Raw genomic sequence first — 111,480 nt, forward strand, 5'->3', positions numbered from 1 at the left:
ACGCGAAATGGTACAAGCGCGATCAAGGCGAGGGCGAACTTCACCATCCAGTCCGCCGCCGCGAGGCTGACCCAGAGCGGAACGGCCGGTCCGACCCCCAGAAGCGGCAGCGTCTCGTTCGCCCACGACACGTCGTTGCCCGGCTCGACGAAGCTGAGCGCTGCGCTGAACGCGATGGAAAAGAACAGCGCCGTATCGAGCGCCGATCCAAGCAATGACGAGACGAACGGCGCCCGCCACCATTCCCCGCCCCTGAGGCGGTCGAAGACAGAGATATCAAGAAGTTGTGCCATCAGGAACGCGGTTCCCGAACCGATCGCGACCCGCCAGGTGACGAGCGGGCCGAACGCGCCGTCGATCTGCGTGCCGACGAGGGAGCAGGCGATGCCGACGACAAAACCCGCGAAGACGACGCGCCGCGCGGCCTGCGGCCCGTAGAGGCGGTTCATGACGTCGGTCACGAGGAAGGCGAATGGATAGGTGAGCGCCCCCCAGGTGAGCCATTGCCCGATGAGGACCTGAACGAGGATGTTGGAGGCCACGACGATGATCGCCATGGCGAGGATGCCGGGAAGAAGACGGGTCATGCGAGGGTCCGTTTTGACAAGGTGGCCGGAGACTTGGCCCATGCGGGCAGCGTCCGCGCTCCTACGCCCGCAGGCGGCGCGGGACAAGCCCCCGACGGCTCAATCGGGCACGCTGTACTCGACGAATTCGGTCCTCTGGAAGAAACGGAAGTTGTCGTCGGAGATCATGGTGACGCGCAGCCCCCCGTCGCCGTCACGCCAGACCGAGACCCCTTCGAGGTTATCGTGCTGCCCCGTCCGCGATTCGAGGAGCGTCTCCTCCGTTTCGATCCCCTCCGAACCGAGTGTGAACCGCCGCACCCGGCTCGCGAAGCCCAGGCCGGAAAAGTACCGCTCAAGGATGTAGAGCCGCCCGCGATCGTCGAAATCCGCGCCGACGGGACGAAAGGAATCGCGCTTCGGCACCATGTAGGGCCGCGTCCAGCGCCCGTTTCGGAACCGCCAGATCGGGAACTCGGCCTCGCGGTCGCGCCAGACCTCCGGCATCGTGTAGAGCGCGCCGTCCGCGTCGATCGCGAGCGCCTCCAGGGAGGAGTTGGACCCCAGCCCGTTGAAGTCTCGCGGCCTCGGCAGGGGCGAGGGCTTCCCGCCCGGCGTCTCGTACGACCAGACCCGCGCACGATGTTCGAAGGAGACGTAGATGCGCCCATCCGGCGTGACCGCGAGCCCTTCCGAATCCCCGAACGCCGTCGTCATCGGCGTCCCGTCGGTATTCAGGAGTGGCAGGATCGGACCGATCTTGGCTCCCACGATGTGGCCGTCTTCGCGAAGCAGGCGTCCCGAAACGATGCTCGAGCGATCCGAGATGGCCGTGAAGTCGATCCCGTTCGCGGCGATGTCGAGGCCAGAGAAACCACCGAAATTCGGATCTTCCAGGCGCCACGTATAGTCCCCAACGAATTCGGCGCCCCTTGCGGGAGCACCGAGAATGAGGAGGCAGGCGAGGATCAGCGCGCGAGGACGGCTTGGCATGCGAGCGGCAGGTCGGCCATGCGAAGATCGCGTTTCGGCGGTGCGGGGGCGGCGTTGGGATCTGGCGGCGGCGGGTTGAGGATATTGTTCACCCAGGCCTGCGCATCCGCGCATCCGTCACCGGGCGGCGGCGGTTCCTGGTTCTCGCAGCCCTGCGCCCCGCGCGGGCAGGTCAGGCGTACATGCATATGGTAGTGATGCCCCCACCAGGGCCGGACCTTCCGGAGATAGCTTCGATCGCCGGTCTCGTCGGCGCACATCCGGACCTTGGCGCCCGGGAAGAGGAAGATACGGGAAACGCGGGGGTCCTCCGCCGCCGCCTTGACGAGTGCGTGCTGGAACGGACCCCATTGGGAATTGACGTAGGCGCCGGAGCTGCGCTGCATCGACACGGCTGAGAGGTTCTCCCGCTCCGGCCGGCTGAGGCCGAGCGTGGCGGGCATCAGCCAGATATCCGCGTCGAGCCCGCTCTGGTGGCTCGCATGGCCGGTCAGCATCGGTCCGCCCCGGGGCTGGCTCATGTCGCCCACGTAGATGCCGTTCGCTTCCGGTCGGGCGGCCATCAGGCGGGAGAGATCCTGCACCATGTCGACCGTCTCGGGATGCGCCCAGTTGCGATTGCGGCTGAGCCGCATCGCCTGCCAGGTGGGCCCGGTCTCGGGGAGTTGTATCCCGCCTGCGAGGCACCCTCTGGAATAGCCACCATAGGGGGACGAGGGGAGCGCCGCGGCGTAGGACTTCGAGCCGAAGAGTTCCTTCGCGACGCCGCTCTGCGTGACCTCGACGAGGGGCATGGGGATCGGGTCGGATGCGTCGTCGCCGCAGGCGGCGAGCGTGAGGAGCAGGCCCAGGGCTGCAATGGATCGCGCGAGAATCATGCCGGCTGATCTCCATCGGTTTCAACCCAGGGTAGCAGAAGCAGACCCAGGCCGAACAGTCCGATCAACGGAGAAATCCCCCATTGTTGCGATCCGGTCAAGCTCGTCGCGATCCCAATGGAGAGAGGTGCCAGGAAGGACGTGGCTTTGCCCGCAAGGGCGTAAAGACCGAAGGCCTCGGTCATCCGCTCTGGATCGGCCTGGTGGACCATCATCGTGCGACTCGCGGCCTGCAATGCACCGCCTGCCGCGCCGATCGCCGCGCCGATCACCATGAAGGTGGTGTCGGGCAGGGTCGCCCCCACCGATTGCGCGATCCCGAAGACCGCGTCGCGCGAGACGAACATCGCCGCGAGGACGCTTGCGAGAAGGACGAGGATCGCCGCGACGATGACGGGCTTCGGTCCGAAGCGCCGGTCCGCCCGGCCGCCGAGCCAGGCGAAGATCGCGCCGGTGACGACGGCGATGATCCCGAACGTCCCGGTCTGGACTACCGACCAGTCGAGTACGCCCGCCGCGAAGATCGCGCCGAGCGCATAGGTTCCGTTGAGCCCGTCGCGGTAGAGCATCGACGCCGCGAGGAAGGCGGTGCGGCTCGGTGTCTCGGGCAGGCGGCGCAGCGTTCGCCCGAGGCCGCGAAGCGCGCCGGGGATGTCCGTGGGCACGGCGCGGCCGGTGGTCGCGGGATCGCGCACCCAGAGAAAGAACGGCAGGATGAAGACAGCATACCAGAGCGCGGTCAGCGGGCCGACGAACCGTGTCCCCTCGCGCGTATCCGGGTCGAGACCGAACAGGGGGTCTGTTCCGAGGAGCGTCTTGCCCGTCGCCGCATCCTCGGCAAAGAAGAGGAGCACGATCACCAGGGCCACCAGCCCGCCCACGTAACCGAACGCCCAGCCGCTTCCAGAAACATGCCCGAGGTCCTCGCGTGCGGCGAGGCCGGGCAGCATCGCGTTGGTGAAGATCGTGGCGAACTCCATTCCAACCAGCCCGATTGCGAAGCCCGCCATGACGAGCCACAGGTTCAGCGAGCCGGGCGCCGCCCACCAGAGCGAGGCCGCGCCCGCGACGTAGAGCAGCGAGAAGAGGCCGATCCAGCACATCCTTTGCCCGGACTGGTCCGCGATCGCCCCGAGGATTGGCGCGAGGAGCGCGATGACGATCCCCGCCGCGGCGATGCCATAGCCCCAGATCGCCTGCGCCCGGGTCCCGTCCCCGATCAGCGACTGGATATAGGGCCCGAAGATGAAGGTGATGAGCAGCGTGTTGTAGGGCTGGCTCGCCCAATCGAAGAAGAACCAGCCCCAGATCCGCCGCTTCCCGGACGTCATGCAGGTGCCGGCATCGGCGGCCAGGGCCGCTCCGCCTCTGCCGCGATCCAGGCCGCGATCCAGGCAGGCAGGGGTGGGCTCTTGGCGTCGAACGCCGCCTCGACCTCCGCCATGGTCACGAGTCCCGCCCTCGAGGTGATCGCGCTGCGCAGGAGGACCTGCGAGGTGCAGGTCTCGCCCTTCCACATGCTCTGATCGACATAGAGGAATCGCGCGTCCCATCCGGCGATCCGGCTGCGCATCTCGATCCGGTCGAACATCCGCACCCTGCGGCGATACCGGATGGACGAACCGGCGACGGTGCCGCCCCAACCGCGGGCCCGCATGACCTCGCGCGCCCCGATTCGCTGGAAGAGCACGATCCGCCCGAGATCGTAGAGCGTGAGCGTCCGCCCGTTGTTAAGCTCTACCCAGAGGTCGATGTCCTGCGGCCAGCAGACATGGTGGCTCACATGCGTGTCGAAGAGGCCTAGGCGGGGCGCGTTTCGGTGAATGGCGATTTCCTTCGCCATGCGGATCACGGGATACATCGGCCAAACTCCTTCGCGCCACGGGGTGCCGCGCCCCGACCCGGCGGTCAAGTCTTGCCCGCACGTCCGGCCCCCATTAGATAGCGGGCATCCCATGACGAGAAAGGCTCGCCGATGACGTCGCTCTTCCAGATCCTGCTTCTGATCCTCGACGTCGTCTGGTTCATCATGATCGCGCATATCGTGATGTCGTGGCTCATCAACTTCCAGGTCCTGAACCTGCGGCAGCCGCTCGTGTCGCAGATCTGGTTCGGCCTGACGCGACTGCTCGAACCGATCTACGGACCGATCCGCAGCGTGCTACCCTCGACGGGCGGGCTCGACCTCGCGCCCCTGGTCGCGTTGATCGGCGTCTATGCGCTCCGGATCATCCTGATGAACAACGCCCCCGCCTTCTACTGAGCGCGCGAACCTTGCCGTCTGCGCCCCGTCCCATCTCGACCCGGTAGGCCGTATGGACCAGGCGCACGCGCTCCTTTCGCGCATCTTCGGCTATGCCGCCTTTCGCCCCGGCCAGGAGGAGATCGTCGCGGCGGTGTCGTCCGGTCGCGACACGCTCGCCATCATGCCGACGGGCGGGGGAAAGTCGCTCTGCTACCAGCTCCCGGCCCTCATGCGACCCGGTGTCACGGTCGTCATCTCGCCCCTCATCGCGCTCATGCGCGACCAGGTGCGCGGGCTGCAGGAGGCGGGCGTGGCCGCCGGTGCGCTGACCTCGGGCAATACCGAGGGCGAGACGGAGGCCGTCTGGACCGCGCTTCATGCGGGCGAGCTGAAGCTTCTCTACATGGCACCGGAACGTCTCGCCTCGGGCGGCATGGAACGGATGCTCGCGGACGCGCATGTGGGGCTTCTCGCGGTCGACGAGGCGCATTGCGTGAGCCAGTGGGGGCACGATTTCCGGCCCGACTATCTCAGGATCGGGGCGTTGAGGCAGGCGCTCGACGTGCCCCTCGCGGCCTTCACCGCCACCGCCGACGCGGAGACGCGGGCCGAGATCGTCGCGCGGCTCTTCGGCGGGTCGGAGCCCGAGATGTTCCTCCAGGGCTTCGACCGGCCGAACATCCACCTCGCCTTCCAGCCGAAGAACCAGCCGCGCGGGCAGATCCTGCGCTTCGCCGCTGCGCGGAAAGGCCAGTCGGGCATCGTCTATTGCGGCACGCGCGCCAAGACTGAAAGCCTATCTCAAGGCTTGGGCGAGGCCGGACACAGCGCCTGTTTTTATCACGGTGGGATGGAGGCGGAGGCGCGGCGCGACGTGGAGTCGCGGTTCGCGCGGGAGGACGGGCTCGTCGTCTGCGCGACGGTCGCCTTCGGCATGGGCGTGGACAAGCCGGACATTCGCTGGGTCGCGCACGCCGATCTCCCGAAAAGCATCGAGAGCTATTATCAGGAGATCGGCCGCGCCGGCCGCGACGGGGCGCCGGCGGAGACGCTGACCCTTTACGGCATGGACGACATCCGCCTGCGCCGCAGCCAGATCGACGAGGGGCTCGCGCCGCCCGAGCGCAAGGATGCCGATCACGGGAGGCTGAACGCGCTCCTGGGCCTTGCCGAGGCGATGGGGTGCCGCCGCCGGCAGCTCCTCGCCTATTTCGGCGAGGCATCGGAGCCCTGCGGCAATTGCGACCTCTGCGCCCGGCCGCCCGAGACGTTCGACGGGACCGAAGCGGTACGAATGGCACTTTCCGCGATGCTCAGGACCGGGGAATATTTCGGCACCGGACACCTCGTCGACGTGCTGACGGGCCGGGTCACCGACAAGGTCCGGGAACGCGGCCACGACAAGCTGCCGACCTTCGGCGTCGGGCGGGAGCACGACAAGCGGCACTGGCAGGCGATCTTTCGACAGATGATGGGGCGCGACCTCGTGCGGCCCGATCCCACCCGCCACGGCGCCCTCCGCATGACCCATGCCGCGCGTCCGATCCTGCGCGGCGAAGAGAGGATCGAGCTTCGCCTGGATCTGGCCAGGACGCCGGAGGGCCCGGCCGTGAAGGCGCTCGTGAGCGACGAGGACGCACCGCTCCTGTCGGCGCTCAAGGCCAAGCGCCGCGCGCTCGCGGAGGCGCAGAAGGTGCCGGCTTACGTCATCTTCGCCGACCGCACGCTGATCGAGATGGCGGAGACGAAGCCCGCCACGCTCGACGAGATGGCACGGATCGGCGGCGTGGGGGCGACCAAGCTCGAGCGCTACGGCGCGACCTTCCTCGAAGTTCTCACCGGCGGAGCCGAGCGGATGCATCCCGCACGTCGCAAGCTCGCCGGACGGCCGGAAGGCGCGCTCCTCGACCGGTTGCAGGCGGCGCAGGCCGAGCTTCTGCGCGGCCCGCAAGGTACCGACAAGCCGATGAGTTGCGCCACGCCGACGCTTCGATGGATCGCGGAGCGGCGGCCTGCATCGATCGAGGATCTCGCTCGTGGGCCGGGTCTCTCGGACGCGAAGGTGGAGCGGTTCGGCCCGACCTTCCTGCGGCTCGTGGCCGAGGATTAGCGCCTCTCAGGGTTGGTAGAGCGGTACGGTGGACATCGACATCTTCGCCGAACCTTCGGTGAGCTCCGCGGCATGGGCGAGATAGATGAGCGTCCGGTTCGTCTCGTCGTAAATGCGCTTGATCCGGAGCGTCTTGAGGATGATCGAGCGGCGGGTGTTGAACACGTCCTCCCCGCCCTTGCTGCGGTCGATATCCTCGAGATCGGCCTCGTCGATCGGCCCGGTCTGACGGCAGGCGATGGAGGCGTTCGACGGGTCCTCGAACCAGTTGCCCTGGCTCAGACGGTCGATCACGGAGCGGTCGAAATAGGCGATGTGGCAGGTGACGCCGGGAATGTCGGGATCGGCGATGGCCTCGATGACGATGTCGTTGCCGATCCAGTCGACGCCGACATCGCCGACCTCCTCCGCACCGGCGGGCAGGGCAAGGAGAACGGCCAGGGCCGCGGCAAGCGGACGTCGGATCATGGGTCTTTCTCCTTACTCGAGGGCCGCACGGAACGCCGGAGGTCCGAGATCGTTCCTTACGGGACAACCTAGCATGTCATTCCGAAGTCCCAAACGGAGTCCATCATGTCGGACGCCTTTCTCGCCCATCTGACCGCGACGCTCGAGGAGATCGAGGCCGATGGCCTCCTCAAACACGAACGCGAGATCGAGGGTGCGCAAGGCGGGCATATCGACGTCGGCGGGCGTGACATGCTCAACCTCTGCGCCAACAACTACCTCGGTCTCGCCGACGATCCCCGCCTCGTGGACGCGGCCACGCGGGCGATGCAGGAAAACGGGTTCGGCATGGCAAGTGTGCGCTTCATATGCGGCACGCAGGATTTGCACCGCCAGCTCGAGCGGCGTCTGGCCGGGTGGTTCGGCCACGACGATGCGATCCTCTTCGCCGCCTGCTTCGACGCGAATGGCGGGCTCTTCGAGCCGCTTCTGGGTCCCGACGACGCGATCGTGTCCGACGCGCTCAACCACGCCTCCATCATCGACGGGATCAGGCTCTGCAAGGCACGCCGGTTCCGCTACGCCAATTCCGACATGGAGGATCTGGAGGCCAAGCTCGTCGAGGCGCGCGAGGGCGGGGCGCGGCACGTGATGATCGCGACGGACGGCGTGTTCTCCATGGACGGTTATCTGGCGAAACTCGGGGAGATCCGGGCGCTCGCGGATCGCTACGACGCGATGCTGATGGTCGACGATTGCCACGCGACGGGCTTCATGGGGCCCTCGGGTCGCGGCACGCCCGCGCATTGCGGGGTGTCAGCCGACATCCTGACGGGCACGCTCGGCAAGGCGCTCGGGGGGGCCGTCGGCGGATATGTCTCCGGACCGCAGCCGGTGATCGACGTGCTCAGGCAACGCGCACGTCCCTATCTCTTTTCGAACGCCCTTCCGCCCGCGATCACGGCGGCGGGCCTCGCGGCGATCGACATCGTGGAGGCGGGCGATGACCTGCGCGAACGGCTGTTCGAGAATACACGGCACTGGCGCGAGGGGCTCACGGGGCACGGTTTCGACCTCCTGCCGGGGGAGCATCCGATCGTGCCGGTAATGACAGGCGACGCGAAACTCGCGCAGAAGATGGCCGAAGGGCTCGACGCGGCGGGCGTCTATGTCTCGGCTTTCTTCTATCCGGTCGTCCCGAAGGGAAAGGCGCGGATCCGCACGCAGATGAACGCGGCCCTTACCCGAGACGACCTCGATGCGGGCCTCGATGCGTTCGCGCGGGTCGGGCACGATGTCGGGCTCATCGGAGGCTGATCATGGGCGAGAACGAGATGATGGTGCTCGCGAAGTCACGGCCCGAGGAGGGGCTCTGGCGCGAGACGCGGCCGGTGCCGGAGATTGGCCCCGACGACGTGCTTATCCGCGTCAACAAGACCGGCATCTGCGGCACCGACATCCACATCTGGAACTGGGACGAATGGGCGCGGCGGACGGTCCCGGTGCCGCTCGTCACCGGGCATGAATTCGCAGGCGAGATCGTCGAGTTGGGGCGCGACGTCGAGGGCCTGTCGCTCGGCCAGCGCGTCTCCGGCGAGGGGCACCTGATCGGCCGCACCTCGCGGCAGAGCCGGGCGGGAAAATTCCACCTCGATCCGGAGACCCGCGGGATCGGCGTGAACGAACCCGGCGCGTTCGCGGAGTACCTGCGCCTGCCCGCCTTCAACGCGGTGCCGCTGCCCGACGGCATCGACGACGAAATCGGCGCGATCCTCGACCCACTCGGCAACGCGGTCCATACCGCCCTCTCCTTCGACCTGATCGGCGAGGACGTGCTCGTCACCGGAGCGGGGCCGATCGGGATCATGGCGGCCGCCGTCGCGCGCCATGTGGGCGCTCGCCATGTCGTCGTCACCGACATCAACCCCGACCGTCTGGCGCTTGCCGAGAGCGTCGCGGACGTGGTCGCGGTGAATGTCGCGGAGACCGACCTGCGCGGCGTCACGGAACGGCTCGGCATGAAGCAGGGCTTCGACGTGGGCCTCGAGATGTCGGGAAGCCAGGCCGCGCTCGATCAGATGGTCGAGGCGATGACGATGGGCGGGCGCATCGCGCTTCTCGGAATTCCGCCGGGCAAGTCGCCCGTCGACTGGAGCCGGATCGTCTTCAAGGCCATCACGCTCAAGGGTGTCTATGGTCGCGAGATCTTCGAGACGTGGTACAAGATGATCGCCATGCTCGAGAACGGGCTCGATGTGCGCCGGGTCATCACCCACCGTTTTTCCGCCCGAGATTTCGAGCAAGGATTCGCGGCGATGCGATCGGGGCGGACTGGCAAGGTGGTGCTCGACTGGCGCTGAGCCAAAGCGGTCCCGACCCAACGGCCATTTTACTTCAAACGCGGCATTCGCTCTTCTAGGTTGCACATGACACGGGTGCTGCCATCGAAGAGACGGGACACGCATGAGAAGGTTCGCAGCGATCGGAGTGGCCGTCTGGGCCACGGTTCAGGCCACTACGAGCCCCGCGCAGGAGGGCATTCGACCGGTCGCGCGGGCCTCCGTCGGTGCGACGATCGCCCCGCTCCGGGAGCCGATCGACAACATTCGGCCCCGGCCCCGCCCCGCGGCCCAAGAGGCGCCCCGCGCCGCTCAGCCCGGTCATCCCCGTGCTTCCGCCTTTCAGGACTGGATCAACCGGTTCCGCGGTCGCGCCCTGACGCAGGGCGTCGCGCCCGAGGTATTCGATCGGGCCTTTTCCGGGGTGAGCTACGATCCCGCGGTGATCGAGCGGGATCGCAACCAGTCGGAATTCACCAAGACGCTTTGGGAGTATCTCGACAGCGCCGCGTCGGATAGCCGGGTCGCGAACGGCCGGGCGGCGCTGGAGGAGAACCGGGCGATCCTCGAGGCCGTCGAGGCGCGCTACGGCGTCGAGAAAGAGGTCGTCGCGGCGATCTGGGGGCTCGAATCAGCCTATGGCGCGCATCGCGGCTCGACCCGCATCGTCGAGGCGCTGGCGACGCTCGCTTTCGACGGGCGGCGTGGGCGGTTCTTCGAGGCACAGCTCGTCGCGGCCCTCATGATCCTGCAAAGCGGCGATGTGACGGCCGAGGACATGACCGGGAGTTGGGCCGGCGCGATGGGCCATACCCAGTTCATCCCGACATCTTATCTCACCTATGCGGTCGATTTCGACGGGGACGGGCATCGCAACATCTGGTCGGAGGATCCAACCGACGCCCTCGCCTCCACCGCGGCCTATCTGAACCGGTTCGGTTGGAAGACGGGGGTCCCTTGGGGGGTGGAGATCACCCTTCCCGACACGTTCGACTTCTCCCTCGCCCGACGCAACGACCGGCGGATGCCGTCCGAATGGGTGGCCCTTGGCGTTCGCGGAACCGATGGGGCGGCGGTGCCGGATTACGGCGAAGCCTCGATCTTGCTACCGGCGGGCGCGGATGGGGCGGCCTTCATGATCTTTTCGAATTTCGAGGTTCTCGAGCGGTACAACACCGCCGATGCCTACGTGATCGGCGTGGGGCACCTGAGCGATCGGATCGCCGGTGGTCCGCCGATCCGGGCCGATTGGCCCCGCGGCGACCGTGCGCTCACCTTCGACGAGCGGCTCGAAATGCAACGCAGGCTGACAAGCCAGGGCTTCGACACCAAGGGGGTCGATGGACGGATCGGGCCTCTCACAATATCGGCCGTCCGCTCCTTCCAGCGCGCGCAGGGTCTGATCCCCGATGGCTACCCGTCCCTCCGGCTGCTCCAGACATTGCGCTGACCGTCTGGCCAAGCGACCGGCAGGTGAATCGTGGCGACGAGCCCCTCATGTCTCCAGTCGAGCGCGATGCGTCCACCCGCCCCCGCGATGACGGAATTGATGATCCGTGCCCCGATCCCGGTGCCGCGCACCGCAGGTTTTCCGGAAAGTGTCGGGCCGCCTGACTCCGTCCAGGTAACGATTATTTCATGGCCGGACCGCTGCCATGTCAGGTGCACTTGTCCCTGATCCCGCGACAGCGCCCCATATTTGAGTGCGTTCGTTGCAAGTTCGTGGATCGCCATGCCGAGCGGCGTGATGATTCGAGGGGGCAGAACCATCGGCGCCGCCTCGATGACGATGGCGTCGTAGTCGCCGCGGACGTAGGGCGCGAGCGTGATCTGTGCGAGGCGCAGGAGATTGTCGCTACCGTCGGTTTGCCCCCCCGTCATCGTCGTGGAATGCGCGTTGCGAAGGGCTTCGATACGGTCGAGGATTTTCCCGATCGAGGATTGCTCGATGTTCTCGTCGCGGGCGGTGAGACGAATGATGGCGTTGATCACCGAGAAGAGATTGGCGGTGCGGTGCTGCAGTTCTTCAGCGACGGAGGCCTGCACCGCGATCCGCTCGCGCTCTTCCACGATGTCGGTCACGTCCCATTGCGAACCGTAGAAATGGGACAGCCGGCCCTCGTCGTCGTAGATTGGTCCGATATGGAGCGAGTTCCAGAAGGGCGTGCCGTCCTTCTTGTAGTTCAGCAGCTCGAAGACCCGGACCTCCTCCTTGCGGATCGCCTCACGGATCCGGTCGATCTGGGCGGGGTCGGTTCCGTCGCCTTGCAGGAACCGGCAATTGCGACCGATGATCTCCTCGCGTGAGTAGCCGGTCAGATCCGCGAAAGCTTGGTTGATCGAGATGATGGGGCAATCCTCCTGAGAGGGATCGCTGATACAGATCGCCATCCGCGCCTGTTCCATCGCATGGATCATGAGATGTTCGGTATCGACTGCCGAATCCTGTGATCGATCCATGTGCGGGCCGCGTTCGGTATGCGGATGGTCCGCTGCCCCGGCCTCGGCGGTCCGCGAAGCCCGGGACGTCTCAGAAAATTCCTTCATGGCCTTGGAAATACTTCACTCTTTCCAACTAGGGAAGTTTGAACTTTCACCCGATCCGACCGCGCGGTCCTTCCCCGACCTGCGCACGGTGGAGAAGCAGATGGTCGAGCATCACGGCAGCGGCCATGGCCTCCGCGACCGGGACGGCACGGATGCCGACGCACGGGTCGTGCCGGCCCTTGGTCACGACTTCCGTCGGCTCGCCGGATCGGGTGATCGACCGCCGCGGGGTTAGGATGGAGGAGGTCGGCTTCACGGCGAAGCGGACCACGATATCCTGGCCGGTGGAGATGCCGCCAAGGATGCCGCCGGCATGGTTCGATGCATAGACGGGTCCGTCAGGCCCCATGTCGATTTCGTCCGCGTTTTCCGTGCCCGTGAGACCGGCGGCCGACATCCCCTCGCCGATCTCCACGCCCTTGACGGCGTTGATGCTCATCATCGCGGCGGCGAGTTCGGTGTCGAGTTTGGCGTAGACCGGCGCGCCGAGGCCCGGCGGGGCGCCCGCGATCCGCACCTCGATCATCGCGCCCACGGACTGGCCGTCCTTGCGCAGCGAATCGAGATACGTGCCCCATTCCTCCGCGGCCGCGGCATCCGGGACCCAGAACGGGTTGCGTTCGATCTCGGCCATGTCGATCCGCGCCGGATCGATCCGCCGCGAGCCCATCTGCACCATGTAACCCGTGACCGAAAGCTCCGGGGCTAGGGCCGCGAGGGCGGCCCGCGCCACACCGCCGGCCGCCACGCGCGCCGCCGTCTCACGCGCCGAGGACCGCCCGCCGCCACGAGGATCGCGGATGCCGTATTTCTGCCAGTAGGTGATGTCGGCATGGCCGGGGCGGAACGTCTCCGCGATCTCCGAGTAATCCTTGGAGCGTTGATCGGTATTGCGGATCATGAGCTGGATCGGCGTACCCGTCGTCTTTCCCTCGTAGGTACCCGACAGGATCTCCACTGCGTCCGGTTCGCGTCGTTGGGTGGTATAGCGGCTTTGCCCCGGCCTGCGGCGATCGAGCCAGACCTGGATATCGGCCTCCGAAAGCGCGATCCCCGGCGGGCAGCCATCGACGGTCGCCCCGAGCGCTGGGCCGTGGCTCTCGCCCCAGGTCGTGACCCGGAAAATGTGGCCGTAGGTATTGAAGCTCATCGACATTCTCCCTGACCCGGGGGTGTTAGTGCGCGGTCGCGAACGTCTCAAGAGGTTTCGCCTTGCCGCGCCTTGCGCCGCAAACTAGGCTTCTCGCACCTCGGGGCGCCCAAGGGCTGAGACGCGGATCGCGGACCCGTAGAACCTGAACCGGTTAGCACCGGCGGAGGGAAGGTCGATCATCCGAGGCCGCCCGTCCGTCATGGAGATGTGATGCTGCACTCGATCCTCCCCCTTCTCGGTCTTCTTGCGGTCCCGGCGGCCGCACAGGACGCTCCGGTTCTCGAGGTCTACACGTACGACAGTTTCGTCAGCGACTGGGGGCCCGGCCCGGCCCTCGAAACGGCATTCGAGGAAAGCTGCGCCTGCGATCTGCGCTTCACCGCCGCGGGCGACGGCGCTGAACTCCTGGCGCGGCTTAGGCTTGAAGGGGCCCGGACGGAGGCGGATGTGGTCGTCGGCCTCGATACCAGCCTTATCGCGATGGCGGCCGAGACCGGTCTTTTCGCGCAGCACGGGTTCGAAGGCAGGGCCTGGGACTTGCCGATCGCCTGGCAGGACGACCTCTTCGTTCCGTTCGACTGGGGGTACTTCGCTTTCATCCATGACCGTTCGCTCGAAACGCCCCCTGCGAGCTTCGAGGAGCTCGCGGAGAGCGACGTCTCGATCCTCATTCAGGATCCGCGCTCTTCGACGCCGGGGCTTGGGCTCCTCCTGTGGGTTAAGGCGGCCTATGGCGACGGGGCCGAGGCGATCTGGGAAGGGTTGTCGGACAATATCGTCACGATCACCAAGGGTTGGTCGGAAGCCTACGGCCTCTTTCTGGACGGCGAGGCGGACATGGTTCTGAGCTATACCACGTCGCCCGCTTATCACATCATCGCGGAGAACGACGACAGCAAGATGGCCGCGCCTTTCGAGGAGGGGCATTATCTCCAGATCGAGGTAGCCGGGGCGATCGCGTCGTCGGATGAACTCGACCTCGCGATGGAGTTTCTCGACTTCCTGACGAGCGACCGGGCGCAATCGGTCCTTCCCACGACGAACTGGATGTATCCCGCCAGGCTGCCGGAAGCCGGTCTTCCCGAAGGGTTCGAGACGCTGATCGCGCCCGAAACGGCGCTCATCTTTCCCGCGGGCGAGCTGCCGGAGATCCGGTCCATGGCGCTCGACGAATGGCTTACGGCGCTCAGCCGCTGATCCGGCTTGGACAGATAGCGGCGGGTCTCGTTGTCCTGCTCATCGCGGGCACGATCCTCGCGGTAGCCTGGAGGGCGGAGGCAAGTGCGCGTCTCGGGGCCGCCGACTGGGCGGCGATCCGCTTCACTCTCTGGCAGGCCGCGTGGTCGGCGATCCTGAGCGTCGCGCTGGCCATCCCGCTCGCCCGTGCATTGGCGAGGCGCCGCTTTCCAGGGCGCAGCGCGGTCGTGACCATCCTGGGAGCGCCTTTCATCCTGCCGGTGATCGTTGCGGTGCTGGGTCTTCTCGCGATCTTCGGACGGAACGGATTGCTGAACGCGGGCCTCGGTGCGCTCGGATTGCCGGAGGTGACGATCTACGGCGCCTGGGGCGTGGTTCTTGCGCATGTCTTCTTCAACCTGCCCCTTGCCACGCGATTTCTGCTGCAGGCTTGGCTCTCCGTTCCGTCGGAGCGGTTCCGTCTCGCGGCAAGCCTGGGTTTCGGGCCCGCCGCGACGTTCCGAATCATCGAATGGCCCCTCCTGCGGGCGACGGTGCCGGGGGCGGCGCTCGTCATCTTTCTCATCTGCACGACGAGCTTCGCGGTCGCGCTCACCCTCGGGGGCGGACCGTCCGCCACGACGATCGAACTCGCGATCTATCAGGCATTCCGTTTCGACTTCGATCTCGGCCGGGCCGCGCTTCTGGCGCTCGTCCAGCTTGGCGTGACGACGGTGGCGGGTCTTCTCGTGCTTGGCGTGGCCGTGCCGGACGCGATGGGCGGCGGGCTCGACCGCGAGGTCGCGTACCGGCCGGCTCGGGGCCGTTTCCTAGATGGTCTGATGATCTTGCTCGCCACGGTTTTCCTCGTCACGCCGATCGGGGCGCTCGCCGTCTCGGGCGTCGCTGCCCTTCCCGGATTGCCGGCGGAGGTCTGGTGGGCCGCGATGCGATCGATCGCCACGGCGCTCGGATCCGCGCTGCTCTGTTTGGTCCTGTCGCTGTCGATCGCACTTGCCGTCGTACGGGCGCGGCGCGGCGTAGCGCGTCTTCTCGATCTGGCCGGTCTTCTCGGGATCGCCGCCTCGCCACTCGTGATCGGGACGGGGCTATTCATCCTGACCTTTCCCTGGATCGCACCGTCGCGCCTCGCCCTGCCGCTCACGGGCCTCGTCAACGCGATCATGGCGATGCCTTTCGCACTGCGCGCGCTCATCCCGGCCGTCGCGCGCGTCGAGGCCGATTACGGGAAACTCGCCGACAATCTGGGTCTCAGGGGCGGCGCACGGTTGCGGATCCTGATCCTGCCCCGGCTTCGGCGGCCGATCGGGTTCTCCGCGGGGCTCGCTGCCGCGCTCTCGATGGGCGATCTGGGCGTCGTGGCGCTCTTCGCCGATGCCGGTTCCGCGACGCTTCCGCTGCAACTCTACCGCCTCATGGGTGCCTACCGGATGGAGGCGGCATCGGGCGCGGCCCTTCTATTGCTCGGTTTGAGCCTGTGCATCTTCTGGGTCTTCGATCGCGGGGGGCGTGTCGATGCTGACGCTTGACGCGGTCGAGATTGCGCGGGGCGCGTTCTGCCTTCGGGCGGATTTCGTCATCCCCGGCGGAGCGCTCGTTGCCCTGATCGGTGCGTCCGGGGCGGGAAAATCGACCTTACTCGAGGCGATCGGAGGTTTCGTGCCGATATCCGGCGGATCGATCTACTGGTCCGGCGCCGACATCACCCGCGAACCACCCGATCGCAGGCCGGTGGCAACCCTCTTTCAGGACAACAACCTTTTCCCGCATCTGACGGTGTCGGCCAACATGGCGCTCGGCCTGACATTGCGACGCCGGCCATCGGCGGCCGATCGGAAGCAGGTTACCGAGATGCTGGAGCGGGTGGGTCTCGACGGGCTCGGTGATCGCAAGCCCGGGGCGCTATCGGGCGGACAGCGGAGCCGGGTGGCGCTCGCCCGCGCCGTGCTGCAGAATCGGCCGCTCCTCTTGCTCGACGAACCCTTCGCCGCCCTCGGTCCTGCGCTGAAGGCTGAAATGATCGGGCTCGTCGTTGGACTTGCACGCGAACGGGGCAAGACCCTTATGATGATCACCCATGATCCGCAGGATGCCCACCTGTTGGGTGACCAGACGATCTTGATCGCCGATGGTCGCGCCGAAGAGCCTGCGGACACGAAGCGGCTTTTTTCCGCCCCGCCGCCGTCCCTCGCAAGCTACCTCGGAACGTAAAAGGCCCGGCCGATCGGGCCAGGCCTTCGATCACTCGGAGCGCCGCTCGTCATTCCGCCGGCATTTTCTCCGCCTTGCGCTTGTAAGGCGCCCAGATCCGCTTGTTCGTAAGATAGAGGAGCGCCGCGAGCACGGCGAGCATCAGGAACCCGACGAATCCCGCGGATTTGCGGGCGGCGAGATGCGGTTCCGCCGTCCACATCAGGAAGGCCGCGACGTCCTGCGCGATATCGACCTGTCCGGTCGGGGAGCCGTCCTCGAAGCTGACGTCGTCACCGTAGAGCGGCGGCGCCATGGCGATCCAGCCGCTCGGGAACGCCGTGTTCTCGTAAAGGACCGCGCCCGCCTCTTCACGCTGCTCTCCGGTATAGCCGTTGAGCAAGCTCACGATGTATTCCGGGCCACCCATGCCGCGGACGAACTGATTGATCCCAAGGCCATAGGGGCCGTGGAACCCGGCCCGCGCCTTGGCCATGAGGCTCAGGTCGGGCGCGTTCGACAGCGACGATTCGGGGAAGTGGTCGGTCGGCGTTGCCGGACGGTAGTCGCCTTCCCCGTCGAGCAGCGACTCGTCGAACACCTCGTAGAAGGCGGCGTAGGCCCGCACCTGGTCGTCGGGAAGGTCAGGCCCACCCGACTGCCCGAGGGAGCGGTAGGCCACGTAGCGCAGGCCGTGGCAGGCCGAGCAGATCTCGGTGAAGACCTGCAGGCCACGCTGGAGCTGCATCTGGTCGTAGCTGCCAAACGGCCCCTCGAAGGAGAACGAGTAATCGGTGATATGCGATTCTTCATGTCCACCACCGCCTTCTCCCTCCTGCGCGGCGAGGGCAGCCCCCGGCGCGAACAGGAGACAGACGAGGCCCGCGCGCAGAATCTTCTGAAACGTCATGCCTGGTCCTCTTACTCGGCGGGATTGACGACGGTCGTGGTGCCGCCGGTATTGGGCGCGTAATGCGTCGCGTAATCGTCTTCAATCGTCTTGGGCTGCGCGAGCGGCTTCTCGATCACGCCAAGGAGCGGCAGGATGATCAGGAAATACGCGAACCAGTAGGCCGAGGCGATCAGCGAGATCGAGGCATAGGGCTCTTCGGCGGGCATGGCTCCAACCCACATCAGCACGAAGAAATCGACGACGAGCAGGGCGAACCACCACTTGAACATCGGCCGGTAACGGCCGGAGCGCACCGACGACGTATCGAGCCAGGGTGCCAGCGCCATGACGATGATCGCGCCGAACATCGCGAGCACGCCGAAGAACTTTGCATCGACGATACCGCCCGTGATCCAGCTCGCCGCGATCACCACCCAGACGTCGCCGGTGAAGGCGCGCAGAATTGCGTAGAACGGCAGGAAGTACCATTCCGGAACGATATGGGCAGGCGTCGCGAGCGGGTTCGCCTCGATGTAGTTGTCGGGGTGGCCGAGGTAATTGGGCATGAAGCCCACGACGGCGAAGAACACCGCGAGGATCACCGCAAGGGCGAAGAGATCCTTGATCACGAAGTAGGGCCAGAAGGGCAGGGTATCGCGTTCGGCCACTTCCTTGGACGTCCGGCGCACCTCCACCCCGGTGGGGTTGTTGTTGCCCGTCGTGTGGAAAGCCCAGATATGGACGATGGTCAGGCCCGCGAGGATCATCGGCATCAGGTAGTGAAGCGAGAAGAACCGCGTCAGGGTGTACTCGCCCACGGCCGGCCCGCCGAGGAGCCAGGTCTGGAGGCTCTCGCCCACGAAGGGAATCGCGCCGAAGAGGCCGGTGATCACGGTCGCGCCCCAGAACGACATCTGCCCCCAAGGCAGGACGTAGCCCATGAAGGCGGTACCCATCATCAGCAGGTACATCAGGATGCCGATGATCCAGGTGATCTCGCGCGGTTCCTTGTAGGAGCCGTAGTAGAGATTGCGGAAGATATGGGCATAGACCGCGACGAAGAAGAGCGACGCCCCGTTGGCGTGGAGATAGCGCAGCATGTAGCCGCCGTTCACATCGCGCATGATGTGCTCGACGCTTGCGAAGGCCGTCTCCGTCGAAGGGATGTAGTGCATGACGAGCACGATCCCGGTGACGATCTGCAGGACCAGCGTGAAGGTCAGAACGATGCCCCAGATCCACATCCAGTTAAGGTTCTTCGGGGTCGGGATCATGATCGTGTCGTAGAGCAGCCCGATGACGGGCAGCCGCTTGTGGACCCAGCGCTCACCGCTCGTCTGCGGCTTGTAGTGATCGTGCGGAATTCCGGCCATGTCGGCTCTCCCTATCCGAGAACGATGGTGGATTCGTCGGCGAATTCGGCGATCGGAACCGGAAGATTCTCGGGCGCCGGGCCACGGCGGATGCGTCCGGCCGTATCGTAGTGCGATCCGTGGCAAGGGCAGAACCAACCGCCGAAATCACCGGCGCTGCCGAGCGGCACGCAGCCCAGATGGGTGCAGACGCCCATCATCACCAGCCATTCCTCCGTGTTCGCGTCGCCCGGCTGGACGAGTGCGCGATTGGGATCGGTCGCGGGCGCCGTGTCATCGATATTGGCATTGCGCGCGAGCGGATCGGGCAGGGAGTTCACGTCGACCTCGTTCGCCTCCGTGATCTCTTCCTCGGTGCGGCGGCGGATGAAGACCGGCTTGCCGAGCCACATGACGGTCAACTGCGTCCCGGGCTGCACGCCACCCACATCGACGCGGATGGAGGACAGCGCCTGCACGTCGGCGGTCGGGTTCATCTGGTTGACCAGCGGCCAGATTGCGGCTCCGGCGACGACGGTTCCGGCGCCCGCGGTGGCGTAGTAGAGGAAGTCGCGGCGGGTGCCGACGTGGTCGTCTGCCTGGGACACGAAATTTCTCCGTTCTGCTGTGCCGGACTCGCACGGACCCGAAACCGGTATTCCACCGGAGCGGGGCGCGGTCCTACGGCTCCTGTCGCGTGTCTAGCGCCACTTTCCCGTTCGGTCCAGCGGACAAACCAACGCAGACCACCGTGAGATGAGCCTGTGTTACAGTTCTGCGCGGGTCGCCGTCATCGAGGCGCGTTCCGCGAACCGCTTCTCCCATGCGGCGAGCCCGTCGCGTCCGGCGCGCCAGTTCCGCTCGCCGTGGCGCAGGTCGAGATAGCCGAGCGCGCAGGCGGTCGCGATCTGTCCCATGTCGAGCCTGCCGGAAAGATGGCTCATCCAGCGGCCCTCGAGCGCGTCGAGCGCGCGGGTGATCTTCGCCCATTGGCCGTCGAGCCAGCCGTCGAACACCTTCTCCGACGGCCGCACGCGATGCTCGTAGACCATGAGGACGGCGGCATCCATGATCCCGTCAGCCGTCGCCTCGAGCGTCAGCGTCTCCCACAGCCGCGCTTCGGGATAGAGCTTGCCGCCCCCGCGGTGGTCGAGATAGCGGCAGATCACCCGGCTGTCGTAGAGCGCGGGTCCGTCGGGTCGGGTCAAAGTCGGGATCTTGCCCAGCGGATTGTGCGCAGTGTTCCCCGCATCGGGGCTGACCGGCGTCTGCGATGCCGGCACGATCTTCACGGCGTCGAGCTGACCCGTCTCGTGCAGGGTCACCATGACCTTCCGCACGAAGGGCGAGGCGGCTGCGTGAAAAAGCTCCATCATGATCCGGTATCCTCCCTCATCGCGCGGCACGCTACGCGGACGGCCGGGGAGTGTCCATCACGCGGCGGCCTCGTCGTTAAGGGCCTCCGCGCGGAGCGTACCGGTATCGGCTGCGAGGATGCGGGCGCCCACGATGCGTCCCGTGGGCTGGTCGGCTGCGAAACGGACCTCCGCGAATTGCTCAGTGCGGCCCATGCGGGGGTTTTCCATCAGGACGTGACGCGTTCGGCCCACCTGGGCGGAGAGATGGGCCTCCGTCCTGCAGGCGCCCGCCGTGCGGAGCCGGGCCGCGCGCTCGCGGATTTCGCCACCGTCCACCTGCGGCATTCGCGCGGCGGGTGTTCCGGGCCGGGGGGAGTAGGGAAAGACGTGCAGCCAGGTCAAATCGCATTCCTCCACAAGGGAGAGCGAGTCCGCGAAATGCGCCTCCGTTTCGGTCGGGAAGCCTGCGATGATGTCGGCGCCGAAGGTCATCTCCGGGCGCAGGCGCCGCGCCGCCTCGCAGAAGGCGATAGCGTCGTCACGGAGATGACGGCGCTTCATCCTCTTCAGGATCAGGTCGGATCCGTGCTGCAGGCTCAGGTGGAGATGCGGCATCAGCCGCTCCTCCTCCGCGATCGCCTGCATCAGCGCCGGATCGACCTCGATCGAATCGATTGAGCTGATCCGAAGCCGCGGCAGGTTTGGCACGAGCCGCAGGATCCGCGCGACGAGATCGCCCAGCCGTGGCCGCCCCGGCAGGTCGGACCCCCAGGACGTCAGATCGACGCCGGTAAGAACGACTTCGTTGTAGCCCTGCGCCGCGAGCCGCCGGATCTGCTCGACCACGATCCCTGCCGGAACGCTGCGGGAATTGCCGCGGCCGTACGGGATGATGCAGAAGGTGCAGCGGTGGTCGCACCCGTTCTGCACCTGAACGTAGGCACGGGAGCGGGTGCCGAACCCGTCGATCAGATGGCCGGCCGTCTCCTTGACGGACATGATGTCGTCGACCTGCACCCGCTCCGTCTTCCCGGTGAAATCCGGCGCGAGCGCGGCCCAGGTCCCGGGCTCCATCTTTTCCGCATTACCGATCACGCGATCGACCTCGGGCATCGCGGCGAAGCTCTCGGGATCGGTCTGCGCGGCGCAGCCGGTCACGACGATCCGCGCGTCCGGGTTTTCGCGGCGCAGGCGACGGATGTCCTTCCGGGCCTTTCGGACCGCTTCCGCCGTTACCGCGCAGGTATTCACGACGACCGCGTCCTCGAGCCCCGCCTCGCGTGCCAGCGCCTTCATCGCCTCCGTCTCGTAGGCGTTGAGCCGGCAGCCGTGGTTGGAGAAGACGGGCGGCTTCACGTCAGTGCCGCGAGGAAGGACGCGGTGAGGTGACCGTCGAAGATATGCATCGTCGGCCCGGTCATCCACACCCCGTCGTCGCGCCAGTCGACATGGAGCGTTCCACCGTCGAGATCGATGCGAACCCTGCGCCCCGCGAGCCCGCGCCGATGCGCCGCGACCGCGGCCGCGCAGGAGGACGAGCCGGAGGCGAGCGTCAGCCCTGCACCGCGTTCCCAGACCCGCATCCTCAGATGATCGGGCCCCGCGACATGGACGACCTGCACGTTGGTGCGCTCGGGAAAGAGGGGGTGGTTCTCGTGCGCCGTGCCGAAATCCGCGAGGTCGATAGCCTCCGCATCGTCGACGAAAAACGTGCAATGCGGATTGCCCATCCCGGTCGCGACCGGTTCTCCGGGGATCGGCAGGCGATCGGTCGGGACGTCGCGGGCGAGCGGGATCTCGCGCCAATCCGTCATCGGCGCGCCCATGTTGACGGAGATGAGGCCATCGCCCGCATCGACAGCCTCGAGAGTTCCACGTTCCGTGGCGAGGACGACACGCCCCGGACCGTCGCCGATCAGATGACGCGCGATGCAGCGCGTGGCGTTGCCGCAGGCTGCCGAAAGGGAGCCGTCGCTGTTCCAGAACGTGAGCCGCGCATCTGCCCTTGCATCACTGTCGATCGTCGCGAGCTGATCGAAGCCCACGCCGCGATGCCGGTCCCCGAGCGCGCGGGCAAGCGCGGCCGTCACCGGCACGTCGCGCGTCCGGCGATCGATCACGACGAAATCGTTGCCCAATCCATGCATCTTCAGGAATGGCACATCTGCGGAACTCTGATCCATGCGCGCGCATATACGCCCGGCATCCGGTACTGCAAACCCTGTGGGACGAATCGAGCCGTTTCCGCTTGACGCATTTTTGAGGCGCGGCTAGTCACCGCCCGAGTGAGCCGGTAGCTCAGTTGGTAGAGCAACTGACTTTTAATCAGTAGGTCCAGGGTTCGAGCCCCTGCCGGCTCACCATTCTTCCCGCATAGATCGATCGACCGGCGGCACGGAAACGGGGTGCGGGCCGATCTGCTTGACCCGCCTTTGCGGTTCCTTACGCTCTGAACAGCCGTAAGGGACTGCCGACCGCACCGGTCGGTGTCGGGGCGGCGATAGGAGGGGACACCTTGAGCGACGAAAGAACCATCGCCGTCATCGGGCTCGGCTCGATGGGGTACGGGATTGCGGCATCTCTCCTGAAAGCGGGACATTCCGTCTACGGGATCGACCTCGACGAGGCGGCAGCGACCCGGTTCCGGGACGCAGGCGGCGCGGCCGGTTCGGCGATCGAGAAGGCGGCGGAGATCGACATCCTGGTTCTCGTCGTCCTGAACGCCGCGCAGACCGAAGCGGTGCTGTTCGGCGATGACGGGTGGGCCGGAAGGCTCTCGTCCGGCACGACGATCGTTTCCTGCGCGACCGTCCCGCCCGCCTTCGCCCGCGACATGGCGACCCGCGCGGAGGCCAGGGGCCTGGCCTATCTCGACGCGCCGATCTCGGGCGGTGCGGCCAAGGCGGCGGCGGGCAAGCTTTCCATCATGGCGTCCGGCTCGCAGGCGGCATTCGAGGGCGCGCGCCCGATGCTCGATGCCTGCGCGGAGACGGTCTTCGAGCTTGGCGCGGACCCGGGGCAGGGCAGCGCGATGAAGGCGATCAACCAGATGCTCGCCGGCATCCACATCGCCGCGATGGCCGAGGCGCTGACCTTCGGGATGACGCAGGATGTGGATCCCGCCAAGGTGATGGAAGTGATCCCCAAATGCGCGGGCACGTCCTGGATGTTCGAGAATCGCGGTCCGCATGTGGTCGACGGCGACTATTCCCCGAAATCGTCGATCGACATCTGGCCCAAGGATCTCGGCATCGTGCTCGACATCGCGAAGGGCGCGAAGTTCGGGGCGCCGGTGACCGCTGCCGCCTTGCAGCAATTCCTGGCAGCTTCCGGGTCGGGTCTCGGTGCGGAAGACGACGCGGCCGTGGCGAAGGTCTATGCGCGCAACGCCGGATTGACCCTGCCGGGAGGCGCCTCATGAAGCTCGGCTGCATCGGCGACGATTTCACCGGCTCGTCGGATCTCGCGAACATGCTCGCCAAGGGGGGCATGCGGGTCGTGCAGTACACCGGCATCCCCTCCGGGCCCGCCGAGGACGGGGTGGAGGCGGGGGTCGTGTCACTGAAGTCCCGCACCATCGCGCCCGACAAGGCCGTCGAACTCTCCCTGAAGGCCCTCGACTGGCTCGAGGCGCAGGGCTGCACGCAATTCTTCTTTAAGTACTGCTCCACCTTCGATTCGACGAAGGAGGGCAATATCGGGCCCGTCATCGACGCGCTGCTGGAGCGGCTCGGAACGGATCGCTGCATCGTCTGCCCGGCCTTTCCGGCGACGGGGCGGAGCCTCTACCAGGGCCATCTCTTCGTGAACGACACGCTCCTGTCGCAATCGGGAATGGAGGATCACCCGCTGACGCCGATGACCGATCCGGACATCCGTCGCTGGGTCGGGTACCAGACGCAGCACGAGGTAGGGCATGTCGCGGCGCCCACGGTTTTCGACGGGTCGGACGCGATCGAGGCCGCGATCCGCACGGAAGCGGAAGCGGGACGCTCCGTCATCGTCGTCGATGCGATCCGTGACGCCGATCTCCACGAGATCGGCCGCGCGGCGCTCGACCTGAAGCTTGTCACCGGCGGCTCCGGCGTGGCCCTCGGCCTGCCCGCGAACTTCCTCGGCGAGGGAGAGCGGAAGGCACCTGCGGATACCTGGCGAGGCGATGACGGGCCCGCGGCGATCATCGCCGGGTCTGCCTCGCGCATGACGCGCGCGCAGGTGGCCCGGTATGCGCAGGATCATCCCGCGATGGAGATCACCGCGGACGCCGTGATGGCCGGCGAGGTGACGCCGGAGGAAGCGGCGCGTTTCGCGCTGGAGGCCGACGGCATCGCGCTCCTGTATTCCTCTGCCGATCCCGACACGGTGCGCGCCGCGCAGGAACGCTACGGGCGGGAAGAGGTCGCCGGACGTCTCGAGGGCTTCTTTGCCGAGACGGCACGGAAACTGACCGAGGGCGGCGTCACGCGTCTCGTCACCGCGGGCGGCGAGACTTCGGGCGCCGTGGTCGAAGGGCTGGGCCTCACCGCGCTCGAGATCGGACCGGAGATCGCCCCGGGTGTCCCGGCGCTGCGTGCAGAAGGGCGCGACCCTGTGCTCGCCCTCAAATCCGGAAATTTCGGTGACGAGGATTTCTTCGCCAAAGCGCTCGACATCCTCGGAGGACGCACATGAGCGAAATGTCCGACCTTCGCGAGTGCATCTGCATGTTCGCCCGCACGATGCACGGGCGGGGCCTGACCCACGGATCGACCGGCAACATCTCGGCCCGGACGCCGGATGGGGGTCTTCTCGTCACGCCGACGGGATCGTCCTTCCTCACCCTCGATCCCGCGCGCCTCAGTCATTTCGACGCCGAGCTGAACCTGATCGACGGGGACAAGCCGACCAAGGAGATGCCGCTCCATAGGGCGTTCTACGACACGCGGGGAACGACGGGGGCGATCGTCCATCTGCACTCCGCGCATTCCGTCGCGCTGTCGATGATGCCCGACGTGGACGAGGACGATTTCCTGCCGCACCTCACGCCCTATCCGATCATGAAGCTCGGACGGGTGAAGCTCCTGCCGTACATGCTTCCCGGCGATGCGGCGATCGGGGAGGCGATCCGCGGGCTCGCGGGCAAACGCTCCGCGGTGATGCTCGCCAATCACGGGCCTGTCGTCGCGGGCAAGGATCTCGAGGCCGCGGTCTATGCGATCGAGGAGCTCGAAGCCTCCGCGCAGCTCGCGATGATGACCCGGGGGCAGAACCCGCGGCTTCTGTCCGACGACGAGGTCGCCCGCCTCGTCGAGACCTTCGATGTGGAGTGGGACGCATGATACCGCTTTCGGCCAATCTGGGATTTCTCTGGACCGACCTCTCCCTTCCCGACGCGATCCGTGCCGCGAAGGCGGCGGGCTTCGACGCCGTCGAATGCCATTGGCCATATGAGGAGGACGCCGACGCCGTGCGTGCCGCGCTCGACGAGACGGATTTCCGTATGATCGGGCTCAACACGGTAAAGGGGCCGCGGGACGGTGACAGCGGCCTCGCGGCGCAGCCGGGGCGCGAGGACGAGGCGCGGAGCGCCATCGACCAGGCCTTCGACTATGGTGCGAAGATCGGCGCGGGTGGCGTCCATGTCATGGCTGGAACGCTTGGCGGTCAGGATCCGGAGGCCTGCGCGGCGACCTTCGCCGAGAACCTCGTCCATGCCTGCGACCGGGCGGCGGAGAACGGCATGATGGTCCTGATCGAGCCGCTCAACCCGTACGACAATCCGGACTACTTCCTGATCGGCCTCGACATGGCGAAGGGCGTGATCTCGCGGGTGAACCGCGAGGAGCTCAGGATCATGTTTGACTGCTACCATCTGCAGATCACCGGCGGCGATCTTCTCCGGCGGTTCCGCGACACGCGGGACCTGATCGGCCATGTCCAGTTCGCGGGCGTGCCCGATCGTGGCGAGCCCGACCGTGGCGAGGTGGCGTTCGACCGTCTCCTTCCCGCCATCGCGGAGGCGGGGTTCGCGGGGCCGTTCGGGGCGGAGTACCGTCCCGCCGGGGCGACCGGCGAGACGCTTCACTGGATGCGGTCCTTCCGCTGATCCGTCAGAGAATCAGCGACAGGATCCAGATCGTGGCGATGCCGACGATGCCGGTGACCGCTGTCGCGACGGTGTAGAGCTTGTAGCCCTGCGCCACGCTCATTCCGGAAAACTGCGTCACCACCCAGAAGTAGCTGTCGTTGGCATGGGACACCATGACCGATCCGGCCCCGATGGCGAGCGTGGTCAGCGCCAGATCCGTCCCGCTCTCAAGCCCCAGCGAGCCGGTCAGTGGCGCGATGATCGCTGCCGTGGTCACGATGGCCACGGTCGAGGAGCCCTGTGCCGTCTTCAACGCCGCCGCGAGGAGGAACGGGAGGAACATGCCGAGCGAGGTGAGCGCGAGGTTGTCGCCGAGAAACGAGGTGATCGGCGTCTCCCTTAGCACACCGCCGAGCGCACCGCCGGCACCGGTGATGAGGATGATCGGGCCGGCCACGCGAAGTGCTCGGGTTACCGCGTCATGGGTGATGGATTCTCCCGCGTGATCCGCGGTGACGAAGAACGCGATGAAGACCCCGATGATGAGCGCGGTGTTGGGATTGCCGAGGAAGGTCAGGACGGAGGCGATAATCCCGTCGCCGAAGGGCCGGGCGTCGAGTTCCGCGACCGAATTAAGCGCGATGAGCAGGATCGGCAGGCCGATCGGCAGGAACGCCGCGAAGGTGGAGGGGCGGCGGCCTTTCTGCTTCTCCACGGGCGTCTCGTCCTGACCCTGGTCGATCGAGACCGTCTCGGGGTCGATGTAGACCCGGTTGCCCTGGAAGAGGGCGTAGAAGTACGTCGCGATCAAAACCGGGATCGACACGACGATCCCGAGGATGATGACGAGCCCGACATCCGCGCCGAGTTCCTGCGCGCCCGCGATCGGCCCCGGCGTAGGTGGCACGAAGACGTGCGTGGTGACGAGGCCGGTCGCGAGCGCCAGCGCGTAGGTCGCCATGGAGGCGTTCGAGCGTGCCGCTAGCGAACGGGCGAGCGGCGACAGGATCACGTAGCCCGAATCGCAGAAGACCGGGATCGAGACGACCGCACCGGTTGCGCTCATCGCCATTGCGGAGCGCCCCTTTCCGATGAGGCCGATGATCGCCTCGGCCATCACTTGCGCGCCGCCGGAGCGTTCGAGCACGACGCCGATCACCGTTCCCGCCGCGATGATGATCCCGATGCCACCGAGCGTTCCGCCGAACCCGTCGACGATGGCCATCACCGTCTCCTCCGCGCCAAGCCCGGCTAGCAGACCGAGACCATAGGCCGTTACAAGCAGGATGAGGAACGGATGGACCTTCCAGCGCGCGGTTCCCAGGACGATGAACGCGATGGCAAGAACCAGCAAGACGATGAGTAGCCAGCCGGACATGATACTTTCCCCCCTAGTGTCGTTCGGGCCTCAGCGACCCTGCAGACCGATCCTGTCCGAACGGCTCGAAGGTTGTAACCCCCTAACTGGCCTCGCGGATCTCTGCGGCGGAATGGCATCGCCCGACGGTCCGGAGTACCGGGATTCGGACGGTTTGCCCGCGGATCAGGTGCCCTGGCCGTCTCTCTCCGGCGGGGCGAGGAAGCTGCGTTGTGCCGCCTCGATCGTCGTATCCTCCGTAGAGCGATCCTTGAGCGCGACCCCCGATGCGCCGATCGCGTGCGCCTCCCGCATCAGGTAGACGGCGCGTTTGGCCGCGCGGTCCGGCGAGAGGCCCCCGGGGCGGACGTTCGAGATGCAGTTGCGCCGGGCGTCGCTGAGACCCGTCTCGGGCGCCCAGGTGAAATAGAGCCCGAGGCTGTCGGGAGAGCTCAGACCCGGCCGCTCCCCGATCAGCACGAGAACGGCCTTCGCACCGAGCAGAGCCCCCACATCGTCGCCGATCGCGACGCGGCCCTGCGCCACCAGAACCGGCGCGGCGGGACGGTCGAGCCCTTCGCTTTCCATCGCGGCGAGAAGTGCGTCGAGGAACGGCACGGCGTTCTGCTGCACCGCGAGAGAGGAGAGGCCGTCGGCCACCACGAGGGCCAGGTCCGGCGCCTCGGCATGTCCGTCGAGCTCTTTCGCGCTTTCCGGATGAAGCTTTTCGCCCATTCCGGGATTACGGAGATAGGTGTCGCGGTCGCTTGCCTTCGTCCGCGCGCGGCCCGGTTTCCCGAGCGCGGCGATCGCGTCCGAGGCGGCGAGATCCGCCTCCAGCCGGTCGAAGTCGAGGGGCAGGTGGACGGCGTCGCGGGCCTGTGCGTGGGCGAGTTGGAAGGCCAGCAATTCGCGCGTGGGCAAGCTCACCCCCACGCGGCCGAGACCGATCCGGGCGTCGGTGAAGCGCGTGAGGATGCGCCATGGGTTTTCGACGAGGATCTCCGGATCAGGCATCGGCGGGCAACCTCCCCAGGCTCGCGGCAAAACCTTCGGGTACTCCGCCCGAAAGGCGGTATCCGTCGGGATCGAGGATCGCCATCCGTTCGAGCCATGCGCGGAACTCGGGCGCGGGGCTCAGATCGAGCGCGCGGCGCAGGTAGAGAGCGTCGTGGAAGGACGTCGTCTGATAGTTCAGCATGATGTCGTCGGCACCGGGAATGCCCATGATGAAGTTGACCCCCGCCACGCCCAGGAGCGTCATCAGCGTATCCATGTCGTCCTGGTCCGCCTCCGCGTGGTTGGTATAGCAGACATCGCAGCCCATCGGCACGCCGAGGAGCTTGCCGCAGAAATGGTCCTCGAGCCCCGCGCGCAGGATTTCCTTCCCGTCGTAGAGGTATTCCGGCCCGATGAAGCCCACGACGGTATTCGTGAGCAGCGGATCGAAGGCGCGGGCCACGCCGTAGGCGCGCGCTTCGCAGGTCTGCTGGTCGAGCCCGTGATGCGCCTCCGCCGAGAGCGACGAGCCCTGACCCGTCTCGAAATACATGACGTTCTGGCCCACCGTTCCGCGCTTGAGCGACAGCGCCGCGTCCCGCGCCTCCGCGAGATCCTTGAGCGCGAAGCCGAAGGAGGCGTTCGTGGCCTCGGTCCCACCGATCGACTGGAAGACGAGATCGACGGGCGCGCCTGCCTCGATGCATTCGAGCGTGTTCGTCACATGGGTGAGGATGCAGGATTGCGTGGGGATCGCGTAGCCCTCGATGATGTCGGACACGAGCTGGCTCAGCCGGATCGCCTGCGCCACGTTGTCCGTCGCGGGGTTGATGCCGATCACCGCGTCGCCCGAGCCGTACATCAGACCGTCGAGGATCGAGGCCGCGATACCGTTCACGTCGTCGGTCGGGTGATTGGGCTGCAACCGCGTTGCGAGGTGGCCGGGCAGGCCGATCGTGGAGCGGAAGGCGGTGACGACACGGGTCTTCTTCGCCACCAGGATCAGATCCTGATTGCGCATGATCTTGGAGACCGCGGCAACCATCTCCGGCATCAGTCCCGGCCGGAGCGCCTCCAGCGCCTCGGGTGTCGCGTGGTCGCTGAGAAGCCAGTCGCGGAAATCGCCGACGCTGAGATGGGAGACGGGGGCGAACGCCTCCGTATCGTGGCTGTCGAGGATCAGCCTAGTGACCTCGTCCGTCTCGTAGGGCACGAGCGCGTCCGTCAGAAAGCGCTTCAAGGGAAGCTCAGCGAGGCACATCTGCGCCACCGCCCGTTCCTCCGCCGTCTCGGCCGCGACGCCGGCGAGGCGGTCGCCGGAGCGTTCCGGCGTGGCCTTGGCCATCAACTCTGCCAGGTCGCCGAAGCGGTAGGTCCGCTGTCCGACCGTATGCGTGAATCCATCCGCCATCGCGATTGCCCCCGACCCTGTGCGGGCGACTGCCCGCCATCCGATGCCTGATCCTCGATAACGGCAATCCGCGCTTTGGGGAGAGTTTTCTGTGCCCCAAATGAACGCCTGCCTCGAAATTGGTCGCCTGAAACCGGCGAAGGGCAATAGGGAGCCGCATGTGAACCTTTCCGGGTCCGGTGGCATACCGGCGCCCGCCGCCGTGAACGGAGGCGATTAACCGCCGATTAACCATGCGGGCGGCAGGATGAATGAGTTCATGGAAAGATGGATTCGATGCAGTTCTTCGGACGCAGACACGTGGACGGTCCTTCGGACGACCAGGGGACACCCGCCGAGAAGTATCGCCTCGCGCAGCGATACGTGATGCCCGAGGGGCAGGCCACGCCGCCGGGCTTTTCGGAGGACGCCCTGCAGGGTCTTGCCGATCTCGATGCCCGGACGCCGCCGCCCGATGCCGAGGTGCGGCCGGCCTTCGAGCCCGTCTACCGCCGGACCGAGCGATTGTCCCACACCGCGTCCGCCGGCGGCGGGATGGTGGAGCAGGCGGACGGAACGCGGCGCCCGCATTACTGGGGCCACCGAGAGCGGCTGCGCCAGCGATTTCTTAAGGGCGGCCACAAGGCGATGCCGGAATACGAGCTGCTGGAGCTTCTGCTCTTCGACGCGATCCCGCGCATCGACGTGAAACCGCTCGCTAAGCGTCTTCTCGCGGCCTTCGGCGACCTCAACGGCGTCGTCGCGGCCTCCGAACATCGGCTTCTGAAGGTCGAGGGTGCGACGCCGAAGGTGTACTACCACCTCCGCCTGGCCGAGGCTTTCGCGCAGCGGATGGGGCAGGCGAAACTCCTCCGCCGCGACGTGCTCACGTCCTGGGCCGATCTCATCGACTATTGCCGCACGACGATGGCGCATCGCGAGAACGAACAGTTCCGCATCCTCTTCCTCGACCGCAAGAACTCGATCATTGCCGACGAGGAGCAGGCCGCGGGCACGATCGACCATGTGCCGGTCTATCCCCGCGAGGTGGCGAAGCGGGCGCTCGAGCTGAACGCGAGCGCGCTCATCCTCGTGCACAACCACCCTTCGGGCGATCCGACCCCATCGCCGCAGGATATCGATATGACCCGCCGGGTCATGGCCTCGTGCCAGGCGATCGAGGTGACGATCCACGACCACGTCATCATCGGCAAGGACACGGAAACCTCGTTTCGCGCCAGGGGTCTGCTCGACGGCCCCCTCTGAGGGTGTCCATCGCTCGACGCCGACGCCCCGGCATGCGACCTTGCCCCCATAGGGACGGACCGCGCGCGCGGTTCCTCCGGTGAAACGAGGGAAGGGACGTGGAATGAACGGAGCCGAAAGCGTGGTGCGCAGCCTGCACGCGGCGGGGGTAGAGGTCTGTTTCGCCAATCCCGGCACGTCGGAGATGCAGTTCGTCGATGCGCTCGACCGGACCCGGCTCCTGCGCTGCGTGCTCGGGCTTTTCGAAGGCGTGGTGACGGGGGCAGCGGACGGCTATGCACGCATGGCAGGCAAGCCCGGCGTGTCGCTCCTCCATCTTGCGCCCGGTCTCGCCAATGCCGGGGCGAACCTGCACAATGCACGCAAGGCGCGGACGCCGATGATCACCCTCGTGGGCGATCACGCCGTGCGCCATCGCGGCTACGACGCGCCGCTCACCGCGGACGTGGCGGGCGCCGCGGCTCCCTTCGCCGACTGGGTGGATACCGCGCGTTCCTCCGAGAGCTTCGCGGCGCAGGCGATGGAAGCCTATGCGGCGGCCACGGGTCATCCGGGACAGGGCGCGGTCCTCATCGCGCCCGCCGATCTCGGCTGGGACGAGGGCGGGGTGGAGGCAGGCGCCCCGGCCGCGACGGGTCCGGCGGCGGTCGACACCGATGCGGTGGAGCGAGCGCGAGCGGCCCTCGCCGGCGGGGAGCGGACGGTGATCCTCGCCGGTGGCTCTGCGCTCGAGGATCACCAGACGCTTGCGCGCCTGCAGGGGATCGCGGCTGCGACGGGCGCGGTGATCATGGCGCCCACCTCCAACCGGCGGATCGAGCGCGGCGGCGGGCGGGCCGATATCCGGCGGCTGCCTTATCCGATCGACCTGGCGCTCGAGACGCTCGCGCCCTTCACCCGTGCGATCCTCGTGGAGACGCAACCGCCCGTGGCCTTCTTCGCCTATCCGGGCAAGCCGAGCCTGCTCCTGCCCGAAGCGTGCGAGATCGTGACGCTCGCGGGGATCGACGGCGACGGACCGGGAGCGATCGCGGCGCTTGCAGATATAGTCGGCGCCGCGCCGCGGACCGAGACGCGCGTTTCGCGGCCGGAGATGCCCGGAGCGGGGCCGATCACGCCGGAGGCGCTGGCGGCCGCGCTCGCCCATGCGCTGCCCGAAGGCGCGATCGTCGTCGACGAGAGCATCACCGCGGGGCGTGCACTCTACGACGCGACGTCGGACGCGGCGGAGACGAGCTGGCTCGCCATCACCGGCGGCGCGATCGGGATCGGACCGCCGCTCGCGACCGGCGCGGCCGTGGCCTGCCCCGACCGGCCCGTGATCGCGATGCAAGCCGACGGCTCGGCCATGTACACGATCCAGGCGCTCTGGACCCAGGCGCGCGAAGGGCTGAACGTCACCACCGTGATCCTGTCGAACCGCGCCTACGAGATACTGAAGGGCGAGTTGCGCGCGGTCGGCAGCAATCCCGGCCCCGATGCGCTCGCCATGCTGAACCTCGATCGGCCGGAGCTCGACTTCGTCTCGCTCGCACGCGGCATGGGCGTGCCGGGGCGCCGTGTGGAGGATGCGCGGGAGTTGATGGAGGCGATCCGCACGGCGGCGTCGGAGCCCGGACCGTTCCTCATCGAGGCGGCAATCGCGGGCTGAGGAACGGAGCGCCCCGCCGCCGGGGCGCATCCACCCGGATCAGGCGCAACCGTCGTCCTTCAACGGATCATGGCCCCAGTTCATCAGGGAATAGCGCCAGGTGCTGTCCTCGATGTCCTTGTCGGGCTTCTGCGCGCAGTGGCGATTGATGTAGCCCACGGTCTTGTTCATCCAGTCCCACTGGTCGTCGGACAGGTCGTCCTTCTTGGTGCGTTTGATCTCGACGATCTTGCGGCCGCTCTTGTGGCCGGTGCTCTCGCCGTCGTCGCTGTCGCCGACCGACTTGCTCTCCTCCGTCTCCAGAAACTCCTCGAGCTCCTTCGGGGCCATGTTCACCTTGTCGCCCCATTCGTCCCAGATCTCGTCGCGTGACTTGGCCATCGCCGTCTCCTTTTCGTGCTCGCTTCAAACACGCGAGCCACGGGGCGGATCCCGCGCGCAATCGACGCAGGCGGGAGGCCCCGGATCGGGTCCGGGGCGTCGAGGTCAGGACGTTCCGCTCTCCGCCCAGTCCCACCGGCTGGGGAAGGAATCGAGAAGTCTGCGAAGTGCTTCCTCGTCCACGGATCCGGTGCGGCGGATGCGGGCGACGAGACCGTGGGTCTTGTCCTCTTTCACCTCCTCCACCTCCGCGGCGAGCCCCGCCTCGGCAAAGGCCGCATCGTAGACGCGACGGATCGCCAGGCGCCTCAGGTCGGGCTTGAAGACCTTGCCCACCGCGGTCTTCGGCAGCTCGTCGAGGATCTCCAGATGCTTGGGCCAGGCGGCGCGTTCCGGGATCCGCTCCTTGGCATGGGCCATCAACTCGTCGACGTTCACGTCACGGCCTGAAACCAGCTCGACATAGGCGCAGGGCAACTCCCCGGAATGCGCGTCGGGCTGACCGACCGCGCCCGCCATCGCGACGGCTTCGTGGCCCGCCAGCGCCTCCTCGATCATCGCGGGGTCGATGTTGTGCCCGCCCCGGATGATAAGGTCCTTCGACCGACCGGTGATCCAGAGATAGCCGTCCGCGTCGATCCGGCCGAGATCGCCGGTCCGCACGAAGCGGTCGGCGAAGTAGAGATCCTCGTTTTTCTGCGGATCGGAATAGGTATGGCCGACATTGACCCCGGGGCTCGAGACGCAGATCTCGCCGACCTCGTCGGGCGCGCATTCCCTCGGACCGTCCTCCGTCGCCGTGAAGATGCGTACCTCGGTATGGGGGAAGGGCAGGCCAACGGAACCCACCTTTTTCTTTCCGTCAGGCGGGACGATTGAGACGAGGCAGGTCGCCTCCGTCAGCCCGTATCCTTCGCAGATCGTCACGCCCGCGGCCTTCTCGAACCGGTTGTAGAGTTCGAGCGGCAGGGGGGCCGATCCGCAGAAGGCGAGCTGCAACGAGGAAATATCGGCATCGACCTTGCGCTGCATCAGCATCGACATGGCCGTGGGTACCGCGATCATGAACGACACGCGGTAACGTTCGCAAAGCTTCCAGAAATTGTCGAACACCCCTTCCCCGCGATAGCCTTGCGGCGTGGGAAAGACGACATGCGCGCCCGAGGCGATACTCGAGCCCATCACCACGACGGCGGCGAAGACGTGGAACATCGGCAGCGGGCAGATCATCGTGTCGCGCTCGTTGAAGAGCAGGCGCTGCCCGATCCAACCGTTGTAGACGATACCGCTGTAGAGATGCTGCGCCACCTTCGGCATTCCCGTCGTGCCGCCGGTATGGAAGTTCGTGCAGACCCGATCGCTTGCCGCATCCTCGAAATCGAGCGTGCGCGACTGTCCCTCGATCGCCTTGGAGAAGGTATGGACCCTAGCGTCGTGCGTGATCTCGAGTTTCGGGCGCAGGAAGGGCACCGCGAGCTTCTTCACGCCGGTGAGGTAGCGGCGGAGATCGACTTCCACGACATGGCGGATATCGGGGGCCATCGCGACCGCGGCATGAGCCTTCTGCGCCACGTCGCTCTTCGGAAACGAGCGCAGCGTCACGAGTACCTTGGCCTTCGTCTGCCGCAGGATGGCGGCGATCTGCTCGGCCTCGAGCATCGGATTGACCGGGCAGACCACGCCCGCAACCATGCCGCCGAGATAGGTGATGACCGCTTCGTTGCAATTGGGCAGGAGATACGCGACGCCGTCGCCCTCCTCCACGCCGAGCTCGCGCAGGAAGTTCGCGCATTGCGCCACGCGTCCACGCAATTCATCCCAGCTCAGCGTCTCCGCGTGGTCCTTCGGGCCGGAGAGGATTTGGTAGGTTACGGCTGGGCGGTCTCCGTACGCATCGGCGGTCCGGTTCAGAAGCTGCCAGACGGTTCGTGGTTCGTCACGTTCGGTCCAGGTGCATTCTGCCCCGATCTCGGAGAAGCTCTTTTGAGCCAGGCTGGTCATCGGCGATCCTCCCTCCCGCCATGCGGGACCCGCGTGTTGGGCTGTGATTTCGTACGATGCCCCGCCCGCAAGTCTGACGCGGTGCCCGGAACGTGCCAAGCGGTTTCTCTGGCAGCTTTCGACCCTATTCGGCCGCCATCCCGGCGGTGAATTGCAGGCTCGCGAGCCGGGCGTAGAGCCCGCCCTCGGCGACGAGTGCGTCGTGGGTTCCGGTGGCGACGATCCGTCCCGCCTCGAAGACCATGATCCGGTCGGCCTTCTTCACCGTGGCGAGCCGATGCGCGACGATGAGCGTCGTGCGCCCCTGCGCCAGCCGGTCGACGGCCTGCTGCACGAGTTGTTCGCTCTCCGCGTCGAGCGCGCTCGTGGCCTCGTCGAGTAGGAGGACCGGCGCGTCGCGCAGGATCGCGCGGGCAATCGCGATACGCTGCTTCTGCCCGCCAGAAAGCATCACGCCGCGCTCGCCCAGATAGGTGTCGTAGCCCTCGGGGAGCTCGCCCAGGAACGTGTGGGCGGCCGCGGCGCGGGCGGCGGCCTCGACCTCAGCGTCCGAGGCGTCGGGCCGGCCGAAGCGGATGTTCTCCCGCGCGGAGGCCGCGAAGATCACCGGGTCCTGCGGCACGAGCGCAATATGGCGCCGGAACTCCGCGCGCGACATCGCGGCGAGGTCGGTCCCGTCAAGGCGGATCGTGCCGCTCTGGGGATCGTAGAAGCGCAGGAGGAGCTGGATGATGGTCGATTTGCCCGCGCCGGAGGGTCCGACGAGCGCAACGGTCTCGCCGGGCGTGACGCGGAACGTGACGCCGTCGAGAGCGGGGGTGAGCGGCCGCGCGGGATAGGCGAAGCGCACGTCCTCGAAGGCGATGGCCCCCCGCACGGGCTGGAGCGCTTCTGTCGCGTCGTCCGGATCGGTCACGCTGTCGGTCACGGTGAGAAGCTCCACGAGCCGTTCCGTGGCGCCTGCGGCGCGTTGAAGCTCGCCCCAGATCTCCGAGAGCGCGGCGACGCTGCCCGCGACCATCACCGCGTAGATCACGAACTGCACGAGTTCGCCCACGCTCATCAGGTCGGCTCGGACGTCGCGCGCGCCGATCCAGAGGACGCCGACGATGCCGGTGAAGACGAGGAGGATCACGATCACCGTCATCGCGGCGCGGACCCCGATGCGGGTGCGGGCGGCGCGGAAGGAGCGTTCCGTCACCTCGGCGAAGGCGGCGCGGGAGCGGGCCTCGTGGGTGTAGGATTGCACGGTCTGCACCGCGGAGAGGGCCTCGGACGCGTTGCCGGAGGAGGCGGCGATCCAGTCCTGGTTCTCCCGGCTCAGGCGCCGGAGCCGTCGGCCGAGCACGATGATCGGCACGATCACGACCGGCACGATCAGCAGCACGAGCGCGCTGAGCTTTGCCGAGGTGAAGAAGAGGAGGACCAGTCCGCCTGTCAAAATCAACAGGTTACGAAGCGCGATCGAGACCGAGGAGCCGATCACCGACAGGATCAGCGTGGTGTCCGTCGTGATCCGGCTCAGCACCTCGCCCGTCATGATGCGTTCGTAGAAGGCGGGGGAGAGGGCGATGACGCGGTCGAAGACGGATTTGCGGATGTCGGCAACGACGCGTTCGCCGAGGCGGGTGACGAGGTAGTAGCGCAGGCCCGTGCCGACGGCCATCAGGGCGGCGATGAGGAGGGCCGCGAGGAAATATTCGTCGAGGAGCGCCTCGGCCGAGGTCTCGAATCCGTCTACGACGCGGCGCACCGCGATGGGCAGGACGAGCGAGACGCAGGCCGTGAGCACGAGGGCCAGGATGGCCGCGACGAGGAGCGGGCGATAGGGGCGGACGAACGGCCAGAGCGCGACCAAAGCCCCGATCTTGCGGGACTTTTCACGTTCCTCCGTCGAAGTCTTAGCGGCCAAGTGGCTCTCCCACGCCTGTTGCTGAGCCGTCTAGGCCGGGCTGGACGCGCGGACAACCGGCCAAAGGTCGCGGGGGTCCGGGATGTGGAGCGGGTAGCGGGAATCGAACCCGCACCTTAAGCTTGGAAGGCTCTTATGATACCATTTCACCATACCCGCAGTGATCGCCTACGTAACGCGGGCCGGGCCGGGGTTCAATCCCGGAACGGCCCTGTGTGCGTACACGCGACGTACACGGGGCGTACACCGCGCGTGCATCCCCCCCCGTACACCGGGCGTGCGGCAGGCGTGCGGCAGCCGTAGGGCGGGCGTACACAGAACGTGCGGACATCGTGCATCGAACGTACCGACGATCCCGCGCAACGCTCGCCGGGCGTGGCGCGTCCGCAACGGGGGCGGAAGATTTTCCCGCACCGCGCGCCTGACGTTAAGATGCGTTTCACGCAGATGGGCGATTGGGACGCATCGCAACCCGCTCGCCCGGACCCGACCGCCATGATCCGCTACGCCCCGCTCAACGCCGTCCTGACCCTCCTCCTGCTCGCCGCGATCGGCGCGGCGGCGCTCAGCGGTCTGTGGCAGGTCGCGGCGGTGGCCTTCGGGATCGACGTGGCGCTGCGCACCGGCCTCGCGCTCCTCGACCGGGGACTGCGGGCCTTCGCGGGGCTGCCGCTCGTCGATTACGGCACCGGCCTGCGGCGCCCGGCCGGACCGGCGGGGGTTTGACCGCTTCCGAACAAAAAAAGAGCCAAGCATGACGCGCGGGGATGCGCGGGAGAAATCCGGCTTTCTGAACGGGAGAGGCTCGGCGTTCCGTGCAGGCGGGGAGTCCGTCGAGACCATTTGGCGCAGCTTGTCGCAGATGCGGCGATCGGACGGCGAGAACTCCATCTAGACGACCGGTCATTGCTCCAACCGCACCTTCTCTGAGGAGAAGATGTCCCAGACCCACCTCTGAAACATCAACCCGCCCGCCTCGAACAAGCGCAACCTGTGGCCGGTGGTCCAGCAGGACGTTTGGTGCAGCCACTTCGAGAAGGTAGCCGCCTGAGGAAAAGGCCGGGCCGGGTGGCCCGGCCCTTTTTCGTTTGGGGGTGGTTACCTTGTTTAGCTCGTTTACAGTCGTTCACACCCGCTGACGGTTCATAGGCCAATGATATGAAGGGGATGCGTCAAAGGACGTGATGGCTCCAGAAAATTGTAGGATTCAATCAACGAATGGTCCAAGCTTCATGACAGTCATTGGTATTTCATGAGAAAACATTGGAACAAACAGTCTTGTCCCTCATCAGGCTGAACGATGCCGAGCGTAGTGAAATCTGCAAGTTCTTCAACGATGATCGACCGTTCGGCCCAAGCCAGGCAAACGGATTCCGAAAAGCTAAGCGAATTCAGGAGCTAGTATTTAGCACCGAAAATGAGATTTGGAAAGAATACAAGAGGAATCCACGCGTAATAGTTGGACGGAAAGGTTCAGGAAAGACTTCGGTTTTGTCTCAGACTGAACACCTTGGTAAGTTTGGAGTGGTGTTCAAACCCTCGCTTTCAAAAATTATCAGACAAGTTGGCGAGCAGCTTTTCGAACACGCGCATGATTTACGCCGGATTGATGCAGAGATTTCGGCTGATGTGTGGAAGAGAATTGTAAATGTATCATTGATGGGTGAGGTTTTAAAAAAGTTCCCTGATCGAGAGTTCCCCAAGATAGAGAAGTATTTCTTTTATATTGGAAAAAAAGCGGAAGGCAGGGAGCATCGCGGAAACATCTTAGAGAAGTCTGAAGCGTATGTAAGAGGATTAATAACGTCTTTGCGGTCGATCAATCGTGGTTCGACGGAGTCCCACATAGGATATTTAGTCTCATTGGCGCTGGATTTTGCGGCGTCGAGTGAAATCGACTTTGAGGAAGCATTAGATGAGCTAGATCAGTTCCTCGAAGAGAGTGATATTCACGCAATCGTGATACTCGACTCTAAGGAAGAATATGACGTAAACGACTTTCAATCGGAAGCAATCCTAAAAGGAATGCTTCGGTTTGTTGGGGCCTATGGGGAGGATTATCGACACGTAAGAATGGCTATTCCGGCTGAGGGCTTCTTCGATTTGCGTGGAATATCTTCGAATCCATCAAAGGACTTTGAGGACGCAATGGTACTCCATTGGTCTCCAATAGAGTTACTTCGTATGGTGGCATGGCGATATTTGATCTTTTTGGCAGGAAACGATCCTGTGAAATTGAAGAAGTTTAGAGACCTTAGCTTGTCTAGCCGTGATGACGTTCATCAAATCCTTTCAGATTTTTTAAGCAATGAGATACTTAATCGAGGAGGGAGTAAGGAGTATACCATTGCTTATTTGCTCCGCCACTCGCAGTTGCTTCCGAGGCAGATCATAAAAATTTTGAATCTTGCTTTTTCAGGTATCAGGCCGTCCGTACCACGGGAAGAAGCGGAAATTCGTGATTCTATCGTTCAGGCGATAAGGGAAAGCGAGGGCAACATTTGTACGGAGGTATTCATTTCGTACAGAATGAAGTATCCATTCATAGAAAGGCTCTGTGAGGAGGTTTTGCCAAACTTGCCGAGATTCTTTTCCGAAGCAGAACTTAAGAACGCCTATCGAGATCGAGGTAAAGCCGTTCTTCAGGACTCTGGGCATTTGATAATTAATTCCTTCACCGATTTTAAACGATGCTTGCTCGAAATTGGCTGTATCGGAAGGGTTTCGGTTAAAGAGAAGACGTCGCAGTATGCGGACGCTGAATTTGAGTATGCAATTCCAGGAAAATTGTCCATCTCCGAAGATGATGAATTATGCATCCATCCAATTTTTTCTGGTGCATTCGAGACAGCAAAGAATCGTAAGTCTGAGCATTATGTTTATCCACACATGAGTCTCTATAACTTTCCTGCAAAAAGAGTGATCAAACTCAAAAGAGTTTAGACATCCAGCTCCTCCACGAACTGCGCGTTCTGCTGGATGTACTCGAACCTGAGCTCCGGCTTCTTGCCCATGAGACGTTCCACCAGATCGCCGGTCTCGCCCGGCATCTCGTCCACGATGGTCACGCGGATGAGCTTGCGGGTGAGGGGGTCCATCGTGGTGTCCTTCAGGTCCTTCGCGTCCATCTCTCCCAGGCCCTTGAAGCGGGAGACGTCGATCTTGCCCTTGCCGCCGAGGCCCATCTGGAGAATCCGGTCCTTCTCCGCCTCGTCGAGGCAGTAGACGCGGCGCGCGCCCTGCGTCAGGCGGAAGAGCGGCGGGCAGGCGAGGTAGAGGTGGCCGTGGTCGATCAGCGGCCGCATCTGCGTGTAGAAGAAGGTCATCAGGAGCGAGGCGATATGGGCGCCGTCCACGTCCGCGTCGGTCATGATGATGACCTTGTCGTAGCGCAGATCCTCGATGTTGAACTTGGTGCCCATGCCGACGCCAAGGGCCTGGCAGAGATCGGAGATCTCCGCGTTCGAGCCGAGCTTGGAGCTCGCGGCGCCGAGGACGTTGAGGATCTTGCCCCTGAGCGGCAGGAGGGCCTGGGTCTTTCTCTCCCGCGCCATCTTGGCGGAGCCGCCGGCCGAATCGCCCTCCACGATGAAGAGCTCCGTGCCGTCGCGGGTCGTGGTGGAGCAATCGACGAGCTTGCCGGGCAGGCGCAGCTTCTTGGTGGCGGATTTCCTCTGCGTCTCCTTCTCCTGGCGGCGGCGCAGGCGCTCCTCCGCCCTGAGGACGAGGAAGTCGAGGATGGCGCCCGCGGCCTTGGTGTCGGAGGCGAGCCAGTTGTCGAAATGGTCGCGCACGGCGTTCTCGACGAGGCGCGCTGCTGCCGCGGTGGCGAGCCGGTCCTTGGTCTGGCCCACGAATTCCGGCTCCGCGATGAAGCAGGAGACGAGCGCCGCGCCGCCGGCCGTCAGGTCCTCCCGCGTGATCTGGGAGGCCTTCCTGACGTTCGACCGCTCCCCGTGGGCCTTGATGCCCTTGAGGATCGCGGCCCAGAACCCGGCCTCGTGCGTGCCGCCCTCGGGCGTGGGGACGGTGTTGCAGTAGCTTTGCAGGAAGCCGTCGCGCGAGGGCGTCCAGTTGATCGCCCACTCCACCTTGCCGGGCGCGTCGCGGAACTCCACCGAGCCCGCGAAGGGCCGCTCGGCGTAGGTGGCGGCGGTCCCGAGCGTCTCCGCGAGGTAGTCCTTGAGGCCGCCGGGGAAGTGGAACGTGGCCTCCTTCGGCGTCTCCCCGTCGTCGATGGCGGTCTTCCAGCGGATCTCCACGCCCGAGAAGAGATAGGCCTTGGAACGGACCATCCTCAGGAGCCGCGCGGGCTTCAGGCTCAGCGCGCCGAAGATCTCCGCGTCGGGGTGGAAGGTGACGGAGGTGCCCTTGCGGTTCGGCGCGGCGCCCACGGGGGCGACCGGGCCTTGCGGGATGCCGCGGGAGAATTCCTGTGCCACGAGCTTGCGGTCGCGGGCGACCTCCACCCGGACGTGGTCCGACAGCGCGTTGACGACTGAGATGCCGACGCCGTGCAGGCCGCCGGAAGTCTGGTAGGCCTTGCCGGAGAACTTGCCGCCCGCGTGGAGCGTGCAGAGGATCACCTCGAGCGCGGACTTGCCGGGGAATTTCGGGTGCGGATCGGTGGGGATGCCGCGGCCGTTGTCGCGCACGGTGCAGGAGCCGTCGGCATGGAGCTCCACCTCGATCCGCGTGGCGTGGCCCGCGACGGCCTCGTCCATCGAGTTGTCGAGCACCTCTGCCACGAGATGGTGCAGCGCCCGCTCGTCGGTGCCGCCGATATACATGCCGGGCCGCTTGCGGACGGGCTCGAGCCCCTCCAGCACCTCGATGGAGGAGGCGTCGTAGCCCTGCGGCTCGTCCGCGCCCGAGAGGAGGTCTTCGGCCATGTGAGCGGGGTCCCTTTCGTTGGTGGTGGCGGAGTCTCGCAGGAAAGCGGGGGGCGGGCAAGTTTGCACGCCAAGGTTGATCTGCGTCAGCGCAGGCTTCCCGCGAGCGCCGTGATGAGGAGGGCGAGGACGCCCACGAGCGCGAAGCCCGCTTGCAGCGAGGTTGCGGACGCGACCCAGCCGATGAGCGGCGGGCCGAGGAGCATGCCGCCGTATCCCAGGGTCGCCACGGCGGCGATGGCGCGGCCCGCGGGCAGGTCCGGGTCGCGCGCGGCGCGGGAGAAAGCGAGCGGGAAGATCACCGCGTAGCCGAGGCCGAGGAGCGCGAAGCCCGCGAGCGCCGGGCCGAGGCTCGGGGCGGCCACGACGAGCGCTACGCCCAGGGCCGCGACGAGGCCCGCCATGCGCGCCGCGAGAACCGGCCCCGTCCGCGCCACCACCCGGTCGCCCGCGAGCCGCATCGCCACCATCGCCGCGGAGAAGACCGCGTAGCCGAGTGCGGCCTGCGCCTCCGTCGTGCCGGTGGCCGCGACGAGGAAGAGCGCCGACCAGTCGGCCATCGCGCCCTCCCCCATCGAGGAGGCGAAGGCGACGATGCCCACCAGCGCCAGCGCGCCGCGGGGCAGCGCGAAGGCCGGCCCGTCATCGGACGTCCGCGAGGTCCAGGGCGCGCGCGCGAGCCACATCGTCAGGGCCGAGGCGGGCAGGACGACCAGCGCGAAATGGATCGCGGGCGGCAGGTCCACCGCCACCGCCGCCCAGCCCGTCGCGGCGCCGAGCCCCGCGCCCAGCGAATACATCGCGTGGAAGAAGGACATGATCGGGCGTCCGGCCGCCTGCTCCACCTCCGCGCCCCAGGCGTTCATGGCGACGTCGAGCGCACCGTATCCCGCGCCGAGCAATGCCAGCGCGACGGCGAGGAGCGCGACGTTCGGGGCGAGGGCCACGAGGATCACGGCTATGGCGTAGAGGGGCAGGAGCAGCCGCGTCAGACGGGCCGCGCCGATCCGGTCGGCGAGGCGCCCGGTGAGCGGGAAGGACACGATCGCGCCCCCGGCGATGCAGAGAAGCAGGAGGCCGAGCGCGTCGGGCCCGAGCGCGAAACGCTCGACGAAGGCGGGGATCCGCGCGGCCCAGATGGCGAAGAGCGCGCCGTTCAGGGCGAAGACCGCGATGACCGCGCGACGGGCGGCGGAGACTTCGCTCATGTGGAGGGACCGGCGGAGAGGGCGTCCGATCGCGCGGTGAAAGGTCTTGTCTGCAGGCCCAAAGGTTCCGAGTCCCTGTGATTAAGTCGTGGGGTCCGAAGATCTCCCGGCATCGCGACCGCGGCAGGTGCCGCCCGATCAGACGGGTCGTGGCAGGTCGGGCCCCGAGGAGCAAGATCCGCCACTCGCGAGGCGCGCTGCGACGGTCCCTCCATGCCCGGTGCGCCCGAGGCCGCACCGGGGTCAGGTCGCGCCCGGAAGACCCGTGCACCCCTTACTCGCTGGCGCCGAGCGGAATCGCGGGATGCCCCGAAAAGCGCCGCTTTGAGCGCAAAGGCGGCATTCCGGCGAAGAAGACTGCCGGATTTTGCGCCAATCCGGTGCCCGATGCGATTTTGTTTCGCGTAACGCGAGATTCACGATAACGTGGGGAGTCATCACATGGGCGGAAAATGGGGTGTATCAGATGGACGAGAGCTCAACGGCAGATAGAAGTTCGAATACATCTCTGACGACGAAGATCATGATCGGCATGGGCGCCGGTCTCGCGGTCGGGATCGTGCTCAACCTGATCCAGTCGTCGTTCCTCGAGACGTATCTCGTGGACGGTCTCTTCACGATGATCGGAACGGCCTTCGTGAACGCGCTCAAGATGCTCGTCGTGCCGCTCGTCGTGTTCTCGCTGATCTGCGGCGTGCTGGGGATCGGCGATATCCGCATCCTCGGCCGGGTCGGCGGCAAGTCCTTCGGGCTCTACATGCTGACCACGACCGTCGCCATCGCCGTGGCGATCGCGGTCGCGACGATCATCGCGCCCGGCGCCGGCTTCAACATGGAGGGCGTGGACACCAGCGGCGTCACCGCGGCCGAGGCGCCGAGCGTCTGGGAGGTCTTCGCCAACATCGTGCCGACGAACCCGGTCGCGGCGCTCGCCAACGGCGAGATGCTGCAGATCATCTTCTACGTCATCATCGTGGGCGTCGCCGCGCTGATGCTGGGCGAGGCCTCGGCGCCGTTCGCACGTGCCTGCGAATACATGAACGACCTCATGATGAAGATCGTCGGCATCGTGATGGCGGCCGCGCCCTACGGCGTGTTCTGCCTGATCGCCAAGGTCTTCGCGCAGCAGGGGGTCGAGCTCTTCGTGCCGGTGCTGGCCTATGTGGGCACGCTCACGGGCGTCCTGTTCCTGCATCTCTTCGTGACGCTGATGCTGATGCTGAAGCTCTTCTCGGGACTCGACCCGTTCACCTTCATGGCCAAGATCCGGCCCGCGCAGATCTTCGCCTTCTCCACGGCGAGCTCGAACGCGACGATCCCGGTGACGCTGCGCAGCGTGACCGAACGGATGGGCGTCGACAATTCGGTGGCCTCCTTCACCGTTCCCTTCGGCGCGACGATCAACATGGACGGCACCGCGATCATGCAGGGCGTGGCGACGGTGTTCCTCGCCAACGTCTACGGCATCGACCTTGGGATTTCGGGCTACCTGACCGTGATCGCGATGGCGGTGCTCGCCTCCATCGGCACGGCGGGCGTGCCGGGCGTGGGCCTCGTGATGCTCACGATGGTGCTCACCCAGGTCGGGCTGCCGATCGAGGGTATCGCGCTGATCCTCGGCGTCGACCGGCTCATGGACATGATCCGCACGGCCGTGAACATCACCGGGGACGCCGTGGTCACGACCATCGTCGCGCGGAGCGAGGGCAAGGTGGACCTCGCCGTCTACGGCGATCCCAATGCGGGTGTCGTCGGCGACGACCTGTCCATCGATCCCGAGGACGAGGACCGTCTCGCGGGCGTCACCCGTGGAGCGCAGCCGGCCGAGTAGGCCTGTCCCCTACCGGGCGGCACCCTCCCGCGCCCGGGACATCCCCGACCTCGCCGGGCCCGTGCGTTTGCCACGCGGGCCCGTTCGCCTATGTCGCGGACCCTGACCAAGGAGGGACGACGACATGCGGATCCTATTTACCGGCGGCAGCGGCAAGGCAGGCAAGTACGCCGTGGACCATCTCGCGCGGCAGGGCCATTGGGTGACGAACCTCGATCTGGAGCCGTCGGGCGTCGAGGGGGTGCACGACCTGAAATGCGACCTCACCGACGGGGCGCAGGTCTGGGCGGCGCTGACCCAGCCCGCGGACTGGGGCGATCTCGCGGAGGCCGGGCGCGGCGTGCCGGCCTACGACGCGGTGGTCCATTTCGCGGCGATCCCGCGGCCTATGCTTCTCACCGACAACGAGACGTTCCACACCAACATCATGGCGCAGTACAACGTCATGGAGGCGGCGACGGGCCTCGGCATCCGCAAGGTGATCTTCGCCTCGTCGGAGACGACCTACGGCATCTGCTTCGCGCCGGGGGAGCGGAAACCGGAATACATCCCCGTGGACGAGGCGCATCCAACGGTGCCGGGCGACAGCTACGCCATGTCGAAGGTCGCGGGGGAGGCGATGGCGTCGTGCTTCCAGATGCGCTCGGGCGCCGACATCTACGGGCTCCGGATCAACAACGTGATCGAGCCGCACGAATACGCGGAGATGTTCCCCGATTTCGTGAAGGACCCCTCGCTCAGGCGGCGCAACATCTTCGCCTATATCGACACGCGCGACCTGGCGCGGATGGTCGTGAACTGCCTCGAGACGGACGGGCTCGGCTTCGAGGTCTTCAACGTCGCCAACGCCAACCCGTCTGTGGACCTGACCTCCGACGAGATCGCCGAGCGGTTCTATCCGGGCGTGGAGCGCAAGGGGGAGATGGGGCCGGACGAGACGTTCTACTCCATCGAGAAGGCCCGGCGGCTCGTGGGCTACGCGCCCGTCCATGACTGGCGCGAGGAACTCGGGCGGGGCTGAGCCCGCCGCACGCGCAGCGACTTGGGGATACGGGCTCGCGGCGCCGCACGCGCCACGAGGGGCGTGCGGAGGCCCGCAAGGGTCCCGCTCCGCCGGATCATGAGGGCCGCTTGCCCCGGCGCAGCGCCGGGCGTAGGGGCGACGGCATGGACAGTGCCACCCACCTCAAGCGCATCCTCACCCTCGGCGTGCCGCTCGTCGGCAGCCATCTCGCGCAGTTCTCGATCCAGCTCACCGACACGGTGATGCTGGGCTGGTACGACGTGGAGGTGCTGGCGGGGCAGGTCCTCGGGCAGACGCTCTTCTTCCTGATCTTCATCGTGGGCTCGGGCTTCGCCTGGGCGGTCATGCCGCTCATCGCCGAGGCCGAGGCCGCGGGCGATCACACGCAGCTCAGGCGCGCCATGCGGATGGCGCTCTGGCTCACCGGGGGGTTCGCGGTGCTCTGCCTGCCGGCCTTCCTCGGGGCGCGGCAGATCTTCGACGCGATCGGGCAGGAGGCGGCGCTGTCCGAGCTCGCCGGGCGATATCTCTGGATCCAGGGCTGGTCGATCTTTCCCGCGCTGGGCGTGATGGTGCTGAAGAGCACGCTCGCCGCGCTGGAGCGGACGCAGGTCGTCTTCTGGGTGACGCTCGCCACGGTGGTCGTGAACGCGGTGTGCAACTATTCGCTCATCTTCGGGCATTGGGGCGCGCCGGAGATGGGGGTCGAGGGCGCGGCCTGGGCGTCGCTCGCCTCGACCCTCGCGGGTCTCGTGGGCCTCGTCGTCTATATCAGGGCGACCCTGCCCGGCGAGGCGCTCTTCGCGCGGCTCTGGCGCGTCGATGCGGGCGCGCTCCTGCGCGTGTTCCGGCTTGGCTGGCCGATCGGTCTCACCTCGCTCGCGGAGGCGGGGCTCTTTTCCGCCTCCACGGTGATGATGGGCTGGATCGGCGCGGTGCCGCTCGCCGCGCACGGGATCGCGCTCCAGATCATCTCCGTCATGTTCATGATCCATATCGGGCTGTCCAACGTGGCCACGATCCGGGCGGGCGCCGCGCTCGGGCGGCGCGACGGGGTGGAGCTTCGCCGCGGCGGGGCGATCGTTCTCGCCGTCTCGGGCGCGGTCGCGATCGTCACCGTGGCGCTTCTGCTCGTCGCGCCGCAGCGGCTGATGGGCCTCTTCCTCGACCCCGCCGACCCGGCGCGCGACGCGGTGCTCGCGATCGGCGTGGGGCTGCTCGCCGCCGCCGCGCTCTTCCAGTTCGTCGATGCCGCGCAGGTGATGGCGCTGGGACTTCTCCGGGGGGTGCAGGACACGCGGGTGCCGATGGTCTTCGCCGCGCTGAGCTACTGGGTCGTGGGAGTGCCGCTCGCCTGGGTGTTCGCGTTCCGGATGGGGTTCGGCGGGATCGGGCTCTGGCTCGGGATGGCGGTGGGGCTGGGGCTCGCCGCGGTGCTGATGATGACCCGGTTCTGGAAGCGCGGCGCCTATGCGGTGGAGAACGGGTCGGGGTCGTAGCCGACCTCCACGAGGAACAGCCCATCGGGCGGCGCGACGGGACCGCAGGCGGCGCGGTCGCGCGCGGCCAGGGCATCCGCGACCTGCTCCGGCGTCCACGCGCCGGCGCCGACCCGCTCGAGCGTGCCCACGAAGGAGCGGACCTGGTTGTGCAGGAACGACCGGGCGAAGGCCTCGATCCGGAGCTCCATGCCTCCCGGCAGGGCGAAAGCCTCGACGGACAGCCGGTCGAGCGTCTTCACGGGCGAGGCCGCCTGGCACATCGTCGAGCGGAAGGTGGTGAAGTCGTGATGGCCCACGAGGCGCCCGGCCGCCTGCCGCATCGCTTCCGCATCCAGCGCGTGCTTCACGTGCCAGGCCCGGCCGCGCTCGTGGACGAGCGGCGCGCGGCGGCTGACGATCCGGTAGAGATAGCGCCGCGACGTGGCCGAGAAGCGGGCGTGCCAGCCTTCGGGTGCGCGGGCGCAGGCGGTAATGGCGACGGGCGCGGGCTTCAGATGGTAGTTCAACGCCTCCGACAGGCGGAACGGATCCCAGTCGCGGGCCATGTCGGCCTGCGCGACCTGTCCCGACGCATGGACGCCCGAATCGGTGCGCCCGGCGGCGGCGGTGGAGGGCAGATCCGGCTCGAGCCTTGCCAGCGCCGCCTCGAGCGCGCCCTGCACGGTGGGCAGGTCGCGCTGGCGCTGATAGCCCGCGAACGGCGCGCCGTCGTATTCGATGCGGAGGGCATAGCGGGGCATGGCCGGGCGATAGCGCCGTGCGCGAGCCGGGGCAAGCGGACTGGAACGGCGGGGCCGGGCGGCCTATGTGGGGACAAACGGGGAGAGCGACTTGGTTATCGGAGCGATTGCGGACGGGGTGACGCGCGGCGTCGAGGCGGTGAGCGGCACCGTGACGGGCGCGTTCTCCGACGAGGTGATCCGCCTGGGCGTCACCGGGCTCAGCCGGGCGGGCAAGACGGTTTTCATCACCTCGCTCGTCGCCAACCTGATGAACCGGGGGCGGATGGGACAGCTGCGCGCCGCCGCGAACGGGTCGATCCGCACCGCCTACCTGCAGCCGCAGCCCGACGACACCGTGCCGCGTTTCGACTACGAGACGCATCTCGACGCGCTGACGGGCCCGGCGCCGCACTGGCCCGAGAGCACGCGCGCGATCTCCGAGCTTCGGCTGTCGTTCCGGGTGCAGCAGGCGGGGCTTCTGGCCGGGCTGCGCGGGGTCAGGACCGTCCATCTCGATATCGTGGATTATCCGGGCGAATGGCTGCTCGATCTCGCGCTCATCGAGAAGGATTACGCGGAATGGTCCGCAGACACGTTCGCGCGGATGGAGGTGCGACCGCATTCGGAAGCGTTCCGCGCCGCGCTCGAGACCGCTGATCCGGCGGCGAAACTCGAGGAGCCGGAGGCCAAGCGCCTTGCCGCGGCGTTCACGGAGTATCTCAAGGCCACGCGGGAGGAGGGCTATTCCGACTGCACGCCGGGCCGTTTCCTGCTTCCGGGCGAGATGGAGGGATCGCCGGTCCTGACCTTCGCGCCGCTGCCGCCCGGGGAGAGCCCCCGCGGCTCGCTCGCCCGCGAGTTCGCGCGCCGCTACGACGCCTACAAGCGGGAGGTGGTGAAGCCCTTCTTCCGCGAGCATTTCGCCCGCATCGACCGGCAGATCGTGCTCGTCGACGCGCTGGGCGCGATCCATGCCGGGCCGCGCGCGGTCGAGGACCTGCGCCGTACGCTCGCTGAAATCCTGACGGCGTTCCGTCCGGGGGCGAATTCCTTCCTCAGCCGCATCTTCGGCGGCAAGCGGGTGGAGCGGATCCTCTTCGCCGCGACCAAGGCCGACCACCTCCACCACGCGCAGCATCCGCAACTCACCGCGATCATGGAGGCGCTCGTCTCCGATGCGCGGCGGCGCGCGGATTTCGCGGGCGCGCGGACGCAGGCGATGTCGATCGCGGCGCTTCGCGCCACGACGGAGGACCGGGTGAGCCACGGCGAGGAGACGCTCGACGTCGTGCGCGGCGTGCTTCTCGATTCGGGCAAGCGCGCGGCGTTCCATCCCGGCGCGCTGCCCGCCGATCCGTCGCACCTGCTCGTCCCCGCGCGGCAGGGCGCGGAGGCGTGGCTCGACGAGGATTACGCGATCATGCGCTTCGCGCCGCAGCCCATCGCGCTGAAACCCGGGGAGGGGCCGCCGCATATCCGCCTCGACCGGGCGGCGGAATTCCTGATCGGAGACCGGCTGTGAGCGGGCGGCGCGGGCCGATCCTGATCGAGGAGGAGATCGAGGGCGTCCACGCCTCGCCCGCCGATGCGCCGCCGGTGCCCGACACGGCGATGGACGCGCCCACGGGGCAGGCGATGAAGACGATGGCCGCGCTCGCCTCCCGCCGCTCCTCCGCGCTCGGGCGCTGGTTCCGACGGGTGGCGGTGGCGCTCCTGGGCTTCGCGATCTCGGTCGCCGCATGGTCCTGGCTCGAATCGCTGATCCGCAGGAACGAGATCCTGGGCCTCGCCGCGCTGATCCTCGTCGCGGCGTTCCTCATCCTGCTTTTCGCGCTCTGCGTGCGGGAGGTCGCGGCGCTCTGGCGGCTGCAGAAGGTGGGGCAGCTCCATCTCGATGCCGAAGCGGCGATGGCCTCTCCCGACATGGTGCCCGCACGCGCGGTCGCGGACCGGCTCGTGGCGCTCTATGCGGGCCGCGCCGCGCTCGACTGGCAACGCGCGCGGTTCGAGGAGCGGCGGGGCGAGGTGCTCGATCCCGACGCGCTCTTCCGGCTGGCGGAGCGCGAGCTTCTCGCGCCGCTCGATGCCGCCGCGCGGGTGGAGATCGAGGCGGCGGCGCGGCAGGTCGCGACGGTGACGGCGGTGGTGCCGCTCGCGCTCGCCGATGTGGCGACGGCGCTCGCGAGCAACCTGCGCATGATCCGGCGGATCGCGGAGATCTATGGCGGGCGCGCGGGAACGGTCGGGGCGTGGCGGCTGACGAAGGCCGTGATGACGCATCTGGTGGCCACCGGCGCGGTGGCGGTGGGCGACGACCTCATCGGGTCGGTCGCGGGGGGATCGGTGCTGACGCGGGTGAGCCGGCGGTTCGGCGAGGGGATCGTGAACGGCGCGCTCACCGCGCGGGTGGGAATCGCGGCGATGGAGGTCTGCCGCCCGCTGCCCTTCGCGGGCGAGCCGCGCCCGCAGGTTCATCGCCTAATCGGTCGGGCCCTGAGCGGATTGTTTCCGGGAAGCGAAGGTCGGGATGGCTAGGCGTTCCGCGCCCGGGTTTGACGTTCGGTCATATTTCGTGATCGCGGGCGTTTCGGGCAGGATGGCGCCTTCCGAAGCCACTGTACCGTCCATTTCCTGGATGCCGTGAAGGGTCTGCCCGTGCGTGATACCGCCCCCCTCGCCCCCGTCGATCCTCAAAGGGATGTCGAGGCGGATTTTCGCGAAACGCAACTGACGGAGCTGCGCCGGATCCGGTTCGGGGTCACGATGCTCGTCCTGCTCGCCGCGGCGATGGCGTGCTATTTCGCACGCGACATGGTGCTGCCGCTGATCCTGGGCGTGATGCTCGCCCTGACGCTCAGCCCGGTCGTCCGCGTGCTGCAACGTCGCGGCATCCCCTCTCCGATCTCCGCCGTGGTGCTGATCCTCTCGCTCGGCATCGGCACCGGCGTCGCCAGTTACGCGATGAGCGGTCCGGTGAGCGAATGGCTGACCTCTCTTCCGCAGATGAGGCAGCAGATCGAAGGCAAGCTCGATACGATCTTCGAATCGGTCGAGAAGGTCCAGGAAGCCTCGAAACAGGTCGAGGAAATCACCGATTCCTCGGGCGAGGCGATGCGCGTGCAGATCGAGCAGCCGGGTTTCCTCAATTCGGCGCTGTCGAACGCCGCCACCGTCGGGGCCACGATCGCAGTCGCGCTCGTCATGGCGCTCTTCGTGCTGGCCGCGGGGGACATGTTCACGGTGAAGATCATCGAGTCGTTTCCGAAAATGAGCGACAAGAAGCGAGCGCTGAAGATTGTCTACGGAGTCGAGCGGGCGATTTCGCGCTATCTGTTGACAATCACGCTCATCAACGCGGCGCTCGGCGGGGTGATCTTCCTGATGATGTGGGCGATCGGCCTTCCTTATGCCTATATCTGGGGCGTCGTCGCCTTCGCGTTCAATTTCCTGCCCTTCATCGGGGCGGTCGCCGGCATCTTTCTCGTCGGGGCGTTCGCGCTCTTGTCGTTCGACACGCTGAGCTATGCGCTGCTCGCTCCGGCCCTCTACATGGCGGCGACGAGTCTCGAGGGGCAGATCATCACGCCCGCGATCGTCGGCCGGCGCCTCGAACTCAATACCGTGTCGGTCTTCGTCACCGTCGTCTTCTGGGGCTGGCTCTGGGGGATCGCGGGGGCGCTCATGGCGGTGCCGTTCCTCGTCATCGTCAAGGTCATCTGCGACCACATCCCGGCGATGCAGACGCTCGGCAACTTCCTCGGCTCCTCCACGATCAAGGTGGAGGTGGAGCCCGAGCCGAAGTCCGACGAAGCCGTCGCCTGAGGCGGCTTGCCGGGCGGGGCACGGCTCCCTATAACGCGGTCCTGATGGGCCCGGTCGTAACCATACGAATTACCGGCCCGGCGCGCTGATCCTCGGCCGCCGGGACAAGGCGCCCGACCCCGTCGCGCCGCCCTCTCCTCCTTTCCCCGCCTGACATTGGGATGTGCTCCGATGTGTGCCGACACGACGACCGACCTCACCGATTACAAGGACACCCTGGCGCTGCCGCGCACGGATTTTCCGATGCGCGCGGGCCTGCCGAAGCGCGAGCCCGACTGGCTCGCCCGGTGGGAGCGGATCGGGATCTACGACCGCCTGCGGGAGCGGGCCGAGGGGCGGACGCCCTTCACGCTCCATGACGGGCCGCCCTACGCCAACGGGCATCTCCATATCGGGCACGCGCTGAATAAGACGATCAAGGACATGATCGTGCGCAGCCAGCAGATGCTCGGCCGCGACGCGCGCTACATCCCCGGCTGGGATTGCCACGGCCTGCCCATCGAGTGGAAGATCGAGGAACAGTACCGCGCCAAGGGCCGCGACAAGGACGCGGTTCCGGTGATCGAGTTCCGCCAGGAATGCCGCGATTTCGCCGCCTCCTGGATCGACATCCAGCGCGACGAGTTCAAGCGCCTCGGCGTGACCGGCACCTGGGACGATCCGTATCTCACGATGGATTTCCACGCGGAGCGGGTGATCGCGGAGGAATTCCAGAAGTTCCTGATGAACGGCACGCTCTACCAAGGCTCGAAGCCGGTCCTCTGGTCGCCGGTGGAGAAGACCGCGCTCGCCGAGGCGGAGGTCGAGTACCACGACAAGGACAGCTTCACGATCTGGGTCAAGTTCGAGGTCGCCGAGCTCGAGCTGCCCGACATGGAGGTCGCCGACGAGGAGGCCTCCGACGGGGAGCGCGAGGCGATGGAGGCCGCGCGGGAAGCGGCGGTCGACCGGCTCACCGGCGCCAAGGTAGTGATCTGGACCACGACCCCCTGGACCATCCCGTCGAACAAGGCCGTCGTCTACGGCGCGGATTTCTCCTATGGGCTCTACGAGGTCGTCGAGACGCCCGGGGAATGCTGGGTCGCGCCCGGCGAGCGTTTCATCCTGGCCGACAAGCTGGCCGCGCAGACCTTTTCGCGCGCGCGGCTCGAGGACGGGCAGTGGCGCCGCGTGGGAGACGTGAACCAGGCGCAGCTTGCGGGCATGCGGCTTGCCCATCCGCTCCGGGGGGCCGAGGGGTCCGGGGGCGAGTGGGACGGCTTGCGCGATTTCCGCGCCGCGCCCTTCGTCACCGACGAGGAGGGGACGGGCTTCGTCCATTGTGCGCCCAGCCACGGAATGGAGGAGTTCGACCTCTATCGCGGGCTCGGGATGCTTGCCGACGTCATCACCTACAACGTGATGGAGGACGGCAGCTTCCGCGCGGATCTGCCCTTCTTCGGAGGCACGCGGATCCTGAAGCCGAACGGCAAGGAAGGCGACGCGAACAAGGCCGTCATCGACAAGCTCGTCGAGGTGGGCGGGCTCATGGCGCGGGGCAAGATCACCCATTCCTACCCGCATTCCTGGCGGTCGAAGGCGCCGCTCATCTACCGCAACACGCCGCAATGGTTCGCCGCCATCGACCGTCCCGTGGGCGACGGACAGGACACCTATGGCGAGACGATCCGCGAACGCGCGCTGACCTCGATCGACGAGCTCGTCTCCTGGACGCCGAAGCGGGGGCGCAACCGGCTGCACGCGATGATCACCGACCGGCCCGACTGGGTGCTGTCGCGCCAGCGCGCCTGGGGCGTGCCGATGACGTGCTTCGTGAAGGCGGGCGCGAAGCCCACGGACGAGGATTTCCTGCTGCGCGACGCGGCCGTCAACGCCCGGATCCTCGAGGCGTTCGAGGCGGAAGGCGCGGATGCCTGGTACGCCGAGGGCGCCAAGGCGCGGTTCCTCGGGGGCGATCACGATCCCGACGCCTACGAGCAGGTCTTCGACATCCTCGACGTGTGGTTCGATTCAGGGAGCACCCACGCCTTCGTGCTGCGCGACCGCGCGGACGGAAGCGAGGACGGGATCGCCGACGTCTACATGGAAGGGACGGACCAGCATCGTGGCTGGTTCCATTCCTCGCTCCTGCAGGCCTGCGGCACGATCGGCCGGGCCCCCTATCGCGGCGTGGTGACCCACGGGTTCACGCTCGACGAGAAGGGCAACAAGATGTCCAAGTCCCTGGGCAACGTGATCCAGCCGCAGAAGGTCATCGACCAGTACGGCGCCGACATCCTGCGTCTCTGGGTGGCGCAGACCGATTACACGGGCGACCAGCGGATCGGCGACGAGATCCTGAAGGGGACGGCCGACAGCTATCGCCGCCTCAGGAACACGCTGCGGTACATCCTCGGCAACGTGGCGCATTTCGAGCCGTCGATGGCCGTGGACGCGGAGGAGATGCCGGAGCTCGAGCGGCTGATCCTGCACAGGCTCGCCGTGCTCGACGGGGTGGTGCGCGAGGGCTACGCCGCCTACGATTTCCAGCGGGTGTTCCAGGAGGTCTTCACCTTCGCCACGGTGGACCTCTCGTCGTTCTACTTCGACATCCGCAAGGACGCGCTCTATTGCGATCCCGAGGACAGCGTCGTCCGGCGGTCCGCGCTGACCGTGCTCGACCACCTCTTCCACCGGCTCGTGACCTGGCTCGCGCCGATCCTCGTCTTCACGATGGAGGAAACCTGGCTCGAACGGTTCCCCGGCGAAGATTCTTCCGTCCACCTGAACGATTTCCCGGACACGCCCGCGGGGTGGCGCGACGATGCGCTCGCCTCCCGGATCGAGCGGGAGCGCGCGGTGCGGCGCGTGGTGACGGGGGCGCTGGAGCTGAAGCGGCGGGAGAAGGCGATCGGCGCCTCGCTCGAGGCCGCGCCGATCGTGCACCTGTCGCCCGAACTGGCGGAGATCGTCATCGATCGGGACAGCTTCGCGACGCTCTGCATCACTTCCGACATCCGCCTGACCTCGGACCCGGCACCCGCGGACGCGTTCCGCCTGCCGGAGGTCGAGGGCGTGGCGGTGGTCTTCGCCGAGGCGGAGGGGGAGAAATGCCAGCGCTGCTGGAAGGTCCTGCCGGACGTGGGTACCCACGCGCATCCGGGCGTCTGCGGGCGCTGCGACGCGGCGCTCTGAGGACGGGGTGGGCGTTCCGGACGGGCGAATCGCCGCGGAACTGATGCGGCTCGCGCGGGAGCGGGGGCCGGAGAAGACCTTCTGCCCGTCGGAGGCGGCGCGCGCGCTCGCGGATGAATGGCGTCCCTTGATGGACGACGTGCGGCGGGTGGCGATGGGTCTGCCCCTCATTGCGACGCAGAAGGGTGAGCGGGTCGATCCGGTCGCGGCGGGCGGACCGATCCGCCTCTCCCTCGATCCGAAGGGGGGCGAGACCCCCGAGCGCTAGCCGTCGGGTCCGTGGATCGCCTGCTGCGCGATGCCCGCGAGCGAGAGGTAGAGGGAGGCCGCGACGAGGCCCCATCCCGCCCAGCTCATCGGGTCGAATGTGTTCCAGGCCGACCATCCGGCGAGCGCCACCCAGATCGCCGAGACCGGCAGCGTCACCGCGCGCCAGCGTTCCGTCCGAACGGGGTGGACGAACTTCAGCGGCAGGAACATCGCCACGGAGAGCAGCACGACGAGGGCGAGGATGATGTAGTAGTTCGGCTGCACCGCGAAGAAGACGAGCACCACCATGTTGAAGCAGCCCGGAAAGCCCGAGAACGAGTAATCCGTGGTCTTCATCCGCGTATCGGCGAAATAGACGACGCCGAAGAAGGTGATGACGATGATCGCGATCCACCCGGTCCAGCCCGGCAGCAGGTCCGACTTGAAGAGCGCGTAGGCCGGGATGAACACGTAGGTGAGATAGTCGATGATGAGGTCCATGAGGACGCCATCGTATTCCGGCGCGTTCGTATGCACGTCGTAGCGGCGGGCGAGCGGACCATCGACCCCGTCCACCGCGAAGGCGATGACCAGCCAGAGCCACATCATGTCCCATTGCTCCTGCACGGCCGCCAGCATGGCGAGCATGGCGAAGACGGCGCCAGTCGCGGTCAGGAAATGGACGGACAGGGCCTTGAGACGCAAGGACATGAAGACTTGATGACGGATCCGCTGCCCGAGCGCAATGCGGAGCTTCACCGGTTGGTGACGGATGTACGATCGAGCTTCCGGGCAAATTCCCCGAGACGGGACCCGAGCATCCTCTCGAGACGGCCGCGACCCGGCAGCAGGGAGCCGAGCAATAGCCGCGACGCGAGCGTCCGGGCGCGGATCTCGACCGTCGCGGCGATGAGGGTGGCGTCGGGTGCCGTGCGCGCGATATCGGCGACCACGACGGCCTCGACCCCGCCGCTGCGCGCGTCGAGCGCGATCCGGGAGGGGGGCAGGGCTTCGGTGACCGTGATCTCGACGTCGCGCGGATGGCCGCGGAGATTCAGCCGCAGGTCGAACCGCGCGCCCGCGAGACCGTCTCCGCCGTCGCGCCGGTTCAGGATCATGCCCTGCCGCGCGGCGCCACTCTCGATCGCGCGCACATCGCTCAGCGCGGCATAGACCGCCTCGGGAGACGCACCCGTTCGCGCAACCGCCTCGAACCTCACGCCAGATCGTCCCGGAGCCAGGCCTTGAGCAGGAAATGGGCAATGGCGCCCTGCCTCGCGCCGTCGATCCGGGGGTGGCGGCCCGCGAAGACCTCCATCATGTCCTCGCGCGTGACCCATTCGGCCGCCTCGATCTCTTCCGTATCGAGGCGGAGGCGGGAGCTGATCGCATGGCCGTAGCAGCCCAGCATGAGCGAGGCGGGGAAGGGCCAGGGCTGGCTCGCGAGATAGCCGACCTCGCCCACGCGCACGCCCGTCTCCTCGAAGGTCTCCCGGCGGACGGCGGCCTCCACCGTCTCTCCCGGCTCCACGAAGCCCGCGAGCAGCGAGTACATCCGCGGCGGCCAGGCCGGCGAACGGCCGATCAGGACGGAATTGCCCCGTGTGACGAGCATGATGACGACGGGATCTGTCCGGGGGAAATGATGCGCGCCGCAGGCGGGGCAGAGTCTCTGCCACCCAGCCTGCGCGATTTCGGAGAGCGCTCCACACCGTGCGCAATGGGGATGGGTCCGGTGCCATTCGAGCAGGCCGCGCGCGGTCGCGGCCAGTTCCGCATCGCGCGGGGAGAGCGCCGTCATGACCGATCGCAGCTCCACGAAGGCCGCGCCGTCATTGAGCATCGGATGCTCTTGGCGGGACGGATCGGCGAAGGCGCCGAGCGTCTCCGGCATCTCGCCCGGATCCCAGTGCGAGAGGTCGATTGCGAACCGCGTCCCGGCGCCCTCGCGCCCGAGAAAGAACGCGGGCGGGGCGCCATCGAGCGCGGGGTGATCGGCGGCGGTCCAGGCGAGCCGCACGCCGCCGTCCTCGAGCGTGCGGACGAGCGGCTTGCCGCGCCAGACGGGCAGGACACCGCATCCCGGCGCGCGCAGCAGCGCGCCGAGCGCGTTCGGCGCGCCGCGCAGATGAGCGGCCCGGTCGAGGCCGGATCCGCCGAACGTGACCTCTTCCGCGCGCTTCATGAAGGATCCTCGAATATTTGCATGCGACCGCTGTAGGAGGGGTTGCGTAGCGAATGCAAGCGCGACAATTTCGTGGTATTCAACCTTAGGTAGTAACGTATTTCATGGTGATCGACATGCCCCCACGTGTGCCCGACCGGTTCGACGAGCAAAGGACGACGTGAGGCAGCCGCCTCCAACCGAGCCGGCTCCACCGGTCACGGGCACGTTACGGCTGCTTGCGACGACCGATCTGCACGCACGCCTCAGGGGCTACAACTATCCCGCCGGCGAGGAGGACGTCGAGGTCGGCCTTTCGCGCGCGGCCAGCGTGATCGCCCGGCTTCGCGCTTCCGTGCAGGGTGGTCTGCTCCTCGACAACGGCGATTTTCTCACCGGCGACATGCTCGGCGACCAGGCGTTCGACGCGGCACGACGAGACGACCCCAATCCCGTGATCGCCGCGATGAACGCCCTGCGCTACGACGCGGCCGCGCTCGGCAACCACGATTTCAACCCGGGCCTGCCCGCGCTCACTGCTGCGATGGCGCAGGCACGTTTCCCGATCCTGTCGTCGAATGTCCTGACGCGGCTGGGTCGATCGCCCGTGGAGGACAGCACGCTCGCGGTGCCCTGGACGATGATCGAGCGTCTGGCGCAGGACGGGCGCGGCGTGCTGCGGCCGCTCCGGATCGGGGTGATCGGCTTCACCCCGCCGCAGATCATGCAATGGGACCGTCATAACCTCGAGGGGCGCGTGATCGTGCGCGGGATCCTCGAGGCAGCGGCGGCCTGGATTCCCGCGATCCGGGCGGCCGGTGCCGATCTCGTCGTGGCGCTTTGCCATTCCGGGATCGCTCCGGCCGATCCGGCTGTCCCGGGCAGCGAGGATGTCGGCCTCGCCGTCGCGCGGGCGGGGGGGATCGACGCGCTCGTCCTGGGTCACCGGCACCGCGTCTTCCCCGGACGCGACTACGCCGCGGCGGAGGGGGTCGATCCGGTCGCGGGAACCCTCGCGGGCGTGCCCACGATCATGCCGGGATGCTGGGGGCGGCACGTGGGGCGGATCGATCTCGCGCTCGACTGGGACGGGGTCCGGTGGCGTATGACACGGAGCGTCTCGGCCTGTCACAAGATCGCCGATCGACGCGCCGATGGAGCGATCCGGTCGCTCGCGCACCACAATCCCGATATCCTCCGGGCGACGGATCGCGCGCACCGGCGCAGCATCCGGGAGACGGCCCGGCCCGTGGGCTCCGTAGATATGCCGCTCACCTCCTATTTTGCACAACTCGGGCGGAGCCGGGCGATCGAACTCGTGGCCCGTGCGCAGCGGATCTGCGTCGAGCGGCTGCTGCGCGGCACGCCGGACGCGAAGCTGCCGGTGATCGGGATCGCGGCGCCGGTGCGCTGCGGCGGACGTGGCGGGCCCGAGAACTACGTCGACATCCCGTCGGGCGAGGTGACACTCGGCCAGCTTCTGACCCTCTATCCCTATACCAACCGGATCGCGGCGCTGAAGGCGAGCGGAGGCCTGCTGCGCGAGTGGCTCGAGCGCAGCGTCAGCGCCTTTCACAGGATCGCGCCCGGCGCGACGAACGCCCTCCTGATCGATCCGCGCTTTCCGAGCTTCGATCTCGACCTCGCGGACCGGGTGGGCTTCGAGATCGATCTCTCGCGGCCACCACGCTACGGGCCGCAGGGACAATTGCTCGACGCCCGCGCCTGGCGCGTCCGCGACCTGCGGTTTCTCGGCAAGAAAGTTCGAGAGGACGACATTTTTGTCCTGGCGCTGAGCGAGTTTCGCGCACAGGGCGGGGGCGGCTTTCCCGTCGGTGCCACCCGCCGGCTCGAGTTGCACTCGAGCGTCGAGGTTCACGACGCGATCCGCGATCTGCTCGGGACCGGCCAAGCGATTCGTTTCGAAAAACAGGCATTTACCTTCACGCCGATGCCGCACACCTCCGTCAACCTGCTCACCGGGCCCGGTTCGATTGCGCATCTCCGCGATCTCGCGGGGTTGTCTATCGGCGCGCCGGAACAGCTTCCGACCGGATTCGTGCGGCTGCGCGTCGATCTTGCCTCCGATGCCCTTGAAACGGCGGATACGGGACGATAGATTTCTCGGCGAGGGGTTGGCGCGGGCAGGCGCCTCGCCAACCCGGTCAGGTCCGGAAGGAAGCAGCCGTAACGAGCCCCGCTTGGGTCGTTGTCCAGCCTCTCACCACATGCGCCGCCCTTCGGGGCGGCGCTGTCGTTTCACCGCCCCCGATGTCGATGGCCCCCTGCACTGGCTGCCCGGAGGCGTGCGGGCTAGGGTCTGGCGGTGCGACGAATCCCCCGAGAGGTGACATGACCGACGCCCCCGCCGCCTATCAGGTGCTGGCCCGCAAGTACCGCCCCGCGACCTTCGCCGACCTGATCGGGCAGGACGCAATGGTCCGCACGCTGAAAAATGCGTTCGAGGCCGACCGGATCGCCCAGGCCTTCCTGCTCACGGGCATCCGCGGCACCGGCAAGACGACGACCGCGCGGATCATCGCCAAGGGCATGAACTGCATCGGTCCCGACGGTACGGGCGGACCGACCACGCAGCCCTGCGGCGTCTGCGAGCCCTGCCGGGCGATCGCCGAGAGCCGCCATGTCGACGTGCTGGAGATGGACGGGGCGAGCCAGACCGGGGTGGGCGACATCCGCGAGAACGTCCTCAACTCCGTGCAATACGCGCCGTCCTCAGCGCGCTACAAGATCTACATCATCGACGAGGTCCACATGCTGTCGACGAGCGCGTTCAACGCGCTCCTGAAGACGCTGGAGGAGCCGCCGGCGCATGTGAAGTTCATCTTCGCCACGACCGAGATCCGGAAGGTCCCCGTCACCGTGCTCTCGCGCTGCCAGCGCTTCGATCTGCGCCGGATCGAGCCGGAAACTATGATCGCGCATCTCAAGGGCATCGCCGGGCGGGAAGGCGCCGTCGTCGCGGACGATGCCCTGGCGATCCTGACGCGTGCCGCGGAAGGCTCCGTCCGGGACGCGTTGAGCCTGATGGACCAGGCCATCGCGCATGGTGCGGGCGGGGAGACGGGCGCGGAGGAAGTGCGCGCCATGCTGGGCCTCGCCGATCGCGGCCGGGTGCTCGACCTCATGGACCTGGTGATGCAGGGCGACGCGAAGAGCGCGCTGAGCGAGATCGGGGCGCAATATGCGGACGGCGCCGACCCCCTCGCCGTGCTGCGCGAGCTCGCCGAGATCACCCACTGGATCAGCGTCATCAAGATCTCGCCCGACGCGGCCGACGACCCGACCGCGGGCCCCGACGAACGCGCCCGGGGCCGCGACATGGCCGACCGGCTCGCCATGCGCAGTCTCACGCGGATGTGGCAGATGCTCCTCAAGGCGCTCGAGGAGGTCGCCGTAGCTCCGAACGCGATGATGGCCGCCGAGATGGCGATCATCCGGCTGACCCACGTGGCCGACCTGCCGCCGCCTGAAGAATTGGTGCGGCGGCTTTCCGACGCGCCGCCCGCGCCCCCCGCCCCGTCGGGAACGTCTGGCGCGACCCCGTCGCCGTCTCCGGGGGGCGGGTCCATGCAGGCGCGTCCGGTACCGGGTGGGCGCACGGGCGGCGCGGCGCCGGCCGTCGCCGCGGCCTCGGAAACGGCGCTGGCGCGGTTTCACGCTTTCGATCAGGTCGTCGAACTCATCCGGGCCAATCGCGACGCGAAACTCCTCATCGACGTGGAGACCGGACTGAGGCTCGTGCGCTACGTTCCCGGGCGGATCGAGTTCCAGCCCGCCGAGAGCGCGCCGCGCGACCTCGCCGCGCGGCTCGCGCAGCGGCTTCAGACTTGGACCGGTGTGCGCTGGGCGGTGAGCATCGCCGGGGAAGGCGGCGGGGCGACCATCGCGGAGACCCGCGACGCGGAGAGCGACGCGCTTAGGCAGGCGGCGGAGGCCCATCCGATGATGCAGGCGGTCCGCAACGCCTTCCCGAAGGCCCGGATCCTCGGCATCCGGACGCATGACGAGGTTGCCGCGGAGGCCGCCGCGGAGGCGCTGCCCGAGGTCGACGAGGAATGGGATCCCTTCGCCGAGGAGTGACCGCCTTGCGGAGAGCCGGTGTCGACCGTATCTCAGGGGCAGGGATCAGAGGCCGGGAGAACGCAATGTTCAAGGGAATGGGCGGCTTGGGCGACATGTCCAAGATGATGAAGGCCGCGCAGGAGATGCAGGGCAAGATGGAGAGCCTGCAGGAGGATCTGGCGCGGATCACCGTGGAAGGCGAATCGGGGGCCGGGCTCGTGAAGGCGACCTCGACCGCCAAGGGCGAGTTGGTGGGCCTCGATATCGATCCGTCGATCTTCAATCCCGACGAGAAGGAAGTCGTGGAGGACCTGATCCTCGCCGCGATCAAGGACGCGCAGCAGCGCGCCTCCGAGAAGAGCCGCGAGGAGATGCAGAAGCTGACCGAGGGGCTCGGCCTGCCGCCGGGCATGAAGCTGCCATTCTGACGGGGTCGAATCCTCCGTCGTCCGCGCCGGGGACCCGGTGAGCGGAGATACTCGCGACATCCAGGCGCTGATCGACCTGATGGCGCGGCTGCCGGGGCTCGGGCCCCGTTCGGCGCGCCGTGCCGTCCTCCACCTGATCCGCAAGCGTGCGCAATTGATGACGCCGCTGGCCGACGCCTTGCGCGACGTGGCCGCGGGGGTGCGGGACTGCCTCAATTGCGGCAATGTCTCGACCACGGAAGTCTGCGCAATCTGTACCTCGGAAAAGCGCGAGACCGGGGAAATATGCGTCGTGGAGGACGTGGCCGATCTCTGGGCGATGGAACGGTCGGGCGTCTTTCGCGGACGCTACCACGTTCTCGGCGGCACGCTTTCAGCGCTCGACGCGGTGGGACCCGATGAACTCGGCATCCCGCGTCTTCTGGACCGGCTGGATCGTGAAGGGGTGCAGGAGGTGATCCTCGCGCTCGCCGTGACCGTCGAAGGCCAGACGACGGCGCATTACATCGCCGATCAGATGACCGGTCGTGACATTGCCGTTACGTCGCTCGCCCAGGGTGTGCCCGTAGGAGGCGAACTCGACTATCTCGACGATGGCACGATCGGCGCCGCGCTCCGCGCGCGCAAATCGTTCTGATCGCTCGGACGGCTCCCCATATCTGGCGAGGAGGCGGGAGTAATCCACAACTTACGGGGTCGGAGCCCAAGGAAAGGCTTTACACACCGAATCGCATCCCACACCATATGTGAATGGGAACGGACAGGAAGAACGTCCGACCCGGAGCAGGCACCGAGCCCCGGGCATCCGCCCGCAGGCCGCAACTCATGAGGCCGCGCATGTCGCTGACCGAGCAATTTATGCATATCGACGACATCGACCCAATCGACATCGTCGAACACCTCGCAGAGCATCACGAATGGGATTTCGACCGGATCGCGGAAGACCGGATCGCGATGGTTGTCGACGGGCAGTGGCGCACCTACTCGATCTCGCTCTCCTGGGCGCCGCGGGAGGAATGTCTGCGGCTTGTCTCCACCTTCGAGCTCGCTCCACCGGAGGAGCGTCTGCCGGAGCTCTACGAGGTGCTGAATGCGGCCAACGACGCCTGCTGGGCCGGGGCGTTCACCTATTGGGACGAGCCGAAGCTGATGGTCTATCGCTACGGCCTCGTCCTCGCAGGGGGCTATGTCGCGGGACCGGAGCAGATCGACCGGATGATCGCCTCCGCCGTCGCGGCAGCGGAGCGGTTCTATCCCGCGTTCCAGCTCGTCTGCTGGGGCGGCCGGACGCCCGCTGACGCGATGCAGGTGGCAATCGCCGAGGCCTACGGCACCGCCTGATCGACGCCGCCGCTGAACGGGCGCGAAAGGCCGCGCGTGGCGACGGGCACCGCGACGGCCGTGAGAAGCAGCCATAGCGCGGCGGGCAGGGGAATGGCCGGCGGGATCGGTGGCGGGCCATTCGGATCGCCGCCGGGACGCTCGGGTTCCACGAATCCCCAATGGGCGATCGGGTCGGCGGGATCGCCGTCATCATGGCGCCCGACAATCGACTGACCGCCCGTCAGGACCGGCGACGGACCGGCGACGCCGCGCGGCGTCGCGCCGGGCAGGACCGCCGCCACGAGCGTTCCCGCGACATCCGCAGGCGGAACGAGGCCCGACCAGAATTCGCCCGGCGCGGGTGCCTCCTCGTCGAAAGGCGTGACCTCGGCGCGGCAATGCTCCGCGTAACGGGCGTAGTACTCGTCCCATTCGGAATCGCTCGTCGGCCGGCCGATGACGAAATCCCCAAGCTCGCCGCGGGTCAGGACGTCGCAGGGCGCGGGAAGGCAGGTGCGGGGCAGCCGGACGCCCTTGCCGGTCGCGGCGAAGGCGATCTCCAGTTCATCCTGCCGGATGCATTCGTAACCCAGGGCATCGACGCGAAGGATCTGCGCCAGGGGGACGGGGCTCGCGATGGCGGGAGCGCAGTGAAGCGAGGCAGCGAACCCCGCCGCCATCACCGCACTGCCATACATCCGACGCATCCGTTTCATGGGTTACGACGTTACGCATGCCTAGATTAAGGAGCCGTTCGCGCCGCGCGCGGTCCCGGGCCATTCTCAGTATTCCACGCCGATCTGCGCCTTGATCCCGCTTCGGAAGGGATGCTTGACGAGCTCCATCTCGGTTACGAGGTCGGCCGCCTCGATCACGTCGGGATGCGCGTTGCGCCCGGTGAGCACGACATGGGTCATCGGTGGCTTCTCCTCCGCGAGGAAGGCGATCACGTCGGCCACGTCGATATACTCGTAGCGCAGCGCGATGTTGATCTCGTCGAGGAGCACCATGCGATTCTCCTGATCGCGGATCAGCTCCTTGGCCTTTTCCCAGGCGGCCGCGGCCATCTCCGTGTCGCGGGAACGGTCCTGCGTCTCCCAGGTGAAGCCCTCGCCCATCGTGTGGAAGGCGCAGATGTCGGAGAAGCGTCCGAGGATCAGGTCGCGCTCGCCCGTCGACATGCCGCCCTTGATGAACTGAACGACGGCCGAGCGCATGTCGTGGGCGATGCAGCGGAAGATCATGCCGAAGGCGGCCGAGGACTTGCCCTTGCCTTTGCCGGTATGGACGATGACGAGACCCTTCTCGTCCGTCTTCGTGGCCATGATCTTGTCGCGCGCGGCCTTCTTCTTGGCCATCTTCGCGGCGTGGCGGTCGTCGTCGCTCATCTCTCGGTTTCCAATCTTTCTGGCATGTCTCGGACCCGGCTCACAGGATGAGCCGAACGATCAGGGGCGCGACGAGCGCGGTCAGGACGGCGTTGAGCCCCATTCCGATGCCGGAGAAGGTGCCTGCCGTCTCGTTTACCTGGAAGGCCCGTGCCGTGCCGATCCCGTGCGCCGCGACCCCGGCGGAGAAGCCCCGCGCGCGCCAATCCGTCAGCCGCGCGAGATTCAGGAGCGGCGTGACCATGATCGCGCCCGCGATGCCGGTGAGGATGACGAGGATCGCTGTCAGCGTCGGCGCGCCGCCGAGCTCTTCGGTGATGCCGATGGCCACGGGGGCCGTCACCGATTTCGACGCGAGCGAGATGAGGGAGATGCGGTCGAGCCCGATCGCCATCCCCATCGCCACGGCAGACAGGAGCGCGACCATCGAGCCCACGACGAGCGCCGCGGCCATGGGCAGGAGCACGCGGCCCACGCGCTTGCGGTTCACCCAGAGTGGCACGGCAAGCGATACCGTCGCGGGGCCGAGCATGAAGTGGACGAATTGCGCGCCTTCGAAATAGGTCGCGTAGCTCGTGCCGCTCAGGATCAGGGTCGCGCCAAGCAGGATGATCGCGACGAGGACGGGATTGACGAGCGGGGAGCGGCCCGAGAGCTCGAAAAGCCGCGTGCCGCAGAGGTAGGCCACGAGCGTGGCCGAGAGCCAGAGAAGCTCTTCCTGTCGGAGGTAGGACCAGATCTCGATCATTGCGCCTCGTCCTCCGGCGCGGTGCGGGCGAGGAGCGCGAAGGTCCAGGCCCCGGCGACGATGGCGAGCGCGGTCGAGACGAGGATGATCCCGATCAGCGCCAGCCCGCTCTCGCGGAGCGTCCCGAAATGCCCCACGATCCCGACGCCGGCAGGCACGAAGAGGAGCGAGAGATTGCCGAGAAGCGTGCGCGTCACCGGCCTGAGCATCTCCTCCAGCTTCGGACGGGCGAAGAGCGCGATCAGCAGGAAGATCAGGCCAACGACCGGGCCGGGCACCGGCAGGCCGAGGGCGCGGACCAGGACTTCGCCTGCGAGCTGCAGGATGAGGAGAAGCGCGATCGGGACGATCATGCGAATTCCTCGAGCATCGCGCGGGCCGAGTTGGAGCGCGGTTGCCAGAGGCCGCGCTCGACGGCCTCCGAGAGCCGGGCCGCGATCTCGCGCAGTGCCGGGGCGTTGTGTTCCTCGATGAAGTCGCGGGTTTCCTCATCCTCGAGGAACGCCGCGTGGACGAGGTCGAAATGGTGCGATTTCACCGCGCCGGTCGTGGCCGCGAAGGCGAACATGTAATCCACCGTCGCCGCGATCTCGAACGCGCCCTTGTAGCCGTGCCGCTTCACGCCCTCGATCCATTTGGGATTGACCACCCGTGATCGTACGACGCGGCCGACCTCCTCCTCAAGCGTCCGAATTACCGGGCGTTCGGGGCGGGAATGGTCGTTGTGATAGATCGGTCGCGCGCGGCCCTGCAGCGATTCCACCGCAGCCGCCGCGCCGCCTTCGAACTGGTAGTAATCGTCGCTGTCGAGGAGGTCGTGCTCTCGGTTGTCCTGGTTCTGCACGATCGCCTCCGCCTGTCCCAGCCGCGCCTCGAGTCCGGGGCGGTCGGCGTGTCCCTCGCCGTCCGCGCCATAGGCATAGCCGCCCCAGCCGAGATAGGCGTCGGCGAGGTCGGCCTTCGCGCGCCAGAGCCGCTCGTCGATCATCGCCTGCAGTCCCGCGCCGTAGGCACCGGGCTTCGAGCCGAACACCCGCGCCTGCCCCTCGCCCGCACGGGCCCGCGCGGCGGCGGGATTCATGTCGTCGGGTTCGTCGAGGGCCTGGATCGCGCGCGCGGCACTGTCGACGAGGGCGATGAGCTGCGGGAAGGCGTCCCGGAAGAAGCCGGAGATTCGAAGCGTCACGTCCACACGGGGGCGGGCCAAAACGTCGAGGGGCAGGATCTCGAAGCCGGTGACGCGGCGGTTGGCGGCGTCCCATGTGGGCTTCGCGCCCATCAGGGCGAGGGCCTGCGCGATGTCGTCGCCGCCGGTGCGCATGTTCGCCGTCCCCCAGGCGGTCAGAAGCAGGCTCCGCGGCCAGTCGCCCTGGTCCTGCAGGTGCCGCTCGACAAGGAGGGAGGCGGATTTCCAGCCGAGCGCCCAGGCGGTGGGGGTGGGGACGGCGCGGCTGTCGACGGAATAGAAGTTCCGCCCCGTCGGCAGTGTGTCGAGCCGCCCGCGCGTGGGCGCGCCCGACGGGCCGGGCGGGATCGCGCGGCCCGAGAGCGCGGTCAGCAGGCCCGCCATCTCCGCCGGGCCGGATTCTTCGACCGCTGGGGCGATCCGCGTGGCGATCTCGTCGAGCACGGCCGTCGTGGCGGGGCCGGGGGACGACGCTCGCGGCTTCGCCGCATCGCCCCGCCCACCGTCCCAGAGCCGTTGCGCGAGCATCTCCAGCCGCTCCACCGTGTCGCCGTGGCTGCGCCAGGCGCCGTCTCCCGCAAGGCATTCGGGCCTCGGCCCCGTCCAGGCCGCCGCCATGTCGCAATCGAGGGGATCGAAGCCGAGCTCCAGATCCGCGGCCATGGCTCTCAGGAGTGACGCGTCCCCATTCTTGCCCGTCCCGCGCGGGATCCGTGCCAGCGCGATCACCAGATCGCGCGCGAGACGCCCTTCCGGCGCCCGACCGAAGATATGGAGCCCGTCGCGGATCTGCGCCTCCTTCAACTCGCACAGATAGGCGTCGAGCTTGGCGAGATCCGTCTCCGCATCGCCGCTCATGCCGATGTCGCGATCGAGGCCGGTCGACTGGCTCAAGCTGAGGATCTCGCCCCTGAGATGGGCGATCCGGCGCGGATCGACGCCCGCCGCCTCGTAGTATTCGTCGACGAGCGCCTCGAGGTCGCGCAGGGGGCCGTAGGTCTCCGCCCGCGTCAGCGGCGGGGTCAGGTGATCGACGATGACGGCCTGCGCCCGCCGCTTGGCCTGCGTTCCCTCGCCCGGATCGTTGATGATGAAGGGGTAGACGTGTGGCATCGGCCCCAGGACCGCCTCCGGCAGGCAGGTGTCCGACAGGGCCACCGACTTGCCGGGCAGCCATTCCAGATTGCCGTGCTTGCCCATGTGGACGATCGCCTGCGCGCCGTGGACGTGCCGAAGCCAGAAATAGAACGCGAGGTAGTTATGCGGCGGCACGAGGTCCGGCGCATGGTAGGTTTCCGTCGGGTCGATGTTGTAGCCGCGCGCAGGCTGCAGCCCGACGACCACGTTCCCGTAATCGAGCACGGCCAGCTTGAAGCCGTCCTGCGTGACGAACGGATCGTCCTCGGGCGGGCCCCAGCGGCTCTCGATCCCGCTCCGGACGTCCCAGGGAAGGGCGCGGTAATGCTCGAGATAGGTCGCCATCGGCAGCGCCACGCCGCCCGCCCGCTCCGCGCGGTCGGTGAGCCAGTTCGTGGGGCCGGCCATCAGCGCCGCCATCAGCGCGTCGGAATGCGCCGGCGCCTCCGCCACGCCGTAGCCCGCCCCGGCGAGGGCCGCGAGGACGTCGACGGTCGCGGCGGGCGTGTCGAGCCCCACGCCGTTGGCGAGCCGCCCGTCCTTGTTAGGATAGTTCGCGAGCACCAGCGCGACCTTGCGGTCCTCCTCGGGGGTATGCCGCAGCGCGGACCAGTTCGCGGCGAGCGCTGCCACGAAGGCGATGCGGTCGCCCTGGGGGCGGTAGGTGGCGATCGCGCATTCCGTCGCCTCGTCGAAGAAGGCCGTGTCCTTGAAGCTGATCGCGCGGGAGAGGAGGCGTCCATCCACCTCCGGCAGCGCCACGTTCATCGCGATGTCGCGCGCCGAGAGGCCTGCCAGACCCTCCGACCAGGCTTCCTCCGTCGATCCCGCGAGCACGGCCTGGAGGACCGGCGCGGCGTTCGCCCAGGGCGCGGCGAGCGGGTTCTCCGACCCCTCGCCCGCATGGGGGGAGCCGGTGGCGAAGCTCGTGAGGTTCACGATCACAGCCGGAGGTGCTTCGGTAAAGAGATGCTCCAGCGTCGCGGCGGAGACGGGGTCCTTCAGCGACGCCACAAAAACCGGCAGCGGGTTCAGTCCCGCCCGGAGGAGCGCCTTGACCATCCGGTTGACCGGTGCGAGCCCCGCGCCCTGCACGAGGGCGCGGTAGAAGACGATGGGGGCCACCGGCGCGCCCTCCACCCAATTCCCGCGCAAGGAGGCGAGGTCGGTCTGCCCCGTCCCGGGCCAGTAGAGCCCGGCTCGTAGCAGGGGGCGGGCGGGGCCGGGCCGCTCTTCTCCGTCGAGCATCGCGCGTGCATGGGCGAGGAGCGTCGCGGCATTGTCGGGTCCCCCTTCCACGAAGCAGGACCAGAGGGCGTCGTAATCCTCGTCCGAGACGGTGGAGAGCGCGCGCAGCTCCGCGTCCGGCTTGTCGTCTCCGGGCAGGAGCACCAGCGGCACGCCCGCCGCATGGAGCCGCGCGGAATATTGCGCCACGCCGTAGCGCCAGTAGCCGACGCCGCCCAGAAGCCGGACGATCACCATTCGCGATTTCGCCGCGCAATTCGCCAGATGCAGGTCGACCGACATCGGGTGGCGCAGATGGGCAAGATTGACGAGACGAAGCGAAGGCGGCGCCGTCATCTCGGACCGCGCGAGGGAAAGCACGGCGAGATCGGTATCGGCGGCCGAAAGGATCACCAGGTCGGCGGGGCTCTGTCCCGGATCGACGGCTTCGGTACCGTCGTCAATGGCCCCGGGCGTGGCGGCGAGAAGGTGCATGATGGCGTCTCCGGGCCCGGATCGGGCCTCAAGTCTCCAGGGATTTTTCCATGAAGATGCTGCTTGCATTGGCGGTGTATTCGCCGAACGGCTCCCGCTCCCGGAAACCGTGCCGTGCGTAGAAGGTTCGTGCCGCGCGAAGCGCGTCGCCGGTCTCGAGACGAAGCACTTCGAGCCCTTCTTCGCGGGCGCGATCCTCCACCTGGCGCAGCAGGGCGTCGGCCGCTCCGGTGCCGCGCGCGAGGTCGGCCACGAACATCGACTTCACTTCGCCCCAGCCGTCGCGGATGGCGAGCGCGATGGTCCCCACCACGTCCGCGCCCTGCCGTGCGGCGAAGAAGCGCATGTGTGGCGCGCGCAGGGCCTCGATATCGAGGAAATGGTTCTCTTCGGGCGGAAACAGGCTCTCCATGAGCTCGTGGCTCATCCTGAGGAGCGCGGCGGCGCCCGGTGCGCCGGGATCGGCTTCTTCGACGATCAGGGGCATGCGACTTGCCGGGCCCCGGGCACGGCGCCATATGATGGGGCAAAGAGCGACACCATGGATGACGACGAGATGAAAACCGCGCCGGACCACGAGGTGGATCGATCCGAGGCGAGCGACAAGCCCGCGAAGAACGAGGATGACCCGAAGGGCAAGACCAAGTTCGACAAGCCGGCGACGGGCGAGGAGAGCCTTGCCATCGACGAGGAGGGCAAGAATATCCGCGGTCCGGAAGGTCATGCCAAGGACGGGCACGACGACGAGACCTGATCTCACGCCGACAGCGCCGCGGTGATCGCGGCGCGGTCGAGCCCGGCTTCGCCGATGACGACGAGCCGCGTCTCCCGTTCCGATCCGCCGAGCGGCCGGTCGTAGTAGCTGTCGACGCGCGGACCCACCGCCTGGATGGTCAGGCGCATGGGCTTGCCCGTCACCGCCGCGAACCCCTTCAGACGCAAGATATCGTGGCTGCGGATCGTTTGCGCCACAAGATCGGCGAAAGCTTTCGGATCGGCAATTTCGGGGCGGGTCACGACGAAGCTCTCGAACTCGTCGTGATCGTGGTCATGCTCCCCGTCCTCTCCGTGATGGTGGTGGGGAGCGTCGCGGGCGTCGAGATCGGTCTCCGCCGCCGCGGACCGGCCGAGGAGGACGTCGGCGGGCAGGACGCCCATCGAGGTCGAGACGACCTGGACGCCGGGGCGGGATTCTGTGCGCAGGCGGTCGGAAAGGCTTTTGGCCTCAATGGGTTCCAGGAGGTCTGACTTGTTGACGACGATGAGGTCGGCGCAGGCGATCTGATCCTCGAACAGCTCGGAGAGCGGGGTCTCGTGGTCGAGGTTGTCGTCGGCCGCGCGCTGAGCGTCTACCGCGTTGATATCGTGGGCGAAACGGCCCTCCGCCACGGCCTTGCCATCGACGAGGGTGACGACGCCGTCTACGGTGACGCGGGTGGAGATCTCGGGCCAGTTGAAGGCCTGGACGAGCGGCTGCGGCAGGGCGAGACCGGAGGTCTCGATCACGATGTGATCCGGCAAGTCTTTGCGTGACAACAGTTTTTCTAGGGTCGGCACGAAATCCTCGGCGACGGTGCAGCAGATGCAGCCGTTCGAGAGCTCCATCACGTCGTCGTCGGTGCAGGTGGCGTCGCCGCAGCCCTTGAGGATGTCGCCATCGACGCCGAGATCACCGAACTCGTTGATGATCAAGGCAATCTTCCGCCCTTCCGCATTGTTCAGGAGGTGACGGATCAGCGTCGTCTTGCCCGATCCGAGGAAGCCGGTGACGATTGTGGCGGGGATCTTGGCGGGCATCTGGGAGCCTCTCAGCGGGTGAAACGGCGTACACGGAACGTACACGGGGCGTACACGGAATGTCGGATCCGCGTGCAGCGGGCGTCAGGCGCCCGTGCATACGGGGTATGGCGGGTGTGCAGCGGGCGTACACAGGTCGTGCGTACGCCCGACATCGAGGGCTCAGCCCCAGCCGAGCGCGCCGAAGATGGCGCCTTCGGCCGTCTCGAGCGTGAGGAAGAGCCCCACCCCCGCGACGACGGCACCGGCGAGGCGCGGCTCGAGCGCGGTCGCGGCCGCGGCGGACGCGAGACGGCGCAGGGCGAGGCCGGCGCCTACGGCGATCGCGTATTGCACGGCGAGGAGCCCGAGCAGGTAGCCCGGAAGGACGGCGCCCATCGCGCCCGCCTCGGCCGAGGCCATCGCGCCGCCGAAGGCGGCGCCGTGGAAGAGGCCGAAGCCCGCGAAGAGCGCCATCGCGACCGGCGCGGAGGGCGCGCGGCCCGACAGCGCCACGGCGCCCAGGCCGAGCAGCGAAACGGCGATCACCGCCTCGGTCAGCGGCAGGGCGGGGCCGAAGGTGGTCAGCAGCACGCCGGCGAGCATCGCGGCCAGATAGGCGAGCGGCCCGGTGAAGGCCCGGCCCGCGAACGCCGCGACGATCCCCACCAGGGCGACGAAGAAGAGATGGTCGAAGCCCAGCACCGGATGGCCGACGCCCGAAAGCAGCCCGTGGGCGAACGTGGTCATCTCCGTCCCGCCGAGCGGGTGGTGGGCGAGTGCGGGCGTGGCGGCGAGCGCGGCCCCGGCGGTCGTAAGAAGTCGTTTCATGTCTGTCCCCTTCCGGTCACTTCTTGAAAGGGGGAGTTCGTCGAGGGGGGATTGCGACGCCGCCGCATTCTGACCCATCACCGGAACACCCCGTCCGTTCGTCAGGCCGGACGATGTCGCGTCCGGTGCGTGGCTGGTCTCCTGGCTTGCGGGTCACGGCGAACCTCGGCCTTCCCGGGCAGGCGCCCAGTGGCATCTTCGAGGTCCGCTCGCCGCGTACAGTCGCGGGGGCGGCTGCGGTCTGCCGGGTTCCTGATCGGATCCCCCGGTCCCGCATTCCCATTTCAGCCCCCGCGGCTTGGCCGCGTCGTGAGGGGCACCATGCGGGACCAGCATTGCGATGCCGGGCGCGCCGCGTCAATGGGGGGCGGAAAGATGGTCGCGCGCCGGGGTGGCCATTCAGCGCACGGCGACCACGACGAGTACCGACAGGGTGATGAGCGTCATTCCCACCGCCTCGCGCCGGGTGATCCGTTCGCCGAAGACCAGCGTCGCGGCGAAGATGGAGAAGATCACCTCGACCTGTCCCACCGCGAACACCATCGCGGCGTTCTGCAGCGTGAAGGCGGTGAACCAGCACAGGCTTCCGGCCATCCCGCTCAGGCCGATCCAGACAGCCCCGCGCCACGCGGCGGCGACCCGCGCCACCTGCCCCTTTTCCCGAAAGGCGAGCCATGCGGAGAGGGACAGGGTCTGCAGGACGGTGATGATCGCGAGGGAGAGGCCCGCCCGGAGGAGCGGGTCGGGGCTTTCCACGGCGAGGGTGGCGCCGCGATAGCCGACCGCGGAAATGGCGAAGAACGCGCCCGAGCACAGGCCGAGGATCGTGGCGCGGCTTCGCAGGCCGTCCCGGAGGCGGCCGCCCAGCGTGGCCGTCTCCGACAAGGCGAGCACGCCGATCAGGCCCATGAGGATCGCGCCCATGCCGATCGCGGAGACCCGATCGCCCAGGACCACGAAGCCCGCGAGCGCCGTCTGCATGACCTCCGTCTTCTTGAAGGTGATCCCGACCGCGAAATTGCGCTGCGCGAAGAGCGCGACCACGCACCAGGTCGCGAGGATCTGGCTGGCACCGCCCGCCAGGGCATAGGGCCAGAAGTGCGGCGCGACCTGTGGCACGGGCAGGTCGCGGGCCAGCAGATACGCGGCGAGAAGGGCGGTGACGAAGGGCACGGAATACCAGAACCGCGCGAGCGTCGCGCCCCCGGCGCTGAGAGTGCCCATGCTGAGCTTTTTCTGGAGCATGAAGCGGAGCGTCTGGAACGCGGCCGCGGCGATGGCGAGGATGACCCAGAGCTCCATCGCGACCGCTTAGCGCCGCGGCTGCGGGGCGACAAGGTGTGCGCGCGGACCGCGACGGGGCCTGTCGCGCGGCGGCCGCTGCGTTATCCTGCGCCGATGACACGCCCCCTGCTTCAGAACCGGACGGCCCGACGCCTCTTTCTCGACCGTCACCTCCTCCTGCGTCCCGGATCGGGGCCGGGCCGGGGGACCGACCTCGATGACGTCCTGGGGCGGCTGGGCTTCGTGCAGATCGACAGCGTCAACACGCTCGCGCGCGCCCACGACCTCATCCTGTGGTCGCGGCGCGGACGGTACCGCCCGCGCGCGCTCGAGGCGCTCGTCGCGCGGCGGCGGACGGCCTTCGAGCACTGGACCCACGACGCGGCCGCGATCCCGATGGCCTTCTATCCGATGTGGCGGCTGAAATTCGCCCGCGACGAAGCCCGGATGCGCCGGCGCTGGCCTGCCTGGCAGCGCGGCGGCTGGCAGGGCGAGCTCGACACCGTGCTGCGCCACGTCTCCGATCGCGGGCCGGTCAGCGCGCGCGAGCTCGGCGGCGACGGGGGCGGCGGCTCGTCGGGCTGGTGGAACTGGCATCCGTCGAAGACGGCGCTTGAATTCCTCTGGCGCTCCGGACGGCTCGCGATCTGTCATCGCCGCGGGTTTCAGAAGCTCTACGATCTGCCCGAACGGGTCATCCCGCCCGAGGTCCGCGCCGCGCGGCCCGACGATGCCGAGATCGTGGACTGGGCGATGTCGGAGGCGCTGGAGCGGGTGGGGTTCGCCACGAGCGGCGAGCTCGCGGCCTTCTTCGAGATCGCGACCCGCGATGAGGCGCGGGAATGGTGCGCCGAAGCGCTCGCCCGCGGGCGGATCGTGGAGGTCGATGTCGAATGCACGGGCGGTGCGCGGCGCCGCGGCTTCACCACGGAGGGGCTGCTCGACCGGGCCGCGACGCTGCCCGCGCCCTCGTCGCGCGTGCGGATCCTGAGCCCGTTCGACCCTGCCCTGCGCGACCGGGCGCGGGCCGAGCGCCTCTTCGGGTTTCGTTACCGCATCGAGATCTTCGTGCCGGAGGCGAAGCGGCGCTATGGCTACTACGTCTTTCCGGTGATGCAGGGCGACCGCGTGATCGGCCGGATCGACGCGCGGCGCGACGGGTCCGAGATCGCCGTGCGCGCCTTCTGGCCCGAGCCGGGCGAGAAGATGGGGAAGGGGCGCCTCGCGGGGCTGGAGGCGGAGCTTTCCCGTCTGCATCCGTTCCTCGGCACGACGTCCGTCACGTTCGCGGCGGACTGGTTGCGGGCGTGACGATATCTTGTGGATATCGCGTCTGCCTGCGGCAGATGCGGGGCGGGTTCGTTGACACGCCCGGGTTGTTCGCGAAGACTCGCCGCCGCGGTTCAAGGAGGCGCGGCGCATGCAGTTCACCCGGCTGAGGCTCACGGGCTTCAAGTCCTTCGTCGATCCGACGGATCTCGTGATCCAGGACGGGCTGACGGGCGTCGTGGGGCCGAATGGCTGCGGCAAGTCGAACCTGCTCGAGGCGCTCCGCTGGGTGATGGGGGAGAGCCGGCCGACCGCGATGCGCGGCGGCGGGATGGAGGACGTGATCTTCGCGGGCACGACCCGGCGGCCGGCACGGAACTTCGCGGAGGTGGCGCTCCATATCGACAATGCCGAGCGGCTGGCGCCGGCGGCCTTCAACTCCCACGACGCGATCGAGATCGTGCGGCGGATCACCCGCGACGCAGGCAGCGCCTACAAGGCGCAGGGCCGCGACGTGCGGGCGCGCGATGTCCAGATGCTCTTCGCCGACGCCTCCACCGGCGCGCAATCGCCCGCGCTCGTCCGCCAAGGCCAGATCGCGGAGCTCATCAACGCGCGGCCCACGCAGAGGCGGCGCATCCTGGAAGAGGCGGCGGGGATCTCCGGCCTCTACCAGCGGCGCCACGAGGCGGAGCTGAAGCTGAAGGCGGCGGAGGCGAATCTCACCCGCGTCGACAGCGTGGTCGAGAGCCTCGCGGCGCAGCTCGCACAGCTCGCGCGGCAGGCGCGGCAAGCGGCGCGCTACCGCGAGATCGGCGCGGCGCTCAGGCGGGCGGAGGGGCTTTTGCTCTACCGCCGCTGGCGCGAGGCTGACCGGGCGCGGTCGGACGCAGAGGCCGCGCGAGCGCTGAAGGGCACGGAGGCCACGCGGGCGGAACGGACGGCGGTCGCGGCCACGCGGGCGCGGGAAGAGGCGGAGGCCGCGCTGCCGCCCCTGCGCGAGGAGGCGGCGATCGCCGGCGCGCTGCTCCAACGGCTCGAGGTGGAGCAGGGCGGGCTTGCGGAGCGGGAGGGGCAGGCGGCGGAGAAGATCGCGCAGCTCGAGGCCCGGCTGGCCCAGATCGGGCGCGACGCGGAGCGGGAGGCGGGGCTCAACGCCGACGCGGACGGCACGATCACCCGGCTCGAGGCGGAGGGGCGCGAGCTGACCCAAGCGGAGGCGGGGTTCGACGAGGCGCTCGCCGCCGCCGCCGCCGCCGCGCGGGAGGCCGGTGGCGTGCTCGCGGCCCGCGAGGGCGCGCTGGCCGAGATCACCGAGGAAGTGGCCCGGCTCGCCGCGCGGCACCAATCCGCGGACCGGGAGGTGGCGGAGGCCGAAGGTGCCCGGTCGCGCGCCGCGGCGGCGGTCGCGAAGGCCCGTGAGGCGCTCCGCGCGGCGGAGGCGGCGCGCGCGGGCGTCGAGGGCGAGGTCGACGCGGCGGAGGCCGAGGAGGCCGCGGCGAGCGCCGCGGCGGAGCGCGCGGAAGCCGAGATGGGCCGGGCGGAGGCCGCGCGCGACGCGGCGCAGGGCGCGGAGGCGGAGACGCGCGCGCGGCTTTCGGAAGCCGAGGGTGAGCGGGGCGCGCTCGCCGCCGAAGCGGGCGCGCTCGAGAAGATCGTCGCGCGCGGGGCGGGCGGGGGCACGGAGGTGCTCGACCGGGTCCGCGTCGCGGCGGGTTTCGAGAAGGCGCTGGGCGCAGCACTCGGCGACGATCTGCGCGCGCCGGAAGTCGAGGGCGGGACCGGCTGGACGCGGCTGCCGGATTACGACGCGGCCGAGCCCCTGCCGGACGGCGCGGCGCCGCTCGGCCTCCATGTCGAGGCGCCTGAGGTGCTCGGGCGGCGGATCGCGCAGGTGGGTCTCGTCTCCGCCGAGGCGGGCCCGGGCCTGCAATCCGCGCTCCGCCCCGGGCAACGGCTCGTCAGCCGGGCGGGCGATCTCTGGCGCTGGGACGGGTACGGCGCCGCGGCCGCCGATGCGCCGTCGGCCGCGGCGCTCCGGCTCGAGCAGCTGAACCGGCTTTCGACGCTGCGCGAAGCGCTCGCCGCACTCGAGGCGCGGGCGGCGGAGGCGCGGAGCGCCCACGACGAGGCGGCGCGCCTGCTGCGCGAGGCGGGGGAGGCCGACGGCGCGGCGCGGCGGGCCCGGCGCGAGGCCGATACGCGCCTCGCGGAGGCGAGCCGGGCGCTGTCGCGCGCGGATGCCGCGCGCAGCCTCGCCGATGGCCGCCGGGTGCAGGCGGAGGCGGCCCTGCAGCGCCACGACGAGGAGGCGAACGCGGCGGCGGAGCGGTCGGAGGCCGCGCGGGCGGCGCGGGACGCGCTCGACGATCTGGACGCGCTGCGCGCCCGCGTGGCGACGCGGCGCGAGGAGGTCGAGGCGGCGCGGCTCGCGACGCTCGCGCGGCGCGCGGCGCATGACGAGCGCGCGCGGGAGGGGGCCGCGCGGGAGAAACGGCAGGCGGCGATCGCCAAGGAGCTCTCCACGTGGCGCGGGCGCCTCGCCTCCGCCGGCGGGCGGCTCGCCGATCTCGAGGCGCGGCGGACGCGCGGCGAGGACGAGCTTGCCCGGGCCCGCGCGGTGCCCGAGACGCTCGCGGCGGACCGGGCGCGGCTCGACGCGGGGATCGCGGAGGCGCGCGCGCGCGACGCGGCCTCCCGCGAGGCGCTCGCCTCGGGCGAGGACCGGCTCGCCGCCGCCGCGCAGGCCGAGCGTGCCGCCGAACGCGAGGCGGGTGCCGCGCGGGAGGCACGGGCGGGCGCGGAGGCGCAGGCCGAGGCCGCGCGGGCGGGCGTGGCGGAGGCCGCGGCGCGGATCGAGGAGGCGCAGGGCACGACGCCCGACGGCCTTCTCGAGACGCTCGAGGCCGATTTCGAGACCATCCCGGGCACGGACGAGATCGAGGCGGATGTCGGGCGCCTGCGCCGCCAGCGCGACGGGATGGGCGCGGTGAACCTGCGCGCGGAGGCCGATGCGCAGGAGGTGGAGGCCGAGCACGAAGAGCTCGTTCGCGAGAAGGCCGATCTGGAGGCCGCGATCGCCACGCTGCGCTCCGGGATCGCGGGGCTGAACCGCGAGGGGCGCGAACGGCTCCTCGCCGCGTTCGAGGAGGTGAACGCGAATTTCGGAACCCTCTTCGCCGCGCTTTTCGGCGGCGGGGAAGCGCGGCTCGAACTCGTTGAATCGGACGATCCGCTCGATGCTGGGCTGGAGATTCTCTGCCAGCCGCCGGGCAAGCGGCTCTCGACGCTGTCGCTTCTGTCGGGCGGCGAGCAGACGCTGACCGCGATGGCGCTGATCTTCGCGGTGTTTCTCGCCAATCCCGCGCCGATCTGCGTGCTCGACGAGGTAGACGCGCCGCTCGACGACGCGAACGTCACGCGGTTCTGCGACATGCTCGACGAGATGACGCGGCGGACGCGGACGCGGTTTCTCGTCATCACCCACCATGCCGTGACGATGGCGCGGATGGACCGGCTCTTCGGGGTGACGATGGGCGAGCAGGGGGTGAGCCAGCTCGTCTCCGTCGATCTGTCGCGCGCGGAAGCGATGGTGGCGTGACCCGAGGGGCCCCCGCGTGACGCCGTCCCGGGCTCGACCCGGGACCTTGCGGGGCTCAGAGCGTGCGGGAGCGGGCGGGCAGGACCGGGCCGTCGGGCAGGTGGAGGAGCCGCCGGACCTCCGCCGTCTCCGCCGCCGTCACGGGATTGGCGGCGATGTAGCGCAGCTTGTCGTTCTCCCGCCCCGAACGGCTTTCCTGGTTTTCCCCGTGGGCCACGAGATAGGCCGCGGCGGGGAAGGGGATCGGGCGGAGGTGCTGTCCGTGCAGGGGCGCGGTTTCCGGCAGTTCGAAATGGCGCACCATCATCTGCCGCGTGGCCTTGAGATCTCCCGCCACGCGCCGGACCGCGCCCGCGGTGCCGCAGACGCGGTAGAAGGGCGCGCGCTTGGGGTGGTCCGCGGAGGGCGCGCCGTGGCGCCCGATCCGGCCCGTCCGCGCGTCGATGGACCAGCCGTCGGTGAGCAGCCAGCCATCGGCGGCCTCGCTGCGCATGTGGGCGACGAGATCGGGCACGACCAGGTCGTCCGCGTCGAGGGCGAAGAGTAGCGTGTCGTCCTCGGGCTCCGCGCGCAGGATGGCGGTGATCTTGGCCCATTTGTCGTCGCCGTCGAGCGGGCGGTCGAGGGGGAGGCCGGTAACGCGCGGATCGGGGGGGAGCGGCGGGACATCCTGCCCGCAGACGACCGCGCGCCAGTTCGGGTCGGTCTGGCGCAGGAGCGTGCCGAGCGTGAGCTCGAGGCAGCGGGTGACGACGGACCAGTCGCGCACCATCGCGCGGGCGATGAGCGGGATGCAGAAGAGAACGCGCGGGGGCATCGTCGGCAGATGGATCGCGGTGCGTCGGGGTCAAGCGGCGGGACGGACGGAACGGCGCTCGCGGCTACGCCGCATCGCCCCGCCCGCCGTCCCGCAGGCTTTCGTCACTGCTGCGCGGGGGCGTCCGGGGTCTGCAGGTGGGCGCGGATCTGCCACATCTGGTGGTCGATCAGATCGGTCACGGAGATCAGGAGGTCCTGCGTGACGAGGTCGTCCTCCGTCGCGTCGATGCGGTCGTAGAGCGCGTCCGAGACCTGGCTCCAGTTCCCGGCGAGCGCGTCGAGCGTCGTGTCCGCGTCGCGTTCCGCGGGGTCGGGCTCCGTCGCGGAGGCGTTCTCGGCGACCGCGGAGGGCCGTCCGTCGGCGGGGGCGCCCAGGGCGCGGAGACGTTCGGCCACCTCGTCGATCACGGGGAAGATGGCGCTGTAGAGCTCCTCGTAGAACTCGTGCAGCTGGTAGTAGTCGGACCCGACCACGTTCCAATGCTCCTGGTGGGCGTCGTGCTGGAGCGCGGTAAGGTCGTAGAGCGTGGCCTGCAGAGCCTCGATCGCCGGGCCGCGGGCCTCTTCGGTCGATGGCAGTGGCGGGGTCGGTCCCTCAGTCACAGAGGTGGAGGTGGTCGTGGCGTCCTGCGCCGCGAGGGGTGTCGCGGCCGCGAGGGCCAGTGCGAGGATGGTGGAGGTCAATGCGCGCATGATGGCCCGCTCCCTTGGTGTCGTTGTGCGTGGGCAGCCAAGGAGCGGGCGGGAGGGGTTGTTCCGGGGGTGCGACATCGCGGTCGCCCCCCGGTCGGACGATCAGAGCCGCGCGAGCAGGTCGCGCGTGGGCCAGCCATCGGCGGGAAGGCCGAGCCGCGCCTGTTCGGCGCGCACGGCGCTCCGGGTTCCGGCCCCGAGGATGCCGTCGATCTCGCCCACGTCGTGGCCCATCGCGTTGAGGCGGGTCTGGAGCGACCGCATCTCTGCGTCGGACAGCGCCGGGGACGGATTGCCGGGGGCGAAGACGGGCGCGCCTTCGAGGCGGGTGGCGAAGTAGGCGGCGGTCAGAACGTAGGTGAAGCTCTGGTTCCACTCGAAGAAGACGTCGAAATTCGGGTAGCCGACGAAGGCCGGGCCGTCCTTGCCCTGCGGCAGGACGAGGCTCGAGGGGAGTTCGGCGGCCCAGGCACCGGAGCGGGGCGCGACGCCCATCGCCGCCCATTCGGCGGGCGAATGGCGATTCTCGAGATGCGCGCGGGACCAGTCCATGTTGGCGGGTACGACGACCTCCTGCAGCCACGGCTCGTTCGGCCGCCAGCCGAGCGCGGAGAGCATCGAGCCGCCCGACATCAGCGCGTCGGGTGCGGAGGTCTTGAGACGGACATGGCCGTCGCCGTCGCCGTCGATGCCGTTCTCGAGGATGTCGCGGGGCAGCATCTGGACCTGTCCGATCTCGCCCGCCCAAGCGCCGGTCGTGGCGCGCGGGTCGAGATCGCCCATCGCCGCGAGTTCGAGCGCGGCGAAGACCTGCGGGCGGAAGAGGTCGGGGCGGCGGCAATCATGCGCGAGCGTCATCAGGGCGTCCACGGTGTTGAAATCGCCCTGCACCGCGCCGTAATCGGTCTCGAAGGCCCAGAACGCCAGGAGAACGCCGCGGGGCACGCCGAATTCCGCCTGGATCCGCTCGAAGGTGGCGTCGTATTCGCGCGACATGGCCTGTCCGCGATCGACGCGGTTCTGGGAGATGAGGCGGCGGGCGAAATCGGTGAAGGGCAGGGTGAAGACCCCCTGCCGTCTGTCGGCGGCGAGGACGTCCTGGTTTTGCCGCGTCCCCGCGAAGAACGACCGCGCGAGGGCCGGATCGGCGCCGCGGGAGACGGCCTCGGCCTCCATCGTGTCGCGGAAGGCAGCAAAGTCGCCGCCGCAGGGGACCTGTGCCGCGGCGGGGGCGGCGAGGGCTATGGCGGCGAGGATGGACAGGGATCGCATAACGGGCCTCCGGTTTTCGTTCCGGGGGATAGCAGAGAGCCCGGCTCAGGCAAGGAGCAGCACGATCACGATGACGACGAGCGCCGTCCATGCGCGCCAGAGCGCCCGGACCGAGGCCTCGATCTCGTCCGCGCCGATCTCCCGCCGGCCCTCGGGATGGACGTAGGGAAAATCGCGCATCTCGCCGTCATAGGCGCGGGGACCGGAGAGCGCGATGCCGAGGACGAAGGCCATCGCCGCCTCGGGCCAGCCCGCGTTGGGCGAGCGGTGGAGCGGCCCGTCGCGCAGGATCACGCGCCAGGCATCGGGCCGCGCGTGCGAAAGGGCGAGAAGCGCCGCGGTGAGCCGGGCGGGCACCCAGTTCAGCACGTCGTCGAGCCGCGCGGCGGCCCAGCCGAACTGCTCGTGGCGCGGCGTGCGGTAGCCCACCATCGAATCGGCCGTGTTGACGAGCTTGTAGACGAGCAGCCCCGGCAGCCCTGCCACGAGGAACCAGAAGGCCGGGGCCACGACGGCGTCCGAGAGGTTCTCCGCGGCCGATTCGATGGCGCCGCGGGCGATGGCGGTGGCGTCCATCGCCGCGGTGTCGCGCCCGACGATGCGGGCGACGGCCTCGCGCCCCTCGGGAAGCGAGCGGCGCAGCGCGGTGGCGACGTCCGCCACGTGATCGGCGAGGCTGCGTTGCGCAAGGAGGATCGCGCCGAGGAGGACGGAGACGAGGCCGCCGCCCGGCAGCGCCTCGATCCAGAGGCCGAGGAACGCCGCGCCCGCGACGAGAGCCGCCGTGATGAGCACGCCGTTGCGGCGCGCGGGCGCGCGGTTAAAGCGGCGGTCGGCGGCGGCGACGAGGCGGCCCATGAGGATCGCGGGATGCGGGGCGCGCGACCAGATCGCGCGCGGCTCGCCGAAGGCCGCGTCGAGAAGAAGGGCCGCGAGGAGGATCACGGGGACGCCGGACGACGCTCGGCTGCGCCATCGCCCCGCCCGCCGTCCCGCGCGGCGCTCATTCCTCGGGCAGCGGCGTGTGGCGGGTGACGAAATGGCCCTTGATCGGTTCGGGCCAGGCGCGATAGGGCACCTGCCCCGTGCGGCTTTCGGCGTGAAGGCGGGCGTAGTCGACGATGGCGCGCGCCGCCTCCCGGTCGGGGGTGAACTCGCCCAGCGTGTAGGCAAGCTTGCCCTGCGATTGCAGCGCCACGTTGCAGGCCCGCGAACAGCCCATCAGGCAGGAGAACCGCCGCGTGCGCAGGTCGCTGCCTTCCGCCTCCGCCTCGATCAGCGCGGCGAGGCGTTCGCCGTCGGTGTCGCCGCCCGACCAGTCGTCGCGCTTGCAGGTGTCACAGATGGTGATCCAGGTGGTCATGAGCTCTCCTCCGGGCGCGGGACTTGAACCGGATCCGGGCGGTCGGCGCAAGGGGGTGCGGAGGCCGGCCCTCGGCGATTCACGCGATCTCAACCGATCCGTGGAAAGCTTTCCTGGACCGACATGCAGAGGAAGACGTCGATGTCGAGCGAGATGCGCTCCTATCCCATCCCCGTCAACGACACGTCGCGCGGCCTTGTCATCGAGGCGATGGACCTCACCAGACGGCAGGGCGATCCGTTCTTCGGCTACGTGACCGAGGCCGCGAAGCGGATCTTCGGCGCGCCAGTGGCGTTCCTGTCGCTGATCAAGGGCGACACGCAGTGCCTGCTGCATTGCGACGGGGTGGACGTTCCCGAGACGCCGCGCCAGATGTCGCTTTGCGCCTTCACCGTCGCGGCCAAGAAGACCATCGTGCTGCACGACACGCTCCTCGATCCGCGCAGCGCCGGCCATCCGATCGTCACCGGGGGGTTCCGCCTGCGCTTCTCCGCCTCCGCGCCGGTCATCCTGTCGTCGGGATATTGCGTCGGCACCCTCTGCGCCGTCGATTTCGTGCCCCACGACGCGCCGGAGCCGCATCAGGTGGAGATGCTCGAGAGCCTCGCGGCGATGACCGCGCGCTTCTACGAGGTTCCGGCCGAGCCCGATCCCGTCCGCGCGGCCGAGCTGCGGCGGATCGTGGACGATGCGCAGGACGAGTTCCTGTCGCTCGTCAGCCACGAGCTGCGCACGCCCCTGAACGGGATCTACGGCATGGCGCAGCTCCTCGACCTGCCCGACGGGGAGAACGCGGCCCTGGTCCGGGCGATCACCGATTCGGCGGAACTCCTCAACGGCATCGTCGAGAGCATCCTGAGCTTCACGCAGATGAAATCGGGCGACATCGTGCTCGACGAGGAGACGTTCGACGTGGGCGCGCTGATCGGGGCGGTGGCGCAGACGCAAGCGGGCCTGATGCGGGCGGATGGCAAAACCTGCGACGCGTCGGGCCTGCCGGTCGGGCTCAGCATCACGGCCGACCGGGCGAAGATCGAGCTCGCGCTGTCCTGCCTGATGATGAACTTCGTCGCGCATGGCGGGCAGATGGCCCGCGTGGGGGCCCATCGCGGCGCGGACGGCACGCTGGTCGTGACCCTTTCGGACGATGGCGAGGGCATCTCGCCCGACCGCGAATCCCGTATCTGGGAGGCGTTCGGCACCGGCAAGTCGGTGCGGCGGCGCGATGCCGACGGGATCGGCCTCGGCCTGCCGCTGACGCGCAGGATCGTCGAACTCCACGGCGGGGAGTTCGACCTGATCCAGTCGCATCCCGGCATGAGCGCGGTGATCCGGTTGCCGGCCTGGCGCGTGTGCGCGCCCGACTAAACCCAGGCCCGGCCTAGCCGCGTCCGTGCGGCGCCTCCCAGTCGAGGATCGGATTGATCGGGATGATCCGGTTCGGGTTCACCGTCGGATGGCTGTAGTGGTAGTGCTGCACGATGTGGTCGAAGTTCACCGTGTCGGCGATGCGACCGCCATCGGGCGTCTGCCACTGGTAGAGTTCGCGGGTATAGGCCCAGAGGTTCGGGTAATCGATGATCCGCCGCCGGTTGCACTTGAAATGCAGGTGGTAGACGAGGTCGAACCGCACCAGCGTGGAGAAGAGGCGCCAGTCGGCTTCGGTGATCCGGTCGCCCATGAGGTAGCGGTTCTCGGCGAGGATGCCCTCGATCCAGTCGAGGCTTTCGAAGAGCGGATGGACGGCCTTGTCGTAGGCGCCCTGCGAGGTCGCGAAGCCTGCCTTGTAGACGCCGTTGTTGACGGTGTCGTAGATGCGCGCGTTGACGGGCTCGATCGCGTCGCGCAGATCCTCGGGCCAGTAATCGTCGGTGTTGCCCGTGATCCCGTCGAAGGCGGAGTTGAACATGCGGATGATCTCCGCGCTCTCGTTCGAGACGATCGTCTCGCGCTCGAGATCCCAGAGGATCGGGACGGTGACGCGGCCCGACGCCTTGGGCTCCGCGCGGAGATAGATGTCGCGCGCGAAAGGAAGGCCGTAGACCTTGTCGCCCGTCGCCCCCTCCCAATCGGTGCGGAATTCCCAGCCTTGCGACAGCATGTGGGGGTGGACGACCGAGACGTCGATGAGGGGTTCGAGCGCCTTGAGCTTGCGAAAGAAGAGCGCGCGGTTGGCCCAGGGACAGGCCAGCGAGACGTAGAGGTGGTAGCGGTTCGGCGCGGCCTCGAACCCGCCTTCGCCCGACGGGCCGGGGCTTCCGTCGGCGGTGATCCAGTTGCGGAAATCGGAGGTGTCGCGTTTGAATTCGCCCCCTGTGCTTTCCGTATCGTACCATTCGTCGCGCCAGACGCCGTCGACCAGCTTGCCCATGATGTCGCTCCATTGCTTATGACGTCGATTTAAGTCCTCTGCGGCACCTGCCCAACGGACGGGCCGCGCAGCAGGGTCCGCATTCGCGCACATGAGCGTCGCTTATGCCTTTGCAGGCGCCGTCGCGGTTCTGTATACGAACCGCGACGACGTCCCACGGGGGCCGGAAAGGTGATCGCGGCGGTCCGACCCGTATCGGGGGGCCAGACGCGGTATCGTCAGGGCACGGTCCCGGCACGCCAGATGGCCCCGATACCGGAAGGTTCCGCCATGCCCCGTTTCTTGCTTCCCGTCGCTTTCGTGCTGCTGCCGGTCCCGGCCCTGGCGCATACCGGCCATCTGGGCGCGCTTTCGGGCCACGATCACTGGATCGCGGGGGCCGCGCTCGGGGTCGCCGCGGGGATCGCCATCTGGAAGGCCGCGAAGGGCCGGGCATCCCGCCCCGAGGATCAGGCGGTCCCCGAGGCCGCTGCGGAAGAAGACGCGGAAGGACGTCCGGCATGAAGACGGGCGTGATGATCTGCGGGCACGGGTCGCGCAGCCAGGCGGCGGTGGACGAGTTCGCCGTCCTTGCAAAGAAACTGCCGCCGCTCCTGCCCGCCGACTGGGAAGTCGATTACGGGTATCTCGAATTCGCCAACCCGGTGATCCGCGACGGGCTCGATAGGCTGCGCGACGCGGGCTGCGAACGGATCCTCGCTGTGCCGGGAATGCTCTTCGCCGCGATGCACGCGAAGAACGACATCCCGACGGTGCTGATGACCTATGCCGCCAAGCACGGGATCGAGGTGAGCTATGGCCGCGAGCTCGGCGTCGATCCGAAGATGATCGCGGCCGCCGGCGCGCGGGTGCGAGAGGCCATCGCGCGGGCCGATGCGGAGGAGGGGGAGGTGGCCCTCCACGAGACCTGCCTCGTCGTGATCGGACGCGGCGCCAGCGACCCGGATGCCAACGGCAACGTCGCCAAGGTCGCGCGGATGCTGCACGAGGGGATCGGCTTCGGCTGGCACGAGGTCGGTTTTTCCGGCGTGACCTTCCCGCTCGTCGAGCCCTGCCTCGAACATGTGGCGAAGCTCGGCTACCGCCGCGTGGTCGTGTTTCCCTATTTCCTCTTTACGGGCGTGCTGATCGACCGGATTTACGGTTTCACCGACCGGGTGGCCGCGGCCAATCCGGGGATCTCCTTCGTAAAGGCGGGCTATCTCGGCGATCACCCTGCCGTCCTCGAGACCTTTGCGGAGCGCGCGACGGAGCAGGTGGGGGAAGTGCCGCCGCCCAATTGCGCGATGTGCAAGTACCGCACGCAGGTCCTGGGCTTCGAGGCGGAGATGGGCGCGGTGCAGGAGAGCCACCATCATCACGTGGAAGGGCAGGGGGCGAGCGCGCCGGGCTCCAACGTGGCAGATTGCGCCCTCTGCGACACGTTCTGCACGGGTGAATGCCGGCTGGAGATGACCGGGCACGGGCATCATCACCATCACGACGCTCCCGGTCATGCCCACGGTCATGCCCACGGCCATGACCACGCGCACGATCACGATCACGATCACCACCACCACGCACCCTATCCGCATGCGGACCATCCGCACGGGCCGCTCTCGGCGCGGAAGGCGCGGAAATGAGAGGGAGCGGGCCGACCGTCCTCCCCGCCGCGGGCCCGCATTCCCGCGGCGCGGCCTGAGGACCGCCATGCGCCCCTACGAGAAGGACCCGGCCGCGATCTACGCACAGAGCTTCGCCACCGTGCAGGCGGAGGCGCGGCTCGAGCGGTTCTCGCCCGACATGGCGGTCCTCGCCACGCGGCTGATCCATGCCTGCGGCATGGTGGAGATCGCCGACCGTCTCGCGTTCTCGCCGCGCGCGGCCGAGGCCGGGCGCGCGGCGCTGTCGGCGGGGGCGCCGATCTTCTGCGATTGCGAGATGGTGGCCGCGGGGATCATCCGCCGCCGTCTGCCTGCGGAGAACGAGGTCGTCGTCACGCTCAACGATCCCGACGTACCCGCCCGGGCGCGGGAGATCGGCAATACCCGCTCCGCCGCGGCGGTGGAGTTCTGGGGCGAGCGGCTGGGCGGCGCGGTGGTCGCCGTGGGCAACGCGCCGACGGCGCTCTTCCATCTCCTCGAGCTTCTCGACGCGGGCGCGCCTCCGCCGGCGATCATCCTGGGCTTCCCGGTGGGCTTTGTCGGCGCGGCGGAGTCGAAGGCGGAGCTTGCCCGCGATCCGCGCGGCGCGGCCTTCGTGGCGCTGAAGGGGCGGCGCGGCGGGTCGGCGATGGCCGCGGCCGCGGTCAACGCGTTGGCCGCCGGGCTCGGGACCGACGCATGAGCGACGCGCCCTGGCTTCATGTCGTCGGGATCGGGGAGGACGGGATGGCGGGGCTTCGTCCCGCCACGCGCGCGGTGGTCGAGGCCGCGGAGGTGATCGTTGGCGGCGACCGCCACCACCGTCTCTCGGACGCGGTGCACGCGGAGCGGATCGCCTGGCCCTCCCCGTTCGACGCGCTGATCGCGCTTCTGCGCGCGCAGCGGGGGCGGCGGGTCGTCGTCCTCGCCACCGGCGACCCGCTCTGGTACTCCGTCGGCGCGCGGATCGGCCGGGCGATCCCGCCGTCGCAGATCGTCTTCCACCCGCAGCTCTCCGCCTTCCAGCTTGCCGCCGCCCGGATGGGCTGGAGTCTTCCGGACGTGGAGACGCTGACCGTGCACGGCCGTCCGGTGGAGCAAATGATCCCCTTCATCGTGCCCGGCGCGCGGCTCCTGATCCTGACCACGGGGGCGGAGACGCCCGCCCGCATCGCGGCGTTCCTCACCGAGCGGGGCTTCGGCGGCTCCGAGATGTCGGTGCTCGCCAACATGGACGGGCCGGCGGAGGCGCGCTTCGACGGCGTGGCGGAAAGCTGGGATCACGAGGTGCCGGCCTTCAACACGCTCGCCGTGGAATGCGTGGCCGCGGCGGATGCGGCGCTCCTTCCCCGCGTACCGGGGCTTGAGGACGGGCTCTTCCGTCACGACGGGAACATGACGAAGCGGGAGGTGCGAGCGGTCACGCTTGCCAAGCTCATGCCGATGCGCGACGCGCTTCTCTGGGATGTGGGCTGCGGCTGCGGATCGGTCGCGGTCGAATGGATGCGCGCGGCTCCCTCGGCGCGCGCGATCGGGATCGAGCCGCGCGCCGACCGCCGCGCGCTCGCGGCCGAGAACGCGCTCGCACTGGGCGCGCCCGGGCTCGACCTCGTGGAGGGGCAGGCGCCCGGGGCGCTCGACGGTCTGCCGCCGCCCGATGCAGTGTTTCTCGGCGGTGGCTTGTCGGAGGCGGTCTTCGACGCCGCCTGGTCCGCGCTTCGTCCCTTGGGCCGTCTCGTGGCCAATGCGGTGACGCTGGAGAGCGAGGCGGTGCTGACCACGCTTCACGCGCGCAGGGGCGGAGATCTCGCCCGGATCTCCATCGAGCGGGCGGAACCCGTGGGCGGCTATCACGGCTGGCGGCCGATGCGGCCCGTCACGCAATGGAGCCTCGTGAAGCGATGAGGACGGGCGTTCTCTGGGGCGTGGGCGTCGGGCCCGGCGATCCCGATCTCATCACCCGCGGTGCGGCGCGCGCGATCGCGGGGGCGCGCGTGGTGGCCTATCCCACGCTCGCGGGCGGCTCGAGCTTCGCACGCGCGATCGCCGCCGACCTGATTGCGGACGGTGCGCGCGAGATCGCCATCGACGTGCCGATGAGCCGCGAGCGCGCGCCGGCGCAGGCGGCCTACGACGACGGCGCGGCGCGGATCGCGGCGGCGCTCGACGAAGGGGAGGACGTCGTCTGCCTCTGCGAGGGCGATCCGTTCTTCTATGGCTCCTTCATGTATCTCCATGCGCGTCTGAAGGCGCGGTTCGAGATCCGCGTGATCCCCGGCGTCACCTCCGTCTCCGCCGCCTCGGCGCGCGTGGCCCGCCCGCTCGCGGCCCGCAACGAGCGGGTGACGATCCTGCCGGGCCCGCTCGACGAGGCGGAACTCGCGACGCGGATCGCGGAGGCCGAGGCCGTGGTGGTGATGAAGCTTGGCCGGCACATGGCCAAGGTCCGGGGCGTGATCGAACGGTTGCACCTGACGGAGCGGGCGATCTACGTGGAGCGCGCGACGCTCCCCGAGGAGCGGATCCACCCGCTCTCCGAGGCGCCGGAGGTGGCGCCCTATTTCTCCATGATCCTCATCGCGAAGGGAGGCGATCCATGGCTCTAGACCCGGTGGTCCTGGCGCTGTCGCGCTCCGGCGAGGCGGTGGCGCACCGTGTCGCGGCGGCCCTGGGCTGCGCCGTGCACGGGCGTACGGGACGGGTGGAGCGCGCCGACGCGATGTTCGACAACGCCCTCGACCATGCGCGCGATCTCTTCGCCGCGGGGGTGCCGGTCGTGGGCGTCTGCGCGAGCGGGATCCTGATCCGTGCGGTGGCGCCGCTCCTGTCGGACAAACGCGCGGAGCCGCCGGTGATCTCCGTGAGCGACGACGGCTCCGTCGTCGTGCCGCTCCTTGGCGGGCATCGCGGCGCCAACCGGCTCTCCGCGCGGATCGCCGAGGCGCTGGGCGGCCGGGCGGCGGTTACAACGGCGGGCGACGTGGCGCTGGGCGTCGCGCTCGACGAGCCGCCGGCGGGCTGGGTGCTGGAGACCCCCGAGGTCGCGAAGGACGTGATGGCCCGGCTCCTCTCCGGGGCGGGCGCGCGGGTGGAGGGCGACGCGCCCTGGCTCGAGACGTTGCCGCGCGGCGAGGGCGTGACGATCGCCTGCTCACCGGCTCCGGAGGCCACGGGCGATCTGGTCTTCCGGCCGCTCGTGGCATCGCTCGGCGTCGGCTGCTCCCGCGACTGCCCGGCGGACGAACTCGCGGCGCTGGTGGACGAGGTGCTGACTGCGGGGGGGATCGCGGCGGGCAGCGTTGCGGCGGTCCACAGCGTCGATCTGAAGGCCGACGAGGGCGCGATGCTGGCCCTCGCGCGACGGCTCGACCTTCCGTTCCGGCTTTTCACCCCCGCAGAGCTCGAGATGGAGACGCCGCGCTGCGCGACGCGGTCGGACGTGGTGATGGCCGAGATCGGCTGTCACGGCGTCGCGGAGAACGCGGCGCTCGCCGGTGCGGGGCCGGACGGGTGGCTCCTCGTGGAGAAGCGCAAGACGGCGCACGCGACGGCGGCCCTCGCCCTCGCCCCCGCGCCGATCGAGACGCTTGCGGGACGCGCCCGCGGGCGGCTCTCCATCGTCGGGATCGGGCCGGGGCAGGCGAGCTGGCGGACGCCCGAATGCTCCCGCCTCGTGGCCGAGGCGGAGGTGTTGGTGGGCTACGGGCTCTATATCGACCTTCTCGGACCGCTCGCGCACGGCAAGGCGCGGCACGACTTCCCGCTCGGCGGCGAGGAGGATCGCTGCCGCCACGCACTAGAGCTCGCGGGGGAGGGGCAGAACGTCGCGCTCGTCTGCTCCGGCGATGCGGGGATCTACGCGATGGGAGCGCTGGTCTACGAGCTTCTGGGCCGGGACGAGAAGGGCGTGTCGGAGGCGGCGCGGCGGGTCGAGGTCATCTCCGCACCCGGCATCTCCGCGCTGCAGGCGGCCGCCGCGCGGGCGGGCGCACCGCTGGGCCACGATTTCTGCGCGATCTCTCTCTCCGATCTGCTGACCCCGCGAGAGGACATCGTCTCGCGCCTCCACGCGGCTGCGGCCGGCGATTTCGTCATTGCCTTCTACAACCCCGTCTCGAAGCGGAGGCGCACGCTTCTGGCCGAGGCGCGGGACATCCTGCTCGCGCAGCGGGGGCCGGAGACGCCGGTCCTCCTCGCCGCATCGCTCGGGCGGCCGGAGGAGAATGTGGTCTTCCGCAGGCTCGCCGATCTGGAGGTGGACGAGGTCGACATGCTGACCGTGGTGATCGTGGGATCGTCGCAATCGCGCATGGTCGCGCGGGGCGAGGGGCCGCGGATGTACACACCGCGCGGTTACGCGCGCAAGGTCGGGCTGGCGTGATCGGGCGGAGCGGGCTCTGCCCGCACGACATCGTTTTCGCCCGGCTTCGCCGTCGGGAAGGGAGGGACGGATGAAGGTTTGGTTCATCGGGGCGGGTCCGGGGGATCCGGAACTCCTTACTCTGAAGGCGCAGCGGCTCATCCGCGCCTGCCCGGTCTGCCTCTATGCCGGATCGCTCGTGCCCGCGGCGGTGGTGGCCGAGGCGCCGGACGGGGCACGGGTGATGGACACGGCGTCCATGACGCTCGACGAGACCCATGCCGAGATCGTCGCGGCGCGGGATCGGGGCGATGACGTGGCGCGGGTCCATTCCGGCGACCCCTCGCTCTACGGCGCGATCGCGGAGCAGATCCGACGGCTTCGCGCGGAGGGGATCGACTACGAGATCGTGCCGGGCGTGCCGGCCTATGCCGCCGCCGCCGCCGCGCTGGGCCAAGAGCTGACCGTGCCGGAAGTGGCGCAGTCGATCGTGCTGACGCGGGTGGCGATGAAATCGACCGGCATGCCGCCGGGAGAGACGCTCGAGAACTTCGCGCGAACCGGCGCAACGCTCGCCATCCATCTCGGGATTCGGGCGTTGCGCGAGATCGAACGGGTGCTGATCCCGCATTACGGTGCCGATTGTCCCGTGATCGTGGCCTATCGCGCCTCCTGGCCGGATCAGATGATCCTGCGCGGCACGCTTTCCGATATCCGCGAGAAGGTGCGGGCGGCGAAGATCACGCGCACCGCGCTGATCCTCGTGGGGCCCGCGTTGCAGGCGGATCTCGACTTCCGGGAATCGGCTCTCTACGACCCGGCGATCCCGCATGTCCTCAGGCCGCGCGCCGCACGCTGATCGGTTCGACCGGCTCACCGAATTGCGACCGCCGCCAGCTTGACGGACGGGGGCGAATGCGCCTCCATGGGGACGAACTGCGGGAGGATGCGATGGCGGCCGATCTTACCGACGACGTGCGGATGGCCTGCATTGCGGTCGGACCCGGACGTGCGGACCCGTCGGTCACGCTGCGCTCCGGCGGCCGGGACTTCCCCGTGCTCAGGATGTGGCCCGACGGCTTTTCGGTCGATGCAGGGGATGCGGTCGCGCTCCGCGGCCGGGTCGAGGTATTTTCGGGCGCGGAGTTCATCGGCCGCGGCCTTGCCGTCGCGACGGAGGCGACGGCGGGCGAGCAACGCTTCACTTTCAAGGAATTTAGCCTTGCCCGCAGCCTTCCGCCGCGTGACTTCGTCGTGGACGACGACCTGCCGCCTCCGAATCCGACCGCGCGTTCGCGGCCGGTACTCTAGGCTTAAAGTGGCGCGCGTTCAGGCGGCCTTCTTGACGCGGCCCCCGGACCGCCGGCGCTGCGGCCGGCGCCGGGCCCCGGGCTTGCCCTTGCCGGGCTTCGCGCTCGACGGCGCAGCCTCCGCCCAGGGCGCGCCGGAGCCGACCTCGAGCTTCGATTTCAGCACCTTCTCGATGTCGCGCAGATAGGCCATCTCGTCGGGAGCGCAGAAGGCGAGCGCGCGGCCGGAGCGTCCGGCGCGCGCAGTACGGCCGATGCGGTGCACGTAGTTCTCCGCAACGTTCGGCAGGTCGTAATTGTAGACGAATTCGACCTCCGGGATGTCGATTCCGCGCGCGGCGACATCGGTCGCGACGAGCGTTTTGATGGCGCCTGACTTGAAGCCCTCGATGGCGCGGTCGCGCTGGCCCTGGCTCTTGTTGCCATGGATCGAGGCGGTGTCGAAGCCCGCCCGGTCGAGCTGCTTCATCAGCCGCTCCGCCCCGTGCTTCGTCCGTGCGAAGACGAGGGCGCGATCCGCCTTGTGGGAGGAGAGATGCTCGATCAGGAGCTCCTGCTTGCCCTCCTTGGCGACGAAATGGACCTCCTGCGCGACGTTGTCGGCGGCCTTGCCAGGGCGCGAGACCTCCACGCGGACCGGATCGGTGAGATAGCTTGCCGCGATCTCGGCCATGAGCTTCGGCATGGTGGCCGAGAAGAGCATCGTCTGCCGCTCGGGCGCGAGAAGGGGCGCGATCCGGCGCAGCGCGTGGATGAAGCCCATGTCGAGCATCTGGTCGGCCTCGTCGAGGACGAGGAAGCGGGTTTCGTCGAGCCTGACGGCGCGCCGCTCGATGAGGTCGATGAGGCGGCCCGGCGTGGCCACCAGCAAATCGACGCCGCGCTCGAGGCGGCCGATCTGGCGGTTGATCGAGACGCCGCCCACGACGATCGCGACCGACAGGTGCGAGCCGCCGACATAGGAGCGCAGGTTCTCCGCGATCTGGTTGGCGAGTTCACGCGTGGGGGCGAGGATCAGGCCGCGCGCGGTTTTCGGCGCGGGCTTCGTTCCCTCGGTGACGAGCGCGTGGATGAGGGGCAGGCCGAAGGCCGCGGTCTTGCCGGTGCCGGTCTGGGCGAGGCCCATGACGTCGCGGCCGTTCATCGCGTGCGGGATCGCCTGCGTCTGGATGGGTGTGGGATCGGTGATGCCCTGTTCCTTGAGGCGGGCCACGATCTTGGGCGCGAGGCCCAGCATGTCGAAATCCATGAAATGTCCTTGAATCGGATCGGCCGGCACGCATCGGGCGCGCCGGAACGGTGTCGGGGCGCACAATGCCTGACCGGGGGCCACATTGCCCGTCGGCCGTCAAGGCGCTGGCCTCCCCGCGTGATCTGGGAAACTTTCGCGCCGATCTCTCGGGGCCCTCAGGCCCATCTGCTCACGCGGCAGGGATCGACGTCTCTAGGGCCATATCGGGCTTCGCGGCCCGTGTGTCAAGCGACGACGGGGCGGCGGAACGTGACGCTCGTGGGCCGGGTGTAGCCCGGATGTGTCGTCTCCTCGAACCGCTCGAAGCCCATGGCGCGGAAGCGGTCGTGGTTCTCCGTAAGCTCGATCCGCGTCTGGAGCTCAATCATGTCGAGGCCGTGGTCGCGGGCGATCCTGTCGGCCCGGTCGAGAACGAGGCGCAGCATGCCGCGGCCGCGGCAATCCGGCGCGACCGCGATCTTGCTGAGATAGAGGATGGGTGGTCGTGGCGCACAGAAGGCGCAGACCACGGGCCGTCCGCCATCGCGCCCGAGAAGAAGGATCTCGGATCGGGCCTTCTGCGCGAGCGAGGTGGGCGTCAGGCGGTTCAGCGAGGAGGGCGGATCGATGCGGCCCTCCATGTAGGAGAAGGCCCCCGTAAGGAGCTTGTGGAGTCCCGTCCAATCATCGAAATCGGGCGGTGCGGGGGCGATCCGGACCGTCATTGCAGGTCTGCGAAGGCCCGCTGCATGCGCTCGACCGCCTCTTCCACGCGTGCGCGCTGGGTTGCGATGTTGAACCGCAGGAAGGTCTCGCCGCCCTTGCCGAACGTGGGGCCGTGATTGACGGCGATCTTCGCCTCCTGCTCGACACGGTGGGTGAATTCCGGTCGCTCCATGCCGGTGCCGGAGAAATCGACCCAGCTCAGATACGTGGCCTCGAGCGGCATCGAGCGCAGCCCCGGGATCGCGTTCACGCCCGCGTCGAAGACCGCCCGGTTCCCCTCGAGATAGGTCATGAGGTCGTCCACCCAGTCTGCGCCCTCGGGCGAGTAGGCAGCGGTCGCCATGTGGAGGCCGAAGGAATTGGGCGAAAGACCGAGCGCCGCCATCCGCGTCGCGAAGCGCTTGTGCAACTCGGGGTCGGAAATGACCACATTGCCGATATGGCTCCCGGCGATGTTGAACGTCTTGGTGGTGGCGGTCATCATCACCAGGCGGTCTTCTATCCCCTCGATATTGGCCATCGGGACATGCGTGCCGCCCGGGAAGACGAGGTCGTGGTGGATCTCGTCGGAGACCAGGATGAGATCGTGGCGCCGGGCGAAATCGGCGACCGCCTCGAGTTCCGCCCGCGTCCAGACGCGGCCGCCGGGATTGTGCGGGGAACAGAGCACGAGCATCTTTTCCGACCCGGTCATCTGCGCGTCCCACGCCTCCAGATCGAGCGCGTAGCGGCCGTCGACGACGGGCATCTCGCACTCGACCACCTGCCTGTCCGCGGCTTTTATGACGCGGGCGAAGGCGTGGTAGACCGGCGTGAAGAGCACGATCCCGTCGCCCGGCTCGGTGAAGGCGTCGACGCACATCGCGGTGCCGTTGACGAGGCCGTGGGTGGTGAAGATATGGGCGGGGTTGACGGTCCAGCCGTGGCGCGTCTCCATCCAGGAGACGATCGCCGACTTGTAGGCGCCGTCATCCCCGAAATAGCCGTAGATGCCGTGATCGGCCATGTCACGGACGGCGCGCTGCACGCAATCGGGCGCGGGGAAATCCATGTCGGCGACCCACATGGCGAGGCCATCCTCGGCCGGAACCTTGTAGATCGGCTCCATCATGTCCCATTTCACGCAATGGGTGCCGCGGCGATCGATGATCTCGTCAAAACTCATGGGGGACTCCTGTGGATTGCGCGGAAGAGTGTCAGAACGAGGATCGAGCTCAAGCGAAAAGCGGTACCCCGGATCGCGTGCCTGTCCGCTCCTCTCCCTTGCCCGAATTGACCTTCACGTTTATCTGGGCCCGCATGACCATCCGACCGATCCTCATCCATCCCGATCCGCGGTTGAAAACCGTCGCCGCACCGGTGGGCGAGATCACCGAGGAGATCCGCACGCTCGCCGAGGACATGCTGCAGACGATGTACGACGCGCCCGGGATCGGCCTCGCCGCGCCGCAGATCGGCCGCTCGATCCGCCTCCTCGTCATGGATTGCGTGAAGGAGGAGGGCGCCACGCCCCGGCCCCTGGTGCTCGTCGATCCCGAGATCACCTGGTCCTCCGAGGAAGCCGCGACCTACGAGGAGGGGTGCCTGTCGATCCCCGATCAATATGCGGACGTGACCCGCCCCGCGGAGGTGGAGGTTACCTGGACCGACCTCGAGGGCAAGCCGCAGACGGAACGGTTCACGGGCCTCTGGGCCACCTGCGTCCAGCACGAGATCGACCATCTCGATGGCAAGCTCTTCATCGATTATCTCAAGCCGCTGAAGCGTCAGATGATCACCCGCAAGATGGCGAAGCTGAAGCGGGAGCGGGCGCGGGCGTGAACCGGATGACGCAATCCCCCGGTCCCGTCTACGCGCCGCGATTGCGGCGGGTCCTCGCGCCCTGGCGGGTGGGTTCCTTGGGACTGCGAGTTCATTGGATCGACGCACGGGAAAACGAGACGCCACCCCGGCCGCTCCTCGACGCGGCGCGCGATCATGCCGCCTCCGTGCTGCCCGAGACCGTGGAAGAGGAGGGGGGTGCTGTGGGCGTGGGCTTCGTCGTACTCCATCGCGGGGAGGCGGGAACCTGGCTTCTCATGGATTGGTGGGCGCATGGCGACATCCTCTGCCAGCGCCTGTCGCGCTCCGATCCCGATGCGACCGATTTCGTGTCGATGGACGATCGCCCGCTCAGCGCCTGCGTCTGGGAGCTCGAGCCGATCGCGGAGGAGCGGGCCCGGTTCGTGGCGACGATGATGAACGGCGCGCCGGACGCGGCCGCGTATCTTGGCTCGTGAGCCGCCTCGAGATCCTCCGTTGGCCCGATCCGCGCCTGACGCAGGTCTGCGTTCCGGTAGGTCAGGTCACCGACGACGTGAGAGAGCTCGCGTCCGACATGCTCGAGACGATGTACGCGGCGCCGGGCCGCGGTCTCGCCGCGCCTCAGGTGGGCCGCTTGATCCGGCTCTTCGTGATGGACGCCGGCTGGAAGGAGGGGCGGCCGGAACCTCGGATCTGCGTCGATCCCGTGTTTCTGTCGGTCTCCGACGCGCAGGAAGAGGGAGAGGAGGGGTGCCTCTCGATCCCCGGCGTCACCGCGCGGATCGTCCGGCCGAACGCCGTCCGGATGGGCTGGACGGACGAGAATGGCGTCGCGCGGCAGGCCGATCTCGACGGAGCCGCCGCCCGGATCGCGCAGCACGAGATGGACCATCTCGACGGGATCGTAACCTTCGACCGGGTCGAGGATCGCGCGGCGCTCGAGGCGGCCTATGACGGCTAGAACCGTCCTTCCCTGGCCCGACCGGCGGCTTCGGACCGCAACCGCGCCGGTGGAGGCCGTCACCGACGAGATCCGGTCCATCTGGGACGACATGATCGATACGATGGAGGCGATGCCGGGAGTGGGGCTCGCCGGGCCGCAGATCGGGGTGATGCTGCGCCTTGCCGTCGTCGATGCGTCGGAGGCGCGCGGGCAGGCGATCCGCATGGCGAACCCGGAGATCCTGCACGCCAGCGTCGAGCCGCGGGTTCATGAGGAGGCATCCCCGAACCTGCCCGGCGTTTCCGCCCGCATCGAGCGTCCACGCGCCGTGACGGTGCGGTTCCTCGATGCGGAAGGGACACCGCAGGAGCGGGATTTCGTCCATCTCTGGGCCACGAGCGTGCAGCACCAGATCGACCACCTGAACGGCAAAATGTATTTCGACCGGCTGAGCCGGGTGAAGCGCGACATGCTCCTGCGCCGCGCGCGGCGCCTTTCGGAGGTCTGAGGGATGCGCGTGGTCTTCATGGGTACGCCCGACTTCTCCGTTCCGGCGCTCGATGCGCTTGCCTCGGCGGGGCACGAGGTCGCGGCCGTCTATACCCAGCCGCCGCGTCCGGCAGGCCGGGGCAAGCGCGACCGGCCCTCCCCCGTGCAGATCCGGGCGGAGGCGATGGGGATCCCCGTGCGCCATCCGGTTTCTCTGAAGGGCGCGGAGGAGCAGGAGGCCTTCGCCTCCCTCGGGGCGGAGATCGCCGTCGTCGTGGCCTATGGCCTCATCCTGCCGCGGGCGGTGCTCGACGCGCCCGATCACGGATGTCTCAACATCCACGCCTCGCTGCTGCCGCGCTGGCGCGGGGCCGCGCCCATCCACCGGGCGGTGATGGCGGGGGATGCGGAAACGGGCGTCTGCATCATGCGGATGGAGGCGGGGCTCGATACCGGTCCGGTGCTGTTGCGCGCGGAAGAGCCGATCGAGGCGGAGACGACGACCGGGGACCTGCATGACCGTCTCGCAGCCCTCGGCGCCCGGCTCGTCGTCTCCGCGCTCGACCGGCTGGGTCTCGTCCCGGAGATGGCGCAGCCGGAAACGGGCGCAACCTACGCCGCGAAGATCGACAAGGCGGAGGCGCGGATCGACTGGTCCCGCCCGGCCGAGGAGATCGACAGGCAAATCCGCGGCCTCTCCCCCTTTCCGGGCGCGTGGTGCGAGATCGCGGGCGAGCGGGTGAAGCTCCTGCGCTCCCGAATGGCGGAGGGGGCGGGTGAACCGGGGGCGGTCCTCGACGGGTTTCGCATCGCCTGTGGCACGGGCGCCGTCGAGATTACGGAAGTGCAGCGGTCGGGCAAGCGGCCCGCCGCGGCCAGGGACGCTCTTCTGGGCTTCCGGATGCCCGCGCGTCTCGACTGACCTCTCGGCTCAGGCCTTCTCGCGGCCCTGCTTGAACGGCGCCATGCCCTCGCGGGCGAGTTCGTCCGCGCGTTCGTTCTCCGGATGGCCGGCATGGCCCTTCACCCAGGACCACGTGACGTCGTGGCGGGACTGCGCCGCGTCGAGGCGTTTCCAGAGATCCTCGTTCTTCACCGGCTTCTTGGCGGAGGTCTTCCAGCCGTTCCGCTTCCAGCCGTGGATCCAGCTCTCAACCCCGTTCTTCACGTACTGGCTGTCGGTGACGATGGTGATGGCGCTGGCCCGGGCAAGGCTCTCGAGAGCGGTGATCGCAGCCAGGAGCTCCATGCGGTTGTTGGTCGTGAGCGCCTCGCCGCCCGAGAGGTCACGGCTCTTCACCACGCGCTCGCCCTCGCGGGCGACGAGGAGCGCGCCCCAGCCGCCAGGGCCGGGATTGCCGGAGCAGGCGCCGTCGGTATAGGCGAAGAGATCAGGCATCGGGCTTGCGCGACATATGGATGACGCACCTGTCGGTCTGCCCGGTGAAACCGGTATCGTGATACTCCGAGGCGAACATCTTCTCCAAACCTGTTTTTGAGGTGATCCTGTCGAGATCCGCGATTTCCCAATACGAGAAGAAGCGTCCCAGCGTGTCCCTGCCTTCGCCGCTACCGGCCTTGCTCGTCATGTAGAAGATGCCTCCGGGAACGAGGACCGAATGTGCCAGCGCGACCAGGCCCGAAATTGCGTCGCGGGGCGCATGACAGAGCGAGATATGGGACCAAATGCCGCGGAATCGCTCGCCCGGCTCGAGCGCCTCGAAGGGTTCGATACGGACGGTGATGCCGAGTTCCCGCGCCACGTCGGCCATTTCGCGGCTCGCATCGGTCGCTTCCACCCGTACGCCCAACCCTTCGAGTAGCGAGGCGGATTGGCCCATTCCGGCACCCCAGTCGAGCACGGCACCGGTCCCTTCGGGAAGCGCGCGGACGAAACGGTCCAGTTCCGGGCTGGGTCCGGCCCGCCTTATCGCGATCTTCTCGACGTAATCGTCGATCAGTGCAGCGTAGACATCGAGTGTCCGCTGATCGATCGTCATTCCTACCTCCCAAGTCTCTCGCTGCCGCCTTGTCGGGTAAGCGGTTCTCGTTGCTCATACCGTGCGTAAATGCGGTGCGTGAATCCAAATCGACCGTGGCGTATGAGCGCAATTCGTGGGTCAGTACAGGATCGCGGGCCTTTTCGCGAGAGCGGGATTTGACGAGGTGCACCGACCGGCGACGACCTCCCGGGAAATCTGAGACCGCGAGGACGGCAATCTGTCCGAGGGTCAGACGATAATCGGAAGGAGGCAGGCCACGACCACGACCGTGAGCAGGATACGCAACTGCATCCACCAGGCGGGTGCCAAACCCTGCCGCCAGAACATCCAGTCGAGGCCGAGGATGCCGACGAATCCCGCCGCGAGATATATCGCCGCCGAGACCGGTCCCCCGCCGACGAAGAAGAAGGCCCAGAGGGCGGGCAGCACGGAGAGGGCGTAGCCGCTCGCCGCGACCGCGCCCTCCGCCCGCGTGGCGAAGCCCCAAAGCGCACCGGACATGAAGGACAGGATGACCGTCCCGTAGGCGAGCTGGATATAGGGTCCGACGAAGCGCGGGCCGAGCAGATCGGCACCGGCGGCGCCCGCGGCCGGCACGAGGAGTGTCACGGCGCCCCAGACGAACGGGATCAGTCCGCCGAGCCCGAGCAGGAGCGCCGCACGCGGTATGGTGGTCGCCGCACCGGCGCGTCCGTCGGTCACGCCGGCACGCGCAGGACGCGCGGTACCTTGAACTCCACTGTTTCGCGCGCCGTCTCCACCGTCTCGACGGTGACCGAATAGCGGTCGTGGAACGCGTTCACAACTTCCTCGATCAGGATGTCGGGCGCAGACGCGCCGGCCGTGACGCCCACCGACCGGATGCCGTCGAGCGCGCGCCAGTCGATGTCGTCTGCACGCTGCACGAGCTGCGCATAGCTGCATCCGGCCTTCCGCCCGACTTCGACGAGGCGCTTCGAATTGGAGGAGTTCGGCGCGCCCACGACCAGAAGCGCCTCGACATGAGGGGCGATCGCCTTCACCGCTTCCTGGCGGTTCGTCGTGGCGTAGCAGATGTCTTCCTTGTGCGGCCCGACGATGCCCGGAAAGCGGGCCTTGAGGGCAGCCACGATGTCGACCGTGTCATCGACGCTCAGCGTCGTCTGGGTCACGAAGGCGAGCCGGTCGGGATCGCGCACCGCGATCCGTTCGACATCTGCCGTCTCTTCGACGAGGATCACTTCCCCCTCGGGGAGCTGGCCCATCGTGCCTTCCGTTTCCGGATGGCCGGAATGGCCGATCATGACGATCTGCAATCCGTTTTCGTGGTGACGTTCCGCCTCGATATGAACTTTGGAGACGAGCGGGCAGGTCGCGTCTACATAGACCATCTCGCGCGCCCTGGCCGCCGCCGGCACGGATTTGGGAACGCCGTGGGCGGAGAAGATCACCGGGCGGTCGTCCGGCGCCTCGTCGAGCGTCTCGACGAAGACGGCGCCCTTCTCGCGCAGACCGTCCACGACGTAGCGGTTATGCACGATCTCGTGACGAACGTAGACGGGCGCGCCCCATTTCTCGATCGCCATCTCGACGATCTTGATCGCCCGATCGACACCCGCGCAGAATCCGCGCGGTGCGGCGAGATAGAGTTTCAGGGAAGGGTTCCAGTCATCGCGTTCCATGCGGCAAACCTAGTGTCGGCAGGGCGTCGCGTAAACCCGAGGCTCAGTCGTTCACGGCGCGTGCATGATCGTCGCGAGGTGCCCGGCCGATCACGTCGCGAAGCTCGTCGAGCTCGATGAAGTTGTCGGCCTGACGGCGCAGCTCGTCCGCGATCATGGGGGGCTGGCTGCGGATCGTCGAGACGACGGAAACCCGGACGCCGGCACGTTGAAGCGCCTCCACCAGGGGGCGGAAATCGCCGTCTCCGGAGAACAGCACGATATGGTCCACCCGCGGTGCGAGCTCCATGGCGTCGACCGTAAGCTCGATGTCCATGTTGCCCTTCACCTTGCGACGCCCCTGGCTGTCGGTGAATTCCTTGGCCGGCTTCGTGACCATCGTGAAGCCATTGTAATGCAGCCAGTCGATCAGCGGCCGAATTGGCGAATATTCGTCGTTGTCGAGAAGCGCGGTGTAGTAGAAGGCCCGCAGAAGCTTGCCCCGGCGCAGGAATTCCTGCCGCAGGAGCTTGTAATCGATATCGAACCCGAGAGCCTTGGCAGCCGCGTAAAGATTGGCGCCGTCTATGAACAGGGCCAGCCGCTCGTCGCGATAAAACATGTCCCAAAATCCTTTTGTGCCGGCTCAATAAGCCCATTCGCAGATTGGCGGTGTCTCGTGGGGGTGCGAATGAACGTGGGGAATATAGGTAAGAACGGCCGACGCAATAGGGGGGAAGGGGTAGTGACGCTGCGAAACGCGATCATTTGTCTGGGATCCAATTTGCCGGAAGACAACGAGATATTGCGGTGCGCCACGCTGGACCGCGCTCTCACCCTTCTTTCGGGGTCCGATCTGCAACTGGTCGCGCGGAGCCGGTACTTCCGGACGCCCGCCTTTCCCCTCGGGTCGGGTCCCGATTTCGCCAACGCCGCCGCCGTGTTTCGCAGCGCGCTCGATCCGGAAAGCCTCCTCGAGCGATGCCACTCGGTCGAGGAACGGCTCGGGCGGGTCAGGCAGGAACGATGGGGCGCCCGGCGGATCGACATCGATCTCGTCGCGGTCGACGGGATCGTGCTGCCCGACATAGCGGTCCAACGCAACTGGATGACCCTCTCACCACGGGACCAGATGCACCACGCCCCGCAAGAGTTGATCCTGCCGCATCCACGTCTGCAGGATCGCGGTTTCGTGCTCGCGCCGCTTTGCGACGTCGCGCCAGATTGGGTGCATCCGGTGACGCAGAGAAGCGCACGGCAGATGCACGATGCACTGGATGCCGCGGCTTTCGCCGGGATCGAACCGATCACGGAGCGCGGATCAAGATGAAACGCGCTTGTCAATGCCAATCAACTGCCCTAAGACGCCACTTCCCGTGACATCTCGGAGCCGGCCCCTCCCGGTCCGAGTTCCCAGACCCGGAGGTTGTCCATGGCCCGCGTGACAGTCGAAGATTGCGTCGACAAGGTTCCCAATCGGTTCGAGCTCGTCATGCTCGCCGCGCATCGCGCCCGCGAGATCACCGCAGGATCGACGCCGACCGTGGACCGGGACAACGACAAGAACCCGGTCGTCAGCCTGCGCGAGATCGCTGAAGAAACGCAGCAGGCCGACGATCTGCGCGAGCGGATGATCGAATCGCATCAGACCCAGATCGAGGTCGACGAGCCCGAAGAGGATACGATGTCCCTTCTGATGGGCGCGGAGCAGGACAAGCCCGCCGAGGACGACATGTCCGAAGAGAAGCTCCTGCGCGCCCTGATGGAAGCCCAGGGCCAGCCCTAAGTTTGGACGGGATCAGGGGTGGCATGGATGATATCTGCGGCCTGATCGCCCGGGTTCGATCCTACCACCCGACGACCGATACCGACCTGATCCGCCGCGCCTACGCGTTCGGCAAGGAGATGCACGAGGGGCAGTTCCGCCATTCCGGCGAGCCCTATATCACTCACCCCCTCGCCGTCGCGATGATCCTGTCGGAACAGCGGCTCGACGATTCGACGATCGTCACGGCGCTCCTCCACGACACGGTCGAGGACACCCGCGCTTCGCATGACGATCTCGCCAGACGGTTCGGCAAGGAGATCGCCGACCTCGTCGATGGCGTGACCAAGCTCACCAAGCTTCAGCTGAATTCCCGCGAGACGAAGCAGGCGGAGAACTTCCGCAAGCTCTTCATGGCGATGAGCCGGGATCTCCGTGTCATCCTGGTGAAGCTCGCCGATCGCCTGCACAACATGCGGACGATCAAGTCGATGAACCCCGAAGGCCAGTTGCGCAAGTCGCGCGAGACGATGGACATTTACGCCCCGCTCGCCGGCCGGATGGGCATGCAGTGGATGCGCGAGGAACTTGAGGATCTGGCGTTCGGCGTCCTGAACCCCGAGGGGCGACAATCGATCATCCGCCGCTTCATCACGCTGCAGCGCGAGGCCGGTGACGTGATCGACAAGATCACCAGCGACATCCGGGTGGAGATGGACCGGGTGGGCATCCGCGGCGAGGTGCTGGGGCGGGCCAAGCGTCCGTTCTCGATTTGGCGCAAGATGGAGGAGAAGCGGATCGGCTTCTCGCGGCTCTCCGACATCTACGGGTTTCGCGTGATCGTCGCGACGGAAGCGCAATGCTACGCCGTGCTGGGCGCGATCCACCAACGCTGGCGCGCGGTGCCCGGGCGGTTCAAGGATTACATCAGCCAGCCGAAGTCGAACGGCTATCGCTCGATCCATACGACCGTGTCGGGACGTGACGGCAAGAGGGTCGAGGTGCAGATCCGCACACGGCAGATGCACGAGGTTGCCGAGACCGGCGTGGCGGCACATTGGTCCTATCGCGACGGCGAACGCGTGGAGAACCCGTTCGCCGTCGATCCCGCCGGCTGGATCTCGTCGTTGACGGAGCAGTTCGACGTCGGCGCGGATCACGACGAGTTCCTCGAGGCGGTAAAGCTCGAGATGTACTCGGACCAGGTGTTCTGCTTCACGCCGAAGGGGGAGGTGGTGAAGTTGCCGAAGGGCGCGACGCCGCTTGACTTCGCCTATGCGATCCATACCCGGATCGGCGATTCCTGCGTCGGCGCTAAGGTCGATGGCGTGCGCGTGCCGCTCTGGACGCGGTTGAGGAACGGGCAGAGCTGCGAGATCCTCGCCGCCGAAGGCCAGCGGCCGCAATCGACCTGGATGGACATCGCGGTGACGGGACGTGCCAAATCGGCCATCCGCCGGTCGCTCCGCGAGGAGGATCGCGCCCGGTTCATCCGCCTCGGCCGAGAACTTGCCCGCGTCGCCTTCGACGGCGTGGAGAAACGGATGACCAGCAAGGCGCTGTCCATGGCGGCGAAGGAGCTGCACCTGCCCAACGGCGACGAGCTTCTCGCCCGGCTCGGCTCGGCGGAGCTGGAGACGCGGCGCGTCATCGAGGTGCTCTATCCGGATCTATCCGACCGTCGCGGCGACGAGATCGATGCGCATGCGGCGATCGTGGGGCTCGAACCCGACCAGACGTTCCAGCGCGCCGATTGCTGCCAGCCCCTGCCGGGCGAGCGGATCGTCGGCATCACCTACCGCGGACAGGGTGTGCGGATCCACGCGATCGACTGTCCCACGCTGGTCGAGCTCGATGACGAGCCGGAGCGCTGGATCGACCTCCAGTGGCATTCCGGCAACCATCCGGCCGTGCATACCACGACGTTCGACATGACGATCCTGAACGATGCCGGGGTATTGGGGCGGATCTGCTCGCTGATTGGCGCCCAGAAGGCCAATATCTCGGACCTGAAGTTCCTCGACCGCAAACAGGATTTTTACCGCCTGGTGATGGATGTTGACCTGCGCAGCATCGAGCATATGCATGCGGTGAAACTGGCATTGGAATCGGATTCGGACGTCGCGACGATCTATCGGGTGCGCGATCCCGAAAGGCGGCCATGACGGAAAGGGTCGAGACGACGTGTTCAAGCGCCGCACGCCACGCAGCACCCTCGCGGCTCTAGGCCGATGGTTCTGGCCGCGCGGCGGCTGGCTCCGGGCGATCCTCTACATGGCCTATCGGCTCCGGCGTCTGCCCGATCCGGCCTACAAGATCAGCCGCGGGATCGCGGCCGGGGTCTTCGTCTGCTTCACGCCGTTCTTCGGGCTGCATTTCGGGATCGCGGCGGGCCTCGCCTGGCTCATGGGCGGCAACATCGTCGCCTCGCTTCTCGCGACCTTCTTCGGCAATCCACTCACCTTCCCGCTCATCGCCGGTCTTTCCGTAGAGCTCGGGACCCGGATGCTGGGACTGGATCGCCCGATGCCGCTCCACCAGACCTTCGATGCGTTCAGCCAGGTTTCCGTCGAGTTGTGGTGGAACCTCCGGGCACTCCTCACGCCGGAGGTCGTCCATTGGGAGCGGATGGACGAATTCTTCGGCCGGGTGTTCATGCCGTATCTCGTGGGCGGTCTCGTCCCCGGAGTAATCGCGGGCGTCGTCGCCTACATGATTTCCCGGCCACTCATTTCCGCCTATCAGAAGGCGCGGATCAGCCGGATGAAAAAGCGTTTCGTGAGGCGGCGCATGGCGGCGCAGAGATCGACGGCGCAGCGGATCGACGAGGGAAATCTGTCATGAAGAAACTGAGGCTTGGCGTGAACATCGACCATGTCGCCACCGTCAGGAACGCGCGCGGGGGATCGCAGCCCGATCCGATCCGTGCCGCCAGGCTTGCCGAGGACGCCGGGGCCGACGGGATCACGGCGCATCTGAGGGAGGATCGGCGCCACATCTCCGATGCCGATATCGAGGCGCTGATGGAGGCGCTGAGCCTGCCGCTCAACCTCGAGATGGCGGCGACGGAGGAAATGCAGCGCATCGCACTGCGCCACCGCCCCCATGCGGTCTGCCTCGTTCCCGAGCGGAGGGAGGAGCGGACGACGGAAGGCGGTCTCGAGGTCGCGCGAGACGAGAACCGTCTGGCGCATTTCATCGCACCGCTCGCCGAGGCGGGCTGCCGCGTCTCGATCTTCATCGCCGCCGATCGCTCGCAGATCGAGGCCGCGCGGAGGATCGGGGCCGCCGTGGTCGAACTCCACACCGGTGCCTTTTGCGATGCCGCCGCCGAGGGACGCGAAGCGGACGCGACGGCTGAGCTCGAACGACTTACCGAGATGGCGGCCTTCGCCGACGAGATCGGGCTCGAGGTGCATGCCGGTCATGGATTGACCTATGCCTCGGTGCCGCCGATCGCCGCGCTGCCGCAGGTCGCGGAGCTGAATATCGGTCATTTCCTTATCGGGGAGGCGATCTTTCTTGGCCTCGACCCCGCAATCAAGGAGATGCGACGGATCATCGACGGAGCCCGCGCCGCCTGAGACGGACATCGCCACTTCCGTACCGCGAGCATCCAGCGACTTATCCACACTTGTCCACAAGTCCGGCGGGAGAAAAATCCACGCGGCCTGTCAGAAGGTCCCGGCTAGTCCGATAACCACCTTCTGTCGTGTTAACGAGACTGTCGGGCCCCGGATTCGCTAGTATTGACGACGATTCAGATACGTGGCTCGGAAAGGTGCATCGTTCGTCGAGAGCTGTCTTCGGGGCCTCTGCAAACGAATACGGCGCCCGGCCTAGACGCTTCCGGACCGGGAGTCCGCTCCTTCATCCACCAACTTATCCACAGCCTGTCACTTGGCAATCGATGTACGGATCAGGCCTGTCCGGCCTCGATCAGCCGTCTCGAAAGGTCACGGTAGGATCGCGCCTGCGCGCCCTCGGGGTCCGCCGCGACGATCGGTCGACCGGCATCCGAGGCGGTACGGATGTCGAGATGAAGGGGTATCTCCGCGAGGAGGGGCACGCCCAGCGTCTCGCATTCGCGCGCGACGCCGCCATGGCCGAAGACATGCTCCTCGTGGCCGCAATTGGAGCAGATATGGGTGCTCATGTTCTCGACCATGCCATAGATCGGGGTCTTCAGCTGCTTGAACATGTCGATGCTCTTCCTCGCATCGAGGAGCGCCACGTCTTGCGGGGTGGAGACGATGATCGCACCGTCGAGCCGGGCCTTCTGCGCCAGCGTCATCGACACGTCGCCCGTGCCGGGCGGTAGATCGACGAGCAGGATGTCGAGTTCGCCCCAACGGACCTGCATCAGCATCTGCTGCAGCGCCCCCATCAACATCGGCCCACGCCAGATGACCGCCTGCCCCTCGTTCACCATGAGACCGATCGACATCATGGTTACGTCAAAGCTGCGCATGGGCAGGATCGTCTTGCCGTCGGGCGAGGCGGGACGGCCGGTCACGCCCAGCATTCGGGGTTGCGAGGGACCGTAGACATCGGCATCGAGCAGGCCCACGCGGCGTCCCTCCGCGGCGAGTGCGCAGGCGAGGTTCGACGACAGAGTGGACTTGCCGACCCCGCCCTTGCCGCTGGCGATTGCGACGAGCCGATCGACGCCGGGAATGGGCTCGGGCCCCGACGGCGCGGCGCGGCGCGCGGGCTTCAGGTCGGGCGGCGCCTGGGGTTTCTGATGCGCGGTCAGAACGGCGGAGACGGTTTCCACACCGGGCCGGGCACCCACGATCGCCTCGGCCTCCGAGCGGACGGGTTCGTAGGATCGAGCGGCCTCGGGCGCGATCTCCATGACGAAGCGCACGGCCGCGCCGTCGATCGTGAGCGCCCGGACGATGCCGGCCGAAACGATGTCCTGACCCGTCGCCGGGTCCTTCAGCGTCCGGAGATCGGCAAGGATGTCCTCGCGGGTGATGCTCATGACGGCTGAACTTGCGCGATGTCGGGATCGGGATCGGGTTCCGACCCGCGCCCGGTGATACGACCGGTGACGACGTGTTCGAGTTCGAGGCCGTCGATCGTCAGAACCACCTTCGCGTCGAAGCTGCGGCCCGCCGTGTCGGCGTCGCGCATCGCGTCCTCGATCGCCTGCTGGGACGTGACGCCCACCTCCTTGAGGAACGTCCGCATGGACATGTTGAAGTCGTCGCTCATTGTCTCTCTCCCCTCGGAAGTCGGTGGTGCAGGTAGGCCGGTCACCACCTCGATGCAAGGCGCGTTCGGATGGCGACGCCCGTGCCCCCGGCTGCCCCGTCACGCCCCGCGTCCCGCATCGTGCGGCGCGGTTGATCTCGGCGCGCGGAAGACGTATCAGGCGCGATGTCGTCACCAGGGACAGCGCATCATGGCAACCAGAACCAATCCGCTCCAGTTCATCCAGCAGGTGCGGGCCGAGATCGCCAAGGTCGTGTGGCCGACGCGACGGGAAACGGTCCTGACGACCGTCATGGTCTTCGTCATGGCGTCCCTGACCGCAGTGTTCTTCTTCATCGTGGACTTCATCATCCGCCAGGGGCTTCAGCTTCTGCTCGGAATGGTCGGCTAACGTCCCGCGGGCTTGCCATCGGGCCAGCCCGGCGTTAGGAGGGCGCTCGCTTTCGGCGGGAGGCGCGTGTCGAATCGTTGCGCGTGCGGTCCGAACGGCTGCCCGACACGAACGGGCGCGAGATTTGAACGGAATTCCGGTTGGGGACGGCAGAGCAATGGCCAAACGTTGGTATTCGGTGAGCGTGCTCTCGAATTTCGAGAAGAAGATCGCCGAACAGATCCGCTCCGAGGTGGCCGAGAAAGGCCTCGAGGAAGAGATCGACGAGGTCCTCGTCCCGACCGAGGAGGTGATCGAGATCCGCCGCGGCAAGAAGGTGCCGACGGAACGACGCTTCATGCCGGGCTACGTGCTCGTCCACATGGAGATGAGCGATCACGGCTATCACCTTATCAGCCAGATCAACCGCGTCACCGGCTTTCTGGGGCCGCAGGGCCGGCCGATGCCGATGCGCGACGCGGAAGTGCAGCAGATCCTCGGTCGTGTGCAGGAAGGCGAGGAGGCCCCGCGGACGCTGATCTCCTTCGACACCGGCGAGAAGGTCAAGGTCACCGACGGTCCCTTCGAGGGGTTCGACGGGATGGTCGAGGATGTCGACGACGACAACCAGCGGCTCAAGGTCTCGGTCTCGATCTTCGGCCGCGCGACTCCGGTCGAGCTCGAATACACTCAGGTCTCCAAGGAGCACTGAGAGGGCGCGCTACGGGCGCGCCGACCCGGCCGCACGGACGCGGCCGTTCGACGTGGGAGACGAGGCTCCGTTCCGGAGCGGACATCGAACCACGGCAATCGGGCCTCTCCGGAGGCCATTGTAGGACGGGGCGGAGCCCTGTCGCGAAGGAAAGGAGGCCGTCATGGCCAAGAAGAGAATCGGCAGCATGAAGCTGCAGGTGAAGGCGGGGCAGGCCAATCCCTCTCCGCCCGTGGGCCCGGCGCTCGGTCAACGCGGGATCAACATCATGGAGTTCTGCAAGGCGTTCAACGCACGCACGCAGGACATGGAACCCGGCGCGCCGTGCCCGACCGTGATCACCTACTATCAGGACAAGTCCTTCACGATGGACATCAAGACGCCGCCGGCGTCGTACTACCTGAAGAAGGCCGCGAAGGTTCAGTCGGGCGCCAAGACCCCCACGCGGGAGACCGTGGGTACCGTGACCGTCAAACAGGTCCGCGAGATCGCCGAGGCGAAGATGAAGGATCTGAACGCCAACGACATCGAAGGCGCGATGAAGATCATCCTGGGCTCCGCGTCCTCCATGGGCATCGAGGTGAAATAAGATGGCGAAGATCGGAAAACGCACCCGCGCCGCCCGCGAAGCCGTGGCGGACAAGCACAATCTCAGCGTCGAGGACGGCGTCTCGCTGGTGAAGAAGAACGCCACCGCGAAGTTCGACGAGACGGTGGAGATCTCGCTCAACCTCGGCGTCGATCCGCGCCACGCCGACCAGATGGTCCGCGGCACGGTGACGCTGCCGAACGGGACCGGCAAGATGGTGCGCGTCGCGGTCTTCGCGCGCGGGCCGAAAGCCGAGGAGGCGCAGGCCGCCGGGGCCGACATCGTCGGCGCCGAGGACCTGATGGAGCAGATCCAGGGCGGCCAGATCAATTTCGACCGCTGCATCGCCACCCCCGACATGATGCCGATCGTCGGCCGCCTGGGTAAAATCCTCGGCCCGCGCAACCTCATGCCGAACCCGAAGGTCGGCACGGTGACGATGGACGTGAAGGAAGCCGTGGAGGCCGCGAAGGGCGGCCAGGTCCAGTTCAAGGCCGAGAAGGCCGGGGTCGTCCATGCCGGGATCGGCAAGGCCTCCTTCGACGAGGCGGCGCTTGCGCAGAACATTCGTGCGTTCGTGGAAGCCGTGTCCCGCGCGAAGCCCGCGGGCGCCAAGGGTACCTACATGAAGCAGGTGGCCCTGACCTCGACCATGGGGCCCGGCATCACGCTCGATGTCGGCTCGGCGACGGGCAATACCTGATCATCTCGTGAATTAGGGATTTGGAAGGCGGGCTTTTTCGGTCCGCCTTTCGTCGTTTTGGGGCTCGTTCGGTCATGGCTTGGCAAGGCCGCGCGCAGGGTTTAGAGAGCCCCCTCGTGGCCTTCCGTCCGATTCGCGACGGGGTGCCGCTTTCGTCCGAGACGGCCGGTGGGTCCGCCCATAATTCCGGCCTGAGACGGGAAGAGAGATTTCCATTCGACGCCTTCGGGTGCTCACAGGGATGACCTGCCCGTTCGGACCGCATGGCCGGGATATTCCCGGTCGGACTGAGCCGGAGGGTCCGCCCTCCAAACTTGGAGTGATACTGTGGATAGAGCCCAGAAAGAGAAAGTGGTCGAGGAACTCGGCCAGATCTTCGAAAGCTCTGGCGTCGTAGTGGTTTCCCACTACGCGGGTCTCACGGTCGCCGAGATGCAGGACCTGCGGGCGCGTGCGCGCGAAGCAGGCGGGTCCGTGCGCGTTGCCAAGAACAAGCTCGCCAAGATCGCCCTAGAGGGGACTCCGCCGGCATCGATTGCCGGTCTCCTCACGGGCATGACCGTTCTCACCTATTCCGAGGACCCCGTGGCAGCAGCCAAGGTGGCCGAGGATTATGCCAAGGCGAATCCGAAGTTCGAGATTCTCGGCGGCGCGATGGGAGAGAACGCTCTGGACCGCGACGGTGTGAAGGCCGTGTCGCAGATGCCCAGCCGCGAGGAGCTCATCGCTTCCATCGCGGGCTGCATCGGCGCACCGGGCAGCAACATCGCCGGGGCCATCGGCGCGCCTGCTTCGAATATCGCGAGCATCCTTACGACCAT

At 67.9% G+C, this 111,480-nt stretch carries 107 protein-coding genes, 2 tRNA genes, 1 other RNA gene and 2 riboswitches (2 of these 112 cut by a window edge); of the genes, 58 read left to right on the forward strand and 52 right to left on the reverse strand.

Annotated features, from left to right (window positions below; translation table 11 throughout):
- The 5 genes from LX81_RS03510 to LX81_RS03530 all read right to left on the reverse strand — a co-directional run.
- Positions 1-587, reverse strand: the 5' portion of a protein-coding gene (locus tag LX81_RS03510; RefSeq protein ID WP_111535898.1) for a queuosine precursor transporter. 34 nt of this gene lie to the left of the window's left edge; only the first 587 of its 621 coding nucleotides appear in the window; the start codon lies at positions 585-587; the stop codon falls past the left edge of the window.
- Between the two features lie 99 nt (positions 588-686).
- Positions 687-1,559: an esterase-like activity of phytase family protein gene (locus tag LX81_RS03515; RefSeq protein WP_111535899.1), complete on the reverse strand. Its 873-nt coding sequence runs from the start codon at positions 1,557-1,559 to the stop codon at positions 687-689.
- The gene (mepA, locus tag LX81_RS03520; RefSeq protein WP_111535900.1) at positions 1,535-2,437 is read right to left on the reverse strand and encodes a penicillin-insensitive murein endopeptidase; all 903 of its coding nucleotides are present in this window, start codon (positions 2,435-2,437) and stop codon (positions 1,535-1,537) included. The genes LX81_RS03515 and mepA overlap by 25 nt, the downstream gene beginning before the upstream one ends.
- Entirely contained in the window at positions 2,434-3,768 is a 1,335-nt protein-coding gene (locus tag LX81_RS03525) for an MFS transporter (protein ID WP_111535901.1), read from the reverse strand. Before LX81_RS03525 ends, mepA begins: the two co-directional genes overlap by 4 nt.
- Positions 3,765-4,298, reverse strand: a complete 534-nt coding sequence (locus LX81_RS03530) for an acyl-CoA thioesterase (protein WP_111535902.1) — start codon at positions 4,296-4,298, stop codon at positions 3,765-3,767. Before LX81_RS03530 ends, LX81_RS03525 begins: the two co-directional genes overlap by 4 nt.
- Before the next feature lie 114 nt (positions 4,299-4,412).
- Here LX81_RS03530 and LX81_RS03535 point away from each other — a divergent pair, with 114 nt between their 5' ends.
- Together LX81_RS03535 and recQ are read left to right on the forward strand one after the other, a co-directional pair.
- Positions 4,413-4,700: a YggT family protein gene (locus tag LX81_RS03535; protein WP_111535903.1), complete on the forward strand. Its 288-nt coding sequence runs from the start codon at positions 4,413-4,415 to the stop codon at positions 4,698-4,700.
- A gap of 52 nt (positions 4,701-4,752) precedes the next feature.
- Positions 4,753-6,792, forward strand: a complete 2,040-nt coding sequence (gene recQ, locus LX81_RS03540; RefSeq protein WP_111535904.1) for a DNA helicase RecQ — start codon at positions 4,753-4,755, stop codon at positions 6,790-6,792.
- A gap of 6 nt (positions 6,793-6,798) precedes the next feature.
- On the opposite strand, the gene LX81_RS03545 is transcribed toward recQ, so the two are convergent.
- Positions 6,799-7,260, reverse strand: coding sequence for a CreA family protein (locus tag LX81_RS03545; RefSeq protein WP_111535905.1), 462 nt, complete (start codon positions 7,258-7,260; stop codon positions 6,799-6,801).
- A gap of 105 nt (positions 7,261-7,365) precedes the next feature.
- On the opposite strand from LX81_RS03545, the gene LX81_RS03550 reads away from it, so the two are divergent.
- The 3 genes from LX81_RS03550 to LX81_RS03560 all read left to right on the forward strand — a co-directional run bounded on the left by LX81_RS03550 (position 7,366) and on the right by LX81_RS03560 (position 11,028).
- Positions 7,366-8,556, forward strand: a complete 1,191-nt coding sequence (locus LX81_RS03550; protein ID WP_111535906.1) for a glycine C-acetyltransferase — start codon at positions 7,366-7,368, stop codon at positions 8,554-8,556.
- A 2-nt stretch (positions 8,557-8,558) separates the two neighbouring features.
- Entirely contained in the window at positions 8,559-9,599 is a 1,041-nt protein-coding gene (gene tdh / locus LX81_RS03555; RefSeq protein ID WP_111535907.1) for an L-threonine 3-dehydrogenase, read from the forward strand.
- A gap of 103 nt (positions 9,600-9,702) precedes the next feature.
- Positions 9,703-11,028, forward strand: coding sequence for a lytic murein transglycosylase (locus LX81_RS03560; protein WP_111535908.1), 1,326 nt, complete (start codon positions 9,703-9,705; stop codon positions 11,026-11,028).
- Here LX81_RS03560 and LX81_RS03565 read toward each other — a convergent pair.
- Positions 10,992-12,125, reverse strand: a complete 1,134-nt coding sequence (locus LX81_RS03565; protein ID WP_111535909.1) for a PAS domain-containing protein — start codon at positions 12,123-12,125, stop codon at positions 10,992-10,994. The genes LX81_RS03560 and LX81_RS03565 overlap by 37 nt on opposite strands.
- A 46-nt stretch (positions 12,126-12,171) precedes the next feature.
- Complete coding sequence (gene aroC, locus LX81_RS03570; RefSeq protein WP_111535910.1) at positions 12,172-13,275, reverse strand: chorismate synthase; 1,104 nt, start codon at positions 13,273-13,275, stop codon at positions 12,172-12,174.
- A gap of 91 nt (positions 13,276-13,366) precedes the next feature.
- Positions 13,367-13,464: riboswitch (TPP riboswitch) on the forward strand.
- Positions 13,465-13,488: 24 nt separating this feature from the next.
- On the opposite strand from aroC, the gene thiB reads away from it, so the two are divergent.
- From thiB to LX81_RS03585, 3 genes are read left to right on the forward strand one after another with little or no spacing between them, the layout of a single operon-like run.
- The gene (thiB, locus tag LX81_RS03575) at positions 13,489-14,475 is read left to right on the forward strand and encodes a thiamine ABC transporter substrate binding subunit (RefSeq protein ID WP_111536030.1); all 987 of its coding nucleotides are present in this window, start codon (positions 13,489-13,491) and stop codon (positions 14,473-14,475) included.
- On the forward strand, positions 14,451-16,004 hold the full coding sequence (locus LX81_RS03580) for a thiamine/thiamine pyrophosphate ABC transporter permease ThiP (protein WP_111535911.1): 1,554 nt from the start codon (positions 14,451-14,453) through the stop codon (positions 16,002-16,004). Before thiB ends, LX81_RS03580 begins: the two co-directional genes overlap by 25 nt.
- The gene (locus LX81_RS03585; RefSeq protein ID WP_111536031.1) at positions 15,991-16,686 is read left to right on the forward strand and encodes a thiamine ABC transporter ATP-binding protein; all 696 of its coding nucleotides are present in this window, start codon (positions 15,991-15,993) and stop codon (positions 16,684-16,686) included. The genes LX81_RS03580 and LX81_RS03585 overlap by 14 nt, the downstream gene beginning before the upstream one ends.
- 49 nt (positions 16,687-16,735) lie before the next feature.
- Here LX81_RS03585 and LX81_RS03590 read toward each other — a convergent pair whose 3' ends face one another.
- The 6 genes from LX81_RS03590 to dapF all read right to left on the reverse strand — a co-directional run bounded on the left by LX81_RS03590 (position 16,736) and on the right by dapF (position 22,450).
- A complete protein-coding gene (locus LX81_RS03590) occupies positions 16,736-17,575 on the reverse strand; it encodes a cytochrome c1 (protein WP_111535912.1) in 840 nt (279 codons plus the stop codon).
- An 11-nt stretch (positions 17,576-17,586) separates the two neighbouring features.
- The gene (locus tag LX81_RS03595; RefSeq protein WP_111535913.1) at positions 17,587-18,930 is read right to left on the reverse strand and encodes a cytochrome b; all 1,344 of its coding nucleotides are present in this window, start codon (positions 18,928-18,930) and stop codon (positions 17,587-17,589) included.
- A gap of 11 nt (positions 18,931-18,941) precedes the next feature.
- The gene (petA, locus tag LX81_RS03600; protein ID WP_111535914.1) at positions 18,942-19,517 is read right to left on the reverse strand and encodes a ubiquinol-cytochrome c reductase iron-sulfur subunit; all 576 of its coding nucleotides are present in this window, start codon (positions 19,515-19,517) and stop codon (positions 18,942-18,944) included.
- A 159-nt stretch (positions 19,518-19,676) separates the two neighbouring features.
- Positions 19,677-20,282 carry a glutathione S-transferase gene (locus LX81_RS03605; RefSeq protein ID WP_111536032.1) on the reverse strand — a complete coding sequence of 202 codons (606 nt, stop codon included), beginning with the start codon at positions 20,280-20,282 and terminating at the stop codon, positions 19,677-19,679.
- A 60-nt stretch (positions 20,283-20,342) separates the two neighbouring features.
- A complete protein-coding gene (gene mtaB / locus LX81_RS03610; protein ID WP_111535915.1) occupies positions 20,343-21,623 on the reverse strand; it encodes a tRNA (N(6)-L-threonylcarbamoyladenosine(37)-C(2))-methylthiotransferase MtaB in 1,281 nt (426 codons plus the stop codon).
- On the reverse strand, positions 21,620-22,450 hold the full coding sequence (gene dapF / locus LX81_RS03615) for a diaminopimelate epimerase (protein WP_111535916.1): 831 nt from the start codon (positions 22,448-22,450) through the stop codon (positions 21,620-21,622). The genes mtaB and dapF overlap by 4 nt, the downstream gene beginning before the upstream one ends.
- Before the next feature lie 104 nt (positions 22,451-22,554).
- On the opposite strand from dapF, the gene LX81_RS03620 reads away from it, so the two are divergent.
- From LX81_RS03620 to LX81_RS03640, 5 genes are all read left to right on the forward strand, one after another.
- Positions 22,555-22,630, forward strand: a tRNA-Lys gene (locus tag LX81_RS03620).
- A 152-nt stretch (positions 22,631-22,782) separates the two neighbouring features.
- Complete coding sequence (gene ltnD, locus LX81_RS03625; RefSeq protein ID WP_111535917.1) at positions 22,783-23,688, forward strand: L-threonate dehydrogenase; 906 nt, start codon at positions 22,783-22,785, stop codon at positions 23,686-23,688.
- A complete protein-coding gene (gene otnK, locus LX81_RS03630; protein WP_111535918.1) occupies positions 23,685-24,938 on the forward strand; it encodes a 3-oxo-tetronate kinase in 1,254 nt (417 codons plus the stop codon). Before ltnD ends, otnK begins: the two co-directional genes overlap by 4 nt.
- Positions 24,935-25,585, forward strand: coding sequence for a 3-oxo-tetronate 4-phosphate decarboxylase (otnC, locus tag LX81_RS03635; protein WP_111535919.1), 651 nt, complete (start codon positions 24,935-24,937; stop codon positions 25,583-25,585). The genes otnK and otnC overlap by 4 nt, the downstream gene beginning before the upstream one ends.
- A complete protein-coding gene (locus tag LX81_RS03640; protein ID WP_111535920.1) occupies positions 25,582-26,352 on the forward strand; it encodes a hydroxypyruvate isomerase family protein in 771 nt (256 codons plus the stop codon). Before otnC ends, LX81_RS03640 begins: the two co-directional genes overlap by 4 nt.
- A gap of 4 nt (positions 26,353-26,356) precedes the next feature.
- On the opposite strand, the gene LX81_RS03645 is transcribed toward LX81_RS03640, so the two are convergent.
- From LX81_RS03645 to LX81_RS03655, 3 genes are all read right to left on the reverse strand, one after another.
- On the reverse strand, positions 26,357-27,712 hold the full coding sequence (locus LX81_RS03645; protein WP_111535921.1) for a GntP family permease: 1,356 nt from the start codon (positions 27,710-27,712) through the stop codon (positions 26,357-26,359).
- A 165-nt stretch (positions 27,713-27,877) separates the two neighbouring features.
- Positions 27,878-28,708, reverse strand: a complete 831-nt coding sequence (gene eutC / locus LX81_RS03650) for an ethanolamine ammonia-lyase subunit EutC (protein ID WP_111535922.1) — start codon at positions 28,706-28,708, stop codon at positions 27,878-27,880.
- A complete protein-coding gene (locus LX81_RS03655; RefSeq protein WP_111535923.1) occupies positions 28,701-30,101 on the reverse strand; it encodes an ethanolamine ammonia-lyase subunit EutB in 1,401 nt (466 codons plus the stop codon). Before LX81_RS03655 ends, eutC begins: the two co-directional genes overlap by 8 nt.
- 276 nt (positions 30,102-30,377) lie before the next feature.
- On the opposite strand from LX81_RS03655, the gene radC reads away from it, so the two are divergent.
- Positions 30,378-31,346: a RadC family protein gene (gene radC / locus LX81_RS03660; RefSeq protein WP_373280262.1), complete on the forward strand. Its 969-nt coding sequence runs from the start codon at positions 30,378-30,380 to the stop codon at positions 31,344-31,346.
- A gap of 103 nt (positions 31,347-31,449) precedes the next feature.
- The gene (locus LX81_RS03665; RefSeq protein ID WP_111535924.1) at positions 31,450-32,997 is read left to right on the forward strand and encodes an acetolactate synthase large subunit; all 1,548 of its coding nucleotides are present in this window, start codon (positions 31,450-31,452) and stop codon (positions 32,995-32,997) included.
- 39 nt (positions 32,998-33,036) lie between these two features.
- On the opposite strand, the gene LX81_RS03670 is transcribed toward LX81_RS03665, so the two are convergent.
- The 4 genes from LX81_RS03670 to LX81_RS03685 all read right to left on the reverse strand — a co-directional run bounded on the left by LX81_RS03670 (position 33,037) and on the right by LX81_RS03685 (position 37,450).
- On the reverse strand, positions 33,037-33,378 hold the full coding sequence (locus LX81_RS03670; RefSeq protein WP_111535925.1) for a DUF3140 domain-containing protein: 342 nt from the start codon (positions 33,376-33,378) through the stop codon (positions 33,037-33,039).
- Positions 33,379-33,483: 105 nt separating this feature from the next.
- On the reverse strand, positions 33,484-35,379 hold the full coding sequence (locus LX81_RS03675; RefSeq protein WP_111535926.1) for an acyl-CoA synthetase: 1,896 nt from the start codon (positions 35,377-35,379) through the stop codon (positions 33,484-33,486).
- Between the two features lie 124 nt (positions 35,380-35,503).
- On the reverse strand, positions 35,504-37,291 hold the full coding sequence (locus tag LX81_RS03680; RefSeq protein WP_111535927.1) for an ABC transporter transmembrane domain-containing protein: 1,788 nt from the start codon (positions 37,289-37,291) through the stop codon (positions 35,504-35,506).
- A gap of 85 nt (positions 37,292-37,376) precedes the next feature.
- A tRNA-Gly gene (locus LX81_RS03685) sits at positions 37,377-37,450 on the reverse strand.
- Between the two features lie 273 nt (positions 37,451-37,723).
- Between LX81_RS03685 and LX81_RS03690 the strand changes: the two genes are divergently transcribed.
- Together LX81_RS03690 and LX81_RS21830 are read left to right on the forward strand one after the other, a co-directional pair.
- On the forward strand, positions 37,724-38,017 hold the full coding sequence (locus LX81_RS03690; protein ID WP_111535928.1) for a hypothetical protein: 294 nt from the start codon (positions 37,724-37,726) through the stop codon (positions 38,015-38,017).
- A gap of 537 nt (positions 38,018-38,554) precedes the next feature.
- Positions 38,555-40,234, forward strand: a complete 1,680-nt coding sequence (locus LX81_RS21830) for a P-loop ATPase, Sll1717 family (RefSeq protein WP_146259383.1) — start codon at positions 38,555-38,557, stop codon at positions 40,232-40,234.
- Here the strand turns inward: LX81_RS21830 and parE are convergent.
- On the reverse strand, positions 40,231-42,183 hold the full coding sequence (gene parE, locus LX81_RS03695) for a DNA topoisomerase IV subunit B (protein WP_111535929.1): 1,953 nt from the start codon (positions 42,181-42,183) through the stop codon (positions 40,231-40,233). The genes LX81_RS21830 and parE overlap by 4 nt on opposite strands.
- An 86-nt stretch (positions 42,184-42,269) precedes the next feature.
- Positions 42,270-43,391 (reverse strand): MFS transporter, encoded by a 1,122-nt coding sequence (locus tag LX81_RS03700; RefSeq protein WP_111535930.1) that lies wholly within the window; start codon positions 43,389-43,391, stop codon positions 42,270-42,272.
- 466 nt (positions 43,392-43,857) lie between these two features.
- Here LX81_RS03700 and LX81_RS03705 point away from each other — a divergent pair, with 466 nt between their 5' ends.
- From LX81_RS03705 to LX81_RS03715, 3 genes are all read left to right on the forward strand, one after another.
- On the forward strand, positions 43,858-45,222 hold the full coding sequence (locus LX81_RS03705) for a dicarboxylate/amino acid:cation symporter (RefSeq protein WP_111536034.1): 1,365 nt from the start codon (positions 43,858-43,860) through the stop codon (positions 45,220-45,222).
- A gap of 124 nt (positions 45,223-45,346) precedes the next feature.
- Positions 45,347-46,243, forward strand: coding sequence for an NAD-dependent epimerase/dehydratase family protein (locus LX81_RS03710; RefSeq protein WP_111535931.1), 897 nt, complete (start codon positions 45,347-45,349; stop codon positions 46,241-46,243).
- A 146-nt stretch (positions 46,244-46,389) separates the two neighbouring features.
- Entirely contained in the window at positions 46,390-47,745 is a 1,356-nt protein-coding gene (locus LX81_RS03715) for an MATE family efflux transporter (RefSeq protein WP_111535932.1), read from the forward strand.
- Here the strand turns inward: LX81_RS03715 and truA are convergent.
- A complete protein-coding gene (gene truA, locus LX81_RS03720) occupies positions 47,715-48,488 on the reverse strand; it encodes a tRNA pseudouridine(38-40) synthase TruA (protein WP_111535933.1) in 774 nt (257 codons plus the stop codon). The two genes, LX81_RS03715 and truA, sit on opposite strands and share 31 nt — an antisense overlap.
- 91 nt (positions 48,489-48,579) lie before the next feature.
- Between truA and LX81_RS03725 the strand changes: the two genes are divergently transcribed.
- The 5 genes from LX81_RS03725 to LX81_RS03745 all read left to right on the forward strand — a co-directional run bounded on the left by LX81_RS03725 (position 48,580) and on the right by LX81_RS03745 (position 55,734).
- Complete coding sequence (locus LX81_RS03725) at positions 48,580-49,992, forward strand: YcjX family GTP-binding protein (RefSeq protein ID WP_111535934.1); 1,413 nt, start codon at positions 48,580-48,582, stop codon at positions 49,990-49,992.
- The gene (locus tag LX81_RS03730) at positions 49,989-51,005 is read left to right on the forward strand and encodes a YcjF family protein (protein WP_111535935.1); all 1,017 of its coding nucleotides are present in this window, start codon (positions 49,989-49,991) and stop codon (positions 51,003-51,005) included. The genes LX81_RS03725 and LX81_RS03730 overlap by 4 nt, the downstream gene beginning before the upstream one ends.
- A 120-nt stretch (positions 51,006-51,125) precedes the next feature.
- A complete protein-coding gene (locus LX81_RS03735; RefSeq protein WP_234822475.1) occupies positions 51,126-52,292 on the forward strand; it encodes an AI-2E family transporter in 1,167 nt (388 codons plus the stop codon).
- 171 nt (positions 52,293-52,463) lie between these two features.
- The gene (ileS, locus tag LX81_RS03740; protein WP_111535936.1) at positions 52,464-55,466 is read left to right on the forward strand and encodes an isoleucine--tRNA ligase; all 3,003 of its coding nucleotides are present in this window, start codon (positions 52,464-52,466) and stop codon (positions 55,464-55,466) included.
- Positions 55,467-55,473: 7 nt separating this feature from the next.
- Positions 55,474-55,734 carry a DUF3253 domain-containing protein gene (locus LX81_RS03745; RefSeq protein WP_111535937.1) on the forward strand — a complete coding sequence of 87 codons (261 nt, stop codon included), beginning with the start codon at positions 55,474-55,476 and terminating at the stop codon, positions 55,732-55,734.
- Here the strand turns inward: LX81_RS03745 and LX81_RS03750 are convergent.
- Genes LX81_RS03750 through nudC form a run of 3 tightly spaced genes read right to left on the reverse strand, consistent with a single transcriptional unit; the run spans position 55,731 to position 57,900 of the window.
- Positions 55,731-56,426 carry a CDP-alcohol phosphatidyltransferase family protein gene (locus LX81_RS03750; protein WP_111536036.1) on the reverse strand — a complete coding sequence of 232 codons (696 nt, stop codon included), beginning with the start codon at positions 56,424-56,426 and terminating at the stop codon, positions 55,731-55,733. The two genes, LX81_RS03745 and LX81_RS03750, sit on opposite strands and share 4 nt — an antisense overlap.
- Before the next feature lie 44 nt (positions 56,427-56,470).
- Complete coding sequence (locus LX81_RS03755) at positions 56,471-56,935, reverse strand: SRPBCC family protein (RefSeq protein ID WP_111535938.1); 465 nt, start codon at positions 56,933-56,935, stop codon at positions 56,471-56,473.
- A complete protein-coding gene (nudC, locus tag LX81_RS03760; RefSeq protein WP_111535939.1) occupies positions 56,932-57,900 on the reverse strand; it encodes an NAD(+) diphosphatase in 969 nt (322 codons plus the stop codon). The genes LX81_RS03755 and nudC overlap by 4 nt, the downstream gene beginning before the upstream one ends.
- A gap of 160 nt (positions 57,901-58,060) precedes the next feature.
- Between nudC and LX81_RS03765 the strand changes: the two genes are divergently transcribed.
- From LX81_RS03765 to LX81_RS03790, 6 genes are all read left to right on the forward strand, one after another.
- Positions 58,061-59,998, forward strand: a complete 1,938-nt coding sequence (locus LX81_RS03765) for a 5'-nucleotidase C-terminal domain-containing protein (protein ID WP_170133838.1) — start codon at positions 58,061-58,063, stop codon at positions 59,996-59,998.
- Positions 59,999-60,007: 9 nt separating this feature from the next.
- An RNA gene (ffs, locus tag LX81_RS03770) (signal recognition particle sRNA small type) lies at positions 60,008-60,106 on the forward strand.
- A 125-nt stretch (positions 60,107-60,231) separates the two neighbouring features.
- Positions 60,232-61,980, forward strand: coding sequence for a DNA polymerase III subunit gamma/tau (locus LX81_RS03775; protein ID WP_111535941.1), 1,749 nt, complete (start codon positions 60,232-60,234; stop codon positions 61,978-61,980).
- A gap of 65 nt (positions 61,981-62,045) precedes the next feature.
- Positions 62,046-62,390, forward strand: coding sequence for a YbaB/EbfC family nucleoid-associated protein (locus LX81_RS03780; RefSeq protein ID WP_111535942.1), 345 nt, complete (start codon positions 62,046-62,048; stop codon positions 62,388-62,390).
- A gap of 37 nt (positions 62,391-62,427) precedes the next feature.
- On the forward strand, positions 62,428-63,027 hold the full coding sequence (recR, locus tag LX81_RS03785; RefSeq protein WP_111535943.1) for a recombination mediator RecR: 600 nt from the start codon (positions 62,428-62,430) through the stop codon (positions 63,025-63,027).
- A gap of 200 nt (positions 63,028-63,227) precedes the next feature.
- On the forward strand, positions 63,228-63,731 hold the full coding sequence (locus tag LX81_RS03790) for a type III secretion system chaperone family protein (RefSeq protein ID WP_111535944.1): 504 nt from the start codon (positions 63,228-63,230) through the stop codon (positions 63,729-63,731).
- Here LX81_RS03790 and LX81_RS03795 read toward each other — a convergent pair.
- The 6 genes from LX81_RS03795 to LX81_RS03820 form a co-directional block, all read right to left on the reverse strand.
- Positions 63,716-64,411, reverse strand: a complete 696-nt coding sequence (locus tag LX81_RS03795; protein WP_111535945.1) for a hypothetical protein — start codon at positions 64,409-64,411, stop codon at positions 63,716-63,718. The genes LX81_RS03790 and LX81_RS03795 overlap by 16 nt on opposite strands.
- Positions 64,412-64,495: 84 nt before the next feature.
- Positions 64,496-65,101, reverse strand: a complete 606-nt coding sequence (cobO, locus tag LX81_RS03800; protein ID WP_111535946.1) for a cob(I)yrinic acid a,c-diamide adenosyltransferase — start codon at positions 65,099-65,101, stop codon at positions 64,496-64,498.
- A 40-nt stretch (positions 65,102-65,141) separates the two neighbouring features.
- Positions 65,142-65,849, reverse strand: coding sequence for an LrgB family protein (locus LX81_RS03805; RefSeq protein ID WP_111535947.1), 708 nt, complete (start codon positions 65,847-65,849; stop codon positions 65,142-65,144).
- Positions 65,846-66,202 (reverse strand): CidA/LrgA family protein, encoded by a 357-nt coding sequence (locus tag LX81_RS03810; RefSeq protein WP_111535948.1) that lies wholly within the window; start codon positions 66,200-66,202, stop codon positions 65,846-65,848. The genes LX81_RS03805 and LX81_RS03810 overlap by 4 nt, the downstream gene beginning before the upstream one ends.
- Complete coding sequence (gene cobN / locus LX81_RS03815; protein ID WP_111535949.1) at positions 66,199-69,894, reverse strand: cobaltochelatase subunit CobN; 3,696 nt, start codon at positions 69,892-69,894, stop codon at positions 66,199-66,201. The genes LX81_RS03810 and cobN overlap by 4 nt, the downstream gene beginning before the upstream one ends.
- 28 nt (positions 69,895-69,922) lie before the next feature.
- Entirely contained in the window at positions 69,923-70,381 is a 459-nt protein-coding gene (locus LX81_RS03820; protein ID WP_111535950.1) for a GNAT family N-acetyltransferase, read from the reverse strand.
- Between the two features lie 54 nt (positions 70,382-70,435).
- Between LX81_RS03820 and LX81_RS03825 the strand changes: the two genes are divergently transcribed.
- Positions 70,436-70,648: a hypothetical protein gene (locus LX81_RS03825; protein WP_111535951.1), complete on the forward strand. Its 213-nt coding sequence runs from the start codon at positions 70,436-70,438 to the stop codon at positions 70,646-70,648.
- 2 nt (positions 70,649-70,650) lie between these two features.
- Here LX81_RS03825 and cobW read toward each other — a convergent pair whose 3' ends face one another.
- The 3 genes from cobW to LX81_RS03840 all read right to left on the reverse strand — a co-directional run bounded on the left by cobW (position 70,651) and on the right by LX81_RS03840 (position 73,803).
- Positions 70,651-71,691 carry a cobalamin biosynthesis protein CobW gene (gene cobW / locus LX81_RS03830; protein WP_111535952.1) on the reverse strand — a complete coding sequence of 347 codons (1,041 nt, stop codon included), beginning with the start codon at positions 71,689-71,691 and terminating at the stop codon, positions 70,651-70,653.
- A gap of 162 nt (positions 71,692-71,853) precedes the next feature.
- The gene (locus LX81_RS03835) at positions 71,854-72,501 is read right to left on the reverse strand and encodes a HupE/UreJ family protein (protein ID WP_111535953.1); all 648 of its coding nucleotides are present in this window, start codon (positions 72,499-72,501) and stop codon (positions 71,854-71,856) included.
- A gap of 113 nt (positions 72,502-72,614) precedes the next feature.
- Positions 72,615-72,839: riboswitch (cobalamin riboswitch) on the reverse strand.
- A 61-nt stretch (positions 72,840-72,900) separates the two neighbouring features.
- The gene (locus tag LX81_RS03840; RefSeq protein ID WP_111535954.1) at positions 72,901-73,803 is read right to left on the reverse strand and encodes an EamA family transporter; all 903 of its coding nucleotides are present in this window, start codon (positions 73,801-73,803) and stop codon (positions 72,901-72,903) included.
- Between the two features lie 96 nt (positions 73,804-73,899).
- On the opposite strand from LX81_RS03840, the gene LX81_RS03845 reads away from it, so the two are divergent.
- Both LX81_RS03845 and LX81_RS03850 read left to right on the forward strand, forming a co-directional pair.
- The gene (locus tag LX81_RS03845) at positions 73,900-75,096 is read left to right on the forward strand and encodes a winged helix-turn-helix domain-containing protein (protein WP_111535955.1); all 1,197 of its coding nucleotides are present in this window, start codon (positions 73,900-73,902) and stop codon (positions 75,094-75,096) included.
- A 109-nt stretch (positions 75,097-75,205) separates the two neighbouring features.
- Positions 75,206-78,655 (forward strand): chromosome segregation SMC family protein, encoded by a 3,450-nt coding sequence (locus LX81_RS03850; protein ID WP_111535956.1) that lies wholly within the window; start codon positions 75,206-75,208, stop codon positions 78,653-78,655.
- A 55-nt stretch (positions 78,656-78,710) separates the two neighbouring features.
- Here the strand turns inward: LX81_RS03850 and LX81_RS03855 are convergent, their stop codons facing one another.
- The 5 genes from LX81_RS03855 to LX81_RS03875 all read right to left on the reverse strand — a co-directional run bounded on the left by LX81_RS03855 (position 78,711) and on the right by LX81_RS03875 (position 82,802).
- Entirely contained in the window at positions 78,711-79,472 is a 762-nt protein-coding gene (locus LX81_RS03855) for a hypothetical protein (protein ID WP_111535957.1), read from the reverse strand.
- A gap of 104 nt (positions 79,473-79,576) precedes the next feature.
- On the reverse strand, positions 79,577-80,167 hold the full coding sequence (locus tag LX81_RS03860) for a Dps family protein (RefSeq protein ID WP_170133839.1): 591 nt from the start codon (positions 80,165-80,167) through the stop codon (positions 79,577-79,579).
- A 102-nt stretch (positions 80,168-80,269) separates the two neighbouring features.
- Positions 80,270-81,439 carry a lytic murein transglycosylase gene (locus LX81_RS03865; RefSeq protein WP_111535959.1) on the reverse strand — a complete coding sequence of 390 codons (1,170 nt, stop codon included), beginning with the start codon at positions 81,437-81,439 and terminating at the stop codon, positions 80,270-80,272.
- A 45-nt stretch (positions 81,440-81,484) separates the two neighbouring features.
- On the reverse strand, positions 81,485-82,384 hold the full coding sequence (cbiB, locus tag LX81_RS03870; protein WP_111535960.1) for an adenosylcobinamide-phosphate synthase CbiB: 900 nt from the start codon (positions 82,382-82,384) through the stop codon (positions 81,485-81,487).
- 58 nt (positions 82,385-82,442) lie between these two features.
- Entirely contained in the window at positions 82,443-82,802 is a 360-nt protein-coding gene (locus tag LX81_RS03875) for a DUF1636 family protein (protein WP_111535961.1), read from the reverse strand.
- Positions 82,803-82,943: 141 nt separating this feature from the next.
- Between LX81_RS03875 and LX81_RS03880 the strand changes: the two genes are divergently transcribed.
- The gene (locus LX81_RS03880) at positions 82,944-84,170 is read left to right on the forward strand and encodes a GAF domain-containing sensor histidine kinase (RefSeq protein ID WP_170133840.1); all 1,227 of its coding nucleotides are present in this window, start codon (positions 82,944-82,946) and stop codon (positions 84,168-84,170) included.
- A gap of 13 nt (positions 84,171-84,183) precedes the next feature.
- Here LX81_RS03880 and LX81_RS03885 read toward each other — a convergent pair whose 3' ends face one another.
- Positions 84,184-85,173 (reverse strand): glutathione S-transferase family protein, encoded by a 990-nt coding sequence (locus tag LX81_RS03885; RefSeq protein ID WP_111535963.1) that lies wholly within the window; start codon positions 85,171-85,173, stop codon positions 84,184-84,186.
- 270 nt (positions 85,174-85,443) lie between these two features.
- On the opposite strand from LX81_RS03885, the gene LX81_RS03890 reads away from it, so the two are divergent.
- The 8 genes from LX81_RS03890 (at position 85,444) to LX81_RS03925 (ending at position 92,466) form a co-directional block, all read left to right on the forward strand.
- On the forward strand, positions 85,444-85,677 hold the full coding sequence (locus LX81_RS03890) for a DUF6732 family protein (RefSeq protein ID WP_111535964.1): 234 nt from the start codon (positions 85,444-85,446) through the stop codon (positions 85,675-85,677).
- Positions 85,674-86,795 (forward strand): sirohydrochlorin chelatase, encoded by a 1,122-nt coding sequence (locus LX81_RS03895; protein WP_111535965.1) that lies wholly within the window; start codon positions 85,674-85,676, stop codon positions 86,793-86,795. The genes LX81_RS03890 and LX81_RS03895 overlap by 4 nt, the downstream gene beginning before the upstream one ends.
- A 67-nt stretch (positions 86,796-86,862) precedes the next feature.
- Positions 86,863-87,498 (forward strand): precorrin-8X methylmutase, encoded by a 636-nt coding sequence (locus tag LX81_RS03900; RefSeq protein ID WP_111535966.1) that lies wholly within the window; start codon positions 86,863-86,865, stop codon positions 87,496-87,498.
- Entirely contained in the window at positions 87,495-88,700 is a 1,206-nt protein-coding gene (cbiE, locus tag LX81_RS03905; protein ID WP_111535967.1) for a precorrin-6y C5,15-methyltransferase (decarboxylating) subunit CbiE, read from the forward strand. Before LX81_RS03900 ends, cbiE begins: the two co-directional genes overlap by 4 nt.
- On the forward strand, positions 88,697-89,401 hold the full coding sequence (gene cobI / locus LX81_RS03910; RefSeq protein WP_234822476.1) for a precorrin-2 C(20)-methyltransferase: 705 nt from the start codon (positions 88,697-88,699) through the stop codon (positions 89,399-89,401). Before cbiE ends, cobI begins: the two co-directional genes overlap by 4 nt.
- Entirely contained in the window at positions 89,392-91,176 is a 1,785-nt protein-coding gene (cobJ, locus tag LX81_RS03915) for a precorrin-3B C(17)-methyltransferase (protein ID WP_111535969.1), read from the forward strand. Before cobI ends, cobJ begins: the two co-directional genes overlap by 10 nt.
- A 70-nt stretch (positions 91,177-91,246) precedes the next feature.
- A complete protein-coding gene (gene cobM / locus LX81_RS03920) occupies positions 91,247-92,014 on the forward strand; it encodes a precorrin-4 C(11)-methyltransferase (RefSeq protein WP_111535970.1) in 768 nt (255 codons plus the stop codon).
- A 56-nt stretch (positions 92,015-92,070) separates the two neighbouring features.
- Positions 92,071-92,466 carry a hypothetical protein gene (locus LX81_RS03925; RefSeq protein WP_111535971.1) on the forward strand — a complete coding sequence of 132 codons (396 nt, stop codon included), beginning with the start codon at positions 92,071-92,073 and terminating at the stop codon, positions 92,464-92,466.
- A gap of 18 nt (positions 92,467-92,484) precedes the next feature.
- On the opposite strand, the gene LX81_RS03930 is transcribed toward LX81_RS03925, so the two are convergent.
- The 3 genes from LX81_RS03930 to LX81_RS03940 all read right to left on the reverse strand — a co-directional run bounded on the left by LX81_RS03930 (position 92,485) and on the right by LX81_RS03940 (position 95,587).
- Complete coding sequence (locus tag LX81_RS03930) at positions 92,485-93,714, reverse strand: DEAD/DEAH box helicase (protein WP_111535972.1); 1,230 nt, start codon at positions 93,712-93,714, stop codon at positions 92,485-92,487.
- Positions 93,715-93,941: 227 nt separating this feature from the next.
- The gene (locus LX81_RS03935) at positions 93,942-94,421 is read right to left on the reverse strand and encodes a GNAT family N-acetyltransferase (RefSeq protein ID WP_111535973.1); all 480 of its coding nucleotides are present in this window, start codon (positions 94,419-94,421) and stop codon (positions 93,942-93,944) included.
- Positions 94,418-95,587, reverse strand: coding sequence for a MalY/PatB family protein (locus tag LX81_RS03940; protein WP_111535974.1), 1,170 nt, complete (start codon positions 95,585-95,587; stop codon positions 94,418-94,420). Before LX81_RS03940 ends, LX81_RS03935 begins: the two co-directional genes overlap by 4 nt.
- 134 nt (positions 95,588-95,721) lie before the next feature.
- Between LX81_RS03940 and def (LX81_RS03945) the strand changes: the two genes are divergently transcribed.
- Genes def (LX81_RS03945) through fmt form a run of 5 tightly spaced genes read left to right on the forward strand, consistent with a single transcriptional unit; the run spans position 95,722 to position 98,579 of the window.
- Positions 95,722-96,243 (forward strand): peptide deformylase, encoded by a 522-nt coding sequence (gene def / locus LX81_RS03945; protein WP_111536037.1) that lies wholly within the window; start codon positions 95,722-95,724, stop codon positions 96,241-96,243.
- 5 nt (positions 96,244-96,248) lie between these two features.
- On the forward strand, positions 96,249-96,701 hold the full coding sequence (locus LX81_RS03950; RefSeq protein WP_146259384.1) for a hypothetical protein: 453 nt from the start codon (positions 96,249-96,251) through the stop codon (positions 96,699-96,701).
- Entirely contained in the window at positions 96,698-97,186 is a 489-nt protein-coding gene (def, locus tag LX81_RS03955; protein WP_111535976.1) for a peptide deformylase, read from the forward strand. The genes LX81_RS03950 and def (LX81_RS03955) overlap by 4 nt, the downstream gene beginning before the upstream one ends.
- Positions 97,176-97,676 (forward strand): peptide deformylase, encoded by a 501-nt coding sequence (gene def / locus LX81_RS03960; RefSeq protein WP_111535977.1) that lies wholly within the window; start codon positions 97,176-97,178, stop codon positions 97,674-97,676. The genes def (LX81_RS03955) and def (LX81_RS03960) overlap by 11 nt, the downstream gene beginning before the upstream one ends.
- A 3-nt stretch (positions 97,677-97,679) precedes the next feature.
- Positions 97,680-98,579 carry a methionyl-tRNA formyltransferase gene (gene fmt / locus LX81_RS03965; RefSeq protein WP_111535978.1) on the forward strand — a complete coding sequence of 300 codons (900 nt, stop codon included), beginning with the start codon at positions 97,680-97,682 and terminating at the stop codon, positions 98,577-98,579.
- A 9-nt stretch (positions 98,580-98,588) separates the two neighbouring features.
- Here fmt and rnhA read toward each other — a convergent pair whose 3' ends face one another.
- From rnhA to LX81_RS03990, 5 genes are all read right to left on the reverse strand, one after another.
- A complete protein-coding gene (gene rnhA, locus LX81_RS03970) occupies positions 98,589-99,056 on the reverse strand; it encodes a ribonuclease HI (protein ID WP_111535979.1) in 468 nt (155 codons plus the stop codon).
- Positions 99,049-99,657: a class I SAM-dependent methyltransferase gene (locus LX81_RS03975; protein WP_111535980.1), complete on the reverse strand. Its 609-nt coding sequence runs from the start codon at positions 99,655-99,657 to the stop codon at positions 99,049-99,051. Before LX81_RS03975 ends, rnhA begins: the two co-directional genes overlap by 8 nt.
- Positions 99,658-99,888: 231 nt before the next feature.
- Positions 99,889-100,362: a DUF3429 domain-containing protein gene (locus tag LX81_RS03980; RefSeq protein WP_111535981.1), complete on the reverse strand. Its 474-nt coding sequence runs from the start codon at positions 100,360-100,362 to the stop codon at positions 99,889-99,891.
- The gene (gene ispH / locus LX81_RS03985; protein ID WP_111535982.1) at positions 100,359-101,321 is read right to left on the reverse strand and encodes a 4-hydroxy-3-methylbut-2-enyl diphosphate reductase; all 963 of its coding nucleotides are present in this window, start codon (positions 101,319-101,321) and stop codon (positions 100,359-100,361) included. The genes LX81_RS03980 and ispH overlap by 4 nt, the downstream gene beginning before the upstream one ends.
- Before the next feature lie 43 nt (positions 101,322-101,364).
- Positions 101,365-101,922: a LabA-like NYN domain-containing protein gene (locus LX81_RS03990; protein WP_111535983.1), complete on the reverse strand. Its 558-nt coding sequence runs from the start codon at positions 101,920-101,922 to the stop codon at positions 101,365-101,367.
- Positions 101,923-102,045: 123 nt separating this feature from the next.
- On the opposite strand from LX81_RS03990, the gene folK reads away from it, so the two are divergent.
- The 5 genes from folK (at position 102,046) to LX81_RS04015 (ending at position 106,649) form a co-directional block, all read left to right on the forward strand.
- Entirely contained in the window at positions 102,046-102,630 is a 585-nt protein-coding gene (folK, locus tag LX81_RS03995) for a 2-amino-4-hydroxy-6-hydroxymethyldihydropteridine diphosphokinase (RefSeq protein ID WP_373280263.1), read from the forward strand.
- Positions 102,631-102,732: 102 nt separating this feature from the next.
- Positions 102,733-103,086, forward strand: coding sequence for a DNA-directed RNA polymerase subunit omega (gene rpoZ, locus LX81_RS04000; RefSeq protein ID WP_111535985.1), 354 nt, complete (start codon positions 102,733-102,735; stop codon positions 103,084-103,086).
- 23 nt (positions 103,087-103,109) lie between these two features.
- Positions 103,110-105,230, forward strand: a complete 2,121-nt coding sequence (locus LX81_RS04005) for a RelA/SpoT family protein (protein WP_111535986.1) — start codon at positions 103,110-103,112, stop codon at positions 105,228-105,230.
- Positions 105,231-105,249: 19 nt separating this feature from the next.
- Positions 105,250-105,909, forward strand: coding sequence for a DUF2062 domain-containing protein (locus LX81_RS04010; protein WP_111535987.1), 660 nt, complete (start codon positions 105,250-105,252; stop codon positions 105,907-105,909).
- Positions 105,906-106,649, forward strand: a complete 744-nt coding sequence (locus LX81_RS04015; RefSeq protein WP_111535988.1) for a pyridoxine 5'-phosphate synthase — start codon at positions 105,906-105,908, stop codon at positions 106,647-106,649. The genes LX81_RS04010 and LX81_RS04015 overlap by 4 nt, the downstream gene beginning before the upstream one ends.
- Before the next feature lie 335 nt (positions 106,650-106,984).
- Here LX81_RS04015 and LX81_RS04020 read toward each other — a convergent pair whose 3' ends face one another.
- Positions 106,985-108,052, reverse strand: coding sequence for an Mrp/NBP35 family ATP-binding protein (locus tag LX81_RS04020; RefSeq protein ID WP_111535989.1), 1,068 nt, complete (start codon positions 108,050-108,052; stop codon positions 106,985-106,987).
- Positions 108,049-108,285 (reverse strand): DUF6494 family protein, encoded by a 237-nt coding sequence (locus tag LX81_RS04025; protein ID WP_111535990.1) that lies wholly within the window; start codon positions 108,283-108,285, stop codon positions 108,049-108,051. Before LX81_RS04025 ends, LX81_RS04020 begins: the two co-directional genes overlap by 4 nt.
- Before the next feature lie 190 nt (positions 108,286-108,475).
- Between LX81_RS04025 and secE the strand changes: the two genes are divergently transcribed.
- From secE to rplJ, 5 genes are all read left to right on the forward strand, one after another.
- Positions 108,476-108,676: a preprotein translocase subunit SecE gene (secE, locus tag LX81_RS04030; RefSeq protein ID WP_111535991.1), complete on the forward strand. Its 201-nt coding sequence runs from the start codon at positions 108,476-108,478 to the stop codon at positions 108,674-108,676.
- Between the two features lie 157 nt (positions 108,677-108,833).
- On the forward strand, positions 108,834-109,367 hold the full coding sequence (gene nusG, locus LX81_RS04035; RefSeq protein WP_111535992.1) for a transcription termination/antitermination protein NusG: 534 nt from the start codon (positions 108,834-108,836) through the stop codon (positions 109,365-109,367).
- 163 nt (positions 109,368-109,530) lie between these two features.
- Positions 109,531-109,956, forward strand: a complete 426-nt coding sequence (rplK, locus tag LX81_RS04040; protein WP_111535993.1) for a 50S ribosomal protein L11 — start codon at positions 109,531-109,533, stop codon at positions 109,954-109,956.
- Position 109,957: 1 nt separating this feature from the next.
- On the forward strand, positions 109,958-110,659 hold the full coding sequence (gene rplA, locus LX81_RS04045; RefSeq protein ID WP_111535994.1) for a 50S ribosomal protein L1: 702 nt from the start codon (positions 109,958-109,960) through the stop codon (positions 110,657-110,659).
- 327 nt (positions 110,660-110,986) lie between these two features.
- Positions 110,987-111,480: the 5' portion of a 50S ribosomal protein L10 gene (rplJ, locus tag LX81_RS04050; protein ID WP_111535995.1), read on the forward strand. The gene runs 25 nt beyond the window's last position; the window shows 494 of its 519 coding nt (coding positions 1-494); its start codon is at positions 110,987-110,989; its stop codon lies beyond the right edge, outside the window.

Origin of the sequence: Palleronia aestuarii, from assembly GCF_003253995.1 — a bacterium.
Taxonomy (GTDB): Bacteria; Pseudomonadota; Alphaproteobacteria; order Rhodobacterales; family Rhodobacteraceae; genus Palleronia; species Palleronia aestuarii.

Excerpts from the sequence above, each read along its gene's own strand:
- LX81_RS03835 (WP_111535953.1), bottom strand. The coding sequence starts at position 72,501 with ATGAAACGACTTCTTACGACCGCCGGGGCCGCGCTCGCCGCCACGCCC.
- LX81_RS03665 (WP_111535924.1), top strand. The coding sequence starts at position 31,450 with ATGAACGGAGCCGAAAGCGTGGTGCGCAGCCTGCACGCGGCGGGGGTA.
- mepA (WP_111535900.1), bottom strand. The coding sequence starts at position 2,437 with ATGATTCTCGCGCGATCCATTGCAGCCCTGGGCCTGCTCCTCACGCTC.
- ileS (WP_111535936.1), top strand. The coding sequence starts at position 52,464 with ATGTGTGCCGACACGACGACCGACCTCACCGATTACAAGGACACCCTG.
- radC (WP_373280262.1), top strand. The coding sequence starts at position 30,378 with ATGCAGTTCTTCGGACGCAGACACGTGGACGGTCCTTCGGACGACCAG.
- LX81_RS03645 (WP_111535921.1), bottom strand. The coding sequence starts at position 27,712 with ATGTCCGGCTGGCTACTCATCGTCTTGCTGGTTCTTGCCATCGCGTTC.
- LX81_RS03930 (WP_111535972.1), bottom strand. The coding sequence starts at position 93,714 with ATGGATTTCGACATGCTGGGCCTCGCGCCCAAGATCGTGGCCCGCCTC.
- LX81_RS03845 (WP_111535955.1), top strand. The coding sequence starts at position 73,900 with ATGACACGCCCCCTGCTTCAGAACCGGACGGCCCGACGCCTCTTTCTC.
- cbiE (WP_111535967.1), top strand. The coding sequence starts at position 87,495 with ATGAGCGACGCGCCCTGGCTTCATGTCGTCGGGATCGGGGAGGACGGG.
- LX81_RS03550 (WP_111535906.1), top strand. The coding sequence starts at position 7,366 with ATGTCGGACGCCTTTCTCGCCCATCTGACCGCGACGCTCGAGGAGATC.
- LX81_RS03530 (WP_111535902.1), bottom strand. The coding sequence starts at position 4,298 with ATGTATCCCGTGATCCGCATGGCGAAGGAAATCGCCATTCACCGAAAC.
- LX81_RS03925 (WP_111535971.1), top strand. The coding sequence starts at position 92,071 with ATGCGCCTCCATGGGGACGAACTGCGGGAGGATGCGATGGCGGCCGAT.
- LX81_RS03655 (WP_111535923.1), bottom strand. The coding sequence starts at position 30,101 with ATGGCGGATGGATTCACGCATACGGTCGGACAGCGGACCTACCGCTTC.
- LX81_RS03865 (WP_111535959.1), bottom strand. The coding sequence starts at position 81,439 with ATGCGATCCCTGTCCATCCTCGCCGCCATAGCCCTCGCCGCCCCCGCC.
- otnC (WP_111535919.1), top strand. The coding sequence starts at position 24,935 with ATGAGCGAAATGTCCGACCTTCGCGAGTGCATCTGCATGTTCGCCCGC.
- cobM (WP_111535970.1), top strand. The coding sequence starts at position 91,247 with ATGAAGGTTTGGTTCATCGGGGCGGGTCCGGGGGATCCGGAACTCCTT.
- LX81_RS03875 (WP_111535961.1), bottom strand. The coding sequence starts at position 82,802 with ATGACCACCTGGATCACCATCTGTGACACCTGCAAGCGCGACGACTGG.
- thiB (WP_111536030.1), top strand. The coding sequence starts at position 13,489 with ATGCTGCACTCGATCCTCCCCCTTCTCGGTCTTCTTGCGGTCCCGGCG.
- LX81_RS03605 (WP_111536032.1), bottom strand. The coding sequence starts at position 20,282 with ATGGAGCTTTTTCACGCAGCCGCCTCGCCCTTCGTGCGGAAGGTCATG.
- LX81_RS03700 (WP_111535930.1), bottom strand. The coding sequence starts at position 43,391 with ATGAGCGAAGTCTCCGCCGCCCGTCGCGCGGTCATCGCGGTCTTCGCC.
- LX81_RS03775 (WP_111535941.1), top strand. The coding sequence starts at position 60,232 with ATGACCGACGCCCCCGCCGCCTATCAGGTGCTGGCCCGCAAGTACCGC.
- LX81_RS03880 (WP_170133840.1), top strand. The coding sequence starts at position 82,944 with ATGTCGAGCGAGATGCGCTCCTATCCCATCCCCGTCAACGACACGTCG.
- LX81_RS03820 (WP_111535950.1), bottom strand. The coding sequence starts at position 70,381 with ATGCCCCTGATCGTCGAAGAAGCCGATCCCGGCGCACCGGGCGCCGCC.
- nusG (WP_111535992.1), top strand. The coding sequence starts at position 108,834 with ATGGCCAAACGTTGGTATTCGGTGAGCGTGCTCTCGAATTTCGAGAAG.
- LX81_RS03805 (WP_111535947.1), bottom strand. The coding sequence starts at position 65,849 with ATGATCGAGATCTGGTCCTACCTCCGACAGGAAGAGCTTCTCTGGCTC.
- LX81_RS03795 (WP_111535945.1), bottom strand. The coding sequence starts at position 64,411 with ATGTATGGCAGTGCGGTGATGGCGGCGGGGTTCGCTGCCTCGCTTCAC.
- secE (WP_111535991.1), top strand. The coding sequence starts at position 108,476 with ATGGCAACCAGAACCAATCCGCTCCAGTTCATCCAGCAGGTGCGGGCC.
- LX81_RS03535 (WP_111535903.1), top strand. The coding sequence starts at position 4,413 with ATGACGTCGCTCTTCCAGATCCTGCTTCTGATCCTCGACGTCGTCTGG.
- LX81_RS03885 (WP_111535963.1), bottom strand. The coding sequence starts at position 85,173 with ATGGGCAAGCTGGTCGACGGCGTCTGGCGCGACGAATGGTACGATACG.
- LX81_RS03850 (WP_111535956.1), top strand. The coding sequence starts at position 75,206 with ATGCAGTTCACCCGGCTGAGGCTCACGGGCTTCAAGTCCTTCGTCGAT.
- rplA (WP_111535994.1), top strand. The coding sequence starts at position 109,958 with ATGGCGAAGATCGGAAAACGCACCCGCGCCGCCCGCGAAGCCGTGGCG.
- rnhA (WP_111535979.1), bottom strand. The coding sequence starts at position 99,056 with ATGCCTGATCTCTTCGCCTATACCGACGGCGCCTGCTCCGGCAATCCC.
- LX81_RS03860 (WP_170133839.1), bottom strand. The coding sequence starts at position 80,167 with ATGCGCGCATTGACCTCCACCATCCTCGCACTGGCCCTCGCGGCCGCG.
- LX81_RS03515 (WP_111535899.1), bottom strand. The coding sequence starts at position 1,559 with ATGCCAAGCCGTCCTCGCGCGCTGATCCTCGCCTGCCTCCTCATTCTC.
- LX81_RS04005 (WP_111535986.1), top strand. The coding sequence starts at position 103,110 with ATGGATGATATCTGCGGCCTGATCGCCCGGGTTCGATCCTACCACCCG.
- ispH (WP_111535982.1), bottom strand. The coding sequence starts at position 101,321 with ATGGAACGCGATGACTGGAACCCTTCCCTGAAACTCTATCTCGCCGCA.
- eutC (WP_111535922.1), bottom strand. The coding sequence starts at position 28,708 with ATGCCTGATCCGGAGATCCTCGTCGAAAACCCATGGCGCATCCTCACG.
- LX81_RS03590 (WP_111535912.1), bottom strand. The coding sequence starts at position 17,575 with ATGACGTTTCAGAAGATTCTGCGCGCGGGCCTCGTCTGTCTCCTGTTC.
- LX81_RS03940 (WP_111535974.1), bottom strand. The coding sequence starts at position 95,587 with ATGAGTTTTGACGAGATCATCGATCGCCGCGGCACCCATTGCGTGAAA.
- LX81_RS03690 (WP_111535928.1), top strand. The coding sequence starts at position 37,724 with ATGCGTTTCACGCAGATGGGCGATTGGGACGCATCGCAACCCGCTCGC.
- LX81_RS03890 (WP_111535964.1), top strand. The coding sequence starts at position 85,444 with ATGCCCCGTTTCTTGCTTCCCGTCGCTTTCGTGCTGCTGCCGGTCCCG.
- def (WP_111536037.1), top strand. The coding sequence starts at position 95,722 with ATGACCATCCGACCGATCCTCATCCATCCCGATCCGCGGTTGAAAACC.
- LX81_RS03990 (WP_111535983.1), bottom strand. The coding sequence starts at position 101,922 with ATGTTTTATCGCGACGAGCGGCTGGCCCTGTTCATAGACGGCGCCAAT.
- LX81_RS03840 (WP_111535954.1), bottom strand. The coding sequence starts at position 73,803 with ATGGAGCTCTGGGTCATCCTCGCCATCGCCGCGGCCGCGTTCCAGACG.
- LX81_RS03580 (WP_111535911.1), top strand. The coding sequence starts at position 14,451 with ATGGCTTACGGCGCTCAGCCGCTGATCCGGCTTGGACAGATAGCGGCG.
- LX81_RS03825 (WP_111535951.1), top strand. The coding sequence starts at position 70,436 with ATGGATGACGACGAGATGAAAACCGCGCCGGACCACGAGGTGGATCGA.
- cobI (WP_234822476.1), top strand. The coding sequence starts at position 88,697 with ATGAGGACGGGCGTTCTCTGGGGCGTGGGCGTCGGGCCCGGCGATCCC.
- cobN (WP_111535949.1), bottom strand. The coding sequence starts at position 69,894 with ATGCACCTTCTCGCCGCCACGCCCGGGGCCATTGACGACGGTACCGAA.
- def (WP_111535977.1), top strand. The coding sequence starts at position 97,176 with ATGACGGCTAGAACCGTCCTTCCCTGGCCCGACCGGCGGCTTCGGACC.
- LX81_RS03975 (WP_111535980.1), bottom strand. The coding sequence starts at position 99,657 with ATGACGATCGATCAGCGGACACTCGATGTCTACGCTGCACTGATCGAC.
- LX81_RS03525 (WP_111535901.1), bottom strand. The coding sequence starts at position 3,768 with ATGACGTCCGGGAAGCGGCGGATCTGGGGCTGGTTCTTCTTCGATTGG.
- LX81_RS04025 (WP_111535990.1), bottom strand. The coding sequence starts at position 108,285 with ATGAGCGACGACTTCAACATGTCCATGCGGACGTTCCTCAAGGAGGTG.
- parE (WP_111535929.1), bottom strand. The coding sequence starts at position 42,183 with ATGGCCGAAGACCTCCTCTCGGGCGCGGACGAGCCGCAGGGCTACGAC.
- LX81_RS03950 (WP_146259384.1), top strand. The coding sequence starts at position 96,249 with ATGACGCAATCCCCCGGTCCCGTCTACGCGCCGCGATTGCGGCGGGTC.
- aroC (WP_111535910.1), bottom strand. The coding sequence starts at position 13,275 with ATGAGCTTCAATACCTACGGCCACATTTTCCGGGTCACGACCTGGGGC.
- recQ (WP_111535904.1), top strand. The coding sequence starts at position 4,753 with ATGGACCAGGCGCACGCGCTCCTTTCGCGCATCTTCGGCTATGCCGCC.
- LX81_RS03750 (WP_111536036.1), bottom strand. The coding sequence starts at position 56,426 with ATGTCCTTGCGTCTCAAGGCCCTGTCCGTCCATTTCCTGACCGCGACT.
- LX81_RS03790 (WP_111535944.1), top strand. The coding sequence starts at position 63,228 with ATGTCGCTGACCGAGCAATTTATGCATATCGACGACATCGACCCAATC.
- LX81_RS03675 (WP_111535926.1), bottom strand. The coding sequence starts at position 35,379 with ATGACCAGCCTGGCTCAAAAGAGCTTCTCCGAGATCGGGGCAGAATGC.
- cobJ (WP_111535969.1), top strand. The coding sequence starts at position 89,392 with ATGGCTCTAGACCCGGTGGTCCTGGCGCTGTCGCGCTCCGGCGAGGCG.
- tdh (WP_111535907.1), top strand. The coding sequence starts at position 8,559 with ATGGGCGAGAACGAGATGATGGTGCTCGCGAAGTCACGGCCCGAGGAG.
- LX81_RS03710 (WP_111535931.1), top strand. The coding sequence starts at position 45,347 with ATGCGGATCCTATTTACCGGCGGCAGCGGCAAGGCAGGCAAGTACGCC.
- LX81_RS03640 (WP_111535920.1), top strand. The coding sequence starts at position 25,582 with ATGATACCGCTTTCGGCCAATCTGGGATTTCTCTGGACCGACCTCTCC.
- LX81_RS03545 (WP_111535905.1), bottom strand. The coding sequence starts at position 7,260 with ATGATCCGACGTCCGCTTGCCGCGGCCCTGGCCGTTCTCCTTGCCCTG.
- LX81_RS03855 (WP_111535957.1), bottom strand. The coding sequence starts at position 79,472 with ATGCCCCCGCGCGTTCTCTTCTGCATCCCGCTCATCGCCCGCGCGATG.
- LX81_RS03780 (WP_111535942.1), top strand. The coding sequence starts at position 62,046 with ATGTTCAAGGGAATGGGCGGCTTGGGCGACATGTCCAAGATGATGAAG.
- otnK (WP_111535918.1), top strand. The coding sequence starts at position 23,685 with ATGAAGCTCGGCTGCATCGGCGACGATTTCACCGGCTCGTCGGATCTC.
- LX81_RS03670 (WP_111535925.1), bottom strand. The coding sequence starts at position 33,378 with ATGGCCAAGTCACGCGACGAGATCTGGGACGAATGGGGCGACAAGGTG.
- fmt (WP_111535978.1), top strand. The coding sequence starts at position 97,680 with ATGCGCGTGGTCTTCATGGGTACGCCCGACTTCTCCGTTCCGGCGCTC.
- cobO (WP_111535946.1), bottom strand. The coding sequence starts at position 65,101 with ATGAGCGACGACGACCGCCACGCCGCGAAGATGGCCAAGAAGAAGGCC.
- LX81_RS03595 (WP_111535913.1), bottom strand. The coding sequence starts at position 18,930 with ATGGCCGGAATTCCGCACGATCACTACAAGCCGCAGACGAGCGGTGAG.
- dapF (WP_111535916.1), bottom strand. The coding sequence starts at position 22,450 with ATGGATCAGAGTTCCGCAGATGTGCCATTCCTGAAGATGCATGGATTG.
- rplK (WP_111535993.1), top strand. The coding sequence starts at position 109,531 with ATGGCCAAGAAGAGAATCGGCAGCATGAAGCTGCAGGTGAAGGCGGGG.
- LX81_RS03705 (WP_111536034.1), top strand. The coding sequence starts at position 43,858 with ATGGACGAGAGCTCAACGGCAGATAGAAGTTCGAATACATCTCTGACG.
- LX81_RS03935 (WP_111535973.1), bottom strand. The coding sequence starts at position 94,421 with ATGACGGTCCGGATCGCCCCCGCACCGCCCGATTTCGATGATTGGACG.
- rpoZ (WP_111535985.1), top strand. The coding sequence starts at position 102,733 with ATGGCCCGCGTGACAGTCGAAGATTGCGTCGACAAGGTTCCCAATCGG.
- cobW (WP_111535952.1), bottom strand. The coding sequence starts at position 71,691 with ATGCCCGCCAAGATCCCCGCCACAATCGTCACCGGCTTCCTCGGATCG.
- LX81_RS04020 (WP_111535989.1), bottom strand. The coding sequence starts at position 108,052 with ATGAGCATCACCCGCGAGGACATCCTTGCCGATCTCCGGACGCTGAAG.
- LX81_RS04015 (WP_111535988.1), top strand. The coding sequence starts at position 105,906 with ATGAAGAAACTGAGGCTTGGCGTGAACATCGACCATGTCGCCACCGTC.
- nudC (WP_111535939.1), bottom strand. The coding sequence starts at position 57,900 with ATGAAGCGCGCGGAAGAGGTCACGTTCGGCGGATCCGGCCTCGACCGG.
- LX81_RS03715 (WP_111535932.1), top strand. The coding sequence starts at position 46,390 with ATGGACAGTGCCACCCACCTCAAGCGCATCCTCACCCTCGGCGTGCCG.
- LX81_RS03585 (WP_111536031.1), top strand. The coding sequence starts at position 15,991 with ATGCTGACGCTTGACGCGGTCGAGATTGCGCGGGGCGCGTTCTGCCTT.
- LX81_RS03810 (WP_111535948.1), bottom strand. The coding sequence starts at position 66,202 with ATGATCGTCCCGATCGCGCTTCTCCTCATCCTGCAGCTCGCAGGCGAA.
- LX81_RS03900 (WP_111535966.1), top strand. The coding sequence starts at position 86,863 with ATGCGCCCCTACGAGAAGGACCCGGCCGCGATCTACGCACAGAGCTTC.
- LX81_RS03895 (WP_111535965.1), top strand. The coding sequence starts at position 85,674 with ATGAAGACGGGCGTGATGATCTGCGGGCACGGGTCGCGCAGCCAGGCG.
- LX81_RS03560 (WP_111535908.1), top strand. The coding sequence starts at position 9,703 with ATGAGAAGGTTCGCAGCGATCGGAGTGGCCGTCTGGGCCACGGTTCAG.
- LX81_RS03565 (WP_111535909.1), bottom strand. The coding sequence starts at position 12,125 with ATGAAGGAATTTTCTGAGACGTCCCGGGCTTCGCGGACCGCCGAGGCC.
- truA (WP_111535933.1), bottom strand. The coding sequence starts at position 48,488 with ATGCCCCGCTATGCCCTCCGCATCGAATACGACGGCGCGCCGTTCGCG.